We start from the raw sequence: 112,965 nt of genomic DNA, 5'->3' as shown, positions 1-112,965 counted from the left end.
CGACCCTTGTGTGAAGCCCTGGGATAAAAAATCACTGCGATTTCCAGCCAGACCAGCGTTTAGCGGTGCGACAGGGACAGGGGCATATGCCGGTTGACGTCCTTGTAAAGCAGATACCTGAATCGACCCGGCCCCCCTGCGTAACAGGCTTGCGGGCAAAAGGCGCGCAGCCACATGTAATCTCCGGCCTCAACTTCGACCCAGTCCTGATTGAGACGATAGACCGCTTTCCCTTCCAGAACATAAAGCCCGTGTTCCATCACATGAGTTTCGGCGAAGGGAATGACCCCGCCCGGTTCGAAATTGACAATGTTCACATGCATGTCATGGCGCAGGTCCTGTGGGTCTGCGAACCGCGTGGTGGACCATCGGCCTTCGGTCCCCGGCATTTCGACTGGCGTCACATCGCGTTCATTGGTGATGATCGGGTCTGGCGCGGGCAACCCGGGAACAGCATCATAGGCTTTGCGGACCCAGTGGAACCGGGCTGCCGTCTGGCCAGTGTTCCGCAATGTCCAGTCGCTGCCGACGGGGATGTAGGCATAACCGCCTGTCTCCAACACATGGTTTTCCGAGTTCAGTGTCAAAGTCACTGTTCCTTCGACGACAAAAAGCACCGCCTGAGCTTGCGCGTCTGTCTCTGGCTGATCGCTGCCGCCGCCGGGCTGCACTTCCATGATGTATTGCGAGAACGTTTCGGCGAATCCGCTGAGTGGGCGTGAAAGAACCCACAGGCGTGTTCCTTCCCAGAACGGCAGATAGCTGGTGACGATGTCGCGCATCGTACCTTTGGGAATGACCGCATACGCGTCGGTGAACATGGCGCGGTCGGTCAGCAACTGGTTCTGGCCGGGATGGCCGCCGGTCGGGGCGAAGTAGGTCGGATGGGTCATTTGTCTGCCTCGGGATCGTTTGAATGGCACTATGGGCACAAAGGCGCGGCGCTATTAGGTCCTGACGCGCGATAGGTTTGTTCGGGATATTTTGAAGGTCGGCACCCCGGGGCTTGGCCCTGCTGAAACAGAGGTATATCCTTGGTCACAAATGATTTCAGTTCTGTGAGGCCCCTATGAAAGCCCAGTTGTTACCCATCATTGCCGCGTGTGGCGCCCTTTTGATGACCGGTTCCGCCGACGCCAAGTCACTCTCCCGAATCATAGCTGAGATGGGGCTGTCCCCGGCAGACTTTGAAGTGGTTAGTGAAACCTCGAATGCGCTTTTGAACAATGGCACGCCCTCTGTAGGGCAGGAACGGTCCTGGCAAAACGACGAGACCGGCTCAAAAGGAACGATCAGGGTGCAAAACGTTCAGGGCAACTGCGTCGGCCTTCAGCATGTCATCCAGCCGGAAGGCAGCGATCAAAGCCGAGAAATCAGAACCCGCCGGTGTAATGACGGTAACGGAAACTGGATCCTGACACCCTGATCTCTGACTTGGCTATCAGTACCCGAGGTCCCGGCTGACTTCGTGCAGCAGGGGATCGCCGGATTTGAGCCTGTGGTAGTTCTCGGCCACATCCGACAGTGCATCGCCCAGATACCAGCCCGAGACGTGCGGTGTGATCGTCACAGCGGGGTGCCGCCACAAGGGGCTGTCCTTCGGCAGCGGTTCCTGTGATGTGACGTCCAACACCGCATGGCCCGGAGAACCGTTATCCAGCGCCGCGATCAGTGCCGCCTCGTCAATCAGGTTTCCGCGTCCGGCGTTCAACAACTGACTGCCCGGCTTCATCGCGGCCAGCGTCTGTGCGTCAAACAGACCCACGGTTTGCGGCGTCGAAGGCAGGATGGCACAGACGTGATCACATTGCCCCAATAGCCGAGGCAGCGCGTCTTGCCCATGCTGGCAGGTGACACCATCGATGGACTTTGGTGAGCGGCTCCAGCCCATGACCTGAAACCCGACGGCACGTAACATGCGGGCAGTGCGGGCCCCGATATGGCCCAGACCCAGAACGCCCACAACCGTATCAGGTGTGAAAACGGGCGCGCGCGGCAACCACTCGGCGCGACTCTGGGATGCCTCGTGAAAGACCATGTGGCGCTGAGCGCGCAGAATATAGGCGAGAAACCATTCGGCAATGCCCTGCGCAGGCGCGTCTGGCTTCAATCGCGCCACACGGATATGCGGAGGCAGGTCCGGATGGCCAACTATGGTCTCAACCCCGGCCCCCAGCTTCTGAACCAGTTTCAGGTTGGGCAGCTTCGTCGGGTGATTGCTTTGCATGCTGACTACCGCCAGCATCGTAATGTCGTTGGGGTCGCCCAGCGTTTCGGGTGTGCGGATGTCGGCACCAGGCGCCAGGGCCTGTAAAGTGGCGGCGATTTCCTCATCCCCAATCCAGTCCGACAGCCCGGTTTCAATCAACAACGCCATATGCGAACCCCACTTGGAATTGATGTGGTGACGTCCCGTCACAGCGGTGGACAGGATCAGGTCTGTTAAGCCATCCTCGTGCCTAAAAGTACAGCCCGGTTTCAAAACCCGAAGAGGACAGTTTCGTGAAGATACCACTCACCGCGCACCGGGGAAACCACGTTACATCGCAATCGGTTACCGGTATGAGTGAGCCGAGGCACACAACGCAGCGAATGACCAGAGGGGACTGATGGCAGGGCTCGACTTCACGGATCAGACCTATTTTCATCAGCGCGAGGATGGGGCGTTTGTAGGACATGATCCTGCACGCGGTCCGTGGTCTGCCGATCATTGCCACGCAGGGCCGGTCAGCGGGTTGATAGTGCGGGCAGCGGAAACTGAGGTTGGCCCCGAAAAGATGCTGACCCGCCTGACAGTTGACCTGTTGCGCCCTCTGCCCTTGGCCGGGTTGCGGGTTGCCGCAGAAACCACGCGCCATACAAAGACGCTGGCGACCACACGTGTTACGGTGCATGATCTGGATGACACACTCTGCGCCACGGCCACCACCATGCATCTGGTGCGGCGCGATCTAGGCGTGGTGGCAAACGTCGAAACCAGCGCGCCACAGTTGGAAGACGCGGTAGAAGGTCCTTTTCCAATCGGCGAGATTCGTCATGATTTGAAGGGGTTTGCCCACTACAGTGACATCCTTTATCCCAAAGACGGCAAACAGGGGGCCGGACCCAAAACGGTCTGGATGCGCACCCCAAAGCTGTTGAGCGGCGAAGATCAGTCGCCCATTCAGGCACTGTGCCCGTTGGCGGATTGCGGCAATGGTATCTCGTGGAATGCTCCGACGTCGGAAATGGGGTTCATGAACACCGATCTGACCGTGAATATCCACCGCGAACCAGTGTCAGATTGGCTGGCGTCCAGTTCGGTTTCACATTGGCAACCTACGGGCATCGGCATGTCTCAGTCCGTGCTTTTCGACACGCAAGGTCCTGTAGGAACCGCCCTGCAAACACTGGTGCTGTTCCCGCCGGTCTGAAGGTCGGCTGGTTTTCGCAGGCGTGTGTAAAGGCCGTTGTCGCAGTGTCCCTTCAGACCTATCTTGCGCATATGCGCTGGCTGTTCACTGTCATGACCTGTTGCCTGCCGATCCCGGCCCTGTCGCACCCGCATGTCTTTATCGACACCGGGCTGGAATTCATCGTGGATGAGGCCGGTCACCTGACCCATATCCGGGTGACTTGGGCATATGACGAATTCCACTCTCTGCTTGTTCTGGAAGACATGAATTTGGATCAGGATGCTGACGGCATTTTGACGAAAAGCGAAGAAGAACGTCTGAGCGGGTTCGATATGCAATGGGTCGAGGGGTATAACGGCGACCTCGTGCTCACTAAAGACGGAGCGCTGGTTGCACTGTCCGGTCCATTAGAGCCCAGTGCGACAACGGAAGATGGGCGGGTCGTGACCACCCACATGCGCGCGGTCGAAGGCGACGCGATACTTGCCACAGGGCTTTCCGCCAAGGCATTTGATGAGTCCTTCTATACGGCCTACGAGATTACGCGCCCTGTAACCGTGACGGGCCCGGCTTTATGCCGGGTGGATCGTAACGATCCCGACATAGACGGGCAGCTTGCACAGATGCAGGCGTTTCTGTTGACACTGGACGCGGATTACGACCTGGAGGAAAACGATATTCCATTGGTTGGTGAGAACTTTGCGACTGAGATCCTCGTTTCATGTCCCGTTTCCTGATTGTTTCGGTCGCTCTGGCCTTCGGTTTGCTGCTTTGGTTCTGGGGCAGTGGTGGGTTTGACAGCCTGGCAAGTTGGGCAGCCGGAGAGCAGCGGGACTTTCAGAACCAGATCGCGCGGTCCTTGCGTGCCGCGCGTGCGGAACAGCCTCAGGCGGTGGCCACGCTTCTGACTGTCTGTTTCGCCTACGGGTTCTTTCATGCCGTGGGTCCGGGCCACGGGAAGGTTTTGATCGGGGGCTACGGTTTGGGTCGGCGTGTTGCCTTCTGGCGGTTGTCGGCGATTAGCGTATTGTCCAGTTTTGGACAGGCGGTGATGGCGGTTGTGCTGGTCTACGCGGGGGTGCTGGTCTTTCAGATGTCCCGCGAAAGCCTTGTTGGGACGACCGAACAGGTGATGGCTCCGATCAGCTACGGAGCCATTGCGTTGATTGGGCTTTGGTTGGTTGTACGGGCTGTGCGCAATTTCGCACGACAACGAAAAAAGCATGTCCCTAACGATCACACCCATCAGCACCATCATGATGACGGAGACTGCGCGGAGTGCGGTCATCGTCATGGTCCAACCGCGGACGAGGTTGCGAATGTCGGCACATTGCGCGAAGCCCTGATCCTGATCGCAGGCATAGCTGCACGGCCTTGTACCGGTGCCTTGTTTGTACTGATCCTGACGTGGCAAATGGGCATCGCCATGGTGGGGATCGCGGGTGCTTTTGCCATGGCGCTTGGCACGGCGACTGTGACTACGCTGGTCGGGTGGACGTCTTTTGGTCTGCGCGGCGGGCTGCTGGCTTCGGCTTCGGCCACGCGCTTTGCGTCGATTTTGGCACCCAGCATCGAACTGGTGGCAGGACTTACAATTGCGGTGATTGCAGGCGGGTTGCTTCTGCGCGCGGTTTAGATCAGTCGAACACCGGTTCCGGGTATCCGACCCGCGCCAGATAAAGCCCCTGCGGCGGACATACCGGCCCGCAGGCAGCGCGGTCGGTGGCTTCCAAAGCCTCACGCACGTTGTCCGGGGTCCACGCTCCCGCCCCGACACGTTCCAGAGTGCCAACGAAACTGCGCACCTGATTGTGCAGGAACGACCGGGCGCGCACGTGGAAATGAACCTCGGGGCCGGAAAAGCCCTCGACCCGTTCAACGCGCAGTTCATCAAGGGTTTTGACCGGGCTGGCCGCCTGACAGATGGAGGACCGAAAGGTGGTGAAATCATGCCGGCCCAGCAGCATGTTTGCCCCTTCCTGCATGGCGTCGACATCCAACTGGTGGCTAATCTGCCAGACCTGTCCCCGGTCGTGGGTTGCAGGCGCACGGCGCATCAGGATGCGGAACAGATATTGCCGTTCAACCGCTGAAAACCGCGCGTGCCAATCCTCGGCCACTGGGGCGGCCTTAACGATAGCCACTGGGAGAGGCTTGAGATGATAGTTCAGCGCCTCAGACAGGCGAAACGGGTCCCATTCCATTGCCATGTCGCAATGGGCAACCTGCCCCAGAGCGTGAACACCGGCGTCTGTGCGCCCTGCTGCGGCAATTGTGTGGCCGCCCGGCTGAATTCGGGAAAGCGCCTGTTCGATGGCACCTTGCACGGATGGTTGATCCTTTTGCCGCTGCCATCCGGCAAACGGCTCCCCCTGGTATTCAACTTTCAACGCATATCTGGGCATGTGCCGCTGGTACAGCGCAGCGCAGGATCGGGCAAGGGGGCGAAAGCGCTGGTATGTGCCGCGACCGCTACCTATCTTGGGTAAAAGGAAAATTGCGGGGCGGCGGATTGGTCATCTCTTCACTGGCAGACAGTCTTGCGCGTGGCGTCGAAAGTATCGGCGACAGCGTGTCCGAGACATTTTTCGAGCCGGTCATCCGTTTGGGTGTCACCGGGCTGGCACGATCCGGCAAAACAGTATTCATCACTTCGTTGGTTGCCAATCTGTTGGATCGGGGCCGTATGACCGGGCTTGTTGCGCAGCAGGAGGGGCGGATCAATGCCGCCTTTCTGCAACCCCAGCCGGATGACACTGTGCCCCGGTTCGATTATGAATCGCACCTGTCTGCCCTGACGGGACCGATACCGCACTGGCCAGACAGCACGCGTGCGGTGTCTGAATTGCGTTTGTCCTTCAAGGCCCGTCCCGCCGGGCTGCTTGCCGGGTTGCAAGGGCCGCGCACGGTCCATTTGGATATCGTCGATTACCCCGGCGAATGGCTGCTGGATCTGGCCTTGCTGGACAAATCTTACGCAGACTGGTCTCAGGAAACTCTGGCACGGATCGAGACCCGTGCGGAGGCTGCCGCGTATCTGGCGTTGGTCCAAAATACAGACCCGTCGGTAGGGCACGACGAACCTGCCGCACAAGCTCTGGCCGCGTCGTTCACCGCCTATCTCAACGCAGCGCGCGATGCCGGGTTTTACGACTGTACGCCGGGACGTTTCCTTCTGCCGGGCGATCTGGCGGGATCTCCGGTGCTGACCTTTGCACCGCTGGCAATCACTGGCTCGTCGCGGCGCAGGACCCTTCAGCGCGAGATGGAACGGCGGTTTGAAGCTTATAAATCTCAGGTCGTGAAACCGTTTTTTCGGGATCACTTCTCGCGGATTGATCGGCAGGTGGTTCTGGTTGACGCACTGGGCGCAATTCACAAGGGTCCTCAGGCCGTTGAAGATATGCGCCGCGCGATGGCCGATATCCTGTCGGCTTTTCGTCCGGGCCGGAACGCATGGCTGAGCCAGCTTTTGCTGGGCAAAAAGGTCGAACGCATCCTGTTTGCAGCGACAAAAGCGGACCACCTGCACCACACGCAACATCCCCGCCTGACCGCGATTATCGAGGCTTTGACGCGCGAGGCGCGCAATCGTGCGAATTTCGCCGGGGCCCGGACCGCGGCCCTGTCTCTGGCATCGCTGCGTGCAACGACCGAAGAGATTCGCAGCCACGACGGAACCGATCTGCCATGCGTGCGTGGTACTTTGTTGGACAGCGGCAAACAGGCCGCTTTCTATCCCGGAGACTTGCCCGAGGATCCGGCGCATCTGTTGGGTCCGGCGCGAAATGGAGCGGAGAGCTGGTTGAACGAAGACTATGGGTTCATGGCCTTTGCCCCGGCAAAACTAACCCTTAAACCCGGTGACGGCCCCCCTCATATCCGACTGGATCGTGCGGCGCAGTTTCTGATCGGAGACAGATTGTGATCGCGACACTGCGCCCCGCACGCACCACAGATGCCGGTACAATCGGTACGATCCTGCACGGCTTCGCCTTGGAAAACGACTGGATGCCCAAACTGCACAGCTGTGCTGAATCCATTGCCTTCTGCGGTCGGATGATTGATCAGGATTGGGTCACTGTGGCCGAGGCAGAGACAGGTGTGGTCGGGTTTCTGGCGCTGAATGGTGGTGAAATCCATTCACTTTATCTGGATGCGCAAGCTCGGGGGCAGGGGATTGGTCAGCAATTGTTGGGTCACGCGAAATCAAGCCAGCGGCGGCTGGGCTTATACGCGTTTCAGGATAATTCCCGTGCCTGTCGGTTCTATGAGCGAAACGGCTTTGCCGAGGTGGCGCGCAGCGATGGGGCAGAAAACGATGAAAACCTGCCGGACATAAGGTTTGTCTGGCACAGCAGGGATGCGACAAATGGCTAAAGGTCCGGTTCTGATCGATCTTGACGATGATGAACTCGCTGCTGATGTCGCGCAGGCAAAACCGGTGCCGGATATTGTGCCGCCTGAAGGGCAGGCGATGCAAAGCGCGGCCCGACTGGCGGCCCGCAAACCCTCGGCCCTTGCGCGCTGGTTCTGGGGGCTTGCGCTTTCGGTGGTCGGGGCGGCCATATCGGTGGCTGCCTGGGATTTTGCAACCTCTCTGGTGGAGCGGACGCCCGTATTGGGTTGGATCGTTGCCGGACTGTTGGCTGCATTGGTTCTGGTGGCGGTGATCATCGCGCTGCGCGAGCTCGCGGCTTTGGGGCGGTTGTCCCGTGTTGATGGGATGCGCCGTGCAGCGGATATTGCATTGGCTGATGAAGACCTGGCTCAGGCGCGTGCCGTCACACATCGCATCATAGCATTCTACAAAGGGCGCGAGGATACCCGCTGGGGTCGTGAGCGATTGTCCGAGCGTATGGGAGAACAGTTCGATGCCGAGGCGCTTATAGTCCTTGCCGAGGATGAGTTGTTGGCCCCGCTCGACGCCGCCGCCAGCCGTGAGGTTGAGGCCGCGGCACGGCAGGTTGCCACCGTGACCGCTCTGGTCCCTCTGGCACTGGCGGATGTTGTAACGGCACTGGCTGCGTCCCTGCGGATGATCCGTCGCATTGCGGAAATCTACGGGGGGCGGGCTGGCACGTTGGGAAGCTGGCGTCTGACGCGTGCCGTCTTTGTGCATCTGGTCGCAACTGGGGCGGTGGCCGTTGGTGACGATCTGCTGGAACCTGTTCTTGGCGGATCCGTTCTCAGCAAATTGTCCCGACGGTTCGGAGAAGGTCTGGTCAACGGTGCGCTCAGCGCCCGAGTGGGCGTGGCCGCGATGGAAGTCTGCCGCCCGTTACCATTCTCAAAACGCCACAAACCCTCCACGCGGGGCATCATCAAGCGAGCCTTGCAGGGTCTATTCTCCAAGGGTTGATCCAGAGCAAAGCGTCAGAACACTCCCTTCGGCACTCTGCCTGTGAAAAAGGAGCTAGCCATGACGGATCACGGTCACAGTCCGCAGGAAATCGCCGACCGGATCAATGCTCCGCCCGGGCGTGGCGTGTTGCGCGACGTTGTGTATGGCGGCATTGACGGTTCCGTCACTACGTTTGCCATTGTCGCCGGTGTCGCGGGGGCGGGTCTTTCCCCGTTTGTCATCGTGGCGCTTGGTCTGGCAAACGTTCTGGCGGACGGGTTTTCCATGGCCGCAGGTAACTATTCGGGCACGAAGGCCGAACTGGACAACATACGGCGCATTCGGGCGATCGAGGAACGCCACATCGCACTCTACCCCGACGGCGAGCGCGAGGAGGTCCGTGAAATTCTGTCACAAAAAGGGTTGTCAGGGGAAATTCTGAACGAAGCCACCGCCGCGATCACGTCGAGCCACGAACATTGGGTCAACCTGATGATCGAGGGTGAATATGGGCTGGGCAGTGTAGACCCGCATCCGATGAAAGCCGCGTTGGCCACGTTTTTCGCGTTCCTTGTGGCCGGGATGATCCCGCTGCTGCCGTTTTTAGCGTCGGTGGAGAACGCTTTTGAGATGTCGATCTGGATGACGTTGGGGGTTTTCTTTGCGATTGGAGCATTCAAAAGCCGGTGGTCGTTGGCGGCTTGGTGGCGATCAGGTATCGAAACGCTGTTGATCGGTGGTTCGGCGGCACTGATCGCGTATCTCGTCGGGTCTCTGTTCCATCCATAAATGTCGCAGCTCGGTAGTCGCGACTGGTCAAAGCTTCCCGGATAGGTAGAGTGGCGCAAAACGGGTGCAAAGGCTAATGGCAGATCACGAGCTTTCTGGAAAGAACGTTTTGGTTCTGGGTGCTTATGGCTTCATCGGCGCCGCCGTCACGCGGGCAGTGTCAGCCGCAGGTGCCACGGTTCAGGGCATGGGGCGCAATCCTGAGCAAGGGGCAAAGGTCCTGCCGGGGGTGTCGCTGAAACAGGGCGATTTGCGAGATCTGTTGCACAAGGAAGACTGGCAGGACCTGCTGGCCAACGTCGATGTCGTGGTGAATTGCGCGGGGGTTTTGCAGGATAACGCGCAGGACAACCTTGAAGCGGTGCACCATTCAGCAATCACAGCCCTTGCAGAGGCCTGCGCTAAAGGTGGCATCAGCGTTGTTCAGATCTCGGCAATCGGGGCAGAGCCGGACGCGAGCACGCATTTCCTGCGCAGCAAGGCGCGCGGAGATGCCGCTTTACGTTCATCGGGCGTAACACTTTGGATCCTGAAGCCGGGGCTAGTTATCGGGCAAACGGATTATGGGGGAACGGCGTTGCTGAGAATGCTGGCTGCCGTGCCTTTTGTTCAACCGCTGGCTTACCCCGATACACCCGTTCAATGCATCGGGATGCCCGACCTGTGTGACGTCGTGATTGCCGCCGTTGCCGGTCGCCTACCGCAGGGTAATTACGATCTGGTCGAGGATATCCCGCATAGTTTGTCGGACGTGGTGCGCTGCACGCGGCAGTGGCTCGGGTTTCCTGCCGCGCGCTTTCATTTGGTCCTGCGGCCTGTCCTGACAAAAGCCGTTGCGTCCATGGCGGACTGTCTGGCCCGGTTGGGTTGGCGGTCTCCGCTGCGCAGCACGGCGATGACGGTCATGGCGGATGGCGTGGTTGGCGACCCCGGCCACTATCGTGCAGCGGCCGGGCGCGGGATTGCCGCCTTGCCTGATGTCTACGCCAAGCTGCCTTGCGCGCGCGAGCATCGGTTGACCGCTCGGATGACGCTGTTGATGCCGCTGATCGTTGCAACACTCAGCCTGTTCTGGTTGCTGTCGGGCCTGTTTGGTTTGGCGGGTTTATCCACGGCTTCTGGCATGCTGGTCGAAGCAGGGTGGTCATCCGCCATGGCGGTGACCAGCGTTGTGTTCTGGTCCCTGATCGACATAGCGCTGGGTCTGGCCATCCTGTGGCGCCGATGGGCGGCGCGGGCCTGCGTGGCGCAGTTAACCGTGGCCGTGTTCTACCTGATCGCCGCTTCGATCACGATGCCGGACTTGTGGTTGGACCCGCTGGGGCCGCTGGTGAAAATCCTGCCCGCGATGATCCTGTCGCTTGTGGCGCTGCCCTTGTTTGAGAGCCGATGATGGACCCTGAACTGATTTTGCGATGGCTGCACGTCATCGGTGCATGTGTGCTGCTGGGAACTGGGGCAGGGATCGCCTTTTTCATGCTGATCGCGCACCGGACAAACGACCCGCGCGTCATCGCCCATACGGCGGGTACGGTGGTTCTGGGTGACCTTCTGTTCACCACGACCGCTGTCATCCTGCAACCGGTGACCGGAGCGCTGCTTGCCTGGCAGATCGGGTGGTCTTTGGGTGAAGGATGGATTGTGTTGTCTCTGGTACTTTATGTTTTGACGGGCCTGTTCTGGTTGCCGGTGGTTTGGGTCCAAATCCGGTTGCGGGACCACGCGCGAACGGCGGCAGAGCAGGGAACGCAACTGCCACCGGAGTATTACCGCTTGTTTCGGTTCTGGTTCGCCTGCGGGGTTCCGGCGTTTCTGGCGGTTTTGACCATCCTTTGGCTGATGATCGCCCGCCCGGCGATTTCTGTGCTTTAGACTTTCTCACGGCTTTCCTGACTGTTGCTGACCGACAGCACAAGATAGCTTGGCCGAAATTACGGATCGGAGCGACTCGGTTGGAAACGCTGCTTGTTCTTATTGGCCTGGTTGTTCTGGCCATCCCGGTGACATTGATTGCCCTTCTGGTCGGGCATTCCCGATTGCGTCGCCGGGTCGAACAACTGGAAGCGCAGATCAATGCGTTGGTGTCGCGTGATGCACCGGCATCGCTGCAACCGGAACAAGATGCACCTTCACCGCAACCTGTGGCAGAGGAACAGGTTCAAAGCCCAGGGCCGTGGGCCGCGCCAAAGCGACAGGAAGACGAAAGCGCCGAAGATGTAGACACCGACGCCGCTACGCCTGCAATTGTATTTCGCCATGACCGGTTTGCCGCGCTGGGCGCGTGGCTGCGTGAGAACTGGTTTTACGCTGTCTCGGCCCTGTCGCTGGCATTGGCCGGTATTTTCCTCGTGCAATATGGCGTTGAGAACGGATTGTTACCTCCGGTGGCCCGCGTTTTCGCCGCGCTTGGTTTTGGTTCGGCTTTGATTGTCGGGGGCGAGGTTCTGCGCCGCAGGTTCGGGGATGACGAAGCGGTGGCCACTGCCTATTTGCCATCGGTCTTTTCCGGGGCCGGTCTTGTCACCTTGTTCGGGGCTATCCTGTCTGCGCGGCAGCTCTATGGCCTGATCGGGGCCGAGACAGCTTTGGCAGGTATGATTGTCATCGCGCTTGTTGGTCTTGTTCTGGGGTGGTTCCACGGCCCGCTGCTGGCTGCGGTTGGACTGATCGGAGCCTATGCCGCACCCTTTTTGGTTGGGGGCGCATCTGACGATCCTTCGTGGCTCTATGCCTATTTTCTTTTGGTAGCCGTTTTGGGGCTGGGTATCGACACGGTGCGGCGCTGGGCATGGATTTCTGTTCTGACGTTGGTCGGCGTTTATGCGGCAAACCTGCTTTTGATAAGTGGCGCACCGAATACGGAACCGGGGTATCTGGTTGCGACAACAGTGCTGGCGCTTCTGGCAACGGCCATTCCGGTGCGGCGCGTTTGGCCGAATCATGCAGGGCGCATGATGTCTCAGGTGATCAGCACCCCCGGAACCCGCCCGTGGCCCGAGTTTCCAACTCGGCTCGCAGCCGGAGCGATTGCGGCCAGCACTGCAATCCTGTCCTGGCATTGGGCAGACTCAGCAGCTGAATTCTGGCTGGGTGTCTGCCTGCTGTCCGCCCTGCTTCTGGCGCTGCTTTTGTGGGCCAAGGATGCGCCAGCCCTTCAGGATCTGACCGTGCTACCTGCGACGGGCCTTGTGGTTTTTGTTGCCTCTCACGGGCTGGAATACGGCGCGGTTCTGCGCAGCTTCGCCGACACCTATGCCGAGACGCCCGAGGCCGACTTTCCGATGGTGGCCACCGTGCTGGTTGCTTTGGGCGCACTCATGTCAATTTTGATGGCGTGGCGGTCATTCCGGGCAAACCAGTTTCGCGCAATCTGGGCCGGGGGGGCTGTGATTTTTGCACCGGCGCTGGCCATCGCTTTGGAATTGGGCTGGCATCCAGCCACGGTTATCGGTGCGTACGTCTGGGCCCTACACGCGATTGTCCTGGCAGTTCTGATGGTGTTTCTGGCCGGGCGTTTTGGTCGCGCCGACGGCCAGGTCAGGATGCGGGCTGCTCTGGCCACGTTGTCGGCGCTGTCCTGTCTGGTCTTTGCCTGCGTCATCGTGCTCAGCTCGGCCGCGCTGACGATTGCGCTGGTGGCCAGCGTCGTCGCAGCAGCAGCGTTGGATCGCAGATTCACCTTGCCGCAGATGAGTTGGTTTATCTGGGCCGGTGTCTTCGCCGTCACCGTGCGCTTGGTGCTTGACCCGGGTCTGGACTGGGCCAACGCGGCCCCGGTGTCCGAAATGGTGATGGTTTATGGCACGGCCACATTGGGTTTCGTGGCTGGCTGGTGGCTGTTGCGTCCCTTGCTGCGGCCGGTTGCAGCACTGCTGCTGGAAAGCGCGGCATGGGCGACGGGCGGCATTCTGCTGTCCCTGTTGCTACTGCGGTGGCTTGAAGGTTTCGGTGAAGGCGGGGCCGACAACAGCCATTGGGGTCTGGGCCTGCTGGCGGTCATCTGGCTGCTGCTGGCCTTTGCTCAGGTTCAGAGGTTTGGGCTGGGCGGCAAGCTGAATTATGCCCGGTACGCGTTGGCGGCGTTCTTTGCCGGTCATGGCTTGTTCCGTCTGACCTTGGCGTTGACCGAACAAAACCCGTTGTTGAACCCCAACGCCGACCCGGTGCTTGGCCCACCGTTTCTGAACACCCTTGTCCTTGCTTATCTGGTGCCTGCACTGACCATTGGATTCTCGGCCTGGCGGATCAGGGACATGCCAAAGCAGATCAGGCTGGCAAGCTACGCCATTGCGGGCGCGTTGATTGCCGTGTGGTTTGGGTTGACCATCCGCCATGTCTGGCAGGGAGCAGCAGGCATGTTTGAAGGCAACGGCGTCACGCAGCCCGAGCTTTATACATATACCCTTGTTCTGCTGCTGGTCGGGGCGGTGCTGTTCTACCAATCTCTGACACGTGGTTCGGATGCGATGCGCAAGGCGGGGCTGGTGGTGATTGGGCTGGCGGTGGCCAAGGTCTTCCTGATCGATATTGCCGGTCTGGGTGGGCTGATCCGGGTGTTTTCACTGCTGGCGCTGGGGCTTGGGCTCGCTGGTCTGGCATGGCTGAATCGCTGGGCCAAGCTGCGCCATTCGCCGCATGGGCCGGAACCTCTGGACCATTGAAGGCAGGCGTCTTATAAGCGCGGCCATGTATGACCGGACGGCCATCATTATTCGAATTATATCCCCGGCGCTCTGACCCTCTGAGACGCCGGGCAAAGGTGTTTGAGAACTCGCACCGACCGCTTCGATCCAAGTACGACCTGATCATCCAAAGGACGCTCAAAATGTGCGCCGACACGATTCAAACGCCTGACTATAAAGAAACGCTGAACCTACCAAAAACCGATTTTCCCATGCGCGCGGGCCTGCCTGCACGCGAACCCGCATGGTTGGAGCGGTGGGAGACCATCGGTGTCTATGACCGCTTGCGCGAGAAAACGGGCCGCAAACCCTTTACTCTGCACGACGGCCCCCCCTATGCGAACGGCCACCTGCATATCGGCCACGCACTGAACAAGACGATCAAGGACATGATCGTGCGCTCCCATCAGATGATGGGCTTCGACGCGCGTTACGTGCCCGGTTGGGACTGCCACGGCCTGCCGATCGAATGGAAGATCGAAGAACAGTACCGCAAGAAGGGCAAGAACAAGGACGAGGTGAACATCATCGACTTCCGTCAGGAATGCCGCAAGTTCGCCGAAGGCTGGATCGACATCCAGCGGGAAGAGTTCAAACGTCTGGGCGTCACCGGCAACTGGCCTGATCCCTACATCACCATGGACTTCCATGCCGAGGCCGTGATTGCTGACGAATTCATGAAATTCCTGATGAACGGCACGCTGTATCAGGGCTCGAAACCCGTGATGTGGTCGCCCATCGAGAAGACAGCGCTGGCCGAAGCCGAGGTCGAGTATCATGACAAGGAAAGCTTTACCATCTGGGTGAAGTTCAAGGTCGTGAACGCGGGTAATCTGGATGATGCATTCGTCGTGATCTGGACGACGACACCTTGGACCATGCCGTCGAACAAGGCAGTCGTGTATGGCAAAGACATCTCTTACGGTCTGTACGAAGTCACCGGCGCGCCTGAGGAATGCTGGGCTAATGTGGGTGACAGGTTCCTGCTGGCTGACAATCTGGCCGCAGATGTGTTGGGTCGTGCCCGTTTGAACGACGATCAGTGGACCCGCGTACGTGATGTCGCCACTGACGAGCTTGAAGGTCTGCAACTGACCCACCCGCTGGCCGGTGCCGAAGGTGGCAATGGCGAATGGGACGATATCCGCGACTTCCGCGCTGCCGACTTTGTAACCGACACCGAAGGAACAGGCTTCGTTCACTGCGCGCCCTCGCACGGGATGGAGGAATTCGAACTCTATCGCGATCTGGGCATGTTGGAGCAGGTTATCACCTACAATGTGATGGATGATGGTTCGTTCCGTGCCGATCTGCCGTTCTTTGGTGGCAAGTTCATCCTGTCGCGCAAGGGCGGTGAGGGTGACGCGAACAAAGCCGTCATCGACAAGCTGGCCGAGGTCGGCGGGTTGCTGGCGCGTGGCAAGATCAAGCACAGCTATCCGCATTCGTGGCGCTCGAAAGCGCCGATCATCTATCGCAACACGCCGCAGTGGTTTGCATCCGTTGACCGCAAGCTGGATGACGGCATGGGTGAGATGGGGGACACCATCCGCGAACGTGCGCTGCGCTCAATCGACGAACTGGTCAAGTGGACGCCGCAGACCGGCCGTAACCGCCTCTATTCGATGATCGAAGCGCGCCCGGACTGGGTTCTCTCGCGCCAACGCGCGTGGGGCGTACCGCTGACCTGCTTCACCAAGAAAGGTGCCTTGCCCACCGATGCGGATTACCTGCTGCGCAACGCAGACCTCAACGCGCGTATCAAGGCGGCGTTCGAGAAAGACGGCGCGGATATCTGGTACACCGACGGGTTCAAAGAGAAAATCCTAGACGGCATCGCCAACCCCGATGACTACGATCAGGTGTTTGACGTGCTGGATGTGTGGTTCGACTCGGGCTCGACCCACGCCTTTGTTCTGCGCGACCGCGAAGATGGGACCGAGGACGGTATCGCCGACGTCTACATGGAAGGCACCGACCAGCACCGTGGTTGGTTCCATTCATCCATGTTGCAGGCCTGCGGCACCAAAGGCCGCGCGCCTTATCGCAACGTCGTGACCCATGGTTTCACGCTGGATGCCAAGGGCAACAAGATGTCCAAGTCGCTGGGAAACACCATCGTACCGGAAGAGGTCGTCAAGCAGTACGGCGCCGATATCCTGCGCCTTTGGGTGGCACAGACCGACTACACGGCCGACCAGCGGATCGGGCCAGAGATCCTGAAAGGCACCGCCGACAGCTATCGCCGTCTGCGCAACACTATGCGGTTTATGCTGGGCTCGCTGGCGGATTTCACCGAGGCCGACCGCGTTGCGATTGAAGACATGCCGCGTCTGGAACGCTGGGTGCTCAGCCGGCTGGCCGATCTGGATGAGCAGGTTCGCAAGGGCTATGCGTCTTTCGATTTCCAGGGCGTATTCAGCGCGGTCTTTACCTTTGCCACGGTTGACCTGTCGTCCTTCTACTTCGACGTTCGCAAGGATGCACTTTATTGTGACGGCGACACGCCGCGCCGTCGTGCCGCGCGGACGGTCTTGGATATCCTGTTCCATCGCCTGACCACGTGGCTTGCACCGGTTCTGGTTTTCACCATGGAAGAGGTCTGGTTGGAGCGCTTTCCGGGCGAAGATAGCTCGGTCCATTTGGTCGACTTCCCGGAAACGCCTGCGGATTGGCGTTTTGCCGAACTGGAAGAGGCTGTTGCCAAAGTGCGCCGTGTACGCCGTGCAGTGACGGCCGCGCTTGAGATCCAGCGTCAGGACAAGGTGATCGGCTCCAGCCTCGAAGCAGCTCCGATTGTGCATGTTGAGGACAGTGAAACCCTTGATCTGCTGGTGACCTTTGACGTGGACGATCTGTGCATCACGTCAGGCCTGACTGTGACCGGCGACCCGGCCCCGGCCGAAGCGTTCCGCGTACCCGAAATCGAAGGCGTTGCCGTCGTGTTCGAGAAGGCCGAAGGCGAGAAGTGTCAGCGCTGTTGGAAAATCCTTCCTGACGTGGGCCGCCACGCCCACGCCGGAGTTTGCCGACGCTGCGATGAAGCGCTAAGCTGATGGAAACCGCCCTCTCGATCTTCCGAGGGGGCGTTTTTCGTTTCACGTCTGCACGGACTGCGGTGTCGGATTAAACAGGTCAAAGCCAATGGCTGGGTCCTTCAGGGCCTTCCAGACCTGATAATCCGTGAAATATCCAGTGTGCCCACCAGGATCGACCGGGATGTTGCGATTTACGGATATCAGCCCGCCTTCAATCTCGGTCCCTACAAAGTCATCCTGCCGGAAGATGTTGAACCATGCGGCGTTCAGGTTTTTGGGAACAACTGTGAACATCTCCGGCAAATAGCGCTGATAGATATGGGTCACAGGACAGCCCATCGTGATCAGCGTCAGGGTGCGCCCGTCAATCAGCTTTTGCACGCGTGGATCAGCCAGCATCTGTGTAGCAATCACGGTGCCTTGTGAATGTGAGATCACCGTGATGTGGTCCGCGGCAAAGATATCCACCACGTAATGCAGCGCACGGTAAAACCGTTCATCAATCGCCTTGCGATCCGGATAATTGCGCAGCCTGGTTTTAAGGTCCGCTTTCAGAAAGCACTTTTCGCGAATGGCATAGGTGACGATGTCTCTTGCCACGCCCAGCCCTGCCGCGACAAAATCGGAAAAGCGGTACATCAATGCTGTTGCACCCAGGACGATCAGGCCAATCTCGCCCTGTTTGCTTGCCAGCTTGTTCAAAACCAGGCCAATCACGTTGCAATTGTCCGTTCCGATCTGGCACAGGGGATCGACGTGCTGGCTCATCGCGATCTCTCGGATTGCGACCAGGGCCAGCGTGATTGCACCGAACAAAAAGACCCATTGTGCAAAACGATTGAGGATGGCGCGGCTGATCAGCCCGTCGCGGACATGCAGGTTTGCCTTCAGCCTTCTGCGACCGGCAAACAGGCCAACACCGACAAACACAAGAAGGACAATTGCCGCAAAGGCAACGCTGAGCGTTTCGATGGAGTCACTGAGGAAATTGTCAAACAGACCGGTCAGTTTTCCATCCGAAAGCCCCGGAACCGTGTCGAGCATTTCCCGCAGCATAAGCCACAACCCGGATATAAAGAACATCCAGAACACCAACATCCCAGCACATACGCTGGGATACAGCCGTCTGTGTTCTTTCAGATTGTCTGCCTGAACCTTTTCATCAAGCCTGGTCGCAGAAAGCACGTACAAAATGATTGTCATGAAGATCAGTGAAGCCCAAAAAAACGCCAGCAGGTAGACCTGAAAAGCCACAAACTGCTCCAGCGCCGAAGGGCAGGCTGGGCTGCCCGGCAAGGGTGTGCAGGCCCGGATTTCCAGACCAAGCGGACCTATGATCAAGCAGATCAGCAGCAAGAACCCCATCCCGAAAATGCCGCGCCAGAATACGCGCCTCAGATAGGTCGGGGCTTTAAAGCTGCGCCTTAGTCCGTATGCGGCCCCTCCGGCGTAAAGCGTGAACAAGAGCCAGAACAGCAGGATCGTGCTTTGAAAGAAGATCCCGGGAACGCGATCGACCATCACGGCGAGCGCTCCGATCAGAAGGTAGGCATTCAGGGTCGCGACTGCACCGAAGAAAACCCAGGTAAAAAGGTGAACCAGCCGCGCGGCCAAAGTGTTCCTGCCGTTGGCTTGGTCCGAGGCCACATCCGTGCGGCTATGCGTTTGTTCGGCATTGTCCATCGCCAGATAACCCAGTGCGAGAACAACCCAGATCAGGTCCAACGCTGTCTTAATGACACCTTTCGGGGCGGGTGAGCGATCTGCCCAGAAAACTTCGGCAAACATGGCCTCGTCCTGCGGTGCTGACGGTTTCGTCACCTTGCGCAGGTTGACCGGGAACAATGTCGCGCTTCGGGGGGTGCCGTCGAAGGTTGTCTCGGCCAGCTCGATCATCCCGCGCTGAACCTCAATCGGCGGTTCGGGATAGCCATCCAGCCAGGTTGTCGCGGCCCCGACGACCTGATCGACGGTCTCACCGGGTATTTGTTCGCCAATTCCATGAACCGTCAGGATCAAATGACGACCCATCTCATGCTCCAAAACTCTTTTTTACAATGCAAGTAGGCTAACATGATTACCGCAATTCACAAAATCCGCGCGTCGCGCAGCCCCCATGGCTTCGCCACTTGAACTTGGAGGATTGATCTGAAACCGTCATCCCATGGCGATGATTGCAGTTGAAACTCAGTTCGGAAGACTCGGGATCGAGGAAACCGATGGTGCCCTCACGCGGCTGGTCTGGGACGGCGAGGACGAGGGCGAACCAACAGCTCTGCTGCGCGAGGCGGCGGCGCAGTTGATGGCCTATGACGCTGGTCGGTTTGACCGCTTCGATCTGCCCTACCGTATTTATGGATCGCAGTTTCAAAGGCAGGTCTGTGATCTCATATATGCCATTCCCCTTGGGGAAACGCGCACCTACGGGGATATCGCCAAGGCGTTGGGGCAACCGGCGCAACCGGTCGGTCAGGCCTGCGGGGCAAACCCGATCCCCGTTATTATTCCCTGCCACCGAGTGCTGGCCGCCAATGGGCTGGGCGGGTTTTCCGGGTGCGGCGGGATCGAGACAAAGGTTGCACTGCTGCGGCATGAACGGGCGGCGGGTCTTTTGATCTAAGCCTCGAAATTCGGTTGCAATCCGGTCCGGGGAAGCACAACTTATGTCTGTTGCTGAATTTGAAGGATCGCATTGAATGAGCACTGAAAATGATCGCGCAGTCCAGAAGAAGGCCATTATCGACCGGTTGATGTCGCTTGAGGCGGAGGAGCTTGCAACGGCGCAGGCCCATTACGATGCGTTTCTGAAGGATGCCCAACTGGACGACCGGGAAGGCCACGACAAGGATGACATAGCCGCATCGCGCGAAAATGCCGATCTGGCGGCTGCGTTTGACGCGCCTGTCCATGCGCATCATGCCAAGATCGATGTGATCGAGAATACCGATTTTGGTGTGACCGATACAGTCAGGCCGGGATCGGTGATCAGGTTCAACAACCGCAGCTTTGTCGTCTGTGTTTCGACGACCCGGTTTGAGGTGGGTGGAGATACATATATGGGGATTTCGACGCAAAGCCCGATCTATCTGGCCATGGCCGGTCTGCGAGCGGGTGACGTCTTTACCCATAACGGTACTGAATTTGAGGTTCAGGACGTTCTTTAAACGCGGTCCGGCAGCGCTCGTGTCAGGTACGGCGCTGCGGAATGACCTGTTGTGCGATACCCGCAAATGTCAGGTACAGGCTGGCGATGACCAGACCCCAGTGTGCCCAGCTTTCGGGATGAAAATCGACCCATGCGGCCCAGCCCGCAAAGAACGTCCACGCAAGGGCGACCGGCAAGGTCACACTGCGCCAGCGTTCGGTGCGCACGGGGTGAACGAACTTCAAAGGTAGAAACATCGCAAGCGACAGCAGTGTGACCAGCAGCAGGATGATCCAGAAATTGGGTTCAAGCGCGAAGATCACGACAACGAACATGTTCCAGCATCCGGGAAAGCCGGAAAAGGAATTGTCCTTGGTTTTCATGCGAGTGTCCGCGAAATACATCGCGCTGGCGAAGGTGATGACAATGATTGCGAACCAGCCGGTCCACCCATCCATCAATCCGGATTTGAACAGCGCAAAGGCTGGAATGAACACATAGGTCAGATAATCGATGATCAGATCCAGCAAGACGCCGTCAAACTCGGGCGCGTTCTTTTTGACGTGATAGTGCCGCGCCAGCGGACCGTCGATGCCATCAACAACGAAAGATACAACCAGCCAAAGGTACATTAGGCTCCATTTCTCTTCCACGGCGGCCAGCATGGCCAGCATTGCGAAAACAGCACCTGTGGCAGTGAAGAGATGTACGGCAAGAGCTTTGAATCTGAGTGTCATGTTAGGGTCATGACCGATGCACGCCAGAGATGCAAACCAAAAGCCCGAGGTTTCTGTTCGATGTATCGGTCACGCCTTGGGGTGCGCGCGGTTGTAGACCTCCATCAACCGAGCGGTATCCACTGCGGTATAGGTCTGTGTGGTTGACAATGAGGCGTGCCCCAACAGTTCCTGTATGGCCCGCAGATCTCCTCCGGCGGACAGCAGATGGGTGGCAAAGCTGTGCCGCATGGCATGAGGTGTGGCGGTTGATGGCAGCCCCAATTGCATCCGTGCCTTAGCCATGACGCCCTGAATTGCGCGCGGGTTCAGAGGGCCGCCACGGACGCCCCGGAACAGGGCTGCGTCCTTCGCTTGCTGGTGGGGGCAAAGCTGAAGATACCGGTCAACCGCATCTCGGGCGGCTGGAAGAACCGGAACGATCCGTTCCTTGTCGCCCTTCCCGACAATGCGCAATGTCTCGGGCAAGGGCGCGTCTGCACCGGTCAGAGACAAGGCCTCGGATATCCGCAGGCCGCATCCATAGAGCAGCGTGACAACCGCAACATCACGGGCCGCGACCCAGTCGGACACAGATTGCAGCTCGACCGTGTCAATCATGGCGCGCGCGGCGTCTTCGGCCAGAGGGCGGGGCAGTTTCTTGGTGAATTTGGGCGCGCGGGTCGACAGAACGGCGGTGGGTTCAAATCCCTCTCGCTCGGCCAGCCAACGATAGAAGCTTTTGACGGCGGACAGTTTGCGCGCAAGGGATCGCGCGCCGATATCCCCGCTGCGCTGATCTGCCATCCAGGCGCGCATGTCCGAGACGGTGATCCGTTCCAGCGCCTTCAGCCCCTGCCGTTCCCCGTGATGAAGGGACATGAAAGACAGAAACTCGGTGACATCGCCGCGATAGGCGGTTTGCGTGTTTTGCGACCGCCCCGACAGCGCGCCCAGAGTGTCCAGCCAGTGCTGGAGCGCGTCGCGGCAAGCGGGTGAGATCAGGTTCACGACAGCCAGTGGCGCATCGAGCGTTCGAATACGCCGGAAAAGAAGGTGAGAAGATCGGTGCCGAGTTGCGGTGTGAAATGCCGCGAATCACGGGCCCCCATGACGATCATGCCCGGCAGGCGACCCGGACCGAGGTCCAGCTTCAGGCAGGCTTCCGAGCGCAACTGATCCGCCAGTGCGCCGAAAACACGTCGGTTCGGCTGATGAGTTTCGCGCAAGGTCACGTCGCGGACAGGGCCGCCGCGACCATTGGTCAGGTATTGGTTGATGAAGCCGGGCTCTGCGATCGTCAGAACGCCTCCAAGCCTGTCGACGGCAGGATCGTTCTGAACCACGGTGGTTTCCAGAACCAGCGTGATATGGTCAACCCGCAGGATATTTGCGACATCGGCGCCAAGGGCACGCAGGAAATCCTCGAATTCGACGGGTTCCAGCAAGCGCAAAATCGCGCGGTGTACCTGATTGGTGCCTGCAAGGTTTTCATAGGCCGCAGCGATGACCGAGCGGTGGGTATCTTCCAACCGGTCCAGCCGCGCCTCGAGCCGCTGCATGGCAATGCCGCGCAGATCGATCACATTATCACCCCGGGCGCGTTCGTTCGCGGCCACAAGGGCTTGCATCAGGTCCTTGTCGTCCAGAACGACGTCGGGCTCGGCCAGAATTGCCGCGCGGAGATTATCCTCGAGTTTGGGATTGCTGCTCATGTCCTGTCCGGTCTTTTTTTGTTGGGCGGCTTATAGCATGCCGAACCGGATTTGCCTTGGGAAAAATGCACGCAAGAGTGGATTTCCCCGGATGCTGTGGCGGATAGGCTCCCGCCTGCCACGCCTGATCGCAGATCAGGCTTTGGGCCGTTGGGCCGGGCACGGCGCCTGATAGCGCCGCGCGGTTGCACACCAGATCAGAGGATTTTCTGACCGGTTTTGGCCCAGTCTGCCAGAAATGTTTCCAGACCTTTGTCAGTCAGCGGGTGATCGGCCAGTTTCTTGATCACGGCTGGCGGCGCGGTGATGACGTCGGCACCAATGCGGGCACTTTCAGTAACGTGGTTCACGGTGCGGATTGAAGCGGCCAGAATTTCGGTTTCGAATCCGTAATTGTCATAGACCTGACGGATGTCGGCGATCAGATCCATGCCATCCAGGTTGATATCGTCCAGACGACCGATGAAGGGCGAGATGAAGGTCGCACCCGCTTTTGCAGCCAGAATCGCCTGATTGGTCGAAAAGCACAGGGTGACGTTGACCATCTGTCCTTCATCGCTGAGCGTCTTGCAGGTTTTCAGACCGGCCCATGTCAGCGGAACCTTCACTGCGATATTCGGGGCAATCTTGGCCAGCTTGCGGCCTTCGGCGATCATGTCGTCAGCTTCGGTCGCGACAACCTCGGCGGAAACGGGACCGTCGACCAGATCGCAGATCTCTTTGGTCACTTCCAGAATGTCGCGGCCCGATTTCAGGATCAGCGAGGGGTTGGTGGTCACGCCGTCCACCATGCCCAGATCGTTCAGTTCAGCGATGGCGTCAATCTCTGCAGTGTCTACGAAGAATTTCATGAGGGCAGTCCTTTGATGGGTTGGCCTTGGTCGCGGATGGCTTTACCTCAAAGAGAGCCATGCTGGAACCCCCTGCAAAGGATATGCTGTGAGCGCTAACGGATTTTTCGACGAGGGAGAGCTGATTGCGGTGCTGACAACGCAACCGCTTGACCGGACGTTGGATTACAAAGCGCCCGAAGGAGGGTGCTTTCTGGGTGCGTTTGTCGAGGTGCCACTTGGTCCGCGCAAGGTGTTGGGCGTGGTCTGGGGGCCGGGGCAGGGCGGTTTCGATCTGAACAAGGCGCGATCGGTGATCCGTGTGCTGGAAGTTGCACCGATGCGCGAGGAAATGCGGGCATTCCTCGGCAAGGTTGCCGACTATACTCTGACACCGATGCCCGCGATGCTGCGGCTGGCGACCCGCGCGCCGGGGCTGGGCGACCCGCCGTCCATGCGCAAGATCTATCGTTTGGGAGCCACCCTGCCAGACCGGATGACCGACGCCAGAACCCGTGTACTTGACGTGTTGCGCGACTATGGCGGGTTGGCATTCACGTTAAAGGAACTGGCGGAACAGGCAGGGGTAACTTCGTCCGTTGTCAAAGGCTTGGTCAAGCAAGGCGCGGTTCGTGAAGAAGACAGCCCGCGCGACCTGCCGTATCCGCATCTTGATCCCGATTTACCGGGAAAGGACCTGACCGAAGATCAGGCAAGTGCGGTTGCGCAGCTTCGCGCCGGGCAACGGGCGGGGAATTACGGCACGACGCTGCTGAAAGGCGTGACGGGTTCCGGCAAGACCGAAGTCTATCTGGAGGCCGTGGCCGAAGCGCTGCGCATGGGGCGGCAGGCGCTTGTCCTTTTGCCTGAAATTGCGCTGACCGCAGAATTCCTGACACGGGTTGAAGCGCGGTTTGGCGCGCGCCCTGCCGAGTGGCATTCGGGCGCGACCATGACTGAACGCAGGCGGGTCTGGCGGATGGTCGGGCAGGGGGAAGCTCAACTGGTTGTTGGCGCGCGGTCAGCCCTGTTTCTGCCATTTCGCGATCTGGGGCTGGTCGTGGTGGATGAGGAACACGACACCTCGTACAAGCAGGAAGACGGGGTGCATTACAGCGCGCGTGACATGGCGGTCTTGCGGTCGGCCATCTGCGGCGCGCGGGTGATTCTGGCCAGCGCAACCCCATCGCTGGAAAGCTGGGCAAATGCTGAGACAGGTAAATATGATCGGATCGACCTGACTTCGCGTTTCGGGGCGGCAGTGTTGCCCGAGATGAAGCCCATCGACATGCGGGCCGAACAGATGCAGGCCGGAACGTGGATATCTCCGACTTTGCGGCAAGCGGTGCAGCAGCGGATCGAGAAAGGCGAGCAGTCGCTTTTGTTCATCAATCGTCGGGGATATGCTCCTGTAACCCTGTGCCGCGCCTGCGGGGAACAGATCGCTTGTGACCATTGCGACGCGCGCATGGTCGAACACAGATTCCTGAAGCGCCTGATGTGCCACCAATGCGGCGAGACCAAGCCGATGCCCGAGATCTGTCCTTCCTGCGGGGTCGAGGGCAAGCTGGCTCCGGTGGGGCCGGGCATTGAGCGTTTGGCCGAAGAGGCCGAGGTGACCTTCCCCGAGGCCAAAATTGCCATGCTAAGTTCTGATCTTTTCGGCTCAGCCCGCGCACTAAAGGCCAAGATCGAAGAGATTGCGGCCGGGGATGCCGATATCGTTGTCGGAACGCAGCTGGTGGCCAAGGGGCACAACTTTCCCAAGCTGACATTGGTGGGGGTGATCGACGCGGATCTAAGTCTGCATGGCGCAGACCTGAGGGCTGCCGAGCGAACATTTCAGTTGATGCGGCAGGTTGCGGGGCGTGCCGGTCGGGCTGAAAAACCGGGGCAGGCGCTGTTACAGACTTTTCAGCCGGAACATCCGGTGATCCGGGCGATTCTGTCGGGGGACGAAGAGGGCTTTTGGAAGGCCGAGGCCGCCGGTCGGCAAGCGGCCGGTGTGCCACCCTATGGACGTATGGCAGGGATTGTTCTGTCAGGGCCAGAGGTCGGCCCGGTCTTTGACATCGGCAATGCCATGGCGCGCAACGACGGTCCATTGCGCCAGATCGGTGCACAGGTGTTTGGCCCCGCCCCGGCGCCGATTGCCCGTATTCGCGGACGTCACCGTGTCCGCCTGTTGGTCAAGGCACCCAAGGGCGCACCAATCCAGGATGCTATCGCCCGTTGGATTGCCCCGTTACGCCTGAAAGGCGATATCCGCCTGACCGTCGATATCGATCCACAAAGCTTTTACTGACGGTGACGTCTGCATTAACGCAGGGCCATTGTGCGCCGGTCGCTTCCCCCTCGCCAAAGTTGGGAAATGGGCGTAGAGGATTCTCATGCTGAAACCTATGCCCCTTGCCGAGGCGCAGAGCCTTCCGTTCTGGCGTCGTCCTGTCACGCTTCTGTTCGTGATGGCCTTGACCATGCCCATCGCGTTTAATGCGTGGAGCGCGCTGTTGAACAACTTCGTCATTGAGGCAGCGAATTTCGACGGGGCCGATATCGGCCTGCTACACACGGTGCGCGAGATTCCGGGCTTTCTGGCGGTCGGCGTGATTGCCGTCATCATTTTCATTCGCGAGCAGGTGCTGGCCATGATCTCGCTGATGATGCTTGGGGTCGCAACGGCTTTTACGGCCTGGTTCCCAAGCCTTGGCGGATTGCTGTTCGTGACCTTGTTCAGTTCAATCGGGTTTCATTACTATGAGACTGTAAACCAGTCGCTTCAGTTGCAATGGCTTCCCAAGGATCGCGCGCCGCAGATATTGGGATGGCTGGTCGCAATGGGCTCGGCTGCAACGATGGTGGTTTACGGGCTGATCGTTCTGACCTGGGAGCGGTTCGATCTGTCCTATAACTTTGTCTTCATGGCTGCTGGCGGTGCAACAGCTTTGCTAGCCCTGTTTTGCCTGTTCGCCTTCCCGCAATTCGATGCCCCCACACCGCAAACCAAGAAACTGATCCTGCGCCGTCGATACTGGCTATATTACGCGCTGCAATTCATGGCCGGTGCGCGGCGACAGATCTTTGTCGTCTTTGCCGGGTTCATGATGGTCGAGAAGTTCGGCTTTGAAGTGCATGAGCTGACCAGCCTGTATCTGATCAACCTGATGATCAACATGATGGTTGCTCCGTTGCTGGGTAAAGCGGTGGCCAAGTTTGGCGAACGGCGCACGTTGATCTTTGAATACACCGGTCTGGCGATCGTGTTCGCAGCCTATGGTGGCATCTACTGGTTTGGCTGGGGCGTGCTGTTGGCGGCGACGCTCTATGTCATCGACCATGTGCTGTTTGCGCTGGCGCTGGCGCTGAAAACCTATTTCCAGAAAATCGCCGATCCGGCGGATATTGCGCCAACTGCCGCAGTCGCGTTCACGATCAACCATATCGCCGCGGTTTTCTTGCCCGCGTTGCTGGGTTTGCTCTGGGTCATGTCGCCAGGCGCCGTATTTGGCCTAGCGGCGGCGATGGCGGTCGTTTCTCTGCTGCTGTCCCTGCTGGTTCCACGCCACCCGGAACCGGGCAATGAGACCGTCCTGAGCAAATATGCGCCAGCCCCGGCGGAATAGGTCGCAAGCTTGACGTTGGCGGCGCACCGTCCTACGCGCAGTGCCAACTGAAACAGGAGTTCCCCATGCCCACATTCACTGCGCTGACCACGCTGACAGGTAAGAAAGCCGCCGAAGGTCTGGGCGAAGCGATGGAGCGGCTGGTGCCCGAACCAACCGGCGTCGGTGTGTTCGAGGTCGAAGATGGCTCGGGCCTGTGGGAAGTGGGTGGATATTTCACCGAAGCCCCTGACGAGGCCGCACTGGCCGTTCTGGCAGTTGCCTTTGAAGCCAAACCTTTTGTTGTGTCGGAATTGCCTGAAACCGATTGGGTGGCCCATGTGCGGCGAGAGCTTGCCCCGGTTGAGGCGGGCCGCTTTTTTGTCTATGGCAGCCACGATGCCGACAATCTGCCCGACGGTCGCATTCCACTGCTGATCGAGGCGGCAATGGCCTTTGGCACCGGGCATCACGGTACCACGCTGGGATGTCTGAAAGCTCTGGACCGGTTGTTGGATGAAGGGTTCAGTGCCTCGAAAGTAGCGGATATCGGTTGCGGCACGGCCGTACTGGCCATGGCGGCAGCCCGGGTATGGGATGGTGATTTCATTGCCAGCGATATCGACGAAGTGGCCGTTGAAGTGGCCGAAGCCAACCTGAAGGCAAACGGTATGTCCGGCGCGGTTCGGTGTGTTGAAGCCGCAGGTTTCGATCATCCCGACCTCAAGGCGCACGCGCCATACGATCTAATCTTTGCCAATATCCTCAAAGGGCCTCTGGTGGCCTTGTCACCCGAAATGGCAGCGAATCTCCGCCCAGGTGGGCATGCGATCCTGTCGGGAATCCTTAACGAACAGGCCGATGACTTGGTTTCCGTTTATTCACAAAACGGGTTCGATCAGACCTATAGGGCCGAGATTGGTGAGTGGACGACCCTAATTTTAACCAAACAGGGCGCGAATTAGGCCATTTGCAGGAGTTTTATAGGTTTTTGCCACGTTTTTGTCGCAATCTCTTTTTACCGTTTTCTGAATGAAGTCGAGGGGGGCGGTTTTTGGAGGCTGCCATGACGGGTAAACAACTGGAGTTCAATCAGCGCGTAAATCGCCTGAACAAGAAACACCAAAAGATGAGCCGTGGCTATCGTGCGACGATGCGCAAGGATGGCCTGGTTGTGATGAGGCCGCAGCGGGTGAGCTCGGCGGTGCCAGCAAAGGTGCTGTTGCTTACGCTTGTGGGTTTCTTCGCTTTCAAAGCATTTCTTTTGTCCCACCTTAGTCCCACCGGCTATCAATATCGGATCGACAGCCTGAACGAAGGCACACCAGTCGAAAAAGCCGGTGCCTGGGTGATGCAAATCGATCCTGTGTCGCAAGCCCTCGCCACTCAGCTGAACAAAGTTTTCTACTAATCCGCTCCCTCGGATTAAAAAACACCGCGTACCCTTACGGTGCGCGGTGTTTTTGTGTGCCCCTCAAGGGAGGAGGAAGGGGCATATAAGTGTTGGGGTCGGTTCTTAGCGGCGACCTTCGGCAATGATGTCGATGTCACCACGGCACAGGCCGATATCATCCAGTTCGCGGTCGGTCAGACCGGTCAGCGCGTTGCGGGTTACGCGGGCGTCATTCCATTCAACTACGGCGTTAACGGCCGATACAAAAAATGCGCCGATACGGCCAACAAGGCCGAACGAGCCAGTGGTAGCGACGCGGGTTGTGTCCAGTGCAGCCATATCCTGTTTCCTTCTGGTTAGTGTTCACATTGCATTTCTGCGATCTGCGGGGCATCTAGTGCCGCCATTTCGTTCGCACAAGTTCAGTTTTTGCATGTGTCCTATGCGTTTTCTGCAAGGCTTCACGAAGTTGTAATCCCCTTAAACAATTGGTGAAAAAGCCTTTGAGAAAGTGTCGAATTCAGACTTCACTGGGTCGCAAAACGCGCCCGAAGTCGCGCCTGAAACACGCGTGTCGTTTTCAGCCCTGGGGTCAATTCGCTTGGAAAATGTTCACGCTTCGTGCTAGGCGTTGAAAAAAGATCACACAACCCGAGCAGGCCGAGGCAAAACATGCGAATTCTGGGCATCGATCCGGGGCTTAGAACCCTGGGATGGGGCGTCATCGAATCAAATGGCAGCCGCCTGAGCCATGTGGCCAATGGATTATGCAAATCGGATGGCGACGATCTGGGCGAGCGGTTGCTGTCGCTGCACAATCAGATTGTCGAAGTGATTGCGGATCACAGGCCCGATCAGGCTGCTATCGAACAGACATTCGTGAACAAGGACGGGGCCGGAACCCTCAAGCTTGGGCAGGCGCGTGGCGTGGCGTTGCTGACGCTGGCACAGGCCGGTCTGCCGGTGGGGGAATATGCACCCAATCGGGTCAAAAAGACCGTGGTGGGCGTGGGTCATGCCGAGAAAGAGCAGGTTATGCACATGGTCAAACTGCAATTGCCGGGCTGTTTGCCAAAAGGGGCCGACGCGGCGGATGCACTGGCGATTGCAATCTGCCACGCCTATTACGGAAAGACGCAACAGGCGCGTATGAAAGAGGTGCGGGCATGATCGGAAAACTGACAGGGCGGCTGGATTATCGTGCGGCAGATCATGTGCTGATCGATGTCCGGGGCGTCGGCTATCTTGTCTATTGTTCCGACCGGACCTTGGCGGCATTGCCGGGGGTGGGCGAGGCGGTCTCGATCTACACTGACATGGTTGTCCGCGAAGACCTGATGCAGCTTTACGGGTTTCTGTCGCTTGTCGAGAAAGAGTGGCATCGCCTGCTGTGCTCGGTCCAGGGGGTCGGCGCGAAGGTGTCGCTGGCGATCCTGAGTGCATTGGGACCCGACGGTGTCAGCCGCGCAATTGCCCTGGGGGACTGGGGTGCGGTAAAGGCGGCCAAGGGGGTCGGGCCAAAAACAGCCCAGCGGATCGTGTTGGACCTCAAGGACAAGGCGCCGGGTGTGATGGCCATGGGTGGCACGATTACTCAGGCGCTGGACGGCCCGGAACTTGAGGTTGTTGAGCCGAATGATTCTACGCCCGCACCTAGACGTGTATCGAAACCGCCATCAGGTGCTGCGGCCGCGTCTGCCGGGGCGTTGTCGGCGCTGGCCAATCTTGGATATGGGCCGTCCGACGCGGCGGGCGCTGTGGCTGAAGCGGCTGCAAGCCAGCCGGATGCGGACGAGGCTGATCTGATCCGCGCGGCCCTCAGGCTGCTGGCTCCGAAAGGGTAAGTGAATGGTTGACGCTGATCCCACCCTGCGCCCGGAGCCCCTGCCGGAAGACAATGACCGCGCCTTGCGTCCTCAGGGGCTTGATGAATTCATTGGTCAGGCTGAGGCGCGCGCCAACTTGCGCATCTTTATCCAGTCAGCCCGGCAACGCGGCGAGGCGATGGACCACACCTTGTTTCACGGACCTCCGGGGTTGGGCAAAACGACCCTCGCGCAGATCATGGCGCGTGAATTGGGAGTGAACTTCCGCATGACCTCAGGCCCGGTTCTGGCCAAGGCGGGGGATCTGGCAGCGATCCTGACCAATCTTGAATCGCGTGACGTGCTGTTCATCGACGAGATTCACAGGCTCAACCCGGTTGTGGAGGAAGTGCTGTACCCGGCCATGGAAGATTTCGAGCTGGATCTTGTTATCGGCGAAGGTCCTGCTGCGCGCACCGTTCGGATCGAATTGCAGCCATTCACACTGGTGGGGGCCACCACGCGGATGGGCCTGCTGACAACGCCCTTGCGTGACCGGTTTGGTATCCCGACCCGGCTTCAGTTCTACACGGTGGATGAGTTGCACGAAATCGTCACCCGGAACGCGCGGAAACTGGGCGCGCCCGCGGATAACGATGGTGCGCGCGAAATCGCGCGCCGGTCGCGTGGAACCCCGCGTATCGCCGGGCGATTGCTGAGGCGCGTTGTGGATTTCGCGATTGTCGAAGGGGACGGGCGGATCACACGTGACCTGGCCGATGGTGCCTTGACCCGTCTGGGCGTTGATAATCTGGGTCTTGATGGTGCGGACCGGCGGTATCTGAAGCTGATTGCCGAAAACTACGCAGGCGGCCCGGTTGGGATTGAAACCCTGTCTGCCGCGCTGTCCGAAAGCCGCGACTCGCTTGAGGAGGTGATCGAGCCCTATTTGCTGCAACAGGGGCTAATCCAGCGTACTCCGCGCGGGCGCTTGTTGGCGCAGAAGGCGTGGACGCATCTTGGGATGGCCGTGCCCAAGCGGCAAAGCGATCTGTTCGGTTGAAGCCCGCGCACTTAGATTTTATGCCTTTCGGCGAGAGTATTTTTAAAAAGATGAAGGGCTGGCGGTGACACCGGAAGAAATTGAGGCGCTGTTCACACGCGAAAGCGGCGAGTTTCTGTATGCGCGCTGGGGACGGCCTGTTGTTCCGATCGTTTTCGGCGTTGAAGACGAGACGCTAGCCACCGTAAAGGGGGCTTTTGAAGCTGTTGTCACGCTGGCCGGTCACCAAATGGCCGAGACGGACCCTGAACTTGGCGCGAATTGCATGGTTTTCTTTTTCCGGGACTGGCAGGAACTGCTGGAAGTACCGGACCTTGATCGTCTGGTCCCGGATCTGGAACCTTTGGTTGCACGGCTGGTCGCGGCAGATGCAAACCAGTACCGCATTTTCCGGTTCGAAGAAGATGGCGCGATCCGCGCGGCGTTCGTGTTTCTGCGCATGGACAAGGAATTGTCGAAGGTTCCGGCTGAAACCCTTGCGCTCAATCAGGTCGTGCAGACAATCTTGCTCTGGTCGGACACTGCATTTCGCAATCAATCTCCACTGGCAATCGCAGGTGAGGCCACGATCCTGCGTCCCGACATCGCGTCCTTGATCCGGGCGGCCTATGATCCGGTTTTGCCACGGGCGGCACAGGATGCCTCGCACGCGTTAAGGCTGTTTGCCCGTCTGGAGACGTTGCAATGAAACATACCTACCCCATCCGCGTGTATTATGAAGACACCGACATGGGTGGGGTTGTCTATCATGCGAACTACCTGCGCTATATCGAGCGCGCGCGCTCGGACTGGGTGCGTAATCTGGGCAATGACCAAAACGCCATGCGAGAAGAAGGCATTGTTTGGGTCGTGCGGCGGCTCGAGGCCGAGTATCTGGCGCCTGCAAGGTTCGATGATGAATTGATTGTCGAAACCGAAGTTACCGAAATCTCGGGCGTGCGTCTGACCATGGCACAGCTTGTCCGACGCGGTGAGACCGAAATATTTCGTGCAACAGTCACGGCCGTTTGCATCAATAAAGCAGGCAAGCCGATCCGTTTGCCGGCAGAGATTCGCGCATTGATGTAACAATTTGCGGACCGTGGGTGGTTCTGTTGGCTTTTCATGACCAACTGAGATAGCGTTTGGCAAAACAAGGCCAAACGAACGGCCATCAGGCAAAACAAAGAGCAGGTTCATGGAAGCTGAAACGCTGGCGCTGGCGCAGGAGATCGACTTCTCCATGTGGGGGCTGTTTGCCCGCGCGACCTTTATCGTCAAACTGGTGATGCTGGTACTTACCGGCGCATCCATATGGTCCTGGGGGATCATCATTCAGAAGCTGATCAACTATCGCGCGGCCCGACGCGAGGCGCAGGTTTTTGATGAAAGCTTCTGGTCGGGCAACCCGTTGGATGAGTTGTTCGAGCAGATCGGAACCCAGCCGGATGGCAGCTCGGAAAAGATCTTTGCATCAGGCATGATCGAATGGCGCAGGTCGCATCGCAATGATGGCGGGCTGATTGCCGGGGCAACCGCGCGTATCGACCGGTCGATGGATGTCGCCATCGCGAAAGAGGCGGAAACCTTGCAAAAAGGGCTTCCCATTCTGGCGACTGTTGGCTCCACAGCTCCGTTTATCGGGCTGTTTGGCACCGTTTGGGGCATCATGAATGCGTTCATCGAGATTGCCGAGCAGCAAAACACTAACCTTGCTGTGGTGGCTCCCGGCATCGCCGAGGCGTTGATGGCGACAGGGTTGGGCCTTTTGGCGGCGATCCCGGCGGTGATTTTCTACAACAAACTCAGCGCAGATAGTGACCGGATCGTTGGCGGCTATGAAGCCTTTGCGGATGAATTCGCAACCATCCTGTCGCGCCAGTTGGACAGCTGAAGATGGGCGCTGCGATCCAGCAATCTTCGGGCGGCAATGGGCGCAGACGTGGTCGGCGTCGCGGTCGCGCGCAGCCGATGGCCGAGATCAATGTGACCCCTTTCGTGGATGTCATGCTGGTATTGCTGATCATCTTCATGGTGGCCGCGCCATTGCTGACGGTTGGTGTTCCGGTCGATCTGCCCAAGACCGCGGCCAGTGCGCTGCCCGGCGACAACGAAGAGCCTTTGACCGTGACTCTGACCGCAGACGGCCGCGTGCAGATCCAGACCACCGATGTGTTGCGCGAAGAGTTGATTGGCAAGCTGCGTGCCATTGCGGCAGAGCGGAGCAGCGACCGGGTTTTCCTGCGGGCCGATGGCGCAATCCCTTATGCACAGGTGATGCAGGTCATGGGTGCACTGAACGCGGGCGGTTTTTCCAACGTTGGCCTTGTGACCGATACCGGTGGGCCGACGCTGGATGAAGGTGGAGAGTGAGGTCGCACGGTGGATACCGGCACCAAGATTTCAGCGATTGCGCATGTCAGCCTGATCGGATGGGCGATGTTCGGCGGCACCTTCAGGTCCGAACCGTTGCCGATGGCTGTGCAGGACGTCTCAGTGATCACGGCTGAACAATTCGCGGCGATGACTGCCCAGCGGGATGCGCCGGAAGTCCCCGAAGTGCCGACCGCGTTGCAACAACCGCCCCAACCGGAGGCTGTGACCAAACCGCCGGAATCCGTGATTGACGAACAGCCGCGCCCTGAACCTGTTGCACCGGCTGAACCAGAACCAGAGCCAGAGCCTGTCATCGTGGAAGCGCCGCCAGAACCCGAGGTTCCTGACGAGCCTCCGGTTCTGACGGAACCTCAGGTCGAGCCTGTTGCACAGCCTGCGCCGCCTGGTCCGGAGGCACAGCCGCGCCCCTCGGATCGCGTCGCGCCCGAGGCAATAGCTCCGCCACCACCCGAGGCAAAACCTGATGATTTTGAAACGCCGCCTGTATCCCTGGATGAAGGCGCAGAAGTTCAGCAGGAACAGCAGGATCAGACCGCGCCGCAAGAGGCAGCCCCGGAGATTGTGACCGAGGCCGAGGAAACCAAGGAACAGTCGCCCCTGACATCTCCGCGGCCGCGCGTGCGCCCAAACCGGCCAAGGCCGCCATCCGAACCCGCTGTGGCCAAAACGCCTGAAGCGACCCCGCAACCTGAAAAACAAACCGATGAAACGGCAATTAACGACGCCCTGGCCGAAGCCTTGGGCAGCGGGTCCGAACCTTCTGGTCCACCGCTGACCAGCGGAGAGAAAGACGCGATGCGACTGGCCGTCTCTGGATGTTGGAATGTGGGTTCCTTGTCCACAGATGCGCTGAACACTGTGGTTGTTGTCGCGTTTTCGTTGAACCGTGATGGTACGGTCGTCGACGGCAGCGTTCGGATGCTGGACAGCTCTGGCGGCTCGGCGGGAGCCGTTAAACAGGCCTACGAGGCTGCGCGACGTGCTATTTTGCGCTGCGGGGCCAAAGGATATGATTTGCCTGCTGACAAATACGAACATTGGCAGGATGTTGAGATTACATTTAACCCCGAGAGGATGCGGATCAAATGATGAAGCTTCTGACCAGCCTCTTTGTCGGCCTGACATTGATGTCTGCGCCGGTTTATGCACAGAGCGGGCCTTTGCGTCTGGAACTGGATGAGGGGATTATCGAACCCTTGCCCTTTGCCGTTCCGAATTTTGTGCCGGACGGCCCGGCCGCAGCTCAGTTCGCGCAAGATATCTCGCGCGTGGTGGCGGCTGACCTGACCGGGACCGGGTTGTTCCGCGAGATATCCTCGGATGCGTTCATCAGCCGGGTCAGCAGCTTCGAAGCTCCGGTTCAGTTTGCGGATTGGAAGGCGATCAACGCTGACGCCCTGATCACGGGCGCTGTCAATGTGTCCGGTCAGAAACTGACGGTCCGGTTCCGGGTGTGGGATGTGTTTTCGGGCCAGGAACTGGGCAATGGCCTTCAACTGGGAGGTACCACCGACGGGTGGCGGCGCATGGCGCATAAGGTGGCCGATCAGGTCTATAGCCGGATCACAGGTGAAGGCGGTTATTTTGACAGCCGCGTTGCCTTTGTTTCGGAAAGCGGTCCGAAGGACCAGCGCCTGAAGCGTTTGGCGATCATGGATTACGATGGCGCGAATGTGCAGTACATGACTGACAGCGCCGCCATCGTTCTGGCGCCCCGGTTCTCACCCACCGGTGACCGGCTGCTTTATACCAGTTATGAAAGCGGCAGCCCGCGCATTTACGTGACTGAAGTCGGGCGCCCGAAACCACGGGAACTGAAGACGCAGGACGGGACCATGAGCTTTTCGCCACGGTTCTCGCCGGATGGCCGGTCGATTGTCTATTCGCTTATTCAGGGCGGCAATACCGACCTGTGGAAAATGGATATCACCTCGGGGCAAAGTACGCGCCTGACCAACACGCCCGCAATTGAAACAGCTCCCAGCTATTCGCCGGATGGTGGCCGGATTGTCTTTGAAAGCGACCGCTCCGGCACGCCGCAATTGTACGTAATGGCAGCAAACGGGGGCGAAGCCACGCGGATCAGCTTTGGCGCGGGTCGCTATGGTACGCCGGTCTGGTCGCCGCGAGGCGACCTGATCGCCTTTACCAAGCAGAACCAGGGCCGGTTCCATATCGGCGTGATGCGCATCGACGGATCAGAAGAACGTTTGCTGACAGCGTCTTTCCTGGATGAAGGCCCCACCTGGTCGCCCAATGGCCGGGTCATCATGTTCACCCGCGAAACGCAGGGGGCCAGCGGTAGGGCATCGCTTTACTCGGTGGATATCTCGGGCAGGAACCTGCGGCCGGTACGTACACCGGACGGGGGGAGCGATCCTTCCTGGGGCCCATTGCAGAATTGATCGCAGCAAAGTTCACAACAAATCGTCCCTGTGGTAGACAGGCGGCAATAAACATAACACGAGGCACCTGAAATGAACGTATTGAGCAAAGTTCTGGCGCTGGGCGCGCTGAGTGTGATCGCCGCCTGCACAAGTAATGACCCCTCGGCCTTGGGCGGCGGTGGTAGCGGGGGCATTGGATCTATTGTCCCCGGATCACCGAGTGATCCGCGCTCGCCCGCGTATTTCCAGCAAACGGTCGGGGACCGTGTCCTGTTTGCCGTTGACCAGTCGACCTTGTCGCCCGAGGCGCAAACAGTGCTGCAAGGGCAGGCAGACTGGTTGCTGGCCAATCCGGATTTTGTCGCAACGATTGAAGGCCACGCGGATGAGCAGGGCACACGGGAATACAACCTTGGTTTGGGTGCCAAACGCGCTAATGAGGCACGAGAATACTTGATTTCACGCGGAGTTGCGGGCAGCCGCCTGAATACCGTGAGCTATGGCAAGGAACGCCCGATCGAGATTTGCAGCACCGAGGAATGTTATTCCAAGAACCGCCGTGCGGTAACGGTTCTGACCGGGTCAACTCTGGGGTAAGATGATGCGCATTGCAGGATGGGTTTTGGCGGCGGTTATGGCGACGGCTGGTGTTGCACAGGCACAGGATCAGCAAACTCTTGCAGATATCCGTCAGGAACTAACGGTGCTACATGTGGAAATTCAGCGTTTGAAACGCGAGTTTTCTACCACGGGTTCACCTGCACCGAACCTGTCCGGCAGTTCGGTCCAAGAACGCGTTGTCGCGATCGAAGCGGAATTGCAGCGCCTGACCCGCCAAACCGAGCAGTTGAACCAGCGGGTGCAGAACATTGTCACTGACGGCACCAACCGAATCGGTGACCTTGAGTTCCGGCTGGTCGAACTGGAAGGCGGCGATTTGACGACATTGGGTGAGACCTCGACATTGGGTGGTGACACGGCCGCTGTGATCACCGGGCCAACAAGTATCGAAACGCCAACGGCGACCGATCATGGTGAACTGGCCATAGGTGAACGTGCTGATTTTGATGCAGCCTCGCAAGCGTTGGCCGATGGCGATTTCCAGACTGCTGCCACGTTGTTTGCGCAGTTTGAAACAAGCTATCCCGGCAGTCCGCTGGCGCCCGAAGCCAACCTGAAACGCGGTCATGCCCTTGAAGGGATTGGCGACACGCGCGAAGCAGCCCGAGCATTCCTGGCCAGCTTCACGGGTGATTCCGAGGGCGCATTTGCACCCGAGGCGTTGTACGAACTGGGTGCGGCGCTTGGCCGTTTGGGACAGACTGATCAGGCCTGCATCACTCTTAATGAGGTCGGAGTACGCTTTCCTTCTGCGCCAGAGTTTTCGAACGCCACGCAGGAGATGACCGCGTTGGGATGTACTTGAACCATCACTCCAGCAAACTACTTGCAGACCTTCGCGCCCGGCTACCCGAAACACTTCCGCGCAAGTTGGGTATTGCAGTTTCGGGAGGCGGCGATTCTGTCGCCTTAATGCACCTTTTGCATCATGTGGCGCAGGATGAGGCTATCACCCTTTTCGTTGCCACGGTCGACCACGGGTTGCGCCCCGAATCCGCGCGCGAGGCCGAAACGGTATCCCGGCAGGCGGCTGCGTTGGGGATGCCTCATGACACGCTGCGTTGGTCGGGATGGGACGGTACCGGCAACTTGCAGGACCGCGCACGTCAGGCGCGGTATGATTTGTTATCCGAATGGGCAAAGGGCCGCGGAATCGATGCCATTGCGCTGGGCCACACCGCAGATGATCAGGCGGAAACACTGTTGATGCGGTTGGGCCGATCATCCGGGGTCACGGGCCTGTCCGGAATGGCGGCTATTCGGAAACAGCGGGGGCTGACGATACTGCGCCCGATGCTGGGGATTGCCCGTGAACAGCTGCGCACCTATCTGACTGGGGCTGGCGTGGCATGGGTGGACGACCCTTCGAATCAGGATGCCCGTTTCGATCGGATCAAGGCGCGCGAAGCTTTGGGTGGTCTAGAACCTTTGGGAATTGATGCGCTTTCATTGTCCCGCGTGGCTGACAATCTGGCGCAGGCACACACGGCACTTGGCATCTGTGCGCAAGAATCCGCACGGTCCGTGGCGCAAGTGGATCAAAGTGACGTGAGGGTGAACCGGGCCGGATTTGCCGCGTTGCCCCTTGAGATTCGGCGCCGTGTCCTGCTGGGAATCCTCTCGTGGGTTGTCGGGTCGGGTTATCCCCCGCGTCAGGCGGCAGTGGATCGGGCGATGGATGCAGTTGCGAATGGGCAATCGGCGTCAGTGGGCGGTTGTCTTATTGTTCCACACGGCGGGAGTGTTTGGATTTGCAGGGAATTTAATGCCGTGAAATCTCAGTTGGCCGCACCCGGTGCTGTGTGGGATGGCAAATGGCGGCTGAGCGGACCGGCAACAATGGGCGCAGAAATCCGTGCTTTGGGGGGTGAGGGGTTGCAACAGGTGCCCGAGTGGCGGGCAACCGGGCGTCCCAGGATAGCTTTGACAGCGACGCCTGCGGTTTGGAATGCGGATAGGGTGCTGGCCGCCCCGCTTGCGGGTCTCGCGAATGGTTGGCATGCCAGTCTTGCGTCAGATTGGCCCGAGTTCCACACATCTTTTTTATCGCATTGAACATACGACAATCCTCTCTATTTTAAGAGGTAACTTGGCAGCGTCTCACCTGCCGGAACTTTTAGGAGAATTTCCTTGGGCAACGCTCGCAATATCGCGTTTTGGGTCGTTTTGTTCCTGCTCATCCTTGCACTGTTCAATCTGTTCAGTGGACCGGGCGGAACGCTTCAGAGCAACGAGAAAACCTATTCCGACTTTGTCGGTGCCGTCCAAAGCGGTGAAGTCAAGAATGTGACCCTGGATGGTGAGCAGATTCGCTATACCCTGCAAAGCGGTGCCAGCTATGTCACGATCAAACCCGGCGACGCCGAAGTGACCAAGCTTCTGATCGAGGAAAACATACCAGTCCAGGCCGTAAAACAGCAGCAATCAGGGTTTCAATCGTTCCTGATCACGCTGCTGCCTTTCCTGCTGCTGATTGGTGTCTGGGTCTATTTCATGAACCGGATGCAGGGCGGCGGCAAAGGTGGCGCGATGGGCTTTGGCAAATCCAAGGCCAAGATGCTGACTGAAAAGCATGGCCGCGTGACCTTTGATGATGTTGCCGGTATCGACGAAGCCAAGGAAGAGCTGGAAGAGATTGTCGAGTTCCTGCGAAACCCGCAGAAGTTCAGCCGCCTTGGTGGCAAGATCCCCAAGGGCGCGCTGCTGGTTGGCCCTCCGGGTACCGGTAAGACGCTGCTGGCCCGTGCCATTGCGGGTGAGGCGGGCGTGCCGTTCTTCACCATCTCGGGTTCGGATTTTGTCGAAATGTTCGTTGGTGTGGGTGCGTCTCGCGTGCGCGACATGTTCGAGCAAGCGAAAAAGAATGCGCCCTGTATCGTGTTTATCGATGAGATTGACGCTGTGGGTCGTCATCGCGGCGCCGGGTATGGCGGCGGCAATGACGAGCGTGAACAAACGCTCAACCAGTTGCTGGTCGAAATGGACGGGTTTGAGGCCAACGAAGGTGTGATCATTCTGGCAGCCACCAACCGCAAGGACGTTCTGGACCCTGCGCTGCTGCGACCGGGCCGGTTCGACCGTCAGGTCACAGTCGGCAACCCGGACATCAAGGGCCGCGAGAAAATTCTGGGCGTTCACGCACGCAAGACACCGCTGGGTCCCGATGTTGATCTGCGCATCATCGCGCGCGGTACGCCGGGCTTCTCGGGTGCGGATCTGGCCAACCTCGTGAACGAGGCCGCGTTGATGGCGGCGCGCGTGGGCCGTCGCTTTGTCACCATGGAAGATTTTGAAAACGCCAAGGACAAGGTGATGATGGGGGCCGAGCGCCGCTCGATGGTGCTGACTCAGGATCAGAAGGAAAAAACAGCCTATCACGAAGCGGGTCATGCTGTTGTTGGTCTGTCTCTGCCCATGTGCGATCCGGTCTACAAGGCGACCATCATACCGCGCGGCGGCGCGCTGGGTATGGTCGTTTCGCTGCCGGAAATGGATCGCCTGAACTATCACCGGGATGAGTGCGAACAAAAGCTGGCGATGACCATGGCAGGTAAGGCGGCCGAGGTCATCAAGTATGGCGAAGATCACGTGTCGAACGGGCCTGCCGGGGACATCATGCAGGCCAGCCAATTGGCACGTGCCATGGTGATGCGCTGGGGAATGTCGGACAAGGTCGGCAATATCGACTATGCCGAGGCCCATGAGGGATACCAGGGCAATACTGCCGGGTTCTCGGTATCGGCTCATACCAAGGAACTGATTGAAGAAGAGGTAAAGCGCCTGATCCAGCAAGGCTATGAACAGGCGCACAAGATTCTGACCGATCATAACGAAAAATGGGAACGTCTGGCCCAAGGTTTGCTGGAATACGAAACGCTGACCGGTGACGAAATCAAACGCGTCATGAACGGGGAATCGCCCGGCGACAGCGATGACCGGAACGACAAGTCGGACGAGGGCAGTGCGCCCAGCGTGACAGCCATCCCCAAGACCAAGGCCAAGAAATCACCGCCTGAGGGCGGGATGGAACCTGAACCGACAGCATAACCAGCAAGAACCCGGGCTCTGACCCGGGTTTTTTCTCTTTCCATCAGAGCGTTACTGGGCATTATGCGCTGGCAGACACCAATGGGTAGGGAAGCGCGTATGCCGTTTTTGCGGGAAACCGAATTTGCAGCCGAAGTCGTTTGGCTGGGCCTTGTTCCTGCCGGCGGATCGCTTCGTGCCAAGCCCGTGGAGTTGCTGGATCTTGGGTTTGAGGGCGCGAAAGGCGAACGGCACGAAGGTCTGAACCGTGCGTCCTGTGTTCGGGTCTCGAACCTCTATCCCAAGGGCACTGAAATCCGCAATGTTCGTCAACTTTCGGTGCTGTCCTTGGAAGAGTTGCAGCAGATCGCGCAGAACATGGGGCTGGACCAGCTTGACCCGTCTTATCTGGGCGCATCCATAGTGCTGAAAGGTGTTCCGGATTTCTCGCACATTCCGCCGTCCTCGCGCCTTCAGGCGGTCAACGGGCTGACGATCACTGTAGATATGGAAAACGCACCCTGCGTGTTGCCCGGTCGCGAAATCGAAGCGGATCATCAGGGGTATGGTGCAGGGTTCAAACCCGCTGCCGTCGGGCGCCGGGGTGTCACGGGCTGGGTCGAACGTCCCGGGCGCATTCAACTGGGCGATCACCTCAAGCTCTTTGTTCCGGACCAGCCTGCCTGGAGCCCTGAAAATATGCAGGTTTCCGATTAGTTACCGATGAAGTGACCTGACGACGCTTCGCGACGCCAGAATGTCGGAATCCATGGCTAATCAGATTGTACACAAGGGTATGGAATGCGTAGCGCCGACGTTAGACGTCGGTTTTGCACGGTATTCAATCAAGGACCCCGGCCAATGAGCTATAAATCCGACATCGAAATTGCGCGTGAAGCGAATAAGAAGCCGATCCAGGAGATCGGCGCGAAGCTTGGAATATCCAGTGATGATCTGTTGCCGTATGGGCATGACAAGGCGAAGGTGAGCCAGGAGTTCATCAACTCGGTGCAGGGTCGTGAAGACGGCAAGCTGGTGCTGGTGACGGCGATCAACCCGACGCCTGCGGGTGAGGGCAAGACGACCACGACGGTTGGTCTGGGTGACGGTCTGAACCGGATCGGCAAGAATGCGATGATCTGTATCCGCGAGGCCTCGCTGGGTCCGAACTTTGGGATGAAGGGCGGCGCTGCAGGGGGCGGCTATGCGCAGGTTGTTCCGATGGAAGAGATGAACCTGCACTTCACCGGCGATTTCCACGCGATCACCTCGGCCCATTCGCTGCTGTCGGCGATGATCGACAACCACATCTACTGGGGCAATGAATGCGAGATCGACACCCGCCGGGTCGCATGGCGTCGTGTGGTCGACATGAACGACCGCGCCCTGCGCCAGATCACTGCCAGCCTGGGCGGCGTGTCGAACGGGTTCCCGCGCGAAACAGGTTTTGACATCACCGTGGCGTCCGAGGTCATGGCGATCCTGTGCCTGTCAAACGACCTGAAGGATCTGGAAAAGCGTCTGGGTGATATCATCGTGGCCTATCGCCGCGACAAGACGCCGGTCTATTGCCGCGACATCAAGGCCGAAGGCGCGATGACCGTTCTGCTGAAAGACGCAATGCAGCCGAACCTGGTGCAGACGCTGGAAAACAACCCGGCCTTTGTCCACGGTGGCCCGTTTGCCAACATTGCGCATGGCTGCAACTCGGTCATTGCCACAAAGACCGCGCTGAAAGTGGCTGACTATGTGGTGACCGAGGCGGGCTTTGGCGCCGATCTGGGTGCCGAGAAGTTCATGAACATCAAGTGCCGCAAGGCGGGCATTGCGCCCTCTGCCGTGGTTCTGGTTGCCACCGTGCGCGCGATGAAGATGAATGGCGGCGTCGCCAAAGCTGATCTGGGCGCGGAAAACGTCGCCGCGGTCAAGGCAGGCTGCGCCAACCTGGGCCGTCACATCGAGAACGTGAAGTCGTTCGGTGTGCCGGTTGTTGTCGCCATCAACCACTTTGTCACCGACACCGATGCCGAGGTTCAGGCGGTGAAGGATTATTGCGCCTCTCACGGGGTCGAGGCGATTCTGTCGCGCCACTGGGAACTGGGCTCGGAAGGGTCTGCTGATCTGGCCCGCAAAGTTGTGGAAATCGTCGAAGGGGGCTCTGCGAACTTCGCGCCGATCTACCCCGACGAGATGCCGCTGTTTGAGAAGATCGAAACCATCGCCAAGCGCATCTACCGCGCCGACGAGGTTCTGGCCGACAACAAGATCCGCACGCAGCTGAAAGAATGGGAAGCTGCGGGGTATGGCAACCTGCCGGTCTGCATGGCGAAAACCCAGTACAGCTTCTCGACCGACCCGAGCCTGCGGGGCGCGCCCACCGGCCATTCGGTCCCGGTGCGTGAGGTCCGCCTGAGCGCGGGTGCGGGCTTTATCGTGGTTGTCTGCGGTGAGATCATGACCATGCCGGGCCTGCCCCGCAAACCGGCCGCGGAAACCATCTGCCTCAATGACGCAGGTGAGATCGAGGGCTTGTTCTAAGTCGCTGAATAAGACATTTCATGGTCCGGGACCCCGGGCCATGAGGAGACGATGATGCCCACTCTGACACCGCCGCAGGACTGCCATTCGATGCGGGATCTGCGGGTTCAGATCGACAGGCTGGACCGCCAGCTGATCGGGATGCTGGTGAGGCGCGCAAGCTATATCGACCGCGCGTCTGAGCTGAAGCCGGGCGAGGGCCTGCCCGCCCGCATCCCGGACCGGGTCGAGGATGTGGTGCAAAAGGTGCGCGCCAGTTCGCAGGCCGCGGGGATGGACCCCGATTTGTCCGAAACGCTCTGGCGCATTCTGATTGACTGGTCGATTGCACGTGAGGAACGTGTGCTCGGCCCCGAGTAAAGACCGGGCGCGTTCTGCGCCCGTTTGGGTTTTGAAAGAAGGGACCAAAGGATGGTAGCGCAGGTTATCGACGGGAAGGCCTTTGCCGCCAAAGTGCGCGCGCAGGTGGCCGATCAGGTTGCAAAGCTGAAAGAGGAAAACGGCATCACCCCCGGCCTAGCCGTGGTTCTGGTGGGAGAGGATCCGGCCAGCCAGGTCTACGTCCGCTCGAAAGGCAAGATGACCGTCGAGGTTGGCATGAACTCGTATGAGCACAAGCTCGATGTGGAGACCTCCGAGGCGGACCTGCTGGCGCTGATCGACAAACTTAACACTGATCCGGCGGTGCATGGCATTCTGGTACAGCTGCCGCTGCCAAAACACCTGAACGAGGATCTGGTGATCAACTCGATCGATCCGGCCAAGGATGTGGACGGCTTCCACATCTCGAATGTGGGCCTGCTGGGCACTGGTCAGAAATCGATGGTGCCCTGCACCCCGCTGGGCTGCCTGATGATGCTGCGCGATCACCACGGGTCGCTGTCGGGCATGGATGCGGTTGTCATCGGTCGCTCGAACATCGTGGGCAAGCCGATGGCTCAGCTGCTGCTGGGGGACAGCTGCACTGTGACCATCGCGCATTCGCGCACCAGGGACCTGCCGGATGTGGTGCGCCGCGCCGATATCGTCGTGGCCGCTGTCGGCCGCCCCGAGATGGTGCCCGGCGACTGGATCAAGGAAGGCGCCACCGTGATCGACGTGGGCATCAACCGCATCGAACGCGATGGCAAGACCAAGCTGGTCGGCGATGTCGACTATACCAGCGCCGCCGAGCGCGCCGGCGCCATCACCCCCGTCCCCGGCGGCGTCGGCCCCATGACCATCGCCTGCCTGCTGGCTAACACCCTCACCGCCTGCTGCCGCGCAAACAAACTCCCCGAACCAGAAGGCCTGACCGCCTGATACACGCGGGGCCGGATCGGACCCTTCGGACCGGCCCCCTTTTTTGGCAGGCAAAGCTCCAGCCAAATCGCCCCCTGACTGCATGGGCAAAGCGCCCTGAATGGGTTTGACAGCCGAACAAATCGTGATATCCCTGTAATCCCAGCTGGTTACAGGTGAAGGCACTATTGTGTTTGACACATTCGGGGTGAGCTATGCTAATTCATGCACAAAAGCGGTATGACGTCTAAAATAAGTATAATCCTGAAGGCATTTTCACCGCAACGTGTGGTAGCGGGTTTGGTCTTTCTTCCTTTACTTGCATATGCGTTTCCACCCTTCCTTGATTCTGACATGTCATTTGGACTGCGGCTTGTATTCTGGGCGGGAGTGATGGTCCTTGCTTTGACGGTTACCGGGCTTGCCAGAAAGCTGATGCGGAAGAACCCCGTTTTCCTGAATGTTCCGGCGAGGGATCTGGCATTTGTTTCTTTGACCTTGGCATTGTTCACGCCTTCACTTTGGATGTTGGCCTGGGTTCTTTTCACCTGTGGTGGATATATGGCGCCGGACGCCGAGAGGATTGTGGTTTATGGCGCTTTGTTCGCGACAGGCTTGATGCTTGTACAGCGCAACGATCTGAATGCCGCGGCAATTACTGAATCTGATCTTGAAAAACCACGACTTGTCAAACGCTTGCCACCCAGATTCAACGGGCAGATCTATCGCTTGACCGTTCGGGATCACAACGTGGATGTTGTCACCTCAGAAGGCACCTTCACGCTCCGGTCGCGTTTCACAGATGCGATTGCCGAAATGGAGCCTGTCCCGGGTCATTGCTCGCACCGTTCGCATTGGGTCACCGACGCATACATTGTAAGTGTCGAAAGGGAAGGCAGTAAAACCTATCTGAAATTGATCAATGGTGATCTGGTTCCGGTCAGCCGGAAATACAAACCGATGCTGGAAATGGATGGCCTGATCTGAACCTATTGCGGCATTGGCAACATGTATGGACGCGGACCTGTGAGGATCGCCATCGCCTGCGATCCCATCAGTGCCGACAGCACTTGATCAGAGCTGCGAAGCCCCCCGGTAAAAGCGCCATAGGCCGGAAGTATAATGCGATGATCATTCAGCAGAAAAGCGGGGCGTGAAATATGACGTCCCTTGACCCTGATCCGGACTTTTGGATGGTAATGGCCGGAAACTTCTCCTCGCGCGGGATCCTGCGCGATATGACGGAAAACAAGCGGGCCACGGTGCCATTCGAACAGATGGGTCCCCCCCAGCTCAATAGGACCGGGATCGTGGTTCCCCTCAATCCAGATCCACTGACGTCCGGACTGTAAGGTCGCGATCCTTAGCATTTCTGATTTTGGCAGCGCCCGGGCAGCCTCAAGATCATCGAAGCTGTCGCCCAGACATACAATGGTTTTGGCGTTCGTTTGTCCCAAGTCATCTTTCAGGCGGTCCAGCGTTTCACGGCTGTCATAAGGCGGAAGTGAAGGCCCACCACGCCGCGCGACGCGCTCGGATTTACCCAGATGCAAGTCCGACACGCACAGCAAGCTTTCGTCTGGCCACCAAAGCGCACCGGACGGCAAAGCACACAGGCGCTGACCCGCAAAGGGAAACTCAAGTTCGTTCATGATACGTTCTTGGCCTGTTTCAGGGCCCGGCGCAAGCAGATCAAAGCTGTTCCAACCCCGCCGCTTGCAGCAGCCGCGCGCTTTCTTCCGCCAGAAGCCTTTCTTCGGCACTGCCTTTCACCGGCACTTTGCCAACCTCCAGAAACAGTGGCGCTGACAGGGGTGAAACACGCTCCAGCCGCACCAGATCAATCCTGTCGCCAATTCGGGCCAGCATTGTTTCGATCCGACCGAAATCGACAAGCCCACGCATGGCTTCCTCGCGGGTGATCTGCATCAATAGGTGATCGGGATCGTATTTCAGCAAGGTGTCATACAGGATATCGGACGAAAACGTAGCCTGCCGCCCGCTTTTGCGCTGCCCTGCCATGTTGCGTTCGATCAGACCGGCAATGGTGGCCGATGCACGAAACGTGCGCTTCATAACGGCGTTACCTGCCAGCCAGGTGTCAAGCCTGTCGCGCAGTGCATCGGGTTGAAGCAACGGACGGGGATCGGTAACCGCGTCCAGACCCCAGATCAGTGTGGCATAGTCCGTGGCGACAAAACCCAGCGGGGCCAGTCCGGTCTCCTCCATCCGTTTTGTCAGCAACAGGCCCAAAGTCTGTTGTGCATTTCGTCCGGCAAAGCCGTAGACGCAAAGATGTTCACGCCCGTCGCTGGGAAAGCTCTCGATGAGCAGCCGGTCACGCTGGGGCAGGCGGGACATCTGGCGCTGCAAATCCAGCCATTCAGACGTATGAGGGGGAAGCTGTGGCCAGTCAGTTTGGGCAAACATGTTCAGGATGCGGTCGCTAAGCTGAGTGGAGGTTGCGAATTTCGTGCCCGAGAAGGTCGCAATCTTTGGCTTTCGGTCAGCGTGCCGCGTGACTTCGACCACCATCTCGCGCAGCCCCTCATACCGCACGATTTGCCCACCGATCAGGAAGGTGTCGCCGGGCGTTAGCGAGGCAGCGAATGCTTCTTCTACTTCTCCCAGTGGCTTGCCGCCCCGGTTGCGTTTCAGACGAACCTTGAGCGTATCCGTGTCCTGAATCGTGCCCAGATTCATACGAATTCGCGATGCGGCGCGCGGGTCGCGCAGTTGCCATTGCCCGTCGGCGCCGTGTTGCAGCCTTTGCCAGCGATCATAGGCTTGCAGAGCATAGCCGCCGGTAGCACAGAAATTCAGGCAGGCGTCAAACTCGGCCCGCGTCAATTGAGCGTAAGGCCCGGCGGATGTCATCTCGGCATAAAGATCATCGGCGTTGAACGGTCCGGCGCAAGCGGCAATCAGGATATGCTGGCACAAAACATCGCGCGGGCCACGGCCGCGGGGTTCCCCATCCAGCTCATGGGCTTTGGCGGCCTCTAGCGCGGCGACGCATTCGACCACTTCGAAGCGATTGGCAGGTACCAAAAGGGCTTTGGAAGGTGCGTTATAGCGGTGGTTGGCCCGTCCTATCCTTTGCACCAGCCGTTTGACATTCTTGGGCGCGCCGATCTGGATCACCAGATCGACATCCCCCCAGTCGATGCCCAGATCCAGCGAACCGGTGCAGACGATGGCGCGCAAGTCACCCCGGACCATCGCCGCCTCGACCCGCTCGCGCTGCTGCCGGTCCAGACTGCCGTGATGGATGCCGATGGGCAGACCGTCATCATTGGCCAGCCACAGGTTGTGAAAGAATATCTCGGCCTGGGCGCGCGTATTGTGAAAGATCAATGTGGTCTTGTGCTGCTTGATCTGCTCCAGCACGGCTGGAATAGCATAAGCCGCGCCACCGCCAGACCAGGGCGGCATCTGCGACGTTTCCAGCATTCGGATATCCGGGTCCGGACCGGGGTCGGCCTGTACAATCTGGCAGGGATCAGGGTGGCGGGCCAGAAAGCGGGCAATCGCAACAGGATCTTCCACCGTCGCCGACAACCCGACGCGGCGCAGATCGGGATTGAGGCGTTGCAGGCGTGCCAGCGCCAGCATCAGCTGATCCCCGCGCTTGCTTTCAGCCAGTGCGTGGATTTCATCGACGATGATCCGCTGCACACCTTCAAACATACGCGGGGCATCCTCGTACGAGGTCAGCAACGCCAGACTTTCCGGCGTGGTCAACAGGATATGCGGTGGATCAGCCCTTTGGCGTTTCTTCTGCGTGGCTGAGGTGTCACCGGTTCGATCCTCGATCCTGACAGGCAGGCCGATCTCATCCACCGGGGTGCGCAGATTGCGTTTGATGTCGGCGGCCAGCGCCTTGAGCGGCGAGACATAGATCGTGTGCAATCCATTGTGGCCAGCATCCGCAAGTTCAGCCAGCGACGGCAGAAACCCGGCCATGGTTTTGCCGCCACCGGTGGGCGCAATCAGCAGTGTCGCCGGGCTGAATGCGCGGTCGAACATCTCTTGCTGATGCGGGTGGATGGACCAGCCTTTGGTGGAAAACCACGCGGCAATCCGTGCGGGAATCTGCGTCATGAACGCAGACTACCCGCCCCAGAGTGGTAATGGCACGGCGTTATTTGACGATTTTCTCGTCTTTGACGAACATGTTGGCCCAGGCCCGGTCGATCAGTTCGGGGCTCATCTGATAGGGGATGCCTTCGAACTCGCAGATCGAGATCATCTGGTCGATCAGAAAGATCGGTTGATAGTTGGCGTAGATGTTGTTGATGGTCGGGTATTTGACCTTCAGCAGGTGCACCAGCGCCGCCTCATCCAGCGGCATCCCGCGTTTGCGCGCAACCATGGCGAAAATCTTCAGGAAGTTTTCCTGATTCGGGCCGTCGATCTTGATCTTGAAGAAGATCCGGCGCAGGGCCGCCTGGTCAAATATCTCGTTCGGGTGGAAGTTGGTCGAGAAGATGACCAGCGTATCAAACGGAACTTCGAATTTCTCACCCGATTGCAGGCCCAGGATATCCTTGTTCTCTTCCAGTGGAACAATCCAGCGGTTGACCAGCGCCTGCGGTGGTTCGGCCTGACGGCCAAGGTCGTCCACGATAAAGATGCCGCCCGTGGATTTCAGCTGCAGCGGTGCCTGATAGGTTCGCGCGGTAGGGTTGTAAACCAGGTCCAGCATACTAAGCGACAGTTCACCGCCGGTGACCACGGTCGGGCGTTCACACTGTACATAGCGTGAGTCGAAACGTTTGCGGCGGCGCAGGCTGTTCGGGTCGTCGGCCTCCTGCTCGATCGCGGTGTGCACGATCGGGTCGTAGACCGTGATCACCTGCCCCGCATATTCGATGGCGTAGGGCACATAGACATTGTCCCCCAGCGCATCGCGAATGCCGTTCGAGATGGACGATTTACCGTTGCCCGGCGGACCATACATCAGGATCGACCGGCCTGCGCTGACTGCCGGGCCTAGATGATCCAGCAGGCTGTCGGGCAGAACCAGATGGCCCATGGCGTTGGTCAACTGGTCGCGCGTGACCTGAATGTTGCGGATCGATTGACGTTTGACTTGCTCGCGATAGACATCCAGCGGGACGGGCATCGCACCGAAATACTCGGACTGGCTGAGGGCATCCAGAGCGCGGGCCTTGCCGGCATCAGTCAGCTGATATCCCATCTCGTTGCCGCTGTTGGCGTTCAGCGTCCCCATTGCCTCAAGCAGCTTCTGCTCGCGTGCGATGTCGATCAGTTCCTGGGTCACAGCGCCAGGCAGACATATGGCCGCAGAAACTTCTGACACGGTGCTGGTGTTCTTGCGGAATATGGTCTTCAGCAAGATATCCCGCATCATCACCAGCGGAAGCTTCATTTCGCTTAACCCCTTCGGGGTAGGGGGGGCCATAACAGAGGAAGTCTGCATATTCATGCGCGGTGCTCGTTCGTCAAATTGTAACGCCAACTGCCCGAATAAGGGCGACTTGAAGGAAAAATGACCCAGCTTTGTGGCGGGACAAAGGCAGCGGCAAGGCGCGCTGATGATAGTTTACGAACCGAGAACAGTACCCAGAATCAGATACATGGCCAGCGAGCCACCCAGTGCGAACCCCATGGGGAACTGCTTGCCCCGATCCCAACTTTCCCAATGTGGCGCAATGGTGCGCAACCTTGTGATTTTAGCCAAACGATGCGTGACCACGGCGGCCAGAATACAGGCGGTCAGAATAAGCAGCACCAGCTTTAGATCGCCAAGCCAGACAAATGGCGCGGACGCGGCAAGAAACTTAGCGTCGCCCGCGCCCATTGCCCCTGACGCGTTCAGAAGAATGCCGAAAATCAACACCACGGGGATATGCAGAAGGTGCCAGAAATAGATCGGCATCGACACATTGATCAGCAACAGATGACCGCTGACCGTGCCGGTGGACCAGGGCGGGATGGCAACCAGCCCGACCACGACAAAAATCAACGCCAGCGCAACAACTGCATGGTTTTTGATCCGCATCTCACGCATATCCGTGAAGGCCACGTAAAAGCAGATCGGCAGCACGAAGGGCAGGAACCATGCCGCCGCCGCAGCGGGGATTTGCATGTGTCAGGCCTCTTCAAGCGCACGAAGCGAGCGGACCGCTTCATCGAAATGCTGCGGATGGGTGGCAATGGCCTCGCGGAACAGGTTTTTCGCGGTTTCTACATCGCCCTGCTTGACCGCGGAAATACCCATCGTATTCAGCAGTAGCGCCCGTTCAACCTGGGTCATCGGCACCACTGGAAGGCTATAGTTGCCCTGCGCTGACCGGGCCAGCACCAGATTATTCTTGGCAGTGAACAAAGAGCTGTCCTGGCGGACTGCGTCGGTGAACAGGCGTTCGGCCTCGGCATACTGGCCACGGGTCAGTTTCGAATACCCCCAATTGTTCATTACGCTGCCCGGGCGGGTGGTCAGCCCAACGGCCGTTTCATAGAAATGATCAGCCCGCTTCCACTCTTTCCGGGAATCCGCGACCACCGCCTCAAGGCGATAGCGTTTAAAGGTTTCGAACGTTGGGGGAACCGTATCCAGAACGGTTTTGGCCTGAGACCAGTCGCCATTTCGCACCAGCGCATCGGCGTACTCGACCTTGTCTGCGGCGTTCGTACCCTTCATTGTCGTCACGCGCTTCCACGCTGCTGCCGCTTCGGTGGTGCGTTTTGCGCGTCCCAGGGATATTGCCAACCCGCGCTGAAGATCGATGCGATCAGGGTTCTTGAGTGTGGCACCGTGAAAATAGGTCACTGCCTCATTCGGGTCGGCGGCACTCAACAACACATCGTTCAGGTTGGTTTCGTCAATAACGTTCACTTCCTGAAACGTCCGTTCCACTTTTTCCTCTTCGGATTCCTTTGCACAGGCCGAAAGGATCAGACTGCTGAAAACAACAGCCGGAATCAAGAATTGCTGGCGCATTTTTTGCGTCCTTTACTGCTCTTGCCTCGATTACTGGATTTTGCGTAGCGCGAATTGCCCGTCGCCAAGCTGCTCCAGTGTATATTCTTGTTGTTCTTGCGGGATATTATTAACAGGATTTTCCATTTTTGCGAGTGCTAAGCGCAGATTGTCGCGGATTGCGTCACTTTCGCCATTGTCCAGCGCGTAAGCCCGTTGAAAGACCTGCGCCGCTTCGGGGTACTCCTGTTTCTCCATCAGCAGAACGCCCAGATTATTCCATGCAACAGGCCAATCCGGATCGCCTTCCACGGCACGGCGCAGCAATTTCTCGGCCTGCCCTAAACGCCGCAACCCAAGATTGGCCGTACCCAGAGAGGTCAAGACCTGTGTCGTCATACCCTGGTCCAGCGCGGCGCGGGTAAAAGTATCAAGCGCCAGTTCGTATTCACCGGCAGCCATCAGCCGGTTTCCGACCTCGATATTGTCTTCTGCTTGTCCCCTGGGATCAACTCCCGGCGCATCCAGGCCGTTCGGCGACAGGCCTTCTGTGCAAGAAGCCACCATGGTGCAAACCACGGTGGCCTTAAGTATTCGGCGAAACCCGGACGGGAAGCACCAGAATTCAGCTTTCATAGGGTTTTATCATCCTGCGCGCCCGAAAGTTGAAATGACATTCGCCGACGGGCCGACCAGAATGATCAGCAGTGGCGGAACTGTCAGCATCATTGTGACAAGAGTCATCTTCGTAGGCAACTTGTTCGCAGCCTCCTCGGCGCGCATCACGCGTTTGTCACGCATCTCAGAGGCGTAAACCCGCAATGCTTCGGCAATGGATGTACCGAAAGTTGCCGACTGGATCATCACGGTGACGAATGAGTTTACGTCCTGTACGCCGCAGCGCACTCCGAAGTCGCGCAATACAGTGTCTTTGTCCTTACCGGCTTTCATCTCGTGTGCGACGGTTTCGAATTCCTGAGCGATATCGGGGTAGGAGGATTTCATTTCACCGGACACACGAACGATGGCCTGGTCCAGTGACTGTCCGGCCTCAACGCAGACCAGCATCAGGTCAAGCGTATCGGGAAAGCCTGCTGTAATTGCCTCTTTGCGTGCTTCGACCCGGCGTGTGATCCAGTATTTCGGGGCGAAATAACCAATTGCGGCTGGCACGAACACCCGGATCATCATTTGCTGACCGGTGAATTCCTGACCGTTTGAAAGGACCGTAATCAGCAGAACACCGACAACGATACCAATGATACCTAGCGAAAACTGCGCAAAGTGAAAGAACCGGACCGCATCTTTTGACCGATATCCCGCCTGACGCAGCTTCAGCTCAACCGCCGAATACTCTTCTTCGTTTTTCGGCTCCAGAAAAGTCGCGAATTTCTCAAGCTGCTCATTTCGACTGGAGTTTCGCAGTTGCTCTTTCTTGTTTTTTTTCGTTGCCCGCGGGGCCGCATTCGACCGCTGAAGTTTTTTCAGAGGATCTTCCGGCTGGCTCATGATCAGTGAGACAGCGACAAGAACCATGATCAGGCCAAGTACACCCACCACGATAAGGGGGCCGAACTCACCCAGGTGTTGAGTCAGCAGATCATTGATGTTGGTCAGAAATTCCATTGTGCTGCCCTCAGACCTTGATGTTGGTGATGATCTTCATGACGATCAGGTTCAGTGTCAGCAAAATGCCGACAACGAAACACGCAGGGATGAACCAGGGGTGGTCCAACACTTCGTCATAATACCCTGGGTCCTTGACCAGGATGAAAATCAGACACGCAATTGGGAAGCCAGACAGGAACTTGCCTGACCATTGTGCTTCGGCCGTGATTGCCTTGACACGCCGGAACAGGCGGAACCGCGCACGGATCACCTGTGCCAATCCAGCCAGAATTTCGGCCAGGTTACCACCGGACTGCTGCTGAATACCCACAGCAACCGCGAGGAACCGCAAATCCTGCATATCCAGACGTTCAGCCATATCCTTCAGCGCCTCGCCCACATCGCGACCATAGGCGCATTCATCCGCGATAACACCAAACTCGGTTCCCAGCGGATCCTGAACTTCGTTCGAAACAACCTGAATTGTCGAAACGAAAGGATTACCCACACGCAGCGAACGCACCATCAGCTCAACCGCGTCAGGCAGCTGCTCTTCGATCATTCCCATACGTTTCTTGGCCTTGTGGTTCACCCACGCGTAAACGCCGCCAATACCGATGGCGATTGAAATCGCGGCGCGCAGCGCTGTGTCTGTCGCGGTACCGATGCTCAGACCCACAAACGCCATGGCCGAGACCAGCGCCATGATCATGATCAGTTGACGGGGAGAAAACGCAATGGCGGCTTTTTGAGCCTTGTCAGCAAGCAGCGAATACAGAGGGATGCTCTGTGATTTCATGTGCTGCTGCATTTCCTTGCGCAGCTGCTCCAGAACCTGTTCGCGCCCGGCACCCTTTTCCAGCATGTCCAGACGCCGGTTGACCCGGCTGTTCAGACTGATGGATTTGCCGAACGCAACCAGATAGATGCCCTCGACCAGGGCAAGAACCCCCACAAAGATGGCGACATAGATGATCGCCTCCATAGGCAATTGCATACCCGGTTCTCCTACATTGTGGTTGGGTCGTAGATGGATGCGGGCAGATCAAAACCCCACAGACGGAAGCGTTCCGAATAGTGGCTGCGCACCCCAGTTGCCGTAAAGTGACCGATGATCTTGTTGTCAGGTGTCAGGCCAACACGTTGAAAACGAAAGATTTCCTGCATCGAAATCACGTCACCTTCCATACCGGTAATCTCGGTGATCGAGGTCATCCGGCGCGAACCATCCTGCAATCGGCTGGCCTGAACGATTAGGTTCACAGCGCTTGCGATCTGGCTGCGGACGGCCTTAATGGGCATTTCGATGCCGGCCATCGCGATCATGTTTTCCAAACGTGAAATCCCGTCACGGGCCGAGTTCGCGTGGATCGTGGTCATCGAACCGTCGTGGCCAGTGTTCATGGCCTGCAACATGTCGATCACCTCGGCGCCGCGTGTCTCGCCGACGATGATGCGGTCAGGTCGCATACGCAGGGCGTTTTTCAGACAGTCGCGCGGGCTGACCTCACCTTTGCCTTCCACGTTAGGCGGTCGGCTTTCCATCCGGCCCACATGGGTTTGTTGCAGCTGAAGTTCCGCCGTATCCTCGATGGTCAGGATGCGTTCGGCATCGTCGATAAAGCTGGACAGAGCGTTGAGTGTGGTCGTTTTACCGGAACCGGTACCGCCCGACACGATGATATTAAGACGGGTTGATACGGCAGCCTGCAAATAGGCAGCCATTTCCTCGGTGAACGCACCGAAACTGACTAGATCATCAATACCCAGCTTGTCTTTTTTGAACTTACGAATCGAAACCAGAGACCCATCTACCGCGATAGGGGGCACCATGGCGTTGAATCGCGATCCATCGGCCAGTCGGGCGTCAACATAAGGGTTGGATTCATCAACACGACGGCCCACCGCAGACACGATCTTGTCGATGATCCGCATCAGGTGCTTTTCATCCTTGAACGTGATGTCGCTGATTTCCAGCTTACCGGCACGTTCCACGAATATCTGATGCGGTCCGTTGACCAGAATATCGTTGACCGTATCGTCCTGCAGCAGCGTCTCAAGCGGACCAAGACCCGTTACTTCGTCGTACAGTTCTTTGTTCAACTGCGATCGGTCATCGCGATTCAGAACGATGTTCCTGGTTTCCAGAACTTCGCTGGCGATTGCGCTGATTTCGGCTCGTAGCTCCGCTTCGGCTGCGGTCTCCAGAGCCGCTAGGTTCAGGTTCTCCAGCAACTCGCGATGCAGTTCGATCTTGATCTCACTCAGCCGTTCCTTGCGTTTTCGATCACGATCGGCCCCGGCAACCTCAGCCGTTTTTTTCTGAGGTTTACGTACGACGGCCGTTGCTGCGGGGCTGGGGGCAGCTTGTGCGGCGGGTGCCGCCGTTTCGACCGGCTGCGCTGCCGCTTTGACGGGCTGCGCTGCTGGCTGTTTTTTATATCTTGAGAACACGGCGATCCCCCCTTGGGATGATGTTACGCAGCTTCAGCGCTGCTGCTGCCAAGGCTGTGAAGTGATTTGGCCAGCTTCGCGATTTCCCGGCGAAGCGGGTTCTTGGCGGCTGAATTGGCCAGCGGCAAACCATGGTCGCCACTTTGCATGACAGGCTTGCCCCCATCAGGCAGCAGCAGGTCAATTGAGATGCCAAGGCTTTCCCCCATGCGTTTCACGCGGCTTTTTCCGTTCAGGTCGGTGAATTTTGGGGCTCGGTTCAGCGCAAAGCGCAGCTTGTTGAAGGGCAGTTCTTCGGCCTGCAACGCGCGCTTGAGGCGCAGGGCATTCTGAGCGGACCGCATGTCGAGTTCGATCATTGCAAAATACACATGTGCCGCCTGCAAGACCGTTTCCGACCACAAGACCAGCGTCTTGGGCATATCCACAACCACATAGTCGAAATGCGTGCGGGCCATGTCAATCACGCGCTGGATGTCTTCGGGCGTAATCAGGTCCAATGGCACCATGTCGGATGGCGCGGTCAGAACTTGCAGTTTTTCTTCATATGTTTGAAGGGCTTGCGAGAAAACCTCGCTGTCCATCGAATCCGTGTCGGACAGCATTTCAAACACCGTCTCGCGACGCGCCAGGTCCAGATAGGTTGAAACCGTGCCGTATTGCAGATCCAGATCGATCAGACAGACGGACGGGGCATCCTTGTCCGATGCACAGGCCAGCTCCCAGGCCAGGTTCACCGCCAAAGTCGTGGAGCCCACGCCACCGGCAAGTCCCTGAACGACGAACAAAGCGCCTTCCTTTGATTCGCCATTTGCCAATGGAACAGCTGCGGCTTGTGCCATGACAACCGGATCGGGCTGCTTCATGCGTTCTACCGCTTCCTGCAATTCACCTTCCGGAAGCGGGTAGGGGACAAACTCGTCCGCGCCCTTGCGCAGCAGTTGGTGGAGCGAAGCAGGTGTGACGTCCTCGGCGATCAGGACGACCTTGATTTTCTTTTCCTTGGCCCGCGTGATGATTTCACCCATCAATGACAGGTTGTCTTCATCTTCCCCGTCGATTGCCAATGCAACGAATTCAAGCGCTTCGGCTTCTGGCTGGCTGAAAAAGGCCAGCGCTTCGGCAAAACCCAAGTCGCCCCAGCGCTCGCCCAGAATGGTTTCCATGTCTTCAATCAGAAGATCGAAATTCTGGACATCCCGGCTTATGGTGCAGGCCAGGATTGCAGAAGTTTCGTCTTGCGGCGTTGCGCTGGTCATAAACACTATCCTCGTCGTGAGGGCTCAGCATGTCATATGAACGAATTCCGCCAGATTGATGTGCTGTCGCCCCAATACGGTCAAATTTGGCCGCAGGTCACCCTATTTTTCACAATGTTGCTTTGAAGTTGGGCAAGAATTGGGCGCAAAAGAACCAATTGTAGGGAAATGGGCGACGATGTCGCCCATTCTGCTTGTATTATCCACCAATGCCTGCGGCACTAGTTGGCCGTATCTGTTGTTGATACGTTCTCGATCACGCTCTTCCACGTCGCACTTTCAACGTATTCGCGATAGATGATGTTCGCGTATTTTCCGTCGAGCAGTTGCGGGTGACGGTCAACAAAGCCAGAAACTTCCGTTACCGTCCGACGGTTGCGGCGATCTCGATTCGGTGTAGCGATCAACGGTTGCGTTTTTCCAAAGGATACAACGGCTTCAAGACGTGAACGTGAGATGCCTTGTCGTTCAAGGAACGCGACGACGGCCTGTGCGCGGCGTAGCCCAAGGCTTTTGTTGTAGCTGGTTGAACCTACGGCATCTGTATGTCCGTAAACCCGGAATCTGGCTTCGGGGAACTGTTTGATCCAGTCAGCCTGCTGCAACAGTATGCTTTGCGCTGATGCGTCCAGTTGCGAACTGTTGAAGGCAAAGTTCACTTGGCTGGGTACATCTGCGGCAAATCTGCGGCCGAGAATCTGAGCATAGGTCAATTCGCCGTTTTGAACCTGTATATTGTTCAATGTCGCGTTTCCGAAGGTTCCGGCATCGATCTCGTATCCGACCTCGCGCGTACATGCGGCAACGGCGACCGTAAGACCCAGTGTGATGATCCACTTCTGCATTGGTCCTATCCTCCTGATCAATCTAGGACGTAGCCGTACGAGCTGCCAAAATTCTGTTTGGCTACTTCGGACGCTCCGCCGGCTCCGGGACGCTGTGTACGAGCAACCCGACCATTCGCGAACAGGTCAAATTCGCTGGGCGGTTTGACACGATCGGTGGGAAGGGCTAGCGCCTCGCCACGCGTCGGCGTCACCAGATGCGCCGTGATGATGATGACAAGTTCACTTTGTTCACGCTGATAATCAGCGCTGCGGAACAAGGCCCCCAGAACCGGCACATCTCCCAGCCACGGCACTTGGTTGACCTGGTCCACAAAGTTGTCCTGAAGCAGTCCAGCGATGGCAAAGCTTTCCCCGTCGCGCAACTCTATTGTGGTCTCGGCTTGCCGCACGATAAAGCTGGGAACGGTGTCTCCATTAATTGTGAAGTTCGTGCTGGTGTCGATGCTCGAAACTGATGTGCCCATTTCAAGATTGATCAGGTCGCCGTCAACAACCCGCGGAATGAAGTTCATATTGACACCGAAGGGTTTGTACTCGATTGCCACGACACCGTCGTCTTGCGGCACCGGAATCGGAACCTCACCACCAGCCAGGAACGTTGCTTCCTGCCCGGACAGAGCCGAAAGGTTCGGTTCGGCAAGGTTGCGTACAAGGCCCTTCGACTCGAGGGCTTGCAGCAGCAAGTTGACCTGAGCTGATCCGACCCCGAAGCCAAACAACAAGACACCATTTTCCACGGTGACAGGGGGAACAAGGTTCTGCGGGTTGAAACCACCGACAAAATCAGTGCCCGCAATTGAAAGCGTTGAAGAAAGCTCTTTTGCGACTGAGCGATTCATCTCGGCGAAGCGTACTTTCAGCATAACTTGCTGCACGCCACCCACGGACATCAGATTCGAAACACGTTCCGGCGCGTACCGTTCAGCCAATTCAAGTGCGCGGGCCAGTTTGGCCGCGCTTGAAACCGTGCCAGACAGTACGATGCCGTCATTGGCGGTGCGTACTTCGATTTGCTCGCTTGGCAGGATCTGACGCAGACGCTCTTTAAATTCGGTTACATCGGGCGAGACCCGGACACGTACGTTGGCAAGCAGATTTCCTGCGCCATCAAACAGTGTTAGCGTGGTCAGGCCAGGGGCCTTACCCAAAACATAGATTGTGCGATCCGAAAGCGAAGAGATATCCGCAATGCCTGCGTTGGCAATGCTGAGCTCTGCAAACGGTTGTTCGCTTTCCACAACAATCGCGCGGTTCATCGGAACTTCCAGCGTTTCCACTGTGCCCTTTTTTACCACGCGAAGGGATTCAGCCCAGGCGGCATCGCCGACCGGGCCCATAACAAGCGACAACCCCAGCAGGGTTGCGCTGATCCAGGAACGTATTGTCATGTGACCTGCCTCTCCGATCACGCCTCGTTTTTTGGGTCTTATGCCCTATGTGCAGAGAGACTGCGCGAAATCCGAATTTATTGCAATAATCAATGGTTTCTGGAATTTTCCTTATGTGGAGAATTGGCAACAACAACAAGAAAAGAGCCGCATCTGAGATGCGGCTCCGATCTTGTAACACTCTGAATTGGCGTCAATTTGTACAGGGGATAGGCACGTTGACAATCTCGCCACCGCGTCGGATGCGCGTCGTGCAGACCTGTTCAACCTCTTCCTTCGGTTCCGGAGCGGCTGCCGTTATTCCAAGCAGTTTGCGCTGATCCACCTCGATTGCCGACGCAACAGAGTCATCCTGTACCCCAACAAGGGCCAGTGACAGCCGCCCGGTGTTCTGGGCCTGCGCGAGTGCTGCGACCTGTTCCGGCGTGGCTGCGACCGTGACTGTGCGTGCAATCGTTGCGCTTGCGACGTCCGAACCAGCGGTCTGGTCGACGGCGATCAGCTGAACGTTGGTTTCGATCAGTTTGGTGATGCCGCCAGAATTCCCTTCTACCGTCCCGCTTGACCCGGTCCAGTAGATGTCGACATTGTCGCCGGGGCGCAGGAAGCCTGAAACACCAGAGGCCACGTCGACGCTGATCGCAAAGGCGCGCATACCTCTTTCAAGACGAGAGGTCAAACCGGCCGATTCGCCAGGCTGTGTGATCTTGACCTCCATGATCGCCTCATCCTTTTCCATGGTCCTCAGAACATAACGCTCATTGGCGCCTCTTTCGGGAAAGAGCACAGCGAGATCAGAGAATGTACCTGCGGGAATCGCGTTTTCCGGCCAGTCTACGGCGCGAATGTCCTCCTGCGTCAGGCGTTCACCGTATTTCAGCGCACGATTTGAAACGTAAACGGTTACCGTTGGAATGACATCGACTTTGGCATTGGCCAGCGCTTCTTCTGCCGCTTGTTTCTGCCGCGCCAATTCGCTTTGATAAGCCGCAATATAGTTGCGCGCCATGTAAACGGCGCCCCCAGCCAGAGCAACGCCGACAATCAGGACAAGTCCGAATACCGCTCGCATACATGCACCTCTTTCTTATTTAGCCGGATACTAAGCGGCCAAAGGGCCACTTTGAAACAGCCCAAGTGTTAAATGTAAATTGTGTCGAAATGTGGGACAAAAATGTCTGCTTGTTAGATTCTGCGTCAGCTTTCGCACAATTCCGCAAAACGACTGCTGTCATTTCCTTGCGGCAGGCCAGACGAAGAACAACGAAACAAACGCCGCGCCCCAAAAGGTCGCCGCGTTTATTTGCCCTACACGTTCGCCAACAAGCTCAGGAAGGCGCGTGAATGTGAAAACTCGCTGTGGTTCAGTTGGTTCCCGCTGTGACGAGACCGCCAGGCCCGGTGTTCGAGCCGGTGCTGACAACAGAGGAACTCATGGCTTGGTTGATGTTACCGCCGATACCATCAACACTTGAGCTGATGACGAGGTAGGTCGCGCTTGACAGACCGATGAGCACTGCGGTCAAAACCACCCAGTCAACGGTCACCGCTCCTGCTTCGTCCGATTTGAAGCGAGTAAGGAACTTTAGCATCTACTTATCTCCAATACGACAATTCAGTGTTTCCCATAACGTCGCCCAACAGTGGTTCGTTCGGATGGCGGAAATCAGGCCAAAAGTTGATTTTGGTGGAAATATCTAAGATTCTGCACTTTTTCACGTGTTACTTGTTGCGGTGAGACCTGAAAAAGGGCGTGACTAATTCGGTGGCGCTCGTGGTGTGGCGCGCGGAGTCATGTCTATTAGCCTGAATCTTTGCCTCAGAAGGTACCGGTACTTCTGAAACAAAAAAAACCGCGCCTGAAGGCGCGGTCTCGAAATCTTGCTAAACCAAAGGCTTAGTTGGTGCCTGCAGCTGTGATACCACCTGTTGCGGTGTTGCTGCCGGTGCTGATCGACGATGCTTGCAGAGCGGTGTTCACGTCTGTTGCCAGGCCGGTCGCGCCAGCCGAGATCTGCTGGTATGCAACGGCTGCCAGGCCGATGACTGCTGCGGTCAGAACAACCCAGTCAACTGTTACTGCGCCGTCTTCGTCTTTGCGGAAGTTCTTGATGAACTTGATCATGTTACGTCCCTCCTAAAGGATCAAAAAGAGTTTAACAAACCTCGGCGTTCTTCAGAGCTTTCTCTCTCAGTCCGCTCATGTCCGTCTCGGTATGGATTAATGTTTGCCTGTTGTGCGTGGCAGGAATTGGGCCAAACACAGATTTTTTTTCGTGCGGCTTAACTTTTTGGTCACTAAATGGGCAAAGCATTGTAAATAAAATAAAAAAAAATTCTTTGATCCGCACCAAGAGCTCCACAGCGGTGCAAATTTACGCCAAATGAGGCGAAATTGCCCCAATTCGCTTTGTTTTTCTGGCTTTGGGCGAAGATTCGCGGTTCAAATCGCGTAAAAAGAATACATGAGGCAGGCACATGACTCTCCGGAACGCACTTCAATGCGCCGGTGTACTGGCGTTTCTACTATCTGGTGTCGCACCCGGGTATGCGACCGAGGTTGAGCCGCGCGGAGTTTACAAGCGGATCAAAGCGCCCAAGCCGGGTGAGCGTCCTCGCGTGACCATTCAGATCACACCCGAGGAACACGCGGCCAAGCCCTCAGCCCCCAGCACAGGGGTGGAGCTGGTGGTTCCAGAAATCATAGCAAGAACCAAAGTGGTTCAGCCCACAGTGCCGGGAATCGGTGCCGCGCCTGACCCTAAAGGGTCGTACAAGGCATTCTGGGACCGCATTTCACCGCACATTGATGAAGGCGGGGCCGGGCGGCTTGATGCTGCCATAAACGCGCTGGCGGCGACGAATGTAAGATCACCCCGGCTGCAATCGCTGCAAGACATAGCGAAAGAACGTGGGATCGAGATTTTGCGATCAACCGTGGGAACCAATGTGTCGCCAGCACTGGTGCTGGCTGTCATTTCGGTTGAATCGGCCGGTCGCGCGGATGCCGTCAGTTCGGCCGGTGCACAGGGTCTTATGCAGTTGATGCCGGCCACAGCTGCCCGCTTTGGAGTTAAGGACAGTCTGCAACCCTCGCAGAACATCGCCGGGGGTGTGAAATACCTCAACTGGCTGATGGAAGAGTTCGGAAATGATCCGATCTTGGTTCTGGCCGGTTACAACGCTGGTGAGGGGGCTGTGCGTAAACACAGCGGCGTGCCGCCTTATGCCGAAACCCGAGACTATGTGCCCAAGGTTCTGGCCGCTTTCCAGATCGCGCGGGCTTTGTGCGCGACACCGCCGGATCTGATTTCAGATGGGTGCGTGTTCCAGACCTCAAACTGAAAAAGGCCCGCCTCGTTCCGGCGGGCCTTTTCTTTTGTTCAGCCGACGATTGTCGCTTCGGTCGCAGCGCGCATTTCGTCTTCACTGACACCTTCTGCCAGTTCAACGATCCTCAATCCGCCCTCGACCACGTCCAGAACGCCAAGATTGGTGATGATGCGATCCACGACGCCCTTGCCGGTCAGTGGCAGAGTGCATTCCTTCAGGACCTTGCTTTCACCGTGCTTGTTGGTGTGGTCCATAACCACGATCACGCGCCCAACGCCTGCAACCAGATCCATGGCACCGCCCATGCCTTTCACCAGCTTGCCAGGAATCATCCAGTTTGCCAGGTCGCCTTTCTCATCCACTTCCATGGCACCCAGGATCGCAGCAGCGATCTTGCCGCCCCGGATCATCGCAAAGGACGTAGCGCTGTCGAAATAGGCGGTGCGGGACAGTTCGGTGATTGTCTGTTTGCCCGCGTTGATCAGGTCCGGGTCTTCTTCACCCTCGTACGGGAAGGGACCCATACCCAGCATTCCGTTTTCGGATTGCAGAGTGATGTCCTTGTCGCCCACATAGTTCGCCACCAGCGTCGGAATACCGATGCCGAGGTTCACATACATGCCGTCGTCCAGTTCCTCTGCCGCGCGTGCGGCCATTTGATTGCGGTCCCAGGGCATTATGCGTCCTCCTTCTTGCGGGTGGTGCGCTGTTCGATGCGCTTTTCATGATCGCCCTGAATGATGCGATGCACATAGATGCCGGGCAGGTGGATCTTGTCCGGGTCCAGTGAGCCGCGCGGAACAATCTCTTCCACTTCGGCCACGCAGATCTTGCCGCAGGTGGCTGCGGGCACATTAAAGTTGCGGGCGGTCTTGCGGAACACCAGATTGCCGGTGTCGTCAGCTTTCCAGGCCTTGACGATGGCCAGATCGGCGAAGATTCCTTCCTCAAGGATGTAGGTCTCGCCGTTGAAATCCTTGTGCTCTTTCCCTTCCGCAATCACGGTGCCGACGCCCGTCTTGGTGTAGAAACCGGGAATACCGGCCCCACCGGCGCGCATCCGTTCGGCCAGTGTTCCTTGCGGGTTGAATTCCAGTTCCAGCTCACCGCTCAGATACTGGCGCATGAATTCGGCGTTTTCGCCCACATACGAGCTGATCATCTTTTTGACCTGCTTGGTCTGCAACAGGATGCCGATGCCGAAATCGTCCACACCGGCGTTATTCGACGCAAAGCTCAGGTCTTTGACGCCCGAATCCCTGATGGCAGCAAGCAACAGTTCGGGAATGCCGCACAGGCCAAACCCGCCCGCGGCAATCAGCATGCCATCCGTCAGCACCCCATCGAGTGCCTCGGCGGCATTGGCATAGACTTTCTTCATGGAAAACTCCCCCAATGACATGGTGATGGGCAGGTTTTGCCGCCACGTCATGGGGAAGTCAATGAAACCAGAAGGTTCAGGTATTTCTACGGTAGTTCAGCTTACAATAGTGTCAGTCGGCGATCAGGATTCCGCAGGCGATGCGCCCCCCGGCACCGCCAATGGGTTGGCTAATGTGATCGTCGCCAGCTTCGTGGATGATGAAAGTTGACCCGTCCGCATCCAGCAATGCGCTCCCGTCACCCTCAAGTGAAACAAGGTTTGTAAAGGCCTCCATCTCGCCCACACCATCCTGTCCCACATATAGATTGGGCAGATCGCCGGGCTCGGGGCCCTCAGGGTTCAGCAGCCCATGTGCGCCTTCAACTTTGCCAACATGGCCTTGGGCCGTCTTGAACCCTTCACCGGCCTCGCAGACACCATGGCTGTGCAGGTGTAACCCATGTTTTCCCGGCGGCAGGTCAGTGACGCGTACGTGCAGCAGAACACCATTGGGCCCTTGCGTCGCCTTCGCCTGACCAATGACGTCGCCTTGCGCGTTGATGATTTCGGCTGTGGCAGATTTGACGTGATGCGCGGCCTGGCCCTGCGTGGCAGCCGCAACGCCTATCGCCGCAACAAGAATGGCGGTTCTGAACATGTCTCAACTCCTTTACTGAACAACGCAATCCTGTATCGCGTCAGTCCATAAACACGCAGGCCGGTTCCTTTATTCAGAAACCGGCCCGCGCGTTTGGTGACATGTCCCGGTCGAACGTCCGGATTATTCAGCCGCTTTCTTTGCTGTCTTCTTCGCGGCTGCCTTCTTTTTGGGTGCAGCCTTTTTTTTGGTGCCTTTCTTGGATGCGCGCTCATTGACCAGTTCTATGGCCATTTCCTGCGTCAGCTCTTCGGGCTTGATGTCTTTCGGGATGGTCGCGTTGACCTTTTCCCATTTTACATATGGCCCGTACCGTCCGTCCAGAACCTGCATCGCGCCGCCGTCTGGATGCTCGCCCAGGTCTTTCAAAGCTTTTGCCGCGGCGCGCCCGCGTCCGCCGGGATTGGCCCGTTTCTCGGCCAAAAGCTCAACGGCGCGGTTCATACCGATTTCGAACACATCGTTTGGGTCTTTGAGATTGGCATAGACCGGCTTGGCTTCATCGGCCAGCTGATGCATCAGATAGGGGCCAAAACGCCCGAAGTTCGCTGTGATCATGCCGCCTTCGGGGTGTTCACCGATCTGACGGGGCAGGGACAGAAGCGTCAGCGCCTTGTCCAGATCCATGTCATCCTTGCTCCAGCCGCGTGGAAGCGAGGAGCGCGGCGGCTTTTTGTTCTCGGGCGTGGGTTCGCCTCGCTGGACATACGGCCCAAAGCGACCGGATTTCAGCCAGATCTCATCCCCGGCGTCTTCGCCCAGCAATTGTTCGTCGCCTTCCGCGCCTTCACCGGCGATGGGCCGTGTATAGTTGCACTCCGGATAATTGCCGCAGCCCACGAACCCGCCAGTGCGCGAGGTTTTCAGGTGCAATTGCCCCAAACCGCATTTCGGGCAGATGCGCGGGTCGGACCCGTCCTCACGCGGGGGGTAAAGCTGTGGCGCCAATGCTTCGTCCAGCTTGTCCAGCACTTCCGAGATGCGCAGTTCGGATGTTTCGCCAATCGCTGCCGAGAAATCGCGCCAGAACTTGCCCAGCAGATCCTTGTAGTCACGATCACCGGCGCTGACGTCATCCAGTTGCTCTTCCAGATTCGCGGTGAACTCGTAGCCAACATACTGGCGGAAGAAATTCAGCAGAAAGATAGTGACGATCCGGCCCTTTTCCTCGGGGATCAGCCGGTTCTTGTCCTTGCGCACATATTCGCGGTCCTGAATCGTGGTCACGATCGAGGCATAGGTCGACGGACGTCCGATCCCCAACTCCTCCATCCGCTTGACCAAAGTGGCCTCGGTATAGCGCGGCGGCGGTTGCGTGTGATGCTGCAACGCCAGAACGGCTTCGTTATCTGCCATGATTGCGGCTTTGTCCGACTCGCTGGTGGCCTTGGCAAACTGATCGCGCAACGTAGTTTTGGAAAAGCGCGCGGGGTCGCCCTGCATGATCTGCGGCAGGCGTTTTTCGTCATCATCGGCGACATCATCGCGGCCTTCCTCATAGACGCGCATGAATCCGTCGAACAATACCACCTGACCGGTGGCACGCAGACCGACTTGACCGTCATCACTGCCAATCTCGACCGTGGTGCGCTCCAACCGTGCTGCTGCCATCTGGCAGGCAATTGTCCGTTTCCAGATCAGATCATAAAGCTTGCGCTGATCTTCATCCGTGACCTTCAGCGCCTTTGCATCACGCGTCATATCCGTGGGGCGGATACACTCGTGTGCTTCCTGCGCGTTTTTGGCCTTGTTTTTGTACATACGCGGGCTGTCCGGCACATACTCTGCACCGTATCGATCCGCGATGGTGTCGCGCGTTGCCGTCACGGCCTCGGGGGCCATGTCGATCCCGTCGGTTCGCATATAGGTAATGTATCCGGCCTCATAGAGGCGCTGCGCCACCTGCATCGCGTGGCGCGCGCCCATGCCGAATTTGCGGCTGGCCTCCTGTTGCAGGGTCGAAGTCATGAACGGCGCGCTTGGATTGCGCGCGGCGGGCTTGGCTTCAACCGAAGTCACACGCAGCGCGCGGCTGGTGACGGCCTGAACCGCCAGTTCGGCCTGTGTTGCGTTGGTCAGATCGTGCTTGTCCAGTTTCTTGCCCGCCAACGTGCCCAGCCGCGCCTCATAGGTTTGACCACGCGGTGTCTCGAACAGGGCCCGGACCGACCAGTACTCGACCGGCTTGAACGCTTCGATCTCCATCTCACGCTCGACGATCAGGCGCAGACAGACCGATTGCACCCGACCTGCGGATTTTGCACCGGGCAGTTTGCGCCACAGAACCGGTGACAGGTTGAAGCCAACAAGGTAATCCAAGGCGCGGCGCGCCAGATACGCTTCGACCAGGGGCATATCGACATCGCGCGGGTTTTTCATCGCCTCTGTCACCGCCTCTTTGGTGATGGCGTTGAAGGTCACCCGGCTGACCGGTGTATCTTTCTTGATCGATCGGCGCTTGGTCAGCGCTTCCTGCAAGTGCCAACTGATCGCCTCGCCCTCACGATCAGGGTCGGTGGCGAGGATCAGCGCGTTGTCTTCTTTCAGCGCGTCGGCGATGGCCTTTACATGTTTGCGGCTGTCATTGCCGACTTCCCATGTCATGCAAAATCCATGGTCCGGATCGACCGATCCGTCCTTTGGCGGCAGGTCCCGCACATGGCCGTAAGAGGCCAGAACGGTGTAGTCAGGGCCGAGATATTTATTGATTGTTTTTGCTTTGGCCGGAGATTCTACAACAACTACGGGCATTTAAGGGGAAACCTCGCTCGACGAATTTGGCGCCTTTTATGGTGGTGCAAAATGTGTGGGGCAAGCGGGGATTGTCAATGCGTTCCTTTGGCAGGCGGAAAAGCGACGTGATTTCAGCATGATACCCGCGCCGACTGGCAAGCAGAGCGTTCGGCTGGGCATTCTTGCCTTCCATCCAAGTCAGCTTGCCAGAGACAACAACCCGCCCGGCTGGCGCTGGATTCGTCCGTCCAGTTCAAGGTCGACCAGCGCTGGCCCCAGATCCCCTGCCGAGGCCGCAATATCGCGCAGCAACTGGTCTTCGGCGATGGGGGAAGGTCCCAGCCGCTCAAGGATTTGCGCCTGCAAATCCTGTGCGGCAGGCCGTGGCTGCTTGGCAGGTGGCAGCTCGGGTTTTGCAAAGATCGGATCACCGTGCCGTGGCAGGGCCTCGACAACGTCGTCCACCGACCGGACCAGCGTTGCACCGTCCCGAATCAAAAGGTTGCACCCGGCAGCGCGGGCGTCGAACGGGTGGCCGGGCACGGCCAGAACCTCGCGCCCCTGATCCAGGGCGTCACGCGCCGTGATCAGGCTTCCGGATTTGGCGGCTGCCTCAACCACCACGACAGCTTGGGCCAGGCCCGAGATGATACGGTTGCGGCGCGGAAAATGCCTGGCCTGAGGTGTCACGCCCATCGGCTGTTCCGACAGCCGCAGTCCCTTGGTTGCAATATTATGCGCCAGTTCCGTGTTCTCGGCCGGGTAAATGACATCAACACCACCCGCCATGACGGCAACTGTGCCGGTGTCCAGCGACGCCATATGCGCCGCCGTATCAATACCGCGCGCCAGACCCGAAACAATCACATGGCCCTTTTCGCCCAAGGCGCGCGCCAGACCACGCGCCATCCGCGCGCCCAACGAGGAACAGTTGCGCGCGCCCACCATCGCAATCGCCGGTTTCTGCAACAGCGACACATCCCCGATGGCCCAAAGCAGGGGCGGGGCATCGGATAGGTCGTTCAAAGCGTCGGGGAAATCCGCGGACCCAAGGCACAAAAGCCGCGCTTTGGCGGCTTGTGCGGCCCTGAGTTCCGCCTCGATCACGCCGGGAGGGCAGGTTTCATACCCTTCTATTCCGGCGGCGCGTGCCATTTCAGGCAGCGCGGCCAGCGCGTTCTGCGCCGAGCCATGTTCGCGCATCAGCCGACGAAACGTCGCCGGGCCGACCTTGCGCGAGCGCAACAGGCGAAGCCACGAAAACCGTTCCTCTTCCGTGGTGGGTGGGAGTGGGGGGTGATTGGAAGAAAGCTGCTCTTCGGTCATCCGTTGCTCCGCCTGATTGCAGAACTGGTTTACGGGACAGGGGGTTAACAGCCTCTGAATCGCAGATAATTAGCAGCGATTTATCTGTATTTCTCGGGGAATGCACCGGTTAAGTGTCTGAAAGTAAATAAAAGAAAACTTTCCAACCGGCGCTCAAATTAATAGCGCCGGTTGGAAAGCTGTCGAATCAAAGTGGCGTATGGTTAACCCTGCGCCTGCCGTTGCGCTTCTCTTCCGACTCAGGCTGCCGACCCGCCGACAGTCAGCCCGTCCATCAGCACTGTCGGTTGACCCACACCCACTGGCACCCATTGACCGTCCTTGCCGCAGGTGCCCATACCCGGATCCAATGCCATATCATTGCCAAGGCCGCGGATACGTTTCAACGCCGAAGGCCCGTCGCCGATCAGCGTGGCCCCTTTGACAGGCGCTCCGATCTTGCCGTTTTCGACCCGATACGCCTCGGTACACGAGAAAACGAACTTGCCGTTGGTGATGTCGACCTGGCCGCCTCCGAATCCAACCGCCCAGATGCCGTCTTTAATATCTGCCACCAAAGCTGCCGGATCAGCGTCGCCCCCCAACATGATCGTATTGGTCATGCGGGGCATTGGCTTGTGCGCATAGCTTTGCCGCCGCCCGTTGCCCGTGGGCGCAACGCCCATCAGCCGGGCGTTTTGCCGATCCTGCATGTAGCCGGTCAGGATGCCGTCCTCGATCAGCACGGTGCGTGAGCTGGGCGTGCCCTCATCATCCACAGTGATCGAGCCGCGACGGTCGGCAATCGTGCCGTCATCCACCACGGTCACGCCCTTGGATGCAATCTGTTGCCCCATCAGCCCGGCAAAGGCCGAGCTTCCCTTGCGGTTGAAATCGCCCTCTAGCCCGTGACCGATGGCTTCGTGCAGCAAAATACCGGGCCAGCCGGGGCCAAGTGCAACCTCCATCACGCCGGCAGGCGCGGGAACCGCGTCCAGATTGACCAACGCGATGCGCAGGGCTTCGCGCGCCTTGGCCTGCCAGTCGGCCGGGTCGATCAGCCCGCTTAGGCCAACCCGCCCGCCGCCACCGGCCGATCCGCTTTCGCGCCGCCCGTCCTGTTCAACAATGACCGAGACATTCACGCGCGTCATGGGGCGCACGTCACGCACCATCACACCATCGGGTCGCAGAATTTCCACCTCCTGCACGGCGGCTGCGATCATTGCGCTAACCTGAACCACCCGCGGATCCAGGTCGCGGGCAAAGGCGTCAATCTCCCGCAGGGTTTCGATTTTCACCGGGAAGGCGGCAGATTCGATTGGGTCTTCGTCCGTGTACAGGCGCGTATTCGTGGGCCGGGGGGCTTCGGCGAGCGTTCCGCCTCCATCGCCAACCGCCAGTCGCGCGGTCTCGGCAGCACGTTTCAGCGCGGCTATCGATACATCAGTCGAATGCGCGTACCCCGCCACTTCGCCCTGAACGGCGCGCAGACCAAACCCCTCGGATGCGTCATAAGACGCGGTGCGAAGACGCCCGTCGTCAAACACCAGAGATTCGGATTTCCGACGCTCGACAAACAGCTCTCCATCCTCGGCCCCGTCCGTTGCCGAACGCAATATGGCCAGTGCTTCATCTTGCGGCAGGGCGCTCTCAAAGGGGCGAAACGGGGCTTCAGGCATGGGTAGCGACCTTTCGGGTTTGATCCAGATCAAAAATAGCGTCTGTTTGACGCAAGCATTTTGCTTTATCTACCCGCTGGAATATGGTTTTTAACGCGGCCAAAGACAACGGGAGAGGTGCGACCGATTCACACCTTTCCGTCAGGGACGCAAAGATCAAACGATCAGGACAGAACATGAAGAATGCTTTGATGCTTTCAGGGTTTATGACAGCCCTCTCCAGCCTACCCGCCATGGCTCAGGAGCTTGAGATTATTGGCAAGCCGGTAGACGGCGGCATGGGCTTTCAGCCCGCGGCCACCAGCCTTGCCACAGGAATCCAGAAGCTGGACAGCATGATTCTTGTGATCATCACCGCGGTCTGTCTGCTGGTTGCAGCTTTGCTGGTCTATTGCATCGTGCGCTACAATCAGCGCGCAAATCCGACCCCGGCACGTTTCTCGCACTATACCCCTGTTGAAATCGCCTGGACCCTGGGTCCGATCTTGATTCTGGTGTTTATTGGCGCGTTCTCGTTGCCAGTTCTTTTCAAACAGCAGGAAATCCCGGAAGGTGACATCACCATCAAAGTCGTCGGCAACCAGTGGTACTGGACCTACGAATATGTTGATCACGATTTCGCATTCGACAGCTATCTGCTGGGCCATCCGGCGACCCTGGACGAGGGCGCACGCCCCGCAGATGCGGATGTAACGCCGTTTGTTCTGGATGACGCAATGCGCGCCAAGCTGATCGATGCAGGCTACAGCGATGATGAATGGCTGCTGGCCACGGACACCGCAGTAGTCGTTCCGGTCGGCAAGGTCATCGTGATGCAGGTGACTGCATCCGACGTGATCCACTCGTGGACCATCCCGGCCTTTGGCGTAAAGCAGGACGGTGTGCCCGGACGTCTGGCCGAGCTGTGGTTTCAGGCCGACAAGGAAGGCATCTATTTTGGTCAGTGTTCGGAACTGTGTGGCAAGGACCACGCCTATATGCCGATTACCGTCAAGGTCGTAAGCCAGGAAGTCTATGACGAATGGCTGCAGGGCGCGATCGAAGAATACGCGGGCCTGCCGCAAAGCTATCAGGTCGCCTCGAACTGAGCGCGATAGGGGCGGGTTGAACCCCGTCTGACACAAAACTCAGACTGCGCGGGCGATCCGCGCAGTTTTCGCCCCAAAAGGACCGGAAATGACCGACGCAAGCATCAATGCCAGCACAGTGACCGCCCGGGCGGACGAGGCCGGCTTTGGCGATTACTTCGCCCTGCTGAAGCCGCGCGTGATGTCGCTGGTCGTGTTCACGGCATTGGTCGGTTTGTTGGCGGCGCCTGTTCCTGTCCATCCCTTCGTCGGTTTTTGCGCCATCCTGTTCATCGCTATCGGCGGCGGAGCATCAGGCGCGCTGAACATGTGGTGGGACGCGGATATCGACCGTGTCATGAAGCGCACCAAGTCCCGCCCGATCCCTTCTGGCAAGGTCGAGGAAGGCGAGGCGCTGGCCGTTGGTCTGGCCCTGTCGGGTCTGTCGGTGATCATGCTGGGCCTTGCGACCAATTGGTTCGCAGGCGCGTTTCTGGCCTTCACCATCTTCTTCTATGTTGTCGTCTACACGATGTGGCTGAAGCGTTCGACGCCGCAGAACATCGTGATCGGTGGCGCAGCTGGCGCGTTCCCTCCGGTGATTGGCTGGGTGGCCGCCACGGGATCGATGTCGGTCGAGCCTTGGCTGATGTTTGCCCTGACCTTCATGTGGACGCCGCCGCATTTCTGGGCGCTGGCCCTGTTCATGCGCTCGGACTATGACGACGCGGGCGTGCCGATGCTGACCGTCACCCACGGTCGCCGGGCGACACGTGTCCATATCCTAGTCTATACAGCACTGCTGGCCCTGCTGGCCGTCGGAACTGCATTTTCGGGCATTGGCGGCCCGATCTATCTGACCGTTGCATTGGTTCTGAACATCCTGTTCCTGCGGGGCGCGTGGAAAATCTCGCGCCGGACCGAGGACGATTCCGAGGCCGATAACTTCAAGGTTGAACGCGGTTTCTTCAAGCTGTCGCTGCTGTATCTGTTCCTGCATTTCGGTGCCGTTCTGGCCGAAGCCTTGCTAAAACCCTATGGCCTGGGGGGATGGTCATGAGCCTTCGCAAAGACCACGAGCTGCATCAGCGCCGGTTCAGCCGCAATCTGGGTGTGGGCCTGACGCTGGCTGCCTTTATCGTGATTATCTTTGGCCTGACCATCGTCAAGGTCTCGGGCACTGATTTCAACAGGGCGACGCAAGAGGTTCAGAACTGATGGCGTTGTCCGGTCCTCAGAAAACGGTTGTCCAGACCGTCGGCGTGGTTGTCCTGATGGGCAGTCTCGCCTGGGCATCGGTGCCGTTTTACAACTGGTTCTGCCGGGTGACCGGATTTGGCGGCACCACTGGTGTTGCCGAAACTGCCCCCGATACTATTCTGGATCGCACCGTTACCATCCGCTTTGACGCGTCCAAGGCCAAGGATATGGAATGGGAGTTCAAGCCGGTCGTGCGCGAGATGGATGTGCGCATCGGCGAAACCGGCCTCGCCTTTTACGAGGCCTATAACCCGACAGACCGCCCCATTGCCGGGCAGGCGTCTTACAACGTGGCCCCCTATTCTGCGGGTGGGTATTTCCAGAAGATTGCCTGTTTCTGCTTTGAAGAGCAGGTGCTGCAACCTGGCGAACGCGTTGAGATGCCAGTGACGTTCTTCGTCGACCCGGAAATGGTCGAGGATCTTGAAGCCAAGTATGTTCATACGATCACGCTGTCGTATACATTCTACGAAATTGACCTGCCCGAGGGCTATGCCGCCCTCGATGCGCAGGCAGATACAAACACGAACTAACGCCTGTAGGTGAGGGACGCTGATGGCACACGCTAAAAACCACGATTATCACATTCTGGCCCCGTCGATCTGGCCTCTAATCGGCGCCGTCGGCGGCTTTGTCATGCTGTTCGGAGCCGTTCTCTGGATGCAAGGCATCACGCCCTTCATGTTCTGGGCCGGTCTGGCAGCAGTGCTTTATACGATGTTCGCCTGGTGGTCGGATGTGGTCGCAGAAAGCCGTCAGGGCGATCACACGCCTGTTGTCCGCATCGGTCTGCGTTACGGCTTCATCCTGTTCGTCATGTCCGAGGTGATGTTCTTTTTCGCCTGGTTCTGGTCGTTCTTCAAACATCGCATGTATCCGATGTACGACTATGCAGGCACCGAATACATCCAGCCGGATATTCATGCCGTTGACCCGTTCCACTTGCCGCTGATCAACACTCTGGTCCTGTTGCTGTCAGGCTGTGCGATCACCTGGGCGCACCATGCACTGGTGCATGACAATGACCGCAAGGCGCTGATCAATGGTCTGGCCATTGGCATCGTGCTGGGCATCGCCTTTACCTTCTTGCAGGGCTATGAATACGCCGAACTGCTCATGCATGAAGGCTGGGAATTCGGCGGTGACCAGTTCTATTCCAACTTCTTCATGGCAACGGGTTTCCACGGCGCACATGTGATCATCGGGACGATCTTCCTGACCGTCTGCCTGATCCGCGCGCTGAAGGGTGACTTCACCCCGGAAAAACACGTCGGGTTCGAAGCTGCGGCTTGGTACTGGCACTTCGTTGATGTAGTCTGGCTGTTCCTGTTCTTTGCCGTCTACATCTGGGGTCAGGCTCCGCTGATGTAACGCCGATCAGACCGATCAGTTGCAAAAGCCGCCCCAAGGGGCGGCTTTTTCTCTATGCGGGGCGCAAGATTGCGCTCCATACAATTGCGTGGTTGCAATTCAGCCCGCACGCCCCTTAACAAGACGCCGGTTCCTGCAAAGAAGTTTGGTCCTGACATGCGCCGTATCCTGTTCCTGCTGATCTTCGGCCTCGCCGGTTTGGGCGTGCTGCTGTCGCTGGGCTTCTGGCAGGTGCAGCGCCTGGCATGGAAGCAGGACGTTCTGGCCGAGATCGAAGATCGGATCTCGGCCACGCCGGTTTCCCTGCCGCCGCAGGTTTCGGTGGATCAAGACAAATACCTGCCGGTAACTGCGTCGGGCGAGATGGAGCCTGCGGAGATCCATGTTCTTGTGTCGCTCAAACAGGTCGGTGCGGGGTATCGTATCATTCAGCCTTTCAATACCGAGGGCCGGACCATTCTGATTGACCGGGGGTTCATCCCGACCACGGCCAAACAGGCCGGGCGGCGCAACGGCCAAATGGAGATTACCGGCAATCTGCATTGGCCAGATGAAATCGACAGTTACACGCCCGCACCTGATCTCGATGCCAACATCTGGTTCGCCCGCGATGTGCCCGCGCTTGCGGCTGCACTGGGCGCGGAGCCTGTTCTGCTGATCGCCCGTTCGCAAACCGACCCGAATGTGACACCGCTGCCGGTGGACACGGCGGGCATACCAAACGATCACCTGCAATATGCAATCACCTGGTTTGGTCTGGCTCTGGTCTGGGCAGCGATGACCGGGTACTTCCTGTGGCGCAGCCGTGCCAATTCTGAAAGTGACGCGACATGAAATATATCTCGACCCGTGGGCAGGCGCCCGAACTGACGTTTGAAGAGGCAATGTTGACCGGACTTGCCCGCGACGGTGGCCTGTATCTGCCCGCCGAAATCCCGGTGATATCGCAGGACGAGATCTCGGCGCTGGCCGGATTACCCTATGAAGAAATCGCATTCCGCGTGATGTGGCCCTATGTCAGCGGCTCATTCGCCGAGGCTGAGTTCAAGGCGATCATCGCCCGCGCTTATGAAGGTTTCGGCCACGATGCCCGCGCGCCATTGAAGCAGCTGAACGAGAACCACTTCCTGCTGGAACTGTTCCACGGCCCCACACTGGCCTTCAAGGACTTTGCCATGCAGCTGATCGGCCAGTTGTTCCAGGTGGCGCTGAAACGCCGTGGTGACCGTGTGACCATCGTCGGCGCGACCAGTGGGGATACCGGTTCAGCCGCGATCGAGGCGTTCCGCGGGCTGGACGCGGTGGATGTGTTCATCCTGTTTCCCCATGGCCGCGTGTCCGAGGTGCAGCGTCGACAGATGACGACGCCTGCGGACAGCAATGTACATGCTCTGGCCGTGGATGGCGATTTCGACGATTGTCAGGCTGCGCTGAAAGACATGTTCAACGATTTCGACTTCCGCGATGGAGTGAAACTGGCGGGTGTGAACTCGATCAACTTTGCCCGCGTCTTGGCGCAGATCGTTTATTACTTCTCGGCCGCCGTCAGTCTCGGCGCGCCGCATCGCAAGGTCAGCTTCACGGTGCCAACCGGCAACTTTGGTGACATCTTCGCGGGTTATCTGGCCAAGCGTATGGGGCTGCCGATTGACCGCCTTGTAGTGGCGACCAACCAGAACGACATTCTGCATCGCTGCCTGACAGGCGAGGGGTATTTCAAGGGTGAAACCATCCCTTCGATCAGCCCGTCGATGGATATTCAGGTCAGCTCGAATTTCGAACGCGCGCTCTATTATGCCTATGGCGAAGATGGCGGGGCCGTCGCACAATTGATGGATGAGCTGAAAAAGGGTGGTTTCAATATCAGCCAGGGTGCGATGGAAGCGCTGCGTGAGAATTTCGATTCGGGCCGTGTGTCCGAAGAGGAAACGTTGGCCACGATCAAATCCACGCTGGCGCACAGTGCCGAACTGGTCTGCCCGCACACCGCCGTGGGCATCAAGGTTGCCGAAGAGCACCGCGCGGCAGACGTTCCGATGATCACGCTGGCCACCGCGCACCCGGCGAAATTCCCGGCCGCGGTCGAGAAGGCGAGTGGCGAACATCCGCCTCTTCCCTCCCGCATGTCTGATCTGTATGAACGTCCGGAACGGGTGACCCGCATCGCCAATGATCTGGTTGCCCTTGAGGATCATATAAAAAGGCACATCGCTGAGTGACTGTCAGACAAGACCAACTGAAGAACGGGTTTCGTATCGTCAGTGAGCACATGCCGGGGCTGCAATCAGCGGCCATCGGCATCTGGGTAACCGCCGGTGGGCGGCATGAGCGGATCGAGCAGAACGGCATCGCGCATTTCCTTGAGCATATGGCGTTCAAGGGAACCGAGCGCCGTTCGGCCTTGCAGATTGCCGAGGCGATCGAGGATGTGGGCGGCTATATCAACGCCTATACCTCGCGCGAAGTGACGGCGTATTATGCACGCGTTCTGAAGGACGACGTAGCGCTGGCGATGGATGTCATCGGCGACATCGTTCTGAACCCGGTTTTCGATCCGCGCGAGATCGAGGTCGAGCGGGGCGTGATCCTTCAGGAAATCGGTCAGGCCCATGACACGCCCGACGATGTGATCTTTGACTGGCTGCAGGAGCAGAGCTATCACGACCAGCCCCTGGGCCGGACGATCCTGGGCCCAACGGAGCGGGTGAGTGCCTTCTCGCGTGAGGATCTGTCGGGCTTTGTGACGGAACATTATGGCCCCGAACAGATGATCCTGTCTGCAGCAGGTGCTGTGGATCACGATATGCTGATGAAACTGGCCGAAGAGATGTTTGGCCATCTGCAATCCCGTAAGGGTCTGATCCCCGAGGTTGCACGCTTTACCGGTGGCGAAGCCCGGCAGGTAAAAGAGCTGGAACAGGCGCATTTCGCTCTGGCGCTGGAAAGCCCCGGCTATCGCGACGATGCGATCTATACGGCGCAGATCTATTCGACCGCATTGGGCGGTGGCATGTCTTCGCGCCTGTTTCAGGAAGTGCGTGAAACACGTGGGCTGTGCTACACGATCTTTGCGCAGACCGGTGCCTATGCCGATACCGGAACAACCACGATCTATGCCGGAACCTCGGCCAATCAGGTGGCCGAGCTGGCGACGATCACGATCGATGAGATGAAGCGCGCCGCCGAGGACATGAGCCCCGAAGAGGTCGCCCGTGCCCGCGCCCAGATGAAGGCCGGGATGCTGATGGGGCTGGAAAGCCCGTCGAATCGGGCTGAGCGTCTGGCGCGGCTGGTGCAGATCTGGGGACGGGTACCTTCGCTGGAAGACACGGTCGCCAAGATCGATGCGGTCAGCACCGAAGACGTGCGCGCCTTTGCCGAAACCATGGCTGTTCAGGCCCCGGCGGCGCTGGCGCTTTACGGACCGGTCGCAGACGCACCGACATTGGCGGACTTGCAGGAGAGGCGTGCAGCGTGATGCTGTTGGGCAGACGCAAGCTGAAACTCGAGACCGCGCGGCTCAGCTTGCGCCCGCCTGTACATTCCGATTTCAATGATTGGGCAGCGTTGCGGCGCGCCTCAAAAGGTTACCTGACCCCGTGGGAGCCGATCTGGGCCAAGGATCACCTGAGCCGCAAATCCTTTACCAATCGGGTCTACTGGGCTCAGCGCTCGGTCGCGAGTGGTACAGCAATCCCGCTGTTCCTGTTTCGCCGTGAAGACAATGTGTTGGTCGGGGCGATCACGCTGGACAATATTCGGCGCGGCCCTGCGCAGGCCGGAACCCTGGGTTACTGGACCGGTGAATCCTTTGCCCGTCAGGGATACATGCGCGAAGCGATCGGCGCGATGGTGCATCACGCCTTTACCCGTCTGGATCTGAGCCGGATCGAAGCCGCGTGCCTGCCGGAAAACCGGGCGTCGCGCGGTTTGCTGGAAAGCTCAGGCTTCAAATATGAAGGCGTGGCGCAGTCATATCTACAGATCAACGGGCGATGGCGGACGCATGTTCTCTATGCCAGCCTGCGGTCCGACCGGCGTGGCAAGACAGACGCGGGCTAGGGGGCTCTGCCCCCGCCGCGGCAAGCCGCACCTCCCCCGGGATATTTTTGGCCAGATGAACAAGGGGCATGACTTGGTGGCGATCTGCGCTACACTTCGGGTATGCGCTGGTTGGTTGCAGCATTGATGGTGATTTCGGGCGGGGCCGTGGCGCAGGAGCGACGGCCGAGCCATTGTATCGCCATCGCCGACGCGGCGCCGGGGATCGAATATCTGCACAAAGCCGCGTGGCAGGACCCGGTACCGGAGTTTTCGGTGCGCATCAGCTATGTCGCGCATGCCGCCTTTATGATCCAGACCCGTGGCGGGTTGAATGTGGTGACCGATTTTACCGGGTTCATCGGGGGTGCCGATCTGATTCCCGATGTGGTGACGATGAACCATGCCCATGACACCCATTGGACGGCGCATCCCGACCCGGCGATCCCGCATGTCCTGCCGGGATGGGGAGAGTTCGGGCAAGGAATCGAACATCATCTGGATCTGGGCGAGATGCTGATACGCAATGTCCCGACCGATATCCGCTCGGCCTATGGCGGGGTAGAGGAACGCGGCAACTCGATCTTCGTGTTCGAGGTCGAAGGTCTGTGCATCGGTCATCTGGGACATTTGCATCATGTACCTTCAGACGAACAGTTTGCTGCGCTGGGTCGGTTGGATGTGGTCATGGCCGCCGTTGATGGCGGAACAACCATGCCCTTGCCTGACATGATCTCGGTTCTGAAGCGGCTGAAAAGCTCGGTGATCGTTCCGATGCACTGGTTCTCGGAGTTTTCGCTGGATCGCTTCCTCGTGGATATCCGAGATGAGTTCCCGGTTGAACGTGACGGCGTGTCCGAGATCACCGTCTCACTGCGTGACTTGCCGGATCGGCCAACGGTTGTCGTGCTGGAGCCGCGCTATCTGATTGATCTGGAATAAGGCTTGCCGTGGAGGAATCGGTTGGGCATTGAAAGCGTATGAGTTTGAACCCCGCTGATGACCGCATTGCCACGCTGATCCGCTCGAAACTGGGCGATCAGGTGTTGCGCCCGGTGGCCGACCGGTATCTGGAAGAGCCGCGCGGGCGATTTGCCGGACAGGCTGGCCTGCTGGCCTTGCCCCGCACAACCGAGGAGGTCTCGGTACTGGTGCAGGTGGCGTGCGGGGAGCGCGTTCCGGTGGTGCCTTATGGTGGTGGAACCGGTCTGGTCGGGGGGCAGGTGATGCCGCACGGGCCAGCGCCCCTTGTGATTTCGCTGGAACGGATGACAGCCATCCGGTCCGTCTATTCCACTGAAAATGTGCTGATTGCCGAGGCCGGCGCCATTTTGCAGGACGTCCAAGCCGCGGCTGAAGCGCAAGACCGCCTGTTTCCCTTGACGCTGGCGGCGCAGGGATCCTGTCGGATCGGGGGCAACCTGTCCACCAATGCGGGAGGCGTCAACGTCTTGCGATATGGCAATGCGCGCGACCTGTGCCTTGGGCTCGAGGCCGTTCTGCCCAACGGTCAAATCTGGCACGGTCTCAGCCGGTTGCGAAAGGACAACACAGGCTATGACCTGCGCAACCTGCTGATCGGGGCAGAGGGCACGCTTGGGATCATCACTGCAGCCGCACTCAAGCTGTTTCCCCGGCCTGCCGGGATCGGGACGGCGATGTTTCAGGTGGCGTCACCCGAAGCCGCCATTTCCCTGCTGGCCCTGGCGCGTGATCGCGTGGGCGAGGCTGTCAGCACTTTCGAACTGATCCACCAGCAAGGGTTAGAGTTCTTGTCCGAGGTTCTGCCGGACGTCCGGCAACCGTTTAAGACACCGCCAGAGTGGAGCGTTCTAATCGAGTTGGGGCTGGCTCCGGGGCAGTCTCCGTCCGACGCGCTGGAGGATATCTTTGTCCGGGCGCAAGCACTTGGGCTGGTTCAGGATGGCGTGATTGCACAAAGCGAGGCGCAGCGCGGTGAGTTGTGGGCCGTGCGCGAGCGTATCCCCGAGGCCAACCGCCTGATCGGCTCGGTGTCGAGCCATGATATCTCGATCCCGATCTCAGGAATTCCGGATTTTGTGCGCCAAGGGGAAAAGGTGATTTCCAGTCTCGGGCCGTTCCGGATCAATTGCTTTGGCCATCTGGGGGATGGCAATCTGCATTACAATGTCTTTCCCCCGGAGGGGCAGCGCCGCGCGGAATTTGAAGGTCAGAGCGCCGTGGTCAAGCGGGCCGTGCATGATCTGGTCCACGCTTTTGACGGTTCGGTCAGCGCGGAACATGGCGTGGGCCGCATGAAAACGAGCGATCTGGAACGCTATGGCGATCCGGTAAAGCTAGATGCGATGCGGGCCATCAAGGCGGCGCTGGACCCCCATGGCATCATGAACCCCGGCGCGGTGCTGAAGGCGTGAACCTGACCCCGACCCTTGTTTCGCTATCCGAAGCTTGCCGCGTTAAAGCCCTTCGAATTCGCACAGGACATGCACGTCCATGCCCATATCTTTCAGTAGCTTGCGACCACCGAGGTCTGGCAGGTCGATAATGAACGCGCATGAGACGATCTCACCGCCCAAACGCTCGATCAGTTTGATGCCCGCCGCCGCAGTGCCGCCTGTGGCCAGCAGGTCGTCAACGACAAGGATTTTTTCGCCCGGTTGGATAGCGTCATCGTGGATCTCGACGATCGCTTCGCCATATTCCAGCTTGTAGTCCTGGCTGATCGTTGTGCCGGGCAGCTTGCCTTTCTTGCGGATCGGCACGAAACCCAGGCTCAGTTGATGCGCAATCGCACCCCCAAGGATAAAGCCCCGCGCCTCAAGGCCGACAACCTTGTCGATGCGTTCCCCGGCATAGGGGTGCAGCATCTGGTCAATGGCCATCCGAAATCCGCGCGGATCGGCAAACAGAGTCGTCACATCGCGAAACAGAATTCCTTCATGCGGGAAGTCGACAATCGTCCGGATGTAGTCTTTGACAGTCCTGTTCCTTGACATGAACCAACCTTTTTCCGCTTCAAATACCAAAACGTGTTTGGCCCAAGAGGGTTAGCCATGCAAGGAACAATTCATTCGCGCGATCACCAGCGGCGCTAAACCACAGCCTTGGGCAGCCCGTAATACCGGTGAAGTGTGACAGGTGGCAAAGACAAGTGCGGTTTACGCCAATTGCGTTGATTTCGCAAAAGAAAGGCTCGTGTGGTTCGAAGGTTCATTGCCATTTCCGTTCCGGTGCTGTTAAGTGCCAGATAACGACAATCACTATGCTATGTATACACAATGCATCGCCTAAAGTAACAAGCATTTGCTAGGAGCAACGCGCGTGCCAAAGAAAGACGGCAAGGGATCGACGAAGAAAAACAGCCAGCTGGTTCTGCGCCTGGACAAGGATGAACGCGACGCGTTTGTCGAGTTGTGCAGGGAGCTGGATACGTCTGCGGCCCGCGAAATCCGCCGGTTTATCCGCGGGTTCATGAAGGAAAACGCCGAAAACTGAAAAAGGGATCAGGCCGGACGGCGTAGAACTGCCGTAACGACACCCATCCCGATCAGGCTCAGCCCGCCAAACCGCGTCATCCCGGTGATCACGCTGGCACGGCCAATCAGCCGCCGCAACCGGTCGGCCAGCAACGCATAAGCCAGGGCATTCAGCCAGGCCAGTCCGACGAAAGTGGCGATCAGGATGGCAAATTGCGGTCCCAGAGGTTCAGCCGGGCGCAGGAACTGTGGCACAAAGGCGATGAAAAAGGCGATGGATTTCGGGTTCAGTGCCGTGACAGCGGCCGCATGTCCAAACACGCTGCGGGGGGTGATATCCCGCCCGGTCGCGACCGTTCCCAGACTACTTGCCGGGGCGCTGCGCAGCAGTTTAATTCCAAGCCAGACCAGATAAGCCGCTCCGACCCATTTGAGGACGGAAAACAAGGTGGCCGAGGCCAGAACAAGCGCGCCCAGTCCCAACAAAGATGCGGTCATCGCCACAAGATCCCCCACAGCCACCCCTGTGGCCGAGGCCACGGCAACACTGCGCCCCTTTGACAGCGCATAGCTCAGCACCAGCAATACGGTCGGGCCGGGGATCAGAAGCAAAGCAGTGGAGGCGGCGACAAAGGCCAGCCAGAGTTCAAGCGACATGGTGTCTCCTGTAAAGGTGTCGTCACACCAAGCCCTTGTATGATGCCAACGTCAAGCATCTGCCTTGATCGTTTGGCCGTTTTTGAGGCGACAAGATCGAGCACCTGTGCGTTTCTCGCATCTGAATCGCAAAGCTCATAGATTTAGGCAGTGTGACAAGGACTTGAAGTTTGGATGAAGCTTTGCTCATTCAACTTGAAACGGTCCTGAACCTGCCCAGACTAAAAGGCACAACATTGCAGGAGGCAAAGGTGCAGATCCAAAGTACAGATGCCAATTCGTTGAAGCGGATCAATCGCATCAAAAGGTTGCTGCTTAGCCTAATGCTGGCCGGGGGCGTCGTGTATGGGATCATCGTTGGATACATGTACTTCAACCAGCAATCGCTGCTTTACAAGCCAGATGGTGAATTGCCTGATCCAGCCTCGGTTTCTTTGGCGGATATCGATGTGCTTTCACTGCCTATGTCCGATGGTACGGTTCTGACGGTTTGGGCCGCGCCGGCAGCCGTCGAAGGTGCCCCGACCGTATTGTTCTTTCACGGCCAGAGCGGCAATCTGAGCGACCGCGCGGCCCGATTTCAAGAGATACTGAACAGCGGCTACGGGCTTCTGGCGCCCAGCTTTCGCGGGTTTCCGGGAAGTACAGGCGCGCCGTCCCAAGCAGGTTTGATCTCGGACGGATTAGAGTTGTTTGACCATTTGCGTAGGGCCGGAGAGCCAGTTGTTCTACACGGCCAAAGCCTTGGTACAGGAGTGGCTGCGGCGGTTGCGGCGCAACGGCCCGAGGCCGAGATGCTGGTGCTGGAAGCGCCATTTACTGCGACTGTGGATGTGGCGGCTGAACGCTATCCTTGGTTGCCCGTAGCGTCACTGATGCGCGACCAGTTTGCCACCCGCGACATCATCGGGACAATCGAGATGCCGACGTTGATCTTTCACGGCACAGATGATCAAACCGTTCCAGTGCATCACGGCGCGCGCCTTGCCGAGATGGGCGGTGAGAGGGTCGAGTTTTTCTCGATTCCCGGCGGAACCCACAACGACTTGTGGTCATACGGCCTGTGGCAGACCGTTCAAGACCGCCTGCCACAGAACTGATTTCAGAGAATTCGCCCGGCCACCGCGTCCAGCTTGGCCAGCAGCGCCGGATCGCGCTTTTCGGGTGCGGTGAGGATGGCATATTCCAGCGCCCGGTCACAGCCATGCGGGCAGGGCGGGCGGTCAGCCCCCAACAGGGCGGGAAGGCCCTTGACCAGTGCACGGCCCTTGTCGGCATTGCCGGTCAGGGTCGCAATGATGGTGGTCACATCCACTTCACCATGATCCGGGTGCCAGCTGTCATAATCCGTAACCATCGCGATCGAGGCATAACAAAGCTCGGCTTCGCGAGCGAGCTTGGCTTCGGGCATATTGGTCATGCCGATCACGTCGCAGCCCCATTGCTCGCGATACATCTTCGATTCCGCAAGAGAAGAAAACTGCGGCCCTTCCATCGCCAGATAGGTGCCGCCGCGATGGATCGTGATACCGGCAGCCTTGCCCGCGGTCTCACAGGCGTCCGACAGGCGCGGGCAGGTCGGATGCGCAACACTGACATGGGCGACGCAGCCTGTGCCGAAAAAGCTCTTGTCGCGCGCAAATGTCCGGTCGATGAACTGATCGACGATGACAAAATCGCCCGGTGCCATGTGTTCGCGAAACGACCCGCAGGCCGAGACCGATATCACATCCGTCACACCAAGCCGTTTCAGCGCGTCGATATTGGCGCGATAGGGCACATCGGTGGGCGAATGCACATGCCCGCGCCCATGGCGCGGCAGAAAGGCCATCGCGACACCGTCCAGCGACCCGGTCAGGATCTGATCCGAAGGTGTCCCCCAAGGGGTATAGACGCTGACCCATTCCGCATTTTCCAGCCCATCGATGTCATAGATGCCTGATCCGCCGATAACGGCAATCCTGGTTTGGGTCACTGTCCTGCTCCGCCTGAGATACTGATATTGAATTTGTGCGGGTTCGACCCGAAATTGACAAGAGGTCTATTCCTGTTTCGCCAGCAGGTTACGCTGTTGAGATTGCGTGTTGAAATCCGCCCAGGCGGCTCCAAACTCATCCAGCGGCCACGTCAGGTCTTGCGATTGACCATGCCTGTCACGAAACTCAAAACGATACGCATCCCCGTTCAGCATGGCATCCAGCAGGCCGTCGGCGCGATGATCCTCGAACGTACAGCTTAACCCTGTCAGGCAACCGGGACGCCGCGTGCGCCAGATCACATCCTGATCTTTCTCTATGCGGAATCCAGAAGGGTTGAAGAAGGTACCCGGCTCAATTCCAAACTCGATTTTGAATCCATCTGGCTCAGGTGTGATGAACATGAACTGCGCCGCAAATTTCGGACGCAAGGAAAACACCTCAGCGCGCCTTATGTAACAGCGCTGCACCAAAGCACCGGCTTCTTCACGCTCGTCACAAATCGAATTCCAGATGCCGAAAATTTCATGGTGCGTGACACGCCAGTTTCCGGCGGTGTCATTCCCTTGCAAATCCTGTGCAAAGGCGGGCAGGGCCGATAGAAATATGAGGGCAATCCAACGCATGAACTCACATTTGGGTGCTTGATCCGGGTGCCGCAAATCACGTTGCCGAGAGGCAAGTTATGCGCTGTGCGCATGGCTGCATCCCACCTCCTGCGGTGGCTTAACAGCGGCGCGCCCGCTACAACGACCCCTTCGCGCGAACATAATATCCTATAGGACTGTCCAATGCCCCGAGCCTTGCTGGCAAGTTTTGCCAACCGTATCGCCATACCCGATCTGCGCTGGGTGCCGGATGAGGGGCTGACCTTCTCTCGCCTGCGGATCGAGCTGCTGTCCGGCCTGACCGTGGCCCTCGCGCTGGTGCCCGAGGCCGTGGCCTTTGCTTTTGTGGCAGGCGTGCATCCGCTGGTGGGCCTCTATGCCGCGTTCCTTGTGGGGCTCATCACCGCGTTGATCGGCGGGCGACCCGGCATGATCTCGGGAGCGACGGGCGCGCTGGCGGTCGTCATGGTGGCTTTGGTGGCCGAACATGGGGTCGAATACCTGTTCGCGACGGTGGTTCTGATGGGGATCCTCCAGGTTATCGCCGGGGCGATGCACTGGGGCCGCTTCATCCGACTGGTGCCGCACCCGGTGATGCTGGGCTTTGTGAATGGCTTGGCCATTGTGATCTTTCTGGCCCAGATGGGCCAGTTCAAGGTGCCGGGTACCATGGAAAACACCGGTCACGGCATGGGTGGTGGAGAATGGCTCTCGGGTGCGCAGCTATACACCATGCTAGGCCTTGTGGCACTGACAATGGCGGTGATCTGGGTGGTGCCGCGCATCACGCGTCTCATTCCAGCACCTTTGGCCGGTATTCTGGTTGTCGCTGCGCTGGTGATCGGTCTGGGGCTGGATGTCCCGCGCGTCGGTGATCTGGCCTCGATCGAAGGTGGCCTGCCTGCCTTCCACATCCCGATGGTTCCGCTGAACTGGGGCACGCTTGAGATCATCCTGCCCTACGCCGTCATTCTGGCTGCGATTGGCCTGATCGAATCCCTGCTGACCCTGAACCTTGTGGGCGAGATCACCGGCAAGCGCGGCGGGGCTTCTCAGGAATGTATCGCGCAAGGTGCGTCGAATATCGTGACCGGCTTTTTCGGTGGCATGGGTGGCTGCGCGATGATCGGTCAGTCGATGATCAACGTGAAATCCGGTGGCCGGACCCGCATCGCGGGGATCGCTGCGGCGCTGTTTCTGCTGACCTTCATCTTGTTTGCCTCACCGCTGATCGAACAGATCCCGCTGGCCGCGCTGGTTGGGGTGATGTTCATGGTGGTGATCGGCACCTTTGCGTGGAACTCGTTCAAGATCCTGCGCAAGGTTCCACTGACCGACGCCTTTGTCATCGTTCTGGTCACTGTCGTGACGGTGATGGAAGACCTCGCGGTGGCGGTTGTTGTCGGCGTCATTGTCTCGGCTCTGGCCTATGCTTGGAACAACGCCAAGCGCATCCACGCGGTCACCCGCGACTCGGCGACCGAAAAAGGGGCGAAGGTCTATGAAATCCAGGGACCGCTGTTCTTTGGGTCATCGGATGGCTTTATCGAACTTTTCGATGTGCCGAATGACCCGGAAACCGTCATCGTCGATTTCGCTGAAAGCCGTGTGGTGGACCAGTCGGCATTGCAAGCCATCGAAAACATCGCGGCCAAATACGAGGCCGCGGGTAAACGCGTCATGCTGCGCCACCTGAGCCGGGATTGCCACAAGCTGTTGAACAAGGCAGGCCACCTGATGGTCGACAGTGATGATGACCCGGATTATGAACTTGCCGTCGATTATTCGGTCCGTACCGGCATTCTGGGCGGCCACTGATCCTTTTGCGAGGCTCTGCCTCGCGCTCCGGGATATTTGAAGCCAGATGAATGAAGGATCCCTGCTTCATCTGGCCAAAAAATATCCCGGGGGAGCCGCCCGGAACGGGCGGTGGGGGCAGAGCCCCCGACAACCTCAATCATCCGGGCGATTGAGCGAGAACAGCTCGGACACGACCGAATAGTCCCGGTATCCAAGCCGCGCCAGAGGTTTGAACGAGGTTACGTCGAACTTGCCCTCCCGGATGTGGTCGTCGAGCAGATGCACGCCTGTCACTTCGCCAAACACGACGCGGTTGGCCGCGCCGGGCAGGGTCACGATCTGGGTGAGCTTGCATTCCAACGCCGCCGGGGCACCTTGTACACGGGCACAGGGGATGGTTTCGCATTCGACCGGGGTTAATCCGGCATGGGCAAATTCGTCCACCTCCTTGGGAAGGCTGGCCGAGCTGGCGTTCATCGCATCCTGATGCGCAAGCGCTACAACATTCACGCAGAATATACCTGTCGCCTCGATATTGGCGATACTGTCCTTGCCGCCGATCTGATCGTGTTTCGTGCCGGTTGTGGCAAACATCACCTGCGGCGGTGTGTAAGCAACCCCGTTGAAAAAGGAATAGGGTGCCAGATTGTTGATCCCATCCGCATCACGGGTCGAGATCCAGCCGATCGGGCGTGGCGTGATAATGGCGTTGAACGGGTTGTGCGGCAGGCCGTGGCCGTCTTCGGGGCGGTAGAACATCATATCTCCAAGCGTTTGCCCAAGGCGTAACGAAGTGCTAGGGCGATTTCCAGCAAGGAAAAGAGGGCAAACGTGCAGCAATTCGGGATCAGGCCGGAAGAGCCGGACGATTGGTGGGAAGTCGAGGCCCTATACGATCTGTGCTTTGCGCCGGGCCGTGAGGCGTTGTCGTCCTACCGGTTGCGCGATGATGTGCCGCCGGTTGCTGGTCTGTCTCTGGTCGCGCGCGACGGTCAGGGCATTCTGGCCGGGGCGATCCGCTTCTGGCCTGTCCATGTAGGCGAACACGATGCATTGTTGCTGGGGCCCGTTGCCGTGCACCCTACCCATCAGGGCGAGGGTCTGGGCGGATATCTGATCCATGCCGGTGTTGAAGCCGGGCGAAAACGCGGGTGGCAGCGGGTCATGCTGGTCGGTGACGAACCCTATTACAGGCGATTTGGTTTTGCGCGGCTGCAAGGTGTCGAGATGCCGCCGCCCACCAACCCGGACCGAGTGCTGGGGCTGGAACTGGCGCCCGGGGTCTGGTCCGGAGTTCATGGGGCCGTCACCCGCTGGACCCGCTGACCTATTGAATCGACACGGCTCAACGCCGATGTTGATAGGCAGGAGGACGCACATGCAGAACGTGGTTCTTGTCGAAAACGTGGATGCCGAGGCTGAACTGGATCGTTTGGCGGGTTATTACCGATCTGCCGGAGGGGCCGGTGTCAAACTGCTGAACAAGCTGGGCGGATCAGCCGAGTCACTGCTCGAGCAATTGCCCGAACCGGTTCGGAACGGCCTGACAGGGGCTACCGAGCAGGCGTTGTGGTTTGCGATGCACGCGGCTCAGGGGTCCCGGCGTGCGATCCCTGATCAGCAGCCCTGGGTCAATACCGCGCTTACCACGGCCATGGGTGCGGCCGGTGGGCTGGGCGGTGTATCAACAGCCCTGATGGAGCTGCCTGCAACAACCGCCATGCTGCTGCGTGCCATTCAGGGGGCCGCCGCGCGTGAAGGTTTCGACCCGTCCGCCGAGAACGTAAAGTTCGATTGTGTGCGGGTTTTGTCCGCATCGGGCCCGCTGTCGCATGATGACGGAGCGGATTTCGGCTTTTTCTCGGTGCGCCTGACACTGACCGGTCCGGCCATGCAGCGTCTGATTGCTGCCGTGGCACCACGCTTTTCGATCGTGCTGGGGCAAAAACTGGCGGCACAGTCCGTCCCGGTGCTCGGCGCATTGGCTGGTGGTGGAACGAACTATGTCTATTCGCGCTATTACCAGCAGATCGCGCGTGTGCATTTCGGCCTGCGAAGACTGGCGGTTGACGCCGATATCCCGCATGACGAGCTGGTGAAGCAGCTGTCAGCCCGCATGTGATCAACAAATGCGCCGTCACGCCAGACTTGGCGGACACCACTTCATATGGTAGTTTTTCAAGAAAATGGCGCTAAATAGGCGTGTCATGCGCGCCTATAAAGCCAACGGGTCCGTTGCCCGAACAAAAGGTGCGTCGCGCAATGAATGCAAGACCGGTGCCGCGTGTATTGACTGAGACTGCGGAACACCCTGTTTTGCGGCAATCTTCTGCCCTGTGTTATCGGATCCGGCATGGTCAGCCAGAGGTTTTGCTGATCACGACGCGCCGGGCCCAGCGCTGGATTATCCCCAAGGGGTGGCTCATCCCCGGGCTGACCCCATCAGAAACCGCAGTGCAGGAAGCTTGGGAAGAAGCGGGCGTGACGGGGCGATGCAGCACAGCGGGGCTGGGGCAGTTTCTGCACCTCAAGCATAGCCCAAATCAGCCCCCGACCTTGATACTGGTTGATGTTTTTGCGCTGCATGTACAGGTTATGTCGCAGGATTTCCCTGAACAGCACGAGCGCAGGCGCAAGTGGTTTGCGCCTAAAAAGGCAGCTCAAAAGGTCGGATCACCCGAGCTAGCCGATTTGTTACGCGACTTTAAGACATATACACATTAAGATAGTTCCAGAGAGGCTTGATATTGTCAGTCTGGTCGGTATCTATTCGCCAATCGCAATTTTGGACTGAACATGATTCAATACGCGTTGAAATGCAGTGAAGGCCACACATTCGACAGCTGGTTTCAATCCGCAGAAGCCTTTGACAAGCTGGCCTCTGCCAGGATGGTGACCTGCGCGATCTGCGGATGTACGCAGGTTGCGAAGGCGATCATGACACCGCGTGTCCGTCCGGCCCGGAGTGCGCAGGGAAAACCTGAAAACGCGCCTGCATCCAATGAACAGATCAACGTCGCCACCCCTTCGCCTGAGATCGCGAAGGTTCTGGCCGAGTTGCGCCGCCATGTGGAAAAGAACTCGGACTACGTTGGCAAGGATTTTGCAAGCGAAGCGCGCAAGATGCATCTGGGAGAGGCGCCAGAGCGTTCGATCTATGGTGAAGCCAGACCGGATGAAGCGAAATCGCTGATCGAAGATGGCGTGCCGGTGGCACCGCTGCCGTTTCTGCCCAGCAGAAAGACCAACTGATCCATGCATGTCGTGATCACCGGTGCCAATCGCGGTATCGGCCGCACCCTTGCCTCGCGCTACGACACCCGCGGTGACGTGGTCACTGGAACCGCGCGCGATGGCAGCGCGCAGGTGCGTCTGGACGTGGCGGACCCTGCCCAACAGGCGGCAATGGCCGAACAGCTGAAAGGCCAGCCCGTTGATCTGCTGGTCTGCAATGCCGGGGTCTATCTGGACAAGGGGCACACGATCGACGGCTACCCCGCCGAAATGTGGGCGCAAAGCTTTGCCACCAACGTGACCGGCGTTTTCCTGACCGTTCAGGCCTTGTTGCCCAATCTGCGTGCCGCAGGCGGCAAGGTCGCGATCATCTCGTCGCAGATGGCGTCTCATACGCGGGCACCGGGGGGCAGCTATATCTACCGTGCCTCCAAGGCGGCGGCGTTGAATCTGGGGCGGAACCTGGCGACGGATCTGAAAGCCGACGGGATCGCCGTGGGCATCTATCATCCGGGCTGGGTACAAACCGACATGGGCGGCGCGGCCGCCGATATTGATGTCGATCAGGCCGTCTCGGGCCTGATGGAACGCTTTGAGGCCCTGTCGATCAGTTCAACCGGCTGTTTCGAGACCTATGATGGACAGGCGCACGCTTACTGACGGGACAGTGCCGCTTTGGGAATTTCATAGACTTCACCGGGTTCAATATAGATAACCATCAAATCACCGCGCGTTTCATACGACATCTTCGAGGTGGAACTGCTGGAGTCCGGCACGCCTTCCTTGAAATAGATGCGGCGCACCTCTCCTCCACCAAGAGCAACCGCAAGCGTTATCGTGCCGTCGTCATGGCGGCGCAATTCCGCATTGCAGCTTTGCATCGGGTCACCGGCATTTGCGGCACAGGGCACTTTGCCCAGTGCATTCTTTCCGTCCGTTCCGGCCACACTGGCAACCTGGGCCAGTACAGGCGACGACAACAAAGTAACGGCAAGGGCTAGGCGAAACATGGGGAACCTCTTGATTTGGTTGTTACTCGCAGGCTGACACCGCACCTGCGCAATGTAAAGCGGCCCTGTGCCACAGGCGGGTCCTGTTTGCGCTCTTGCTCTTGGGGTGCCCCTCGCTTATGAGGCTCGGGACCTCTAATCCAAGGCGCGGAGACATTTGCCCCCATGCCCGTACTCGTTATGAAATTCGGCGGCACTTCGGTCGCCAACCTGGACCGCATCCGCCGCGCTGCCAAGCGTGTTGGTGTCGAAGTTGCCAAGGGCTATGACGTGATCGTCATCGTCTCGGCCATGTCGGGCAAGACCAACGAGCTGGTGGGCTGGGTGAACGAGACCTCGCCGCTGTTTGATGCACGCGAATACGATGCTGTTGTATCTTCGGGCGAAAACGTCACCGCTGGCCTGATGGCTCTGACATTGCAGGAAATGGATGTTCCGGCGCGCAGCTGGCAGGGCTGGCAAGTGCCGCTGCTGACAACCAGTGCGCATAGCCAGGCGCGGATCGAAGACATCCCGACCACGAACATCAACCAGAAATTCGGCGAAGGCATGAAAGTGGCCGTTGTGGCCGGGTTTCAGGGGCTCAGCCCCGAAGGCCGCATCACCACGCTGGGCCGGGGTGGCTCGGACACTACTGCCGTGGCTTTTGCCGCGGCGTTTGGTGCGGAACGCTGCGACATCTATACCGACGTGGATGGTGTCTATACCACCGATCCGCGCATCTGCGAAAAGGCGCGCAAGCTGCACAGGATCTCGTTCGAGGAAATGCTCGAACTGGCGTCGCTGGGCGCCAAGGTGCTGCAGACTCGCTCGGTCGAGCTGGCAATGCGCTACAAGGTGAAACTGCGCGTTCTTTCAAGTTTCGAAGAACAATCCGACGAGGCCGGTACGCTGGTCGTTGACGAGGAGGATATCATGGAATCCAATGTTGTGGCCGGTGTGGCCTATTCCCGTGACGAGGCCAAGATGACCGTCGTTTCGGTGGCGGACCGTCCCGGTATCGCCTCGACCATCTTCACCGCGCTCAGCGATGAGGGCGTCAATGTCGACATGATCGTGCAGAACATCTCGGACGAGGGACGCACGGACATGACCTTCTCGTGCCCCACCGATCAGGTGGTCCGTGCCGAAAAAGCGCTGCTGGCGATCAAGGACAAGGGCGAGCTCAACTATGCCGAACTGGTCGCCGATACCGGTGTCTGCAAGGTTTCGGTGGTGGGAATCGGTATGCGCTCGCAATCGGGTGTTGCGGCCAAAATGTTCAAGGTACTCTCGGATGAGGGGATCAACATCAAGGTCATCACAACCTCCGAGATCAAAATTTCCGTTCTTATCGACAGGAAATACATGGAACTTGCCGTTCAGGCACTGCATGATGCCTTTGAACTGGACAAGGCGGCCTGAGCTGATCGGCCAAGGGTTTCGCCTGACACACTGAATTGGTTGGGCCATGGCAGACGGCACGGAAACAGAATCCCGCAAGCTGCTGGGGCGGTTGCGCGAGGCGATGGCCAGCGAAGCCGCTGGGCAGGAGCGTCTTGATCAGATCACTCATCTGATCGCCGACAGCATGCGCAGCGAAGTGTGCTCGATATATCTGTTCCGCGATGAAGAGACCCTGGAACTCTGTGCGACCCAAGGGCTTGCGCCGGAATCGGTACACCAGACCCGGATGCGCATGGGCGAGGGGCTGGTGGGCCGGGTCGCCAAGACCGGCAAGGTGGTCAACACCCCGGACGCGCCGTCTGAAAAAGGGTTCCGGTATATGCCGGAAACCGGGGAAGAGCGGTTTTCGTCCTTTCTCGGCGTGCCGGTGCAGCGCCTTGGGGAAAAGCTGGGTGTTCTGGTTGTCCAGTCCCGCAAAGCGCGTGAATTTTCCGCTGACGAGATTTATGCGCTGGAAGTGGTGGCCATGGTGCTGGCCGAAATGGCCGAACTGGGTGCCTTTGTCGGCGAAGGCGCGGCCCTGTCGCCACGGCACCAGCAATCGGTCCTGTTGCGCGGCGGCCCGGCGCAGGAAGGTTCCGCCGAAGGCCATGTCTGGCTGCATGAACCCCGCGTGGTCGTCACCAATCCGATTGCCGAAGACCCGCACCGGGAACGCGAACGTCTGAATGAGGCAGTGGAAGAGCTGCGCGTCGGTGTCGACAAGATGCTCGAAATTTCCCGGGATGGTGATACCGAACAGCTCAAGGTGCTGGAAGCCTACCGGATGTTTGCCAATTCCAAAGGCTGGATGCGCCGGATGGAAGAGGACATTGCCCTAGGGCTCAGCGCCGAAGCCGCGGTCGAGAAAGAACAATCCCAAGCGCGCGCCCGGATGGGGCAGGTGTCTGATCCCTATCTGCGCGAACGGCTGGCGGATCTTGACGATCTCAGCAACCGTTTGCTGCGCATTCTGACCGGGCAGGGAAAAACCGACAGCGCCGATCTGCCACCCGACCCGATTTTGGTCGCACGCAATATCGGCCCCGGCGACCTGTTGGAATACGGTCGGGCGCTGAAGGGGATCATCCTCGAAGAAGGTTCAGTCGGCAGTCACGCTACCATTGTGGCCCGTGCGCTGGCGATCCCTCTGGTGGTCCATGTGGGCCGGATCACGACCGAAGCGCTGAACGGCGACCACGTGCTGGTGGATGGCGATCAGGGCGTTGTTCACCTGCGTCCGGAAGACAGCGTGGTCAGCGCCTTCCGCGACAAAATCGCGATGCAGGCCAAGGCACAGGAACGCTATGCCTCGATCCGCGAAACCCCCTGTGTCACTCGCGACGGAACGCGCATCAATCTGGTGATGAACGCGGGTCTGATGGCCGACCTGCCATCGCTGGGAACTTCAGGTGCCGAGGGTGTTGGCCTGTTCCGAACCGAGCTGCAATTCCTGATCCGCAATAAGATGCCCAAACGGTCCGAGCTGGTCACTCAGTACCAGCGGGTTCTGGATGCCGCGGGCGACAAAAGGGTGGTGTTCCGCACGCTCGATATCGGGTCGGACAAGGTACTGCCCTATATGAAACACGTGGCCGAACCCAACCCGGCCCTGGGTTGGCGCGCCATTCGTGTCGGTCTGGACAAACGCGGCGTGATGCGGATGCAGTTGCAGGCCCTTCTGCGCGCCGCCAATGGTCGCCCGCTGACCGTCATGTTCCCCTTTGTCGCGCAGGCCGAGGAATATCGCGAAGCCCGCTGGGAAGTGAACAAAACCATCGAACGCGAAAAGCGACTGGGCCACGTTCTGCCCGAAACGCTTGAAGTCGGCGCGATGCTGGAAACCCCTTCACTGGCCTTTGCGCCGCAAAAGTTCTTTGACGAGGTCGATTTCATCTCGATCGGTGGGAATGACCTCAAGCAGTTCTTTTTTGCCGCTGACCGCGAAAATGAACTGGTCCGCCGCCGCTATGACACGTTGAATGTCAGTTTCCTGAGCCTGATGGAACGCATTGTCGAACGCTGCGGGCTTTCGGACACTCCGCTCAGTTTCTGTGGCGAGGATGCGGGCCGTCCGGTCGAGGCGCTGTGCCTTGCGGCCATGGGTATTCGCACCCTGTCTATGCGCCCGGCGTCGATTGGTCCGGTCAAAAGCCTGTTGCTGCGGTGCGACCTGATGGAGGTGCGAAAAATCATCGCCGACGCGCGCCATCGCGGCGAACAATCCGTACGTCCGGCCGTGATGGAATGGCTGCGCAGTCAGGTATAGCCCTCAAAACCTCGCTTTTTGGGGAAACTATGCTTGATTTTTTCGCGCAGGCTTTCTATCACGCAGGCAATGTTAGCGGTAACAGTGTGCCGCAGAGCCGTTTCATGCCGTGCTGAACTGATATCGGCAAACTCGAGAAGGAGCCTGTGATGGTTTCACGCGTAATTCCGGTAGAGCCGTTCGATCTTGTGTTGTTCGGCGCGACCGGGGATCTGGCGCAACGTAAGATCTTGCCGGGCTTGTACCATCGGTTCGAGGTCGGCCAGATGCCCGATGGGGCGCGGATCATCGGCACGGCGCGCTCGGATATCGACAGCGACGAATTTCGCGATCAGGTCCGCGCATCGATGCAGGAATTCGCACCAAAGTTCAAAAAGGACACGCTGGACCGGTTCCTGTCTCATGTTGAATACGTGCCGGTGGATGCACTGGGCGATGCCGGATGGTCCGATCTGTCCAAGCTGCTGCGCCCCGACGTGGTGCGGGCCTTTTACCTGTCGGTGGGTCCCAGCCTGTTTTCGGGCATTGCGCAGCGCCTGCATGACGCCGGTCTGGCCACGCCGGACAGTCGCATCGTTGTTGAAAAGCCTTTCGGTCATGACCTTGCCTCGGCCAGGGCGCTAAACGAAGGCTTGCGGGCGTGTTTCAAGGAACACCAGATTTATCGGATCGACCATTATTTGGGCAAGGAAACCGTGCAGAACCTGATGGCGCTGCGCTTTGCGAATTCCCTGTTCGAGCCGCTTTGGAATTCGACCCATGTCGACCATGTGCAGATCACCGTGGCGGAAACCGTCGGGGTCGAAGGGCGCGGGGCCTATTACGATCAATCCGGCGCGATGCGGGACATGATCCAGAACCATCTGGTGCAGTTGCTGTGCCTAACCGCGATGGAACCTCCGTCAAAGTTCTCTCCCAACGCGGTGCGTGACGAGAAGGTCAAGGTGATCGAGGCGCTGGAACCGGTCGAACCCAGGGATATCGCCCGTGGTCAATATCGCACGGGCAAGGGCGGTGACGGATACCTTGATCACGTTGGCAACCCCGCCAGCCGCACCGAAAGCTTCATTGCGCTCAAGGTCCATATCGGCAACTGGCGGTGGGCCGGGGTGCCGTTCTACCTGCGCACAGGCAAACGCCTGCGCGCACGTGCCTCTGAAATCGCGGTGTTCTTCCGCGACCCGCCACACACGATCTTTCCCAATGTTGGCCCGTTGCACGGCAACGTGCTGGTGATCCGCCTGCAACCAGACGAAGGCATCACCCTGCGCACGACGATAAAGGAACCGGGGCAGGGCGGGTTCCGCCTGTCCGATGTTGCTCTGGACATGAGCTTTGCCGACGCGCTGGGTGATGACTCGCAATCCCCGGACGCATATGAACGCCTGATCATGGATGTCATCCGGGGCGATCAGACCCTTTTCATGCGCGGGGACGAGGCCGAGGCCGCCTGGGCCTGGGTCGATCCCATCATTCACGGCTGGGAACAGCGCGGGGACAAACCCGCCAAGTACGATCAGGGCAGTTCAGGCCCCGAAGAAGCACTGATGCTGATGCATCGTGATGGGCGTCGCTGGCGTCAGATCGGAGGGTAATCATGGTTCACTCTGTCATTTCCGACGTCACCAAACGGATCATCGACCGCAGCGCCGATCTGCGCGGCCCCCATATCGACCGGATGGAACAGGCCAGATCCAAAGGTCCCGCCCGTGCGCACCTGTCCTGTAGTGGTCAGGCCCATGCCTATGCGGGTGCGGGTGAAGACCAGCAATCCATGGCCACCGGCACGGCGGGCAATCTGGGCATCGTCACCGCCTATAACGACATGCTGTCCGCCCATCAGCCCTTTGAAAGGTACCCCGCCCTGATCCGCGATGCGATCCGCGCCGCCGGAGGTACTGCTCAGGTCGCAGGTGGCGTGCCAGCCATGTGCGACGGTGTCACCCAAGGTGAAGCAGGGATGGAATTGTCGCTGTTTTCACGCGACGTGATTGCTCTGGCAACTGGCATTGCGCTCAGCCACAACACCTATGACGCGGCAGTCTTCCTCGGCGTCTGCGACAAGATTGTCCCCGGTCTGATCATCGGCGCGCAGGCGTTCGGGCATCTGCCTGCCGTGTTCCTGCCCGCAGGGCCAATGACCAGCGGTCTGCCCAATGACGAAAAGGCCAAGGTTCGCCAGAAATTCGCTGCCGGAGAGGTCGGGCGCGACGAACTGATGGCCGCCGAAATGGCCGCCTATCACGGCCCCGGCACCTGCACTTTCTACGGCACCGCCAATACCAACCAGATGCTGATGGAGTTCATGGGCCTGCACCTTCCGGGCTCCAGCTTCGTCAATCCCAACACGCCCTTGCGCGACGCGCTGACACAAGAGGGCGCGCGCCGCGCCCTGTCGCTCAGCGCGCTGGGAAACAGCTATACCCCGGTTTATCAGGTGCTCGACGAACGGGCCTTTGTGAACGGTATCGTCGGCCTGATGGCGACCGGAGGCTCGACCAATCTGCTGATCCACCTGATCGCCATGGCGCGCGCCGGGGGCATCGTGCTGGATTGGCAGGATTTCTCGGATATCTCCGCCGTGGTCCCGCTGGTCGCACGGGTCTATCCCAACGGTCTGGCCGACGTGAACCACTTCCACGCCGCAGGCGGGCTTGGGTTCACGATCGGCACGTTGCTCGAAGAAGGCTTGCTGCACCCCGATACGCTGACCGTCGCCGGTCAGGGCCTGCACAATTACACGCGCGAGCCCAAGCTAATCGATGGTGAGCTGACCTGGCAAGACGGCGCTGGCCACAGCCTGAATGACAAGATCGTCCGTCCTGCCCGCGACCCGTTCCAGCCCACTGGCGGCCTGTCGCGCCTGACCGGCAATCTGGGCACAGCCGTCATGAAGGTCTCGGCCGTCGCCCCCGAACATCAGGTGGTCGAGGCTCCGGTCCGCGTTTTCCACGACCAGGACGCGGTCAAGGCAGCCTTCAAGGCGGGCGAGTTTACCGGTGACGTCATCGTCGTCGTGCGCTTCCAGGGTCCCAAGGCCAACGGGATGCCGGAACTGCACTCACTGACGCCCATGCTGTCGATCTTGCAGGGCCGGGGCCAGAAAGTGGCGCTGGTTACCGATGGCCGCATGTCTGGCGCTTCCGGCAAGGTGCCCGCCGCCATCCATGTTGTCCCCGAAGCGCTCGACCGTGGCCCCATTGCATACCTTCAGGATGGTGACATCCTGCGCGTCGATGCGGTCAGGGGTGATCTGGAAATCCTCACCGCTGGTGTGCTGGACCGCGCGCCCGTCACAGCCGACCTGTCCGCCAATCAACACGGTGCAGGGCGCGATCTTTTTGGTACGTTCCGCCAGAATGTCGGCTCGGCCGACACCGGTGCCAGCATTTTCGGAGTTTAATCTCATGTCCAAATCCCAACGTACCCGCGAGATCTGCGCACTGGCCCCGATCGTTCCGGTTCTGGTCGTCGATGACGTCGCGCAGGCCCGCCCGCTGGCAGAGGCATTGGTCGCAGGCGGTCTGCCAGCGCTCGAGGTCACCTTGCGCACGCCCGCCGCGCTCGACGCGATCCGCGCGATGGCCAAGGTGCCCGGCGGCGTGGTCGGCGCAGGTACGCTGGTCACACCCGAAGACGTCCGCGCCGCTAAAGAGGCGGGCGCGCAGTTTGGCGTCTCTCCGGGCGCAACCGACGCGCTCCTTGCGGCGTGCGAGGCCGAGGGCCTGCCGTTGCTGCCCGGTGCGGCCACGGCCAGCGAAGCGATGGCATTGCTGGAAAAAGGCTATGACATGCTGAAATTCTTCCCGGCCGAGGCCTCGGGCGGCGCGCCCGCACTCAAGGCAATCGGCGCGCCCCTGCCGCAGATCAGCTTTTGCCCGACAGGCGGGGTGTCGATGTCCAACGCCCGCGACTACCTGTCCCTGTCCAACGTGGTCTGCGCCGGTGGCAGCTGGGTCGCGCCCAAGCAGATGGTCGAAAGCGGTGACTGGGCCGGGATCGAAACACTTGCGCGCGAGGCGTCGAAGCTGGCGGATTGACGCCGCGAAGCCCCTCAGTAATGTGGGCGTCAACTTAGACAGGTTGACCCCATGACACAGACATCTGCCCTCTCTCAGGGGCGAACTTATTTGGCAATCCCGGGCCCGTCGGTGATGCCGGACGCGGTCCTGCAGGCGATGCATCGTCCGTCGCCCAATATCTACGATGGCGCGCTCATCGACATGATGCCCGCCCTGACCCGTGACCTGCGTCGGGTTGCACGCACAGGCCATGACGTTGCCATCTATATTGCCAATGGTCACGGCACGTGGGAGGCCGCTCTGTCAAACGTGATCGCCCCCGGCGAAACCGTTCTGGCTCCTGCCTCGGGCCGGTTCACCCATGGCTGGGCCGAGATGGCCGAAGGCATCGGGGCAAAGGTGCAGCTGATCGATTTCGGCACCTCATCCGCCTGGGATCTCGACCGAATTGCCGACGCTTTGCGCGCGGATAAAAGCCACCAGATCAAGGCCGTTCTCGCGGTTCATGTGGACACATCAAGCTCGATCCGCAACGATATCCCGGCACTGCGCAAACTGCTCAACGATCTGGACCACCCGGCGCTGTTGATGGCCGATTGCATCGCCTCGCTGGGATGCGACCGGTTCGAGATGGATGAATGGGGCGTCGATGTCACGGTCACCGCTTGCCAGAAAGGCCTGATGACCCCCGCAGGCACAGGCTTTGTCTTTTTCAACGACAAAGCACAGGCCAAGCGGGCCGCCATGCCGCGTGTTTCGCGATATTGGGACTGGCAGCCGCGCGCCAATCCCGACCTGTTCTACCAGTATTTCGACGGTACCGCGCCGACGCATCACCTCTATGGTCTGCGCGCCGCGCTCGACCTGATCCATGCGGAAGGGATCGAACAGGTCTGGGCCCGCCATGAACGTCTGGCTACTGCCATTTGGGCGGCCTGCGAAACATGGGCCGAAGGCGGCGCGCTGCATCTGAACGTTGCCGACCGCGCCCACCGCAGCCATGCCGTTACCGCCCTGCGCCTGAACGGGGGGCGCGGCACGGCCCTGCGCGCGTTCACTGAACATCAGCTGGGCCTGACACTGGGCATTGGCCTCGGGATGGAGGATTACGACAGCTGTTTCCGCCTCGGGCATATGGGCCATGTCAACGGGCAAATGGTGATGGCGATGCTGGGCGGTATGGAAACGGCCATGGCCGCGCTTGATATCCCCCGTGGCAAAGGCGCGCTCGAGGCCGCCGCTGCCGTCCTGGCCGCCTGATACACTTCAGACGAACAGCGCTGATCCGCCCCTTCATCTGGCCAAAAATATCCTCGGGGGGAATCGCGCATTGCGCGATGGGGGGCAGACAGCCCCCCTTTGACCCGATGGCAAGACAGACCAGCGCTAGTCCGTCTTTGCCCGCACTTCCGCTAGCGCCTTGGGCAAGGCGGCCGCGAAAGCATCCAGATCTGCTGTTTCACCACAGCTTACCCGGATGCACCTGTTCTGGGGCGTTGCAAATGGCATCCGGACAAACAGGCCCCGCGCAACCAGAGCCTCCAGAACCGCTCGGGCAAAATCCCCATCCCGCCCGCAATCAATCGTCACGAAATTGGTGGCCGAGGGCAGCGGCTCCAACCCGTTTTCGCGGGCAATCGTTCCTATCCGCTCACGCGCCTCTGCGATCTGTGCCTGAATGTGCTCCAGCCATGCACCATCCTGCAACGCGGCCAGCGCCCCGGCCTGTGCCGCGCGGTTCATGCCGAAATGGTTGCGCACCTTGTTGAAGGCTGCAATCAGGTCGGGCGCTCCCATGGCATAGCCAACCCGTGCGCCCGCCATGCCATAGACCTTGGAAAATGTCCGCATCCGGATCACGCGGGGGTCGTCTGCGCTGACGGGTGCCGCTGTCCCAACTGGCGCGCATTCCACATAAGCCTCATCCAGAATCAGCAGGCACCCGTCGGGCAGGGCGTCCATCGCCGCTACGATATCCGCGCCGGAATGCCAGCTGCCCATCGGATTGTCCGGATTGGCCAGATAGACCAGCTTTGCACCCACCTCGGCCGCCTTCGCAAACAGGGCCGCCGGATCTTCGTGATCCCCGGCATAGGGAACCTTGTGCAAAACGCCACCGAACCCGGCGACATGATAATTAAAGGTGGGATACGCCCCGTCCGAGGTCACAACCGCATCCCCGGGCCCTACAATCAGACGCACAAGATAACCCAGAAGCCCGTCAATCCCTTCGCCCACAACGATATTTTCGGAGGTTACCCCATGATACTCGGCCAAAGCATGGCGCAGATCGTGGTTCTCGGGATCACCATACATCCAGATATCAGACGCGGCCTGCTCCATGGCCCGGATCGCGTGGGGCGAGGGGCCAAACACGCTCTCGTTGGCGCCAAGACGGGCAATGAACGCCGCGCCGCGCTGACGCTCTTGCGTTTCGGGGCCCACAAAGGGCACGGTGGCGGGCAGGGATTGGGCAAGCGGGGTGTATCGTGGTCCTGTCATGCCTGCAGATAACCTCAAGCCCGAGCTTCGGGCAAGCGCGCACATCATCCCGCGCGTCAGAACGTATTGAAACACAAGTAAGGAGCGCAAATGCGCATACTGTCTGCCATTGTTCTTCTGGGCCTTGCCTATCTTCTGTTCTGGCCCGTTCCCGTTATCCCCGTCGCCGTTGAGATGCCGGAAGATGCCGGTTTCACAGGGGATTTCGCCGAGAACACCGTGCTGGACGCCGCGCAGCTGATCCACTTGCCCGATGGGGAAACCGGCCCCGAAGACATCGCCATCCTGCCCGACGGCGCGGTCTATACGACCAGCCGGTCTGGCACGCTCTATCGCATTGACGGGGCCGACCCTGTTGTGGCCGACCAACTCGGTGGGCGTCCTCTGGGTCTCAGGGCCGGACCGGATGGCGCGCTTTACATTGCCGACAGCTTTCGCGGCGTGATGCGCTGGACTGGGCCGGGCAAGCTTGAATCCGTGGTGGCCGATATCGACGGTGCACCCGTGGTCTATGCAAACCAACTGGACGTGGCGCAGGACGGCACGATCTATTTTTCGAACTCTTCCGACCGGTTCGATCCCGAAACCATGGGCGGGACCAAGCCGACTTCGGTCCTGACCATCTGGGAACAATCCGATACAGGCTATGTCGCCCGTCACACACCCGATGGCCGCACCGAAAAGATTGCCACTGGGTTCGTCTATACCAATGGCATTGCGCTCTCACCTGACGCAGATTTCCTGCTGATCGCCGAGACCGGTCGCGCACGGGTACACAAGCTGTGGCTCAGCGGGCCCAAAGCCGGTCAGCAAGAGGTCTTGCTGCACAACCTGCCCGGCTATCCCGACAATCTCGAAGCACAAGGTGATGGCACCTACTGGATGGCCTTCGCCAGCCCGCGTGTCCCGTCCGAGGCACTGATGCCGTACCCCTTCCTGCGCAAGGTGGTCTGGCGGCTGGGTCCGGCTGTACGCCCGGCACCGATCCATCGGGGTATGCTGGTGCAGTTTGATGGTGAAGGCACGATCCTGCGCACGCTTCAAGACCCTCAAGGCCGTATTGGCATCACGACAGGGGGCCGGATCGTGGGCGATCAGTTCTATGTCATGACGCTCGATTCCCCCTGGTTCGGGCGGATGCCTGTTAGCGATCTGCCCTGACGTCGCAGTGGAATTCGGCGTCCCGTCCGGGCATGGTCGCCGCAACTGAATTTCGGGAGGTCCCCCATGTCACGTGTATCCGTCACCTATCAAGACCATGTTGCCCATGTCACCCTGACCAGAGGTGACAAGATGAATGCGCTGGATGACGCGATGGTCAAGGCATTGCTCTCTGCCGGGCAAGAGGTCGCCGCCTCGGACGCCCGCGCCGTGGTTTTGTCGGGCGAGGGGAAAAGCTTCTGCGCTGGGCTCGACATGGCGAGCTTTGCAAAGATGGCCCATATGGATCCCACCGAATGGCTGATGACCCGCAGCCATGAGGATGCCAACGAGATGCAGGAGCTGGCCCTGATCTGGCGTCGCGTACCGGTGCCGGTGATCTGCGCCATTCAGGGCGTCGCCTATGGTGGTGGCCTGCAAATTGCGCTGGGCGCGGATATCCGTATTGCGCACCCTGAGGCGAAACTGGCGGTGATGGAGATGAAATGGGGTATCATCCCCGATATGGGTGGCATGGTTCTGTTGCCCCGGCTTGTGCGTTCGGACGTTCTGCGTCTGCTGACCTACACGGCCCGGCCTATCGGTGCGCAGCAGGCGATGGATTGGGGGCTGGTCACGCAGCTTTCAGATGATCCGCTGACCGAAGCTCTGGCCATTGCCGAGAACATCGCCGGTCAAAGCCCCTCGGCCATCCGTGCCGCCAAGCGGCTGATCGAAGTGGCCGAAACCCAGCCCCGCGCGGATGTTCTCAAGGCGGAATCCGCCGAGCAGGTTGAGCTGATCGGCAAGCCGCATCAGATGGAGGTCGTGATGGCGCAGATGCAGGGCCGCAAGCCCGAGTTCAAGTGATCACCGCATGAAAGCCGCCGAGCATCGCGGGCCATGTTGTAACGCATCTCAAAATCGGCGTTTTCCGTCATCACGGCCTTACGTTCTGCCGAACCAACCAAGGGGCGATTAATCCCGGCAAGGGCGGGATGCGAAAGCGGCTACCGGATTCTGTTGCTCACCAGATGGGCCAGCCCACCGACCAGCAACCCCCAGACCGCGGCGCCCAGCCCAAAGACCGAGATACCCGATGCGGTGATCGCAAAGGTCAGCATCGCGGCCTCACGCTCGGCCGGAACCTCAAGTGCTGCGAAAATCGAATTGGCCAGCACGCCGATCAGGGCGACACCGGTCAATGTCCCCATCAACAGCGGATCGGCATGGGATGCAAAGCCGGTAATCGCCACGGCAAAGATGCCGAATACACCATAGAACACCCCACCCATGATGGCCGACCAGTACCGTTGCGCGGGATCGGGGTGGCTGTCTTCGTTGGAACACATCGCAGCGGTGATCGCAGCAAGGCAGGTGGCAGGCGCACCAAACGGAGCCGATAACAGGCTCGCCCCACCCACCGACGAAAACAGCCTGCCCGGAGCCGGGGTATAGCCAAAGCTGCGCATCACCGCGATGCCGGGAATGTTCTGGGTCGCCATCGTGACGATGAACAGCGGGATGGCGATTCCGATGGTCGAGGCCAGCGAGAAACCGGGCATGGTCCAGACCGGTGCCGCCAGCCATCGCGCCGGGGTCACCGAGGTGTCGCCTGCGTTCAGTACCACAACCAGCGCGGCGGCGGCAACGGCCGCCGGAACGGCGAACAGCCGGTTGACCCGGCCTGCGATGAACCATGTCAGGATCACCGGCAGGGCTTGCGCGGGCAATTCGACTGCGGCCTGAAAGGGCAGAATGCAAAGCGGCAGCAGAACGCCCCCCAGCATGGCCTGTGCCAAAGTCGTTGGAATGGCGGCCGCCAGCCGCCCCAATGGCCGCCAGAGCCCGGCCAGCACCGTCAGCGCCCCAGCACACAGGAACGCACCTGTTGCCTCGGAAAACCCCAGCGCCGGCGTCGCGGACACCGCCAGCAGCGCCGCCCCCGGTGTCGACCAGGCGACGCTGATCGGTTGCCGGTACCACAGGCTCAGCACAATGGCGGTCAGTCCCATTGCGATGGCCGCCATCATCAGACCCGAGGCCGCCTGCGCCGGAGACGCGTCCATCGCGGCCAGCCCCTGCAACACGATAGGAAAGGAACTGAAGAACCCGACAATGGCGACAACCAGCCCGGTCGAGACTGTCTGGAGCGGTGGGGCAAACTGGGTCATGACAGCCTCGGGCGGTTGGGGTTGGTGATTGCTAACAAGCGGCGGCAGGGGCGGGCAAGGTCTGAACACGCAAAAGAAAACCCCGCCGGATCAGCGGCGGGGTTTGGGGTATGAGTGTTTTGAAAAGATGAAGATCAGGCGATCTCGGCCAGACGGGCCAGTGCCTCGTTCAGCTTGGCTTCTTCTTCCTCGCGGGCGGCGAGGTTGGCTTTGGCTTCCTCAACCACCTCGTCCGGGGCCGAGGCCACGAATTTGGGGTTGTTCAGACGCCCGCGCAAGCCACCCAGTTCCTTGGCCAGCTTGCCCTTGGCTTTCTCCAGCCGCTCCTTTTCCGCGCCGATGTCGATGATATCCGCCAACGGCAGGCCGAAGCTCGCACCGGGGGCCGCGATGGAGATCGTGCCTTTGGGCAGCTCATCGGCCTTGGTCAGGCTGTCGATCCGGGCCAGACGCTTGATCAGCGCCTCGTTTCGGTCCCATGCGGCTTGGCCGTTGGCGTCGATCTCGGTCACCAGCATCGGCACGTAGAAACCCGCAGGTACCCGCATCTGCGCACGGGCCGAGCGGGTGTTTTCGATTACCGAGATCACCCAGTTCATCTCACGATCCGCATCGGCGTCGACCAGTTCCTTGCCGTAGGTCGGCCAGTCGGCGTGGACGACCATTTTCGCGCGATTGCCGGTCAGGCCCCACAGCTCTTCGGTGATGAAGGGCATGATCGGGTGCAGCAGGACCATGCACTGATCCAGAACCCAGCGCATGGTGGCGCGGGTCTCGGCCTGTGCTTCGGCGTCGTCGCCTTGTAGCAAGGGTTTCGACAGTTCCACATACCAGTCGCAGACCTTGCCCCAGACAAAGGCATAAAGCCCGTTTGCCGCATCGTTGAAGCGATAGCTTTCCAGCGCCGCGTCGACCTCGGCCCGCACGCGGGCGGTTTCGCCGATGATCCAACGGTTGACGGCGGCTTTGGGCTTCAACTCGCTAACGTCCAGTTGCGGCACGGCGTCGGTAAAGACCTCGTTCATCTCGGCAAAGCGGACGGCGTTCCAAAGCTTGGTGCCGAAGTTGCGATAGCCGGTGATGCGTTCGCGCGACAGTTTCAGCACGCCGCCAATTGCCGCCATCGAGGCGTTGGTGAACCGCAGCGCGTCGGCACCGAACTCGTCCACGATCTCCAGCGGGTCAATGACGTTGCCGGTGGTCTTGGACATCTTCTTGCCCTTCTCGTCGCGGACGAGCGAGTGCAGGTAGACGGTGTGGAACGGAACCTCGTTCACCACGGCCAGCTGCATCATCATCATCCTGGCGACCCAGAAGAACAGGATATCCGCGCCGGTGACCAAAACGCTGGTCGGGAAATAGCGGCGCATCTCGTCGGTATCCTCGGGCCAGCCCAGCGTGCCGATGGGCCAGAGGCCGGAGGAGAACCAGGTGTCGAGGACGTCGGGATCGCGCCACAACGCAACGGGAAGCATGTATCCGGATTCGTCGCCAATGTCGTGAGCATGGCCAGCGTCTTCAGCTTCGCCAACCCATTTAGCATCTGGTCCAGCGTTTGCGTAGTAATACTCCATCGCCTTTGACTTAGCTTCGTCGAGCGTCGGCGCACAGAAATGTACTGGGTTGAGGTAGTCGTACTCCCAACCATTTACATCTTCATCGGAAATATCGACTACACGTGGCCCATACCAGACGGGAATCTGATGCCCCCACCACAGCTGGCGCGAGATGCACCAGGGCTCGATGTTCTCCAGCCAGTGGTAATAGGTTTTCTCGCCCGACTCGGGGATGATCTTGACCGTGCCGTCCCTGACCGCGTCCAGCGCGGGGCCGACGACCTTTTCGGCGTCGACGAACCACTGGTCGGTGAACATCGGTTCGATCACGACCTTGGAGCGGTCGCCGAAGGGCTGCATGATCGGCTTGCTCTCGACCAAAGGCACCAGAGCCGCCGGGTCGTCATCCTCGCCCAGTTTGGTGCCCAGACGCGGATCATCCGCGCGGGTCATCACGGCCAGACCGTCAGCAGTGATTTCCTCGACCACCTTCACACGCGCCTCGAACCGGTCCAGTCCGCGCAGGTGATCCGGGATCAGGTTGATCGCGTCGATCTCATTCTCGGTGAACGCTTTGCCGCGCGCGTATTCCTGCGCCTTGCCCGCCTCCTCGGCGTAAGGCGCGCCATCGGCCCGCATCGCGCCCTTGGTGTCCATCAGGCGGTACATTGGAATGCCGCCGCGCTTGGCCACCATGTTGTCGTTGAAGTCATGCGCGCCGGTGATCTTCACCGCGCCCGAGCCGAAATCGGGATCGGGATACTCATCGGTGATGATCGGGATCTGGCGGCGATGCTCTTTCGGGCCAACCGGGATTTCGCACAGTTTGCCGACGATCGGCGCGTAGCGCTCATCCGACGGATGCACGGCCACAGCACCGTCGCCCAGCATGGTTTCGGGCCGCGTGGTTGCAATGGAAATATAATCCCGCTCCTCGCGGAAGATCACATTCCCATCTTCATCTTTTTCCAAATACTCATATGTCTCGCCGCCCGCCAAGGGGTACTTGAAGTGCCACATGTGGCCCGGCGTTTCAATATTCTCGACCTCAAGGTCCGAAATCGCCGTCTCGAAATGCGGGTCCCAGTTGACCAGTCGCTTGCCGCGATAGATCAGGCCCTTTTCGTACATGTCGACAAAGACCTTGATAACGGCATCATGGAAGTTGGGTGAGTTTTCGTGCCCGGTGCGTGGGTCACCTGGCGCGCCCGCCATGGTAAAGGCATTGCGTGACCAGTCGCAGGAATTCCCCAACCGCGTCATCTGTTCGATAATCTTGCGGCCGTATTGCCCCTTCCAATCCCAGACCTTGGCCAGAAACTCCTCACGCGCGTAGTCGGTGCGCTTCTTGCCCTCTTCGGCCATCAGTTTCTTTTCAACCTGCATCTGCGTGGCGATGCCGGCGTGGTCCTGACCAGGTTGCCACAGAGTGTCGAACCCGCGCATCCGGTGCCAGCGGATCAGAATATCCATCAGTGTATGGTTAAAGGCATGTCCCACATGCAGCGCGCCGGTCACGTTGGGCGGTGGCAGCATGATGCAAAAGCTTTCCTCGCGCGAACGGTTCGCGCCTGCCTTGAAGGCTCCGGCCTGTTCCCAGGCCTCATAGATACGGGCCTCGGCCTCGGCCGCGTTGAATGTCTTTTCCATCGCCATGGGATGCGTCCTGCGTCAACAAATTCGGGTCAGCGCCTGCAATAGCGAATGGAGACGGGAAGGGGAAGGCCCTGCGCGGCGACGATTGCCGATGTCACCCCGTGCCGGTCGCCTCGTTTCCGTACAGGTGCGTGCTTTGCACCGCGCCTTGTGTCATCGCCTTGGCCTGATCCTCTCGAATGCGGGCATGAAGCGCCAAGGCTGGCGGCGAAAACAATTCGGTCGGTGGTTCGATGAGGATGAAATTGCCCACCCGGTCTTCGCCGCGCGCCAAGACCGCGTAATCGCGGTCCGCCACTTTTTGCTGCGCGTTCGGGTTCAGATACCGGATCGCCAGCCCGATCCGCCGATCGTCCGACATATTGGGTCCCGAGCCATGGATTGTGAGGCCATGGTGCAGCGACATTTGACCCGGCTGCAATTCGATATGCGTTTTGTCCTCGTCTGCCACATCGACAGCCACCTCCTGCCCGCGCGACAGCAGGTTGTTGTCTGAAAACGTGTCGTTATGGGGCAGGATCGGGTTTTTGTGGCTGCCCCTGACAAAGTCCATGCAGCCGCTTGCAATTGTGGCAGGCGACAATGCGATCCATGCGGTCATCTGATCCGGTGTTTCGCCCATCCCCCAATAGGTCAGGTCCTGATGCATTCCCACCACCTGAGTCGTGCGTGGCTCTTTGATGAACAGTTCCGCAGACCACAGCAGCAAGTCCGGCCCCAGTATTCCTTCGACGACGTCCAGAACTCTGGGGTCCAGTGCGATACGGGCGACCAGCGGCATCACCACATGGGCGTTCAGGCGCTTGTACATGTTCAGCGGCAGCGGAAGGTCGGCCACACGCCATGTCTTCTCGATCTGCTCCAGCTCGGCCCGAAACTGTGCGGTCTCATCCGGCGAAAAGACTGTGATGGGAAAGGCAAACCCGTCTTGCCAATACGCGTCGATCGATGGGGCGTCCAGACGGCCCTGTGACAGGGAAATGGGTTCGGGCATGGAGGACCTCCGGCAGGCTGCATTTTCAAACAGCCTACGAATCCCTCTGCCGCTCCTGCAATCCTGTTTACGACATCGGTGTCGCCACACGCTTTCATGCAAGGCGCTGGACATAAGCATGCAAGGCGCTGGACATAAGCGAGCGCAGGGCTAGTGTCGCCATCAAGGCAGTGACAGGAGCATCCCATGGAAAAATTCGGCAAAAGCCAGCCGGTCAAACGGACCGAGGATCAGAGGTTCCTGACCGGGCAGGGGCGCTATATGGACGATGTCGTGCCCGGCAATGCGTTGTTTGCCGCTTTCTTCCGCAGCCCTGTGGCCCACGGCGATATCACTGCGCTGGATCTTGAATCCGCGCGGGATGCCGACGGGGTGCGGCTGGTCATGACACTGGACGATCTTGCCGCCTCGGGCATCGACACGGTGATGAATGCCGCAACCTTGACCAACCGCGACGGGACCGGCTCTGCCGCGCCGGATCGGCATATGCTGGCCAGGGACCGCGTGCGCTTTGTGGGCGAACCCGTGGCCGTTGTCATCGCTGATACGCTGGTTCAGGCGCAGGACGCGGTCGAGCTGATCTGGATGGACATCCGGGAACGCCCCGCCAAGCTGGACGTGAACGCGGGGGGTGAGGCCCTGCACCCGCAAGCGCCGGACAATCGCGCGTTTGACTGGGGCTTGGGTGATGAAGCCGCGACCAAAGCCGCCTTTCAGGCCGCCGCCCATACCGTCTCGCTGAACGTGCACGACAACCGCGTCATCATCAGCTCGCTCGAGCCGCGAGGCTGTCAGGCCAATTGGTCTGGCGGGCGTCTGCATTTTTCCTATGGCGGGCAGGGTGTCTGGGCGATGAAGGCACAGCTGGCGCAAAAGCTGAAACTCAATGCGGATGCGATCCGTGTCACCACCCCGGATGTGGGGGGCGGGTTTGGCATGAAGGTGATGCCATATCCCGAATATTTCTGCGTGGCCGTGGCCGCGATGAAACTGGGCCAGCCCGTGCACTGGATGTCCGACCGGTCCGAGGCAATGCTGTCCGATCACCACGGCCGCGATCTGACCTCGCTGGCCGAGCTGGCCTTTGATGCCGACCACCGGATCACCGCCTACCGCGTTCACAGCAAAGTCAACCTTGGTGCCTATAACAGCCATTTCGCGCAGGCGATCCAGACAAGCCTGTTCAGCAAGGTGCTGATGGGGGTCTATGACGTTCAGACCACCTATCTCCGGGTCGAGGGGTTCTATACCACGACAACACAGGTTGACGCCTATCGCGGTGCCGGACGTCCCGAGGCGATCTATGTGCTGGAACGCGTGATGGACCGCGCCGCGCGCGAACTGGGCGTTAACCCGTGGGAGTTGCGGCGCAGAAACTTCATCAAACCCGGCCACTTCCCATACACCTCTGCTACGGGTGAAACCTATGATGTCGGCGATTTCGACATGGTCCTGCGCCGTGCGGCCAGCCAGACCAGCGGGTTCGAGGCCCGCAAGGCCGCCGATGCCGAACGCGGTCTGATCCGGGGGCAGGGTCTTTGTTACTATATCGAAAGTATTTTGGGGGACCCTTCCGAGAACTCGAAGGTCGAGTTTTGCGAGGATGGCACGGTGAACCTTTATGTCGGCACACAATCGAACGGGCAGGGGCACGAGACGGTTTATGCCCAGTTCCTGTCCGATCAGACCGGCGTTCCGATGGACAGGATCACCGTCATTCAGGGGGATACCGACCGGCTTGGCCATGGCGGCGGAACTGGTGGCTCACGCTCAGTGACGGTGCAAAGTACCGCGACCCTTGCCACCATTGACAAAATGATCGCCGCATTCACGCCTTATCTGGCCGATAAGATGGGGGTCGAGGACAGTGATGTGCGATTTGACCATGAAACATTCCGCGCGCCGGGCTCGAACCTGACGCCGACCCTGACCGAAGCCGCGGCCATGGCCCGCGCCGACGGGCGCGTGGACTTGCTGACGCATGAGTCCCGCGCACAACTGGATGCCCGCAGCTATCCCAACGGCGCGCATGTTGCCGAGGTCGTGATCGATTCCTTCACCGGCGAAACCCGTGTGGACCGCTACACCGTGGTTGATGATTTCGGAAATCTTATCAACCCGATGCTGGCCGAAGGGCAGGTGCATGGCGGGGTGGTTCAGGGCATCGGGCAGGCGCTGTCGGAACATGTGGTGCATGATGATCACGGACAGCTGCTCACGGCATCGTTTATGGATTACGCCTTGCCCCGCGCGGTGGACGTACCCATGATAAAGTTTACCTCGGCGCCGGTGCCGTCAACTTCCAACCCGATGGGGATGAAAGGATGCGGCGAGGCCGGCACGGTGGGCGCTCTGGCCGCTGTGGCGAACGCGGTTCAGGACGCGCTCTGGGATCACGGGGTGCGGCAGGCGGATATGCCTTTCACACCTCACAAAGTTTGGGAATTGCTGACGCATGGAACTGTCGCGGCTCAGTAGGAAGGTTCTGGGATGGCTCGGGCGGCCCTTGCGGTCCGAGCACTCCGCCGAAACGCGGCACCGCGAGCCGATCAGCCACGTCATTATCCTTGATGGCACCATGTCCACCCTCGAACCGGGGTTCGAAACCCATGCCGGTCAGACCTATCGCCTGTGTTGCGAAATGGGCAGCAAGGTGTCGGTGTTCTACGAGGCGGGTGTGCAGTGGGAAAGCTGGAAATCCACCATGGACGTGATGATGGGCCGGGGCATCAACCGCCAGATACGCCGCGCTTATGGCTATCTGGCGTCCCGCTACAAGCCCGGTGACCGGATTTATTTCATCGGTTATTCCCGTGGGGCCTACGGCGTGCGCAGCCTTGCCGGGGTGATCGACATGATCGGCCTGCTCAAGGCCGAACACGCGACCGAGCGGAACATTCTGCAAGCCTACCGCCATTATGAATGCAATGTCAGCGGCACCGCCGCCCGCGATTTCCGCCGCAAGTTCTGCCATGACAATGTCAAGATCGAGATGGTCGGAGTCTGGGATACGGTCAAGGCGCTGGGCCTGCGCCTGCCGCTGCTGTGGCGCTGGGCCGAGGATCGCCATGCCTTTCACAACCACCAGCTGGGCCCGGCCACTCTGCATGGCTATCACGCGCTGGCCCTCGACGAAACGCGCGAGGTGTTCGAGCCGGTTCTATGGCGATGCAAGCCCGATTTCAAAGGTCATGTGGAACAGGTCTGGTTCCGTGGCACCCACGGCGATATCGGCGGCCAGCTGAACGGCTATGAAGAGGCCCGGCCGCTCAGCAATATCTCGTTGATCTGGATGCTGGACAAGGCCGAGATGCACGGGCTGCCGATGCCCGAAGGCTGGCGCACCCGTTTCCCGACGGATGCCCATGCGCAATCGGTTGGAACCTGGCGCGGCTGGGGCAAGATATTTCTGCTGCGCAAACACCGCAAGGTCGGGCGGGACCAGTCGGAACGCCTGCATGTCTCGGTCGCGCCGGATGAATTGCCGGGCTGGGTGGCGATGCCGAACCTGCCGACACATCCCGCGCAGTGAAAGGCAACCATGTGCCAGTGACTCCAAGATCACCGGCACTTCAATGTCAGGTTCGAGCCCGGAGCAGTCATCCTTCGTTGCTTAAGCAGGAAAATAAATTGCGCATTTGACAACAAGTGTTTGCGGCCCTCATGCTAAAACTTGAAAATCGAGGTGGAACGACCAAAGGTAATTCCATGTTTAGATCATCAACCCGAAGTGAAGCAGAAAGTTTGTTAAGCGGACTTGCTCTTGGATTTTCTGCGGACCCATTCATGCGTTGGCTGTATCCTGAACCTGCCGATTTCCTTACCCACTTCCCGCGAGTAATGGACTTCTTTGGAGGGCGTGCATTTGAACAGGGCAGCGCGTTTCGAAACGATGATTTCACCGCTGGCGCACTTTGGCTTCCGCCAGGCATTTACCCCGATGAAGAACGGCTTGTCGCCTGTTTTGAGCAGACGGTCTCACCAGAAAAGCATAATGCGTTGTTCGAAACCTTCGGGCAGATGGACAATTATCATCCGGATGAGGACTGCTGGCATTTAGCTTTTATTGCGGTCGATCCATTTCGCCAAGGAAAAGGGTTGGGGTCCGCCTTGCTTGAATGCTGCCTCAAACGCTGTGACGAAGATGGAAGACCTGCTTACTTAGAGTCGACAAACCCTACAAATCTATCGCTGTATAAGCGCTATGGTTTTCAAGAGATTGGTCTAATCAAAGCCGACCAAGCCCCACCCCTGTTTCCGATGTTTCGAGCCGCCCAATAGCGATAGATCAAACGGCTGCATTGTCCGGATGCTGTTGAAAAAGTCGATGTGTAAGCGCGGCGGAAATAGCGGCTGAAGTCTTCCTGCTCGGCTCTTCACGCCGAGATTGGTCTGAGCTTTGCAAGTTTGCGGAGGTTC

107 protein-coding genes are annotated in these 112,965 nt (G+C 59.1%); 67 read left to right on the top strand and 40 right to left on the bottom strand.

Going from position 1 to position 112,965, the window contains the following annotated elements; translation table 11 throughout:
- Positions 1-59: 59 nt before the first annotated feature.
- Positions 60-893 carry a bifunctional allantoicase/(S)-ureidoglycine aminohydrolase gene (locus ACR0BK_RS09910; RefSeq protein ID WP_480554515.1) on the bottom strand — a complete coding sequence of 278 codons (834 nt, stop codon included), beginning with the start codon at positions 891-893 and terminating at the stop codon, positions 60-62.
- 224 nt (positions 894-1,117) lie between these two features.
- Between ACR0BK_RS09910 and ACR0BK_RS09905 the strand changes: the two genes are divergently transcribed.
- On the top strand, positions 1,118-1,426 hold the full coding sequence (locus tag ACR0BK_RS09905) for a hypothetical protein (protein ID WP_480473761.1): 309 nt from the start codon (positions 1,118-1,120) through the stop codon (positions 1,424-1,426).
- A 15-nt stretch (positions 1,427-1,441) separates the two neighbouring features.
- Here the strand turns inward: ACR0BK_RS09905 and ACR0BK_RS09900 are convergent, their stop codons facing one another.
- A complete protein-coding gene (locus ACR0BK_RS09900; RefSeq protein WP_480554513.1) occupies positions 1,442-2,377 on the bottom strand; it encodes a 2-hydroxyacid dehydrogenase in 936 nt (311 codons plus the stop codon).
- 232 nt (positions 2,378-2,609) lie between these two features.
- Between ACR0BK_RS09900 and ACR0BK_RS09895 the strand changes: the two genes are divergently transcribed.
- From ACR0BK_RS09895 to ACR0BK_RS09885, 3 genes are read left to right on the top strand one after another with little or no spacing between them, the layout of a single operon-like run.
- Positions 2,610-3,413: a thioesterase family protein gene (locus ACR0BK_RS09895; protein ID WP_480554512.1), complete on the top strand. Its 804-nt coding sequence runs from the start codon at positions 2,610-2,612 to the stop codon at positions 3,411-3,413.
- Positions 3,414-3,457: 44 nt separating this feature from the next.
- On the top strand, positions 3,458-4,132 hold the full coding sequence (locus ACR0BK_RS09890; protein ID WP_480554510.1) for a DUF1007 family protein: 675 nt from the start codon (positions 3,458-3,460) through the stop codon (positions 4,130-4,132).
- Positions 4,117-5,031, top strand: coding sequence for a nickel/cobalt transporter (locus ACR0BK_RS09885; RefSeq protein ID WP_480554508.1), 915 nt, complete (start codon positions 4,117-4,119; stop codon positions 5,029-5,031). The genes ACR0BK_RS09890 and ACR0BK_RS09885 overlap by 16 nt, the downstream gene beginning before the upstream one ends.
- A 1-nt stretch (position 5,032) precedes the next feature.
- Here the strand turns inward: ACR0BK_RS09885 and truA are convergent, their stop codons facing one another.
- Complete coding sequence (truA, locus tag ACR0BK_RS09880) at positions 5,033-5,800, bottom strand: tRNA pseudouridine(38-40) synthase TruA (protein ID WP_480518784.1); 768 nt, start codon at positions 5,798-5,800, stop codon at positions 5,033-5,035.
- A 107-nt stretch (positions 5,801-5,907) separates the two neighbouring features.
- Here truA and ACR0BK_RS09875 point away from each other — a divergent pair, with 107 nt between their 5' ends.
- The 8 genes from ACR0BK_RS09875 (at position 5,908) to ileS (ending at position 17,266) form a co-directional block, all read left to right on the top strand.
- Complete coding sequence (locus tag ACR0BK_RS09875; RefSeq protein ID WP_480554506.1) at positions 5,908-7,323, top strand: YcjX family GTP-binding protein; 1,416 nt, start codon at positions 5,908-5,910, stop codon at positions 7,321-7,323.
- The gene (locus ACR0BK_RS09870) at positions 7,320-7,775 is read left to right on the top strand and encodes a GNAT family N-acetyltransferase (RefSeq protein WP_480554505.1); all 456 of its coding nucleotides are present in this window, start codon (positions 7,320-7,322) and stop codon (positions 7,773-7,775) included. Before ACR0BK_RS09875 ends, ACR0BK_RS09870 begins: the two co-directional genes overlap by 4 nt.
- Positions 7,768-8,757 (top strand): YcjF family protein, encoded by a 990-nt coding sequence (locus ACR0BK_RS09865; RefSeq protein ID WP_480554504.1) that lies wholly within the window; start codon positions 7,768-7,770, stop codon positions 8,755-8,757. The genes ACR0BK_RS09870 and ACR0BK_RS09865 overlap by 8 nt, the downstream gene beginning before the upstream one ends.
- Positions 8,758-8,817: 60 nt before the next feature.
- Complete coding sequence (locus ACR0BK_RS09860) at positions 8,818-9,528, top strand: VIT1/CCC1 transporter family protein (protein ID WP_480494812.1); 711 nt, start codon at positions 8,818-8,820, stop codon at positions 9,526-9,528.
- A gap of 76 nt (positions 9,529-9,604) precedes the next feature.
- Positions 9,605-10,921, top strand: coding sequence for an SDR family oxidoreductase (locus tag ACR0BK_RS09855; RefSeq protein WP_480554503.1), 1,317 nt, complete (start codon positions 9,605-9,607; stop codon positions 10,919-10,921).
- Positions 10,921-11,400 carry a DUF2269 family protein gene (locus tag ACR0BK_RS09850; protein WP_480494907.1) on the top strand — a complete coding sequence of 160 codons (480 nt, stop codon included), beginning with the start codon at positions 10,921-10,923 and terminating at the stop codon, positions 11,398-11,400. Before ACR0BK_RS09855 ends, ACR0BK_RS09850 begins: the two co-directional genes overlap by 1 nt.
- An 80-nt stretch (positions 11,401-11,480) precedes the next feature.
- On the top strand, positions 11,481-14,189 hold the full coding sequence (locus ACR0BK_RS09845; protein ID WP_480554502.1) for a DUF2339 domain-containing protein: 2,709 nt from the start codon (positions 11,481-11,483) through the stop codon (positions 14,187-14,189).
- Positions 14,190-14,353: 164 nt separating this feature from the next.
- Positions 14,354-17,266 (top strand): isoleucine--tRNA ligase, encoded by a 2,913-nt coding sequence (ileS, locus tag ACR0BK_RS09840; RefSeq protein ID WP_480554500.1) that lies wholly within the window; start codon positions 14,354-14,356, stop codon positions 17,264-17,266.
- Positions 17,267-17,308: 42 nt separating this feature from the next.
- Here the strand turns inward: ileS and ACR0BK_RS09835 are convergent, their stop codons facing one another.
- Entirely contained in the window at positions 17,309-19,279 is a 1,971-nt protein-coding gene (locus tag ACR0BK_RS09835; protein WP_480554499.1) for a hypothetical protein, read from the bottom strand.
- A gap of 133 nt (positions 19,280-19,412) precedes the next feature.
- Here ACR0BK_RS09835 and ACR0BK_RS09830 point away from each other — a divergent pair, with 133 nt between their 5' ends.
- Positions 19,413-19,868 (top strand): methylated-DNA--[protein]-cysteine S-methyltransferase, encoded by a 456-nt coding sequence (locus ACR0BK_RS09830; RefSeq protein ID WP_480554498.1) that lies wholly within the window; start codon positions 19,413-19,415, stop codon positions 19,866-19,868.
- Positions 19,869-19,944: 76 nt separating this feature from the next.
- Positions 19,945-20,412, top strand: a complete 468-nt coding sequence (locus tag ACR0BK_RS09825; RefSeq protein ID WP_480554497.1) for a hypothetical protein — start codon at positions 19,945-19,947, stop codon at positions 20,410-20,412.
- Between the two features lie 22 nt (positions 20,413-20,434).
- On the opposite strand, the gene ACR0BK_RS09820 is transcribed toward ACR0BK_RS09825, so the two are convergent.
- The 4 genes from ACR0BK_RS09820 to fsa form a co-directional block, all read right to left on the bottom strand.
- On the bottom strand, positions 20,435-21,130 hold the full coding sequence (locus tag ACR0BK_RS09820; RefSeq protein ID WP_480518798.1) for a CDP-alcohol phosphatidyltransferase family protein: 696 nt from the start codon (positions 21,128-21,130) through the stop codon (positions 20,435-20,437).
- Positions 21,131-21,199: 69 nt separating this feature from the next.
- Entirely contained in the window at positions 21,200-22,120 is a 921-nt protein-coding gene (locus tag ACR0BK_RS09815) for a tyrosine recombinase XerC (RefSeq protein WP_480554495.1), read from the bottom strand.
- On the bottom strand, positions 22,117-22,824 hold the full coding sequence (locus ACR0BK_RS09810) for a DUF484 family protein (RefSeq protein ID WP_480554494.1): 708 nt from the start codon (positions 22,822-22,824) through the stop codon (positions 22,117-22,119). The genes ACR0BK_RS09815 and ACR0BK_RS09810 overlap by 4 nt, the downstream gene beginning before the upstream one ends.
- Before the next feature lie 197 nt (positions 22,825-23,021).
- Positions 23,022-23,675: a fructose-6-phosphate aldolase gene (gene fsa / locus ACR0BK_RS09805; RefSeq protein WP_209505487.1), complete on the bottom strand. Its 654-nt coding sequence runs from the start codon at positions 23,673-23,675 to the stop codon at positions 23,022-23,024.
- Positions 23,676-23,763: 88 nt separating this feature from the next.
- Here fsa and ACR0BK_RS09800 point away from each other — a divergent pair, with 88 nt between their 5' ends.
- The 4 genes from ACR0BK_RS09800 to ACR0BK_RS09785 all read left to right on the top strand — a co-directional run bounded on the left by ACR0BK_RS09800 (position 23,764) and on the right by ACR0BK_RS09785 (position 28,667).
- A complete protein-coding gene (locus tag ACR0BK_RS09800) occupies positions 23,764-25,959 on the top strand; it encodes a primosomal protein N' (RefSeq protein ID WP_480554493.1) in 2,196 nt (731 codons plus the stop codon).
- An 85-nt stretch (positions 25,960-26,044) separates the two neighbouring features.
- The gene (locus tag ACR0BK_RS09795) at positions 26,045-27,277 is read left to right on the top strand and encodes an MFS transporter (protein WP_480473741.1); all 1,233 of its coding nucleotides are present in this window, start codon (positions 26,045-26,047) and stop codon (positions 27,275-27,277) included.
- Between the two features lie 65 nt (positions 27,278-27,342).
- Positions 27,343-28,221, top strand: coding sequence for a 50S ribosomal protein L11 methyltransferase (locus ACR0BK_RS09790; protein ID WP_480554492.1), 879 nt, complete (start codon positions 27,343-27,345; stop codon positions 28,219-28,221).
- Between the two features lie 89 nt (positions 28,222-28,310).
- Positions 28,311-28,667, top strand: a complete 357-nt coding sequence (locus ACR0BK_RS09785) for a hypothetical protein (RefSeq protein ID WP_480473739.1) — start codon at positions 28,311-28,313, stop codon at positions 28,665-28,667.
- Between the two features lie 105 nt (positions 28,668-28,772).
- On the opposite strand, the gene ACR0BK_RS09780 is transcribed toward ACR0BK_RS09785, so the two are convergent.
- Positions 28,773-28,988: a DUF1127 domain-containing protein gene (locus ACR0BK_RS09780; protein WP_480554491.1), complete on the bottom strand. Its 216-nt coding sequence runs from the start codon at positions 28,986-28,988 to the stop codon at positions 28,773-28,775.
- 333 nt (positions 28,989-29,321) lie between these two features.
- Between ACR0BK_RS09780 and ruvC the strand changes: the two genes are divergently transcribed.
- The 18 genes from ruvC (at position 29,322) to ACR0BK_RS09690 (ending at position 45,733) form a co-directional block, all read left to right on the top strand.
- Positions 29,322-29,819 (top strand): crossover junction endodeoxyribonuclease RuvC, encoded by a 498-nt coding sequence (ruvC, locus tag ACR0BK_RS09775; protein ID WP_480554489.1) that lies wholly within the window; start codon positions 29,322-29,324, stop codon positions 29,817-29,819.
- Positions 29,816-30,493, top strand: coding sequence for a Holliday junction branch migration protein RuvA (ruvA, locus tag ACR0BK_RS09770; RefSeq protein WP_480483973.1), 678 nt, complete (start codon positions 29,816-29,818; stop codon positions 30,491-30,493). The genes ruvC and ruvA overlap by 4 nt, the downstream gene beginning before the upstream one ends.
- A gap of 4 nt (positions 30,494-30,497) precedes the next feature.
- Positions 30,498-31,517, top strand: coding sequence for a Holliday junction branch migration DNA helicase RuvB (gene ruvB / locus ACR0BK_RS09765; protein WP_480554488.1), 1,020 nt, complete (start codon positions 30,498-30,500; stop codon positions 31,515-31,517).
- A 64-nt stretch (positions 31,518-31,581) separates the two neighbouring features.
- Complete coding sequence (locus tag ACR0BK_RS09760; protein ID WP_480554487.1) at positions 31,582-32,205, top strand: hypothetical protein; 624 nt, start codon at positions 31,582-31,584, stop codon at positions 32,203-32,205.
- Entirely contained in the window at positions 32,202-32,585 is a 384-nt protein-coding gene (gene ybgC / locus ACR0BK_RS09755) for a tol-pal system-associated acyl-CoA thioesterase (RefSeq protein WP_480518814.1), read from the top strand. Before ACR0BK_RS09760 ends, ybgC begins: the two co-directional genes overlap by 4 nt.
- Positions 32,586-32,694: 109 nt before the next feature.
- Positions 32,695-33,390, top strand: coding sequence for a protein TolQ (tolQ, locus tag ACR0BK_RS09750; protein ID WP_209505518.1), 696 nt, complete (start codon positions 32,695-32,697; stop codon positions 33,388-33,390).
- Positions 33,391-33,392: 2 nt separating this feature from the next.
- The gene (gene tolR / locus ACR0BK_RS09745) at positions 33,393-33,869 is read left to right on the top strand and encodes a protein TolR (RefSeq protein ID WP_480473731.1); all 477 of its coding nucleotides are present in this window, start codon (positions 33,393-33,395) and stop codon (positions 33,867-33,869) included.
- A 9-nt stretch (positions 33,870-33,878) separates the two neighbouring features.
- Positions 33,879-34,982, top strand: a complete 1,104-nt coding sequence (locus tag ACR0BK_RS09740; protein WP_480554485.1) for an energy transducer TonB — start codon at positions 33,879-33,881, stop codon at positions 34,980-34,982.
- A complete protein-coding gene (gene tolB / locus ACR0BK_RS09735; protein WP_480554484.1) occupies positions 34,979-36,298 on the top strand; it encodes a Tol-Pal system beta propeller repeat protein TolB in 1,320 nt (439 codons plus the stop codon). The genes ACR0BK_RS09740 and tolB overlap by 4 nt, the downstream gene beginning before the upstream one ends.
- Positions 36,299-36,370: 72 nt before the next feature.
- Positions 36,371-36,877: a peptidoglycan-associated lipoprotein Pal gene (pal, locus tag ACR0BK_RS09730; protein ID WP_480518818.1), complete on the top strand. Its 507-nt coding sequence runs from the start codon at positions 36,371-36,373 to the stop codon at positions 36,875-36,877.
- Between the two features lie 4 nt (positions 36,878-36,881).
- On the top strand, positions 36,882-37,706 hold the full coding sequence (gene ybgF, locus ACR0BK_RS09725) for a tol-pal system protein YbgF (RefSeq protein WP_480554580.1): 825 nt from the start codon (positions 36,882-36,884) through the stop codon (positions 37,704-37,706).
- Positions 37,697-38,956: a tRNA lysidine(34) synthetase TilS gene (gene tilS / locus ACR0BK_RS09720; protein WP_480554483.1), complete on the top strand. Its 1,260-nt coding sequence runs from the start codon at positions 37,697-37,699 to the stop codon at positions 38,954-38,956. Before ybgF ends, tilS begins: the two co-directional genes overlap by 10 nt.
- A gap of 75 nt (positions 38,957-39,031) precedes the next feature.
- Complete coding sequence (ftsH, locus tag ACR0BK_RS09715) at positions 39,032-40,948, top strand: ATP-dependent zinc metalloprotease FtsH (protein WP_480518822.1); 1,917 nt, start codon at positions 39,032-39,034, stop codon at positions 40,946-40,948.
- A gap of 99 nt (positions 40,949-41,047) precedes the next feature.
- Positions 41,048-41,644, top strand: a complete 597-nt coding sequence (locus tag ACR0BK_RS09710; protein WP_480554482.1) for an MOSC domain-containing protein — start codon at positions 41,048-41,050, stop codon at positions 41,642-41,644.
- Positions 41,645-41,788: 144 nt separating this feature from the next.
- Positions 41,789-43,465, top strand: a complete 1,677-nt coding sequence (locus ACR0BK_RS09705; protein ID WP_480478522.1) for a formate--tetrahydrofolate ligase — start codon at positions 41,789-41,791, stop codon at positions 43,463-43,465.
- A 54-nt stretch (positions 43,466-43,519) separates the two neighbouring features.
- Positions 43,520-43,825, top strand: coding sequence for a chorismate mutase (locus ACR0BK_RS09700; RefSeq protein ID WP_480473724.1), 306 nt, complete (start codon positions 43,520-43,522; stop codon positions 43,823-43,825).
- Between the two features lie 51 nt (positions 43,826-43,876).
- Positions 43,877-44,767 carry a bifunctional methylenetetrahydrofolate dehydrogenase/methenyltetrahydrofolate cyclohydrolase FolD gene (folD, locus tag ACR0BK_RS09695; RefSeq protein WP_480554481.1) on the top strand — a complete coding sequence of 297 codons (891 nt, stop codon included), beginning with the start codon at positions 43,877-43,879 and terminating at the stop codon, positions 44,765-44,767.
- A 333-nt stretch (positions 44,768-45,100) separates the two neighbouring features.
- Entirely contained in the window at positions 45,101-45,733 is a 633-nt protein-coding gene (locus ACR0BK_RS09690; protein ID WP_480554480.1) for a LytTR family DNA-binding domain-containing protein, read from the top strand.
- Positions 45,734-45,735: 2 nt separating this feature from the next.
- Here ACR0BK_RS09690 and pdeM read toward each other — a convergent pair whose 3' ends face one another.
- The 15 genes from pdeM to ACR0BK_RS09615 form a co-directional block, all read right to left on the bottom strand.
- Positions 45,736-46,398: a ligase-associated DNA damage response endonuclease PdeM gene (gene pdeM, locus ACR0BK_RS09685; RefSeq protein WP_480473721.1), complete on the bottom strand. Its 663-nt coding sequence runs from the start codon at positions 46,396-46,398 to the stop codon at positions 45,736-45,738.
- A 40-nt stretch (positions 46,399-46,438) separates the two neighbouring features.
- The gene (locus ACR0BK_RS09680; protein WP_480554479.1) at positions 46,439-48,850 is read right to left on the bottom strand and encodes a ligase-associated DNA damage response DEXH box helicase; all 2,412 of its coding nucleotides are present in this window, start codon (positions 48,848-48,850) and stop codon (positions 46,439-46,441) included.
- A gap of 40 nt (positions 48,851-48,890) precedes the next feature.
- Entirely contained in the window at positions 48,891-50,198 is a 1,308-nt protein-coding gene (locus ACR0BK_RS09675) for an ATPase (RefSeq protein WP_480473719.1), read from the bottom strand.
- Positions 50,199-50,315: 117 nt separating this feature from the next.
- Complete coding sequence (locus ACR0BK_RS09670; RefSeq protein ID WP_480554478.1) at positions 50,316-50,861, bottom strand: prepilin peptidase; 546 nt, start codon at positions 50,859-50,861, stop codon at positions 50,316-50,318.
- 3 nt (positions 50,862-50,864) lie between these two features.
- Positions 50,865-51,716: a tetratricopeptide repeat protein gene (locus ACR0BK_RS09665; protein WP_480518837.1), complete on the bottom strand. Its 852-nt coding sequence runs from the start codon at positions 51,714-51,716 to the stop codon at positions 50,865-50,867.
- A gap of 30 nt (positions 51,717-51,746) precedes the next feature.
- Positions 51,747-52,331 carry a tetratricopeptide repeat protein gene (locus ACR0BK_RS09660; RefSeq protein WP_480473716.1) on the bottom strand — a complete coding sequence of 195 codons (585 nt, stop codon included), beginning with the start codon at positions 52,329-52,331 and terminating at the stop codon, positions 51,747-51,749.
- 9 nt (positions 52,332-52,340) lie between these two features.
- Positions 52,341-53,321 carry a type II secretion system F family protein gene (locus ACR0BK_RS09655; protein WP_480518839.1) on the bottom strand — a complete coding sequence of 327 codons (981 nt, stop codon included), beginning with the start codon at positions 53,319-53,321 and terminating at the stop codon, positions 52,341-52,343.
- 10 nt (positions 53,322-53,331) lie between these two features.
- Positions 53,332-54,300 carry a type II secretion system F family protein gene (locus ACR0BK_RS09650; RefSeq protein ID WP_480518841.1) on the bottom strand — a complete coding sequence of 323 codons (969 nt, stop codon included), beginning with the start codon at positions 54,298-54,300 and terminating at the stop codon, positions 53,332-53,334.
- An 11-nt stretch (positions 54,301-54,311) separates the two neighbouring features.
- Positions 54,312-55,757, bottom strand: coding sequence for a TadA family conjugal transfer-associated ATPase (locus tag ACR0BK_RS09645; RefSeq protein WP_480473713.1), 1,446 nt, complete (start codon positions 55,755-55,757; stop codon positions 54,312-54,314).
- A 23-nt stretch (positions 55,758-55,780) separates the two neighbouring features.
- Complete coding sequence (locus ACR0BK_RS09640) at positions 55,781-57,016, bottom strand: CpaE/TadZ family protein (protein WP_480518844.1); 1,236 nt, start codon at positions 57,014-57,016, stop codon at positions 55,781-55,783.
- A gap of 221 nt (positions 57,017-57,237) precedes the next feature.
- Positions 57,238-57,861 carry an OmpA family protein gene (locus tag ACR0BK_RS09635; protein WP_480554477.1) on the bottom strand — a complete coding sequence of 208 codons (624 nt, stop codon included), beginning with the start codon at positions 57,859-57,861 and terminating at the stop codon, positions 57,238-57,240.
- 17 nt (positions 57,862-57,878) lie between these two features.
- The gene (locus ACR0BK_RS09630) at positions 57,879-59,252 is read right to left on the bottom strand and encodes a type II and III secretion system protein family protein (RefSeq protein WP_480554475.1); all 1,374 of its coding nucleotides are present in this window, start codon (positions 59,250-59,252) and stop codon (positions 57,879-57,881) included.
- A 193-nt stretch (positions 59,253-59,445) separates the two neighbouring features.
- Positions 59,446-60,324: a Flp pilus assembly protein CpaB gene (gene cpaB / locus ACR0BK_RS09625; RefSeq protein WP_480518850.1), complete on the bottom strand. Its 879-nt coding sequence runs from the start codon at positions 60,322-60,324 to the stop codon at positions 59,446-59,448.
- Positions 60,325-60,616: 292 nt separating this feature from the next.
- Positions 60,617-60,844, bottom strand: a complete 228-nt coding sequence (locus ACR0BK_RS09620; RefSeq protein WP_480518852.1) for a hypothetical protein — start codon at positions 60,842-60,844, stop codon at positions 60,617-60,619.
- Positions 60,845-61,149: 305 nt separating this feature from the next.
- Positions 61,150-61,377, bottom strand: a complete 228-nt coding sequence (locus tag ACR0BK_RS09615) for a Flp family type IVb pilin (RefSeq protein WP_171724432.1) — start codon at positions 61,375-61,377, stop codon at positions 61,150-61,152.
- A gap of 353 nt (positions 61,378-61,730) precedes the next feature.
- On the opposite strand from ACR0BK_RS09615, the gene ACR0BK_RS09610 reads away from it, so the two are divergent.
- Positions 61,731-62,597, top strand: coding sequence for a lytic transglycosylase domain-containing protein (locus ACR0BK_RS09610; protein WP_480518854.1), 867 nt, complete (start codon positions 61,731-61,733; stop codon positions 62,595-62,597).
- 38 nt (positions 62,598-62,635) lie between these two features.
- On the opposite strand, the gene ACR0BK_RS09605 is transcribed toward ACR0BK_RS09610, so the two are convergent.
- The 6 genes from ACR0BK_RS09605 to tldD all read right to left on the bottom strand — a co-directional run bounded on the left by ACR0BK_RS09605 (position 62,636) and on the right by tldD (position 70,326).
- On the bottom strand, positions 62,636-63,262 hold the full coding sequence (locus ACR0BK_RS09605; protein ID WP_480473704.1) for a 3-oxoacid CoA-transferase subunit B: 627 nt from the start codon (positions 63,260-63,262) through the stop codon (positions 62,636-62,638).
- Positions 63,262-63,966 carry a CoA transferase subunit A gene (locus ACR0BK_RS09600; RefSeq protein WP_209505579.1) on the bottom strand — a complete coding sequence of 235 codons (705 nt, stop codon included), beginning with the start codon at positions 63,964-63,966 and terminating at the stop codon, positions 63,262-63,264. Before ACR0BK_RS09600 ends, ACR0BK_RS09605 begins: the two co-directional genes overlap by 1 nt.
- A gap of 112 nt (positions 63,967-64,078) precedes the next feature.
- Positions 64,079-64,606, bottom strand: coding sequence for a superoxide dismutase family protein (locus tag ACR0BK_RS09595; RefSeq protein ID WP_480554473.1), 528 nt, complete (start codon positions 64,604-64,606; stop codon positions 64,079-64,081).
- Positions 64,607-64,729: 123 nt separating this feature from the next.
- A complete protein-coding gene (gene topA / locus ACR0BK_RS09590; RefSeq protein WP_480554472.1) occupies positions 64,730-67,357 on the bottom strand; it encodes a type I DNA topoisomerase in 2,628 nt (875 codons plus the stop codon).
- Between the two features lie 180 nt (positions 67,358-67,537).
- The gene (dprA, locus tag ACR0BK_RS09585; protein WP_480554471.1) at positions 67,538-68,665 is read right to left on the bottom strand and encodes a DNA-processing protein DprA; all 1,128 of its coding nucleotides are present in this window, start codon (positions 68,663-68,665) and stop codon (positions 67,538-67,540) included.
- A 239-nt stretch (positions 68,666-68,904) separates the two neighbouring features.
- On the bottom strand, positions 68,905-70,326 hold the full coding sequence (tldD, locus tag ACR0BK_RS09580; protein WP_267363048.1) for a metalloprotease TldD: 1,422 nt from the start codon (positions 70,324-70,326) through the stop codon (positions 68,905-68,907).
- Between the two features lie 176 nt (positions 70,327-70,502).
- Between tldD and coxB the strand changes: the two genes are divergently transcribed.
- The 11 genes from coxB (at position 70,503) to ACR0BK_RS09525 (ending at position 80,461) form a co-directional block, all read left to right on the top strand.
- Entirely contained in the window at positions 70,503-71,414 is a 912-nt protein-coding gene (gene coxB, locus ACR0BK_RS09575; protein WP_480473697.1) for a cytochrome c oxidase subunit II, read from the top strand.
- A gap of 88 nt (positions 71,415-71,502) precedes the next feature.
- Positions 71,503-72,453 (top strand): heme o synthase, encoded by a 951-nt coding sequence (cyoE, locus tag ACR0BK_RS09570; RefSeq protein ID WP_480518862.1) that lies wholly within the window; start codon positions 71,503-71,505, stop codon positions 72,451-72,453.
- Positions 72,450-72,611, top strand: a complete 162-nt coding sequence (locus ACR0BK_RS09565) for a hypothetical protein (RefSeq protein WP_267363054.1) — start codon at positions 72,450-72,452, stop codon at positions 72,609-72,611. Before cyoE ends, ACR0BK_RS09565 begins: the two co-directional genes overlap by 4 nt.
- On the top strand, positions 72,611-73,186 hold the full coding sequence (locus ACR0BK_RS09560) for a cytochrome c oxidase assembly protein (RefSeq protein ID WP_480484379.1): 576 nt from the start codon (positions 72,611-72,613) through the stop codon (positions 73,184-73,186). The genes ACR0BK_RS09565 and ACR0BK_RS09560 overlap by 1 nt, the downstream gene beginning before the upstream one ends.
- Positions 73,187-73,208: 22 nt before the next feature.
- Complete coding sequence (locus ACR0BK_RS09555; RefSeq protein WP_480495164.1) at positions 73,209-74,024, top strand: cytochrome c oxidase subunit 3; 816 nt, start codon at positions 73,209-73,211, stop codon at positions 74,022-74,024.
- A gap of 156 nt (positions 74,025-74,180) precedes the next feature.
- On the top strand, positions 74,181-74,858 hold the full coding sequence (locus ACR0BK_RS09550; RefSeq protein ID WP_480473693.1) for an SURF1 family protein: 678 nt from the start codon (positions 74,181-74,183) through the stop codon (positions 74,856-74,858).
- Positions 74,855-76,243: a threonine synthase gene (gene thrC / locus ACR0BK_RS09545; protein WP_480554470.1), complete on the top strand. Its 1,389-nt coding sequence runs from the start codon at positions 74,855-74,857 to the stop codon at positions 76,241-76,243. Before ACR0BK_RS09550 ends, thrC begins: the two co-directional genes overlap by 4 nt.
- Positions 76,240-77,502, top strand: a complete 1,263-nt coding sequence (locus ACR0BK_RS09540) for a M16 family metallopeptidase (RefSeq protein ID WP_480473691.1) — start codon at positions 76,240-76,242, stop codon at positions 77,500-77,502. Before thrC ends, ACR0BK_RS09540 begins: the two co-directional genes overlap by 4 nt.
- Positions 77,502-78,086 (top strand): GNAT family N-acetyltransferase, encoded by a 585-nt coding sequence (locus ACR0BK_RS09535; RefSeq protein WP_209505614.1) that lies wholly within the window; start codon positions 77,502-77,504, stop codon positions 78,084-78,086. The genes ACR0BK_RS09540 and ACR0BK_RS09535 overlap by 1 nt, the downstream gene beginning before the upstream one ends.
- Positions 78,087-78,188: 102 nt before the next feature.
- Positions 78,189-79,007, top strand: a complete 819-nt coding sequence (locus ACR0BK_RS09530; protein ID WP_480554468.1) for an MBL fold metallo-hydrolase — start codon at positions 78,189-78,191, stop codon at positions 79,005-79,007.
- A gap of 38 nt (positions 79,008-79,045) precedes the next feature.
- Entirely contained in the window at positions 79,046-80,461 is a 1,416-nt protein-coding gene (locus ACR0BK_RS09525) for an FAD-binding oxidoreductase (protein ID WP_480554466.1), read from the top strand.
- Positions 80,462-80,503: 42 nt separating this feature from the next.
- Here ACR0BK_RS09525 and ACR0BK_RS09520 read toward each other — a convergent pair whose 3' ends face one another.
- Positions 80,504-81,043: an adenine phosphoribosyltransferase gene (locus ACR0BK_RS09520; RefSeq protein ID WP_480554465.1), complete on the bottom strand. Its 540-nt coding sequence runs from the start codon at positions 81,041-81,043 to the stop codon at positions 80,504-80,506.
- Positions 81,044-81,368: 325 nt separating this feature from the next.
- On the opposite strand from ACR0BK_RS09520, the gene ACR0BK_RS09515 reads away from it, so the two are divergent.
- A complete protein-coding gene (locus ACR0BK_RS09515; protein WP_209505622.1) occupies positions 81,369-81,542 on the top strand; it encodes a hypothetical protein in 174 nt (57 codons plus the stop codon).
- 8 nt (positions 81,543-81,550) lie between these two features.
- Here the strand turns inward: ACR0BK_RS09515 and ACR0BK_RS09510 are convergent, their stop codons facing one another.
- Positions 81,551-82,180 (bottom strand): LysE family translocator, encoded by a 630-nt coding sequence (locus ACR0BK_RS09510; RefSeq protein ID WP_480554463.1) that lies wholly within the window; start codon positions 82,178-82,180, stop codon positions 81,551-81,553.
- Positions 82,181-82,431: 251 nt separating this feature from the next.
- Between ACR0BK_RS09510 and ACR0BK_RS09505 the strand changes: the two genes are divergently transcribed.
- Positions 82,432-83,280 carry an alpha/beta hydrolase gene (locus ACR0BK_RS09505; protein WP_480554462.1) on the top strand — a complete coding sequence of 283 codons (849 nt, stop codon included), beginning with the start codon at positions 82,432-82,434 and terminating at the stop codon, positions 83,278-83,280.
- Positions 83,281-83,282: 2 nt separating this feature from the next.
- On the opposite strand, the gene ACR0BK_RS09500 is transcribed toward ACR0BK_RS09505, so the two are convergent.
- Positions 83,283-84,155, bottom strand: coding sequence for an S-methyl-5'-thioadenosine phosphorylase (locus tag ACR0BK_RS09500; protein ID WP_480554461.1), 873 nt, complete (start codon positions 84,153-84,155; stop codon positions 83,283-83,285).
- 66 nt (positions 84,156-84,221) lie between these two features.
- Positions 84,222-84,782, bottom strand: a complete 561-nt coding sequence (locus tag ACR0BK_RS09495; RefSeq protein ID WP_480518879.1) for an invasion associated locus B family protein — start codon at positions 84,780-84,782, stop codon at positions 84,222-84,224.
- A 165-nt stretch (positions 84,783-84,947) separates the two neighbouring features.
- On the opposite strand from ACR0BK_RS09495, the gene ACR0BK_RS09490 reads away from it, so the two are divergent.
- Entirely contained in the window at positions 84,948-86,582 is a 1,635-nt protein-coding gene (locus ACR0BK_RS09490) for a SulP family inorganic anion transporter (protein WP_480518881.1), read from the top strand.
- 135 nt (positions 86,583-86,717) lie between these two features.
- On the opposite strand, the gene ACR0BK_RS09485 is transcribed toward ACR0BK_RS09490, so the two are convergent.
- Positions 86,718-87,323, bottom strand: a complete 606-nt coding sequence (locus ACR0BK_RS09485; RefSeq protein ID WP_480554459.1) for a flavin reductase family protein — start codon at positions 87,321-87,323, stop codon at positions 86,718-86,720.
- A gap of 72 nt (positions 87,324-87,395) precedes the next feature.
- On the opposite strand from ACR0BK_RS09485, the gene ACR0BK_RS09480 reads away from it, so the two are divergent.
- From ACR0BK_RS09480 to ACR0BK_RS09460, 5 genes are all read left to right on the top strand, one after another.
- The gene (locus tag ACR0BK_RS09480) at positions 87,396-87,890 is read left to right on the top strand and encodes a GNAT family N-acetyltransferase (RefSeq protein ID WP_480554457.1); all 495 of its coding nucleotides are present in this window, start codon (positions 87,396-87,398) and stop codon (positions 87,888-87,890) included.
- 52 nt (positions 87,891-87,942) lie between these two features.
- A complete protein-coding gene (locus ACR0BK_RS09475) occupies positions 87,943-88,686 on the top strand; it encodes an EcsC family protein (RefSeq protein WP_480554455.1) in 744 nt (247 codons plus the stop codon).
- Positions 88,687-88,826: 140 nt separating this feature from the next.
- Positions 88,827-89,288 (top strand): NUDIX hydrolase, encoded by a 462-nt coding sequence (locus tag ACR0BK_RS09470; RefSeq protein WP_480554454.1) that lies wholly within the window; start codon positions 88,827-88,829, stop codon positions 89,286-89,288.
- A 72-nt stretch (positions 89,289-89,360) separates the two neighbouring features.
- Entirely contained in the window at positions 89,361-89,816 is a 456-nt protein-coding gene (locus ACR0BK_RS09465; RefSeq protein WP_480554453.1) for a DUF1178 family protein, read from the top strand.
- Between the two features lie 3 nt (positions 89,817-89,819).
- On the top strand, positions 89,820-90,458 hold the full coding sequence (locus ACR0BK_RS09460; RefSeq protein WP_480554452.1) for an SDR family NAD(P)-dependent oxidoreductase: 639 nt from the start codon (positions 89,820-89,822) through the stop codon (positions 90,456-90,458).
- Here ACR0BK_RS09460 and ACR0BK_RS09455 read toward each other — a convergent pair.
- Positions 90,452-90,808 (bottom strand): hypothetical protein, encoded by a 357-nt coding sequence (locus ACR0BK_RS09455; protein ID WP_480473671.1) that lies wholly within the window; start codon positions 90,806-90,808, stop codon positions 90,452-90,454. The genes ACR0BK_RS09460 and ACR0BK_RS09455 overlap by 7 nt on opposite strands.
- Positions 90,809-90,973: 165 nt before the next feature.
- On the opposite strand from ACR0BK_RS09455, the gene ACR0BK_RS09450 reads away from it, so the two are divergent.
- The 6 genes from ACR0BK_RS09450 (at position 90,974) to ACR0BK_RS09425 (ending at position 99,784) form a co-directional block, all read left to right on the top strand.
- Positions 90,974-92,212: an aspartate kinase gene (locus ACR0BK_RS09450; protein WP_480473670.1), complete on the top strand. Its 1,239-nt coding sequence runs from the start codon at positions 90,974-90,976 to the stop codon at positions 92,210-92,212.
- 46 nt (positions 92,213-92,258) lie between these two features.
- Positions 92,259-94,502, top strand: coding sequence for a phosphoenolpyruvate--protein phosphotransferase (ptsP, locus tag ACR0BK_RS09445; RefSeq protein ID WP_480473669.1), 2,244 nt, complete (start codon positions 92,259-92,261; stop codon positions 94,500-94,502).
- 149 nt (positions 94,503-94,651) lie between these two features.
- On the top strand, positions 94,652-96,097 hold the full coding sequence (gene zwf / locus ACR0BK_RS09440) for a glucose-6-phosphate dehydrogenase (RefSeq protein ID WP_480473668.1): 1,446 nt from the start codon (positions 94,652-94,654) through the stop codon (positions 96,095-96,097).
- Between the two features lie 2 nt (positions 96,098-96,099).
- Entirely contained in the window at positions 96,100-97,905 is a 1,806-nt protein-coding gene (edd, locus tag ACR0BK_RS09435) for a phosphogluconate dehydratase (protein ID WP_480554450.1), read from the top strand.
- Between the two features lie 4 nt (positions 97,906-97,909).
- Positions 97,910-98,542 (top strand): bifunctional 4-hydroxy-2-oxoglutarate aldolase/2-dehydro-3-deoxy-phosphogluconate aldolase, encoded by a 633-nt coding sequence (locus tag ACR0BK_RS09430; protein ID WP_480554448.1) that lies wholly within the window; start codon positions 97,910-97,912, stop codon positions 98,540-98,542.
- Positions 98,543-98,593: 51 nt separating this feature from the next.
- The gene (locus tag ACR0BK_RS09425; RefSeq protein WP_480554446.1) at positions 98,594-99,784 is read left to right on the top strand and encodes a pyridoxal-phosphate-dependent aminotransferase family protein; all 1,191 of its coding nucleotides are present in this window, start codon (positions 98,594-98,596) and stop codon (positions 99,782-99,784) included.
- 126 nt (positions 99,785-99,910) lie between these two features.
- On the opposite strand, the gene ACR0BK_RS09420 is transcribed toward ACR0BK_RS09425, so the two are convergent.
- On the bottom strand, positions 99,911-101,026 hold the full coding sequence (locus ACR0BK_RS09420; protein WP_480554445.1) for a pyridoxal phosphate-dependent aminotransferase: 1,116 nt from the start codon (positions 101,024-101,026) through the stop codon (positions 99,911-99,913).
- Between the two features lie 90 nt (positions 101,027-101,116).
- Here ACR0BK_RS09420 and ACR0BK_RS09415 point away from each other — a divergent pair, with 90 nt between their 5' ends.
- Positions 101,117-102,187, top strand: a complete 1,071-nt coding sequence (locus tag ACR0BK_RS09415) for an SMP-30/gluconolactonase/LRE family protein (protein WP_480554444.1) — start codon at positions 101,117-101,119, stop codon at positions 102,185-102,187.
- Between the two features lie 66 nt (positions 102,188-102,253).
- The gene (locus ACR0BK_RS09410) at positions 102,254-103,036 is read left to right on the top strand and encodes a crotonase/enoyl-CoA hydratase family protein (RefSeq protein WP_209505660.1); all 783 of its coding nucleotides are present in this window, start codon (positions 102,254-102,256) and stop codon (positions 103,034-103,036) included.
- 140 nt (positions 103,037-103,176) lie between these two features.
- Here ACR0BK_RS09410 and ACR0BK_RS09405 read toward each other — a convergent pair whose 3' ends face one another.
- The 3 genes from ACR0BK_RS09405 to ACR0BK_RS09395 form a co-directional block, all read right to left on the bottom strand.
- The gene (locus tag ACR0BK_RS09405; protein WP_480554443.1) at positions 103,177-104,340 is read right to left on the bottom strand and encodes a benzoate/H(+) symporter BenE family transporter; all 1,164 of its coding nucleotides are present in this window, start codon (positions 104,338-104,340) and stop codon (positions 103,177-103,179) included.
- A gap of 134 nt (positions 104,341-104,474) precedes the next feature.
- Positions 104,475-107,552 carry a valine--tRNA ligase gene (locus ACR0BK_RS09400; protein ID WP_480554442.1) on the bottom strand — a complete coding sequence of 1,026 codons (3,078 nt, stop codon included), beginning with the start codon at positions 107,550-107,552 and terminating at the stop codon, positions 104,475-104,477.
- A 94-nt stretch (positions 107,553-107,646) separates the two neighbouring features.
- Positions 107,647-108,546 carry a phytanoyl-CoA dioxygenase family protein gene (locus tag ACR0BK_RS09395; protein ID WP_480554440.1) on the bottom strand — a complete coding sequence of 300 codons (900 nt, stop codon included), beginning with the start codon at positions 108,544-108,546 and terminating at the stop codon, positions 107,647-107,649.
- A gap of 186 nt (positions 108,547-108,732) precedes the next feature.
- Between ACR0BK_RS09395 and ACR0BK_RS09390 the strand changes: the two genes are divergently transcribed.
- The 3 genes from ACR0BK_RS09390 to ACR0BK_RS09380 all read left to right on the top strand — a co-directional run bounded on the left by ACR0BK_RS09390 (position 108,733) and on the right by ACR0BK_RS09380 (position 112,827).
- Positions 108,733-111,024, top strand: a complete 2,292-nt coding sequence (locus tag ACR0BK_RS09390) for a xanthine dehydrogenase family protein molybdopterin-binding subunit (protein WP_480554439.1) — start codon at positions 108,733-108,735, stop codon at positions 111,022-111,024.
- Entirely contained in the window at positions 111,002-112,078 is a 1,077-nt protein-coding gene (locus ACR0BK_RS09385) for a DUF2235 domain-containing protein (RefSeq protein WP_480554438.1), read from the top strand. The genes ACR0BK_RS09390 and ACR0BK_RS09385 overlap by 23 nt, the downstream gene beginning before the upstream one ends.
- A gap of 131 nt (positions 112,079-112,209) precedes the next feature.
- Entirely contained in the window at positions 112,210-112,827 is a 618-nt protein-coding gene (locus ACR0BK_RS09380; RefSeq protein WP_480554436.1) for a GNAT family N-acetyltransferase, read from the top strand.
- Positions 112,828-112,965 lie beyond the last annotated feature (138 nt).

The organism is Ruegeria sp. AF1 (assembly GCF_056542125.1).
The sequence above is the reverse complement of the archived record's forward strand: the minus strand, read 5'-3'. Positions and strand labels throughout refer to the sequence as shown.

What these genes read in the sequence shown, in the direction of transcription:
- ACR0BK_RS09910 (WP_480554515.1), bottom strand. Translation starts at nt 893, where the DNA reads ATGACCCATCCGACCTACTTCGCCCCGACCGGCGGCCATCCCGGCCAG.
- ACR0BK_RS09905 (WP_480473761.1), top strand. Translation starts at nt 1,118, where the DNA reads ATGACCGGTTCCGCCGACGCCAAGTCACTCTCCCGAATCATAGCTGAG.
- ACR0BK_RS09900 (WP_480554513.1), bottom strand. Translation starts at nt 2,377, where the DNA reads ATGGCGTTGTTGATTGAAACCGGGCTGTCGGACTGGATTGGGGATGAG.
- ACR0BK_RS09895 (WP_480554512.1), top strand. Translation starts at nt 2,610, where the DNA reads ATGGCAGGGCTCGACTTCACGGATCAGACCTATTTTCATCAGCGCGAG.
- ACR0BK_RS09885 (WP_480554508.1), top strand. Translation starts at nt 4,117, where the DNA reads ATGTCCCGTTTCCTGATTGTTTCGGTCGCTCTGGCCTTCGGTTTGCTG.
- truA (WP_480518784.1), bottom strand. Translation starts at nt 5,800, where the DNA reads ATGCCCAGATATGCGTTGAAAGTTGAATACCAGGGGGAGCCGTTTGCC.
- ACR0BK_RS09865 (WP_480554504.1), top strand. Translation starts at nt 7,768, where the DNA reads ATGGCTAAAGGTCCGGTTCTGATCGATCTTGACGATGATGAACTCGCT.
- ACR0BK_RS09860 (WP_480494812.1), top strand. Translation starts at nt 8,818, where the DNA reads ATGACGGATCACGGTCACAGTCCGCAGGAAATCGCCGACCGGATCAAT.
- ACR0BK_RS09855 (WP_480554503.1), top strand. Translation starts at nt 9,605, where the DNA reads ATGGCAGATCACGAGCTTTCTGGAAAGAACGTTTTGGTTCTGGGTGCT.
- ACR0BK_RS09850 (WP_480494907.1), top strand. Translation starts at nt 10,921, where the DNA reads ATGGACCCTGAACTGATTTTGCGATGGCTGCACGTCATCGGTGCATGT.
- ileS (WP_480554500.1), top strand. Translation starts at nt 14,354, where the DNA reads ATGTGCGCCGACACGATTCAAACGCCTGACTATAAAGAAACGCTGAAC.
- ACR0BK_RS09835 (WP_480554499.1), bottom strand. Translation starts at nt 19,279, where the DNA reads ATGGGTCGTCATTTGATCCTGACGGTTCATGGAATTGGCGAACAAATA.
- ACR0BK_RS09830 (WP_480554498.1), top strand. Translation starts at nt 19,413, where the DNA reads ATGGCGATGATTGCAGTTGAAACTCAGTTCGGAAGACTCGGGATCGAG.
- ACR0BK_RS09825 (WP_480554497.1), top strand. Translation starts at nt 19,945, where the DNA reads ATGAGCACTGAAAATGATCGCGCAGTCCAGAAGAAGGCCATTATCGAC.
- ACR0BK_RS09820 (WP_480518798.1), bottom strand. Translation starts at nt 21,130, where the DNA reads ATGACACTCAGATTCAAAGCTCTTGCCGTACATCTCTTCACTGCCACA.
- ACR0BK_RS09810 (WP_480554494.1), bottom strand. Translation starts at nt 22,824, where the DNA reads ATGAGCAGCAATCCCAAACTCGAGGATAATCTCCGCGCGGCAATTCTG.
- fsa (WP_209505487.1), bottom strand. Translation starts at nt 23,675, where the DNA reads ATGAAATTCTTCGTAGACACTGCAGAGATTGACGCCATCGCTGAACTG.
- ACR0BK_RS09795 (WP_480473741.1), top strand. Translation starts at nt 26,045, where the DNA reads ATGCTGAAACCTATGCCCCTTGCCGAGGCGCAGAGCCTTCCGTTCTGG.
- ACR0BK_RS09790 (WP_480554492.1), top strand. Translation starts at nt 27,343, where the DNA reads ATGCCCACATTCACTGCGCTGACCACGCTGACAGGTAAGAAAGCCGCC.
- ACR0BK_RS09780 (WP_480554491.1), bottom strand. Translation starts at nt 28,988, where the DNA reads ATGGCTGCACTGGACACAACCCGCGTCGCTACCACTGGCTCGTTCGGC.
- ruvC (WP_480554489.1), top strand. Translation starts at nt 29,322, where the DNA reads ATGCGAATTCTGGGCATCGATCCGGGGCTTAGAACCCTGGGATGGGGC.
- ruvA (WP_480483973.1), top strand. Translation starts at nt 29,816, where the DNA reads ATGATCGGAAAACTGACAGGGCGGCTGGATTATCGTGCGGCAGATCAT.
- ruvB (WP_480554488.1), top strand. Translation starts at nt 30,498, where the DNA reads ATGGTTGACGCTGATCCCACCCTGCGCCCGGAGCCCCTGCCGGAAGAC.
- ybgC (WP_480518814.1), top strand. Translation starts at nt 32,202, where the DNA reads ATGAAACATACCTACCCCATCCGCGTGTATTATGAAGACACCGACATG.
- tolQ (WP_209505518.1), top strand. Translation starts at nt 32,695, where the DNA reads ATGGAAGCTGAAACGCTGGCGCTGGCGCAGGAGATCGACTTCTCCATG.
- tolR (WP_480473731.1), top strand. Translation starts at nt 33,393, where the DNA reads ATGGGCGCTGCGATCCAGCAATCTTCGGGCGGCAATGGGCGCAGACGT.
- tolB (WP_480554484.1), top strand. Translation starts at nt 34,979, where the DNA reads ATGATGAAGCTTCTGACCAGCCTCTTTGTCGGCCTGACATTGATGTCT.
- pal (WP_480518818.1), top strand. Translation starts at nt 36,371, where the DNA reads ATGAACGTATTGAGCAAAGTTCTGGCGCTGGGCGCGCTGAGTGTGATC.
- ybgF (WP_480554580.1), top strand. Translation starts at nt 36,882, where the DNA reads ATGCGCATTGCAGGATGGGTTTTGGCGGCGGTTATGGCGACGGCTGGT.
- tilS (WP_480554483.1), top strand. Translation starts at nt 37,697, where the DNA reads ATGTACTTGAACCATCACTCCAGCAAACTACTTGCAGACCTTCGCGCC.
- ACR0BK_RS09710 (WP_480554482.1), top strand. Translation starts at nt 41,048, where the DNA reads ATGCCGTTTTTGCGGGAAACCGAATTTGCAGCCGAAGTCGTTTGGCTG.
- ACR0BK_RS09705 (WP_480478522.1), top strand. Translation starts at nt 41,789, where the DNA reads ATGAGCTATAAATCCGACATCGAAATTGCGCGTGAAGCGAATAAGAAG.
- ACR0BK_RS09700 (WP_480473724.1), top strand. Translation starts at nt 43,520, where the DNA reads ATGCCCACTCTGACACCGCCGCAGGACTGCCATTCGATGCGGGATCTG.
- folD (WP_480554481.1), top strand. Translation starts at nt 43,877, where the DNA reads ATGGTAGCGCAGGTTATCGACGGGAAGGCCTTTGCCGCCAAAGTGCGC.
- ACR0BK_RS09690 (WP_480554480.1), top strand. Translation starts at nt 45,101, where the DNA reads ATGTCATTTGGACTGCGGCTTGTATTCTGGGCGGGAGTGATGGTCCTT.
- pdeM (WP_480473721.1), bottom strand. Translation starts at nt 46,398, where the DNA reads ATGAACGAACTTGAGTTTCCCTTTGCGGGTCAGCGCCTGTGTGCTTTG.
- ACR0BK_RS09680 (WP_480554479.1), bottom strand. Translation starts at nt 48,850, where the DNA reads ATGACGCAGATTCCCGCACGGATTGCCGCGTGGTTTTCCACCAAAGGC.
- ACR0BK_RS09675 (WP_480473719.1), bottom strand. Translation starts at nt 50,198, where the DNA reads ATGAATATGCAGACTTCCTCTGTTATGGCCCCCCCTACCCCGAAGGGG.
- ACR0BK_RS09670 (WP_480554478.1), bottom strand. Translation starts at nt 50,861, where the DNA reads ATGCAAATCCCCGCTGCGGCGGCGGCATGGTTCCTGCCCTTCGTGCTG.
- ACR0BK_RS09665 (WP_480518837.1), bottom strand. Translation starts at nt 51,716, where the DNA reads ATGCGCCAGCAATTCTTGATTCCGGCTGTTGTTTTCAGCAGTCTGATC.
- ACR0BK_RS09660 (WP_480473716.1), bottom strand. Translation starts at nt 52,331, where the DNA reads ATGAAAGCTGAATTCTGGTGCTTCCCGTCCGGGTTTCGCCGAATACTT.
- ACR0BK_RS09655 (WP_480518839.1), bottom strand. Translation starts at nt 53,321, where the DNA reads ATGGAATTTCTGACCAACATCAATGATCTGCTGACTCAACACCTGGGT.
- ACR0BK_RS09650 (WP_480518841.1), bottom strand. Translation starts at nt 54,300, where the DNA reads ATGCAATTGCCTATGGAGGCGATCATCTATGTCGCCATCTTTGTGGGG.
- ACR0BK_RS09640 (WP_480518844.1), bottom strand. Translation starts at nt 57,016, where the DNA reads ATGACCAGCGCAACGCCGCAAGACGAAACTTCTGCAATCCTGGCCTGC.
- ACR0BK_RS09635 (WP_480554477.1), bottom strand. Translation starts at nt 57,861, where the DNA reads ATGCAGAAGTGGATCATCACACTGGGTCTTACGGTCGCCGTTGCCGCA.
- ACR0BK_RS09630 (WP_480554475.1), bottom strand. Translation starts at nt 59,252, where the DNA reads ATGACAATACGTTCCTGGATCAGCGCAACCCTGCTGGGGTTGTCGCTT.
- cpaB (WP_480518850.1), bottom strand. Translation starts at nt 60,324, where the DNA reads ATGCGAGCGGTATTCGGACTTGTCCTGATTGTCGGCGTTGCTCTGGCT.
- ACR0BK_RS09620 (WP_480518852.1), bottom strand. Translation starts at nt 60,844, where the DNA reads ATGCTAAAGTTCCTTACTCGCTTCAAATCGGACGAAGCAGGAGCGGTG.
- ACR0BK_RS09615 (WP_171724432.1), bottom strand. Translation starts at nt 61,377, where the DNA reads ATGATCAAGTTCATCAAGAACTTCCGCAAAGACGAAGACGGCGCAGTA.
- ACR0BK_RS09610 (WP_480518854.1), top strand. Translation starts at nt 61,731, where the DNA reads ATGACTCTCCGGAACGCACTTCAATGCGCCGGTGTACTGGCGTTTCTA.
- ACR0BK_RS09605 (WP_480473704.1), bottom strand. Translation starts at nt 63,262, where the DNA reads ATGCCCTGGGACCGCAATCAAATGGCCGCACGCGCGGCAGAGGAACTG.
- ACR0BK_RS09600 (WP_209505579.1), bottom strand. Translation starts at nt 63,966, where the DNA reads ATGAAGAAAGTCTATGCCAATGCCGCCGAGGCACTCGATGGGGTGCTG.
- ACR0BK_RS09595 (WP_480554473.1), bottom strand. Translation starts at nt 64,606, where the DNA reads ATGTTCAGAACCGCCATTCTTGTTGCGGCGATAGGCGTTGCGGCTGCC.
- topA (WP_480554472.1), bottom strand. Translation starts at nt 67,357, where the DNA reads ATGCCCGTAGTTGTTGTAGAATCTCCGGCCAAAGCAAAAACAATCAAT.
- dprA (WP_480554471.1), bottom strand. Translation starts at nt 68,665, where the DNA reads ATGACCGAAGAGCAGCTTTCTTCCAATCACCCCCCACTCCCACCCACC.
- tldD (WP_267363048.1), bottom strand. Translation starts at nt 70,326, where the DNA reads ATGCCTGAAGCCCCGTTTCGCCCCTTTGAGAGCGCCCTGCCGCAAGAT.
- coxB (WP_480473697.1), top strand. Translation starts at nt 70,503, where the DNA reads ATGAAGAATGCTTTGATGCTTTCAGGGTTTATGACAGCCCTCTCCAGC.
- cyoE (WP_480518862.1), top strand. Translation starts at nt 71,503, where the DNA reads ATGACCGACGCAAGCATCAATGCCAGCACAGTGACCGCCCGGGCGGAC.
- ACR0BK_RS09565 (WP_267363054.1), top strand. Translation starts at nt 72,450, where the DNA reads ATGAGCCTTCGCAAAGACCACGAGCTGCATCAGCGCCGGTTCAGCCGC.
- ACR0BK_RS09560 (WP_480484379.1), top strand. Translation starts at nt 72,611, where the DNA reads ATGGCGTTGTCCGGTCCTCAGAAAACGGTTGTCCAGACCGTCGGCGTG.
- ACR0BK_RS09555 (WP_480495164.1), top strand. Translation starts at nt 73,209, where the DNA reads ATGGCACACGCTAAAAACCACGATTATCACATTCTGGCCCCGTCGATC.
- ACR0BK_RS09550 (WP_480473693.1), top strand. Translation starts at nt 74,181, where the DNA reads ATGCGCCGTATCCTGTTCCTGCTGATCTTCGGCCTCGCCGGTTTGGGC.
- thrC (WP_480554470.1), top strand. Translation starts at nt 74,855, where the DNA reads ATGAAATATATCTCGACCCGTGGGCAGGCGCCCGAACTGACGTTTGAA.
- ACR0BK_RS09535 (WP_209505614.1), top strand. Translation starts at nt 77,502, where the DNA reads ATGCTGTTGGGCAGACGCAAGCTGAAACTCGAGACCGCGCGGCTCAGC.
- ACR0BK_RS09530 (WP_480554468.1), top strand. Translation starts at nt 78,189, where the DNA reads ATGCGCTGGTTGGTTGCAGCATTGATGGTGATTTCGGGCGGGGCCGTG.
- ACR0BK_RS09525 (WP_480554466.1), top strand. Translation starts at nt 79,046, where the DNA reads ATGAGTTTGAACCCCGCTGATGACCGCATTGCCACGCTGATCCGCTCG.
- ACR0BK_RS09520 (WP_480554465.1), bottom strand. Translation starts at nt 81,043, where the DNA reads ATGTCAAGGAACAGGACTGTCAAAGACTACATCCGGACGATTGTCGAC.
- ACR0BK_RS09510 (WP_480554463.1), bottom strand. Translation starts at nt 82,180, where the DNA reads ATGTCGCTTGAACTCTGGCTGGCCTTTGTCGCCGCCTCCACTGCTTTG.
- ACR0BK_RS09495 (WP_480518879.1), bottom strand. Translation starts at nt 84,782, where the DNA reads ATGCGTTGGATTGCCCTCATATTTCTATCGGCCCTGCCCGCCTTTGCA.
- ACR0BK_RS09490 (WP_480518881.1), top strand. Translation starts at nt 84,948, where the DNA reads ATGCCCCGAGCCTTGCTGGCAAGTTTTGCCAACCGTATCGCCATACCC.
- ACR0BK_RS09485 (WP_480554459.1), bottom strand. Translation starts at nt 87,323, where the DNA reads ATGTTCTACCGCCCCGAAGACGGCCACGGCCTGCCGCACAACCCGTTC.
- ACR0BK_RS09475 (WP_480554455.1), top strand. Translation starts at nt 87,943, where the DNA reads ATGCAGAACGTGGTTCTTGTCGAAAACGTGGATGCCGAGGCTGAACTG.
- ACR0BK_RS09470 (WP_480554454.1), top strand. Translation starts at nt 88,827, where the DNA reads ATGAATGCAAGACCGGTGCCGCGTGTATTGACTGAGACTGCGGAACAC.
- ACR0BK_RS09465 (WP_480554453.1), top strand. Translation starts at nt 89,361, where the DNA reads ATGATTCAATACGCGTTGAAATGCAGTGAAGGCCACACATTCGACAGC.
- ACR0BK_RS09460 (WP_480554452.1), top strand. Translation starts at nt 89,820, where the DNA reads ATGCATGTCGTGATCACCGGTGCCAATCGCGGTATCGGCCGCACCCTT.
- ACR0BK_RS09455 (WP_480473671.1), bottom strand. Translation starts at nt 90,808, where the DNA reads ATGTTTCGCCTAGCCCTTGCCGTTACTTTGTTGTCGTCGCCTGTACTG.
- ACR0BK_RS09450 (WP_480473670.1), top strand. Translation starts at nt 90,974, where the DNA reads ATGCCCGTACTCGTTATGAAATTCGGCGGCACTTCGGTCGCCAACCTG.
- ptsP (WP_480473669.1), top strand. Translation starts at nt 92,259, where the DNA reads ATGGCAGACGGCACGGAAACAGAATCCCGCAAGCTGCTGGGGCGGTTG.
- zwf (WP_480473668.1), top strand. Translation starts at nt 94,652, where the DNA reads ATGGTTTCACGCGTAATTCCGGTAGAGCCGTTCGATCTTGTGTTGTTC.
- edd (WP_480554450.1), top strand. Translation starts at nt 96,100, where the DNA reads ATGGTTCACTCTGTCATTTCCGACGTCACCAAACGGATCATCGACCGC.
- ACR0BK_RS09430 (WP_480554448.1), top strand. Translation starts at nt 97,910, where the DNA reads ATGTCCAAATCCCAACGTACCCGCGAGATCTGCGCACTGGCCCCGATC.
- ACR0BK_RS09425 (WP_480554446.1), top strand. Translation starts at nt 98,594, where the DNA reads ATGACACAGACATCTGCCCTCTCTCAGGGGCGAACTTATTTGGCAATC.
- ACR0BK_RS09420 (WP_480554445.1), bottom strand. Translation starts at nt 101,026, where the DNA reads ATGACAGGACCACGATACACCCCGCTTGCCCAATCCCTGCCCGCCACC.
- ACR0BK_RS09415 (WP_480554444.1), top strand. Translation starts at nt 101,117, where the DNA reads ATGCGCATACTGTCTGCCATTGTTCTTCTGGGCCTTGCCTATCTTCTG.
- ACR0BK_RS09410 (WP_209505660.1), top strand. Translation starts at nt 102,254, where the DNA reads ATGTCACGTGTATCCGTCACCTATCAAGACCATGTTGCCCATGTCACC.
- ACR0BK_RS09405 (WP_480554443.1), bottom strand. Translation starts at nt 104,340, where the DNA reads ATGACCCAGTTTGCCCCACCGCTCCAGACAGTCTCGACCGGGCTGGTT.
- ACR0BK_RS09400 (WP_480554442.1), bottom strand. Translation starts at nt 107,552, where the DNA reads ATGGCGATGGAAAAGACATTCAACGCGGCCGAGGCCGAGGCCCGTATC.
- ACR0BK_RS09395 (WP_480554440.1), bottom strand. Translation starts at nt 108,546, where the DNA reads ATGCCCGAACCCATTTCCCTGTCACAGGGCCGTCTGGACGCCCCATCG.
- ACR0BK_RS09390 (WP_480554439.1), top strand. Translation starts at nt 108,733, where the DNA reads ATGGAAAAATTCGGCAAAAGCCAGCCGGTCAAACGGACCGAGGATCAG.
- ACR0BK_RS09385 (WP_480554438.1), top strand. Translation starts at nt 111,002, where the DNA reads ATGGAACTGTCGCGGCTCAGTAGGAAGGTTCTGGGATGGCTCGGGCGG.
- ACR0BK_RS09380 (WP_480554436.1), top strand. Translation starts at nt 112,210, where the DNA reads ATGCTAAAACTTGAAAATCGAGGTGGAACGACCAAAGGTAATTCCATG.